This window comes from Marinobacterium marisflavi (assembly GCF_982447095.1).
Map to the genome: position 1 here is coordinate 2,981,999 of NZ_OZ457898.1, position 109,489 is coordinate 3,091,487.

General features: G+C 52.3%; 106 protein-coding genes (1 of these 106 only partly in view). 49 read left to right on the plus strand and 57 right to left on the minus strand.

Annotation, left to right across the window (positions count from 1 at the left end):
- The 5 genes in view from AC1WNR_RS14680 to pilM are tightly spaced (at most 19 nt apart) and all read right to left on the minus strand, a layout consistent with a single transcriptional unit that may run on beyond the window.
- Positions 1-456 carry the beginning of a type IV pilus secretin PilQ gene (locus tag AC1WNR_RS14680; RefSeq protein ID WP_481645237.1) on the minus strand. It extends 1,623 nt beyond the left edge of the window, so the window shows 456 of its 2,079 coding nt (coding positions 1-456); it begins with the start codon at positions 454-456; its stop codon lies beyond the left edge, outside the window.
- Positions 457-475: 19 nt separating this feature from the next.
- Complete coding sequence (locus tag AC1WNR_RS14685; protein ID WP_481645238.1) at positions 476-1,024, minus strand: pilus assembly protein PilP; 549 nt, start codon at positions 1,022-1,024, stop codon at positions 476-478.
- Complete coding sequence (locus tag AC1WNR_RS14690; protein WP_481645239.1) at positions 1,008-1,616, minus strand: type IV pilus inner membrane component PilO; 609 nt, start codon at positions 1,614-1,616, stop codon at positions 1,008-1,010. The genes AC1WNR_RS14685 and AC1WNR_RS14690 overlap by 17 nt, the downstream gene beginning before the upstream one ends.
- Positions 1,613-2,170 (minus strand): PilN domain-containing protein, encoded by a 558-nt coding sequence (locus tag AC1WNR_RS14695; RefSeq protein ID WP_481645240.1) that lies wholly within the window; start codon positions 2,168-2,170, stop codon positions 1,613-1,615. Before AC1WNR_RS14695 ends, AC1WNR_RS14690 begins: the two co-directional genes overlap by 4 nt.
- A complete protein-coding gene (gene pilM / locus AC1WNR_RS14700; RefSeq protein WP_481645241.1) occupies positions 2,167-3,228 on the minus strand; it encodes a type IV pilus assembly protein PilM in 1,062 nt (353 codons plus the stop codon). The genes AC1WNR_RS14695 and pilM overlap by 4 nt, the downstream gene beginning before the upstream one ends.
- Before the next feature lie 151 nt (positions 3,229-3,379).
- On the opposite strand from pilM, the gene AC1WNR_RS14705 reads away from it, so the two are divergent.
- A complete protein-coding gene (locus AC1WNR_RS14705) occupies positions 3,380-5,854 on the plus strand; it encodes a penicillin-binding protein 1A (protein ID WP_481645242.1) in 2,475 nt (824 codons plus the stop codon).
- A gap of 83 nt (positions 5,855-5,937) precedes the next feature.
- Here AC1WNR_RS14705 and AC1WNR_RS14710 read toward each other — a convergent pair whose 3' ends face one another.
- The 3 genes from AC1WNR_RS14710 to rpmE form a co-directional block, all read right to left on the minus strand.
- Positions 5,938-7,185 carry a malic enzyme-like NAD(P)-binding protein gene (locus AC1WNR_RS14710; protein ID WP_481645243.1) on the minus strand — a complete coding sequence of 416 codons (1,248 nt, stop codon included), beginning with the start codon at positions 7,183-7,185 and terminating at the stop codon, positions 5,938-5,940.
- 183 nt (positions 7,186-7,368) lie between these two features.
- Positions 7,369-8,157 (minus strand): thermonuclease family protein, encoded by a 789-nt coding sequence (locus AC1WNR_RS14715; RefSeq protein WP_481645244.1) that lies wholly within the window; start codon positions 8,155-8,157, stop codon positions 7,369-7,371.
- An 11-nt stretch (positions 8,158-8,168) separates the two neighbouring features.
- On the minus strand, positions 8,169-8,384 hold the full coding sequence (gene rpmE, locus AC1WNR_RS14720) for a 50S ribosomal protein L31 (RefSeq protein WP_481645245.1): 216 nt from the start codon (positions 8,382-8,384) through the stop codon (positions 8,169-8,171).
- Between the two features lie 238 nt (positions 8,385-8,622).
- Between rpmE and AC1WNR_RS14725 the strand changes: the two genes are divergently transcribed.
- The 8 genes from AC1WNR_RS14725 to AC1WNR_RS14760 all read left to right on the plus strand — a co-directional run bounded on the left by AC1WNR_RS14725 (position 8,623) and on the right by AC1WNR_RS14760 (position 17,132).
- Positions 8,623-10,806, plus strand: coding sequence for a primosomal protein N' (locus AC1WNR_RS14725; protein WP_481645246.1), 2,184 nt, complete (start codon positions 8,623-8,625; stop codon positions 10,804-10,806).
- Positions 10,807-10,921: 115 nt separating this feature from the next.
- Complete coding sequence (gene argS, locus AC1WNR_RS14730) at positions 10,922-12,679, plus strand: arginine--tRNA ligase (protein WP_481645247.1); 1,758 nt, start codon at positions 10,922-10,924, stop codon at positions 12,677-12,679.
- Between the two features lie 3 nt (positions 12,680-12,682).
- Positions 12,683-13,363, plus strand: a complete 681-nt coding sequence (locus AC1WNR_RS14735) for an SPOR domain-containing protein (protein ID WP_481645248.1) — start codon at positions 12,683-12,685, stop codon at positions 13,361-13,363.
- 63 nt (positions 13,364-13,426) lie between these two features.
- Positions 13,427-13,957 carry an ATP-dependent protease subunit HslV gene (gene hslV / locus AC1WNR_RS14740; protein ID WP_481645249.1) on the plus strand — a complete coding sequence of 177 codons (531 nt, stop codon included), beginning with the start codon at positions 13,427-13,429 and terminating at the stop codon, positions 13,955-13,957.
- 11 nt (positions 13,958-13,968) lie between these two features.
- A complete protein-coding gene (gene hslU, locus AC1WNR_RS14745; RefSeq protein WP_481645250.1) occupies positions 13,969-15,297 on the plus strand; it encodes an ATP-dependent protease ATPase subunit HslU in 1,329 nt (442 codons plus the stop codon).
- Between the two features lie 14 nt (positions 15,298-15,311).
- Positions 15,312-15,689, plus strand: coding sequence for a gamma-butyrobetaine hydroxylase family protein (locus AC1WNR_RS14750; protein ID WP_481645251.1), 378 nt, complete (start codon positions 15,312-15,314; stop codon positions 15,687-15,689).
- A 78-nt stretch (positions 15,690-15,767) separates the two neighbouring features.
- On the plus strand, positions 15,768-16,520 hold the full coding sequence (gene ubiE / locus AC1WNR_RS14755) for a bifunctional demethylmenaquinone methyltransferase/2-methoxy-6-polyprenyl-1,4-benzoquinol methylase UbiE (protein WP_481645252.1): 753 nt from the start codon (positions 15,768-15,770) through the stop codon (positions 16,518-16,520).
- A 3-nt stretch (positions 16,521-16,523) separates the two neighbouring features.
- Entirely contained in the window at positions 16,524-17,132 is a 609-nt protein-coding gene (locus AC1WNR_RS14760) for a ubiquinone biosynthesis accessory factor UbiJ (RefSeq protein ID WP_481645253.1), read from the plus strand.
- 44 nt (positions 17,133-17,176) lie between these two features.
- Here the strand turns inward: AC1WNR_RS14760 and AC1WNR_RS14765 are convergent, their stop codons facing one another.
- The 3 genes from AC1WNR_RS14765 to AC1WNR_RS14775 are packed head-to-tail and all read right to left on the minus strand — an operon-like array spanning position 17,177 to position 19,578.
- Complete coding sequence (locus tag AC1WNR_RS14765) at positions 17,177-17,590, minus strand: CopD family protein (protein WP_481645254.1); 414 nt, start codon at positions 17,588-17,590, stop codon at positions 17,177-17,179.
- Positions 17,591-17,637: 47 nt separating this feature from the next.
- On the minus strand, positions 17,638-18,339 hold the full coding sequence (locus AC1WNR_RS14770) for an SDR family NAD(P)-dependent oxidoreductase (RefSeq protein WP_481645255.1): 702 nt from the start codon (positions 18,337-18,339) through the stop codon (positions 17,638-17,640).
- A gap of 54 nt (positions 18,340-18,393) precedes the next feature.
- Complete coding sequence (locus tag AC1WNR_RS14775) at positions 18,394-19,578, minus strand: MFS transporter (protein ID WP_481645256.1); 1,185 nt, start codon at positions 19,576-19,578, stop codon at positions 18,394-18,396.
- A gap of 102 nt (positions 19,579-19,680) precedes the next feature.
- Between AC1WNR_RS14775 and ppnP the strand changes: the two genes are divergently transcribed.
- From ppnP to AC1WNR_RS14790, 3 genes are all read left to right on the plus strand, one after another.
- Positions 19,681-19,962, plus strand: a complete 282-nt coding sequence (ppnP, locus tag AC1WNR_RS14780) for a pyrimidine/purine nucleoside phosphorylase (RefSeq protein ID WP_481645257.1) — start codon at positions 19,681-19,683, stop codon at positions 19,960-19,962.
- 342 nt (positions 19,963-20,304) lie between these two features.
- Complete coding sequence (gene serA, locus AC1WNR_RS14785; RefSeq protein ID WP_481645258.1) at positions 20,305-21,537, plus strand: phosphoglycerate dehydrogenase; 1,233 nt, start codon at positions 20,305-20,307, stop codon at positions 21,535-21,537.
- Positions 21,538-21,910: 373 nt separating this feature from the next.
- Complete coding sequence (locus AC1WNR_RS14790) at positions 21,911-24,073, plus strand: malate synthase G (protein ID WP_481645259.1); 2,163 nt, start codon at positions 21,911-21,913, stop codon at positions 24,071-24,073.
- Between the two features lie 50 nt (positions 24,074-24,123).
- On the opposite strand, the gene AC1WNR_RS14795 is transcribed toward AC1WNR_RS14790, so the two are convergent.
- On the minus strand, positions 24,124-25,269 hold the full coding sequence (locus AC1WNR_RS14795; RefSeq protein WP_481645260.1) for a hypothetical protein: 1,146 nt from the start codon (positions 25,267-25,269) through the stop codon (positions 24,124-24,126).
- A 159-nt stretch (positions 25,270-25,428) separates the two neighbouring features.
- Positions 25,429-26,097, minus strand: coding sequence for a 2OG-Fe(II) oxygenase (locus tag AC1WNR_RS14800; RefSeq protein WP_481645261.1), 669 nt, complete (start codon positions 26,095-26,097; stop codon positions 25,429-25,431).
- A gap of 82 nt (positions 26,098-26,179) precedes the next feature.
- Between AC1WNR_RS14800 and AC1WNR_RS14805 the strand changes: the two genes are divergently transcribed.
- Both AC1WNR_RS14805 and dbpA read left to right on the plus strand, forming a co-directional pair.
- On the plus strand, positions 26,180-27,040 hold the full coding sequence (locus AC1WNR_RS14805) for an NAD-dependent protein deacetylase (RefSeq protein WP_481645262.1): 861 nt from the start codon (positions 26,180-26,182) through the stop codon (positions 27,038-27,040).
- A gap of 54 nt (positions 27,041-27,094) precedes the next feature.
- Entirely contained in the window at positions 27,095-28,474 is a 1,380-nt protein-coding gene (gene dbpA / locus AC1WNR_RS14810; RefSeq protein WP_481645263.1) for an ATP-dependent RNA helicase DbpA, read from the plus strand.
- Positions 28,475-28,583: 109 nt separating this feature from the next.
- Here dbpA and AC1WNR_RS14815 read toward each other — a convergent pair whose 3' ends face one another.
- From AC1WNR_RS14815 to tkt, 5 genes are all read right to left on the minus strand, one after another.
- On the minus strand, positions 28,584-29,567 hold the full coding sequence (locus AC1WNR_RS14815) for a serine/threonine protein kinase (RefSeq protein ID WP_481645264.1): 984 nt from the start codon (positions 29,565-29,567) through the stop codon (positions 28,584-28,586).
- Positions 29,568-29,943: 376 nt separating this feature from the next.
- A complete protein-coding gene (gene fba, locus AC1WNR_RS14820; RefSeq protein ID WP_481645265.1) occupies positions 29,944-31,008 on the minus strand; it encodes a class II fructose-bisphosphate aldolase in 1,065 nt (354 codons plus the stop codon).
- A 48-nt stretch (positions 31,009-31,056) separates the two neighbouring features.
- A complete protein-coding gene (locus tag AC1WNR_RS14825; RefSeq protein WP_481645266.1) occupies positions 31,057-32,223 on the minus strand; it encodes a phosphoglycerate kinase in 1,167 nt (388 codons plus the stop codon).
- A gap of 22 nt (positions 32,224-32,245) precedes the next feature.
- Complete coding sequence (locus AC1WNR_RS14830; RefSeq protein ID WP_481645267.1) at positions 32,246-33,274, minus strand: type I glyceraldehyde-3-phosphate dehydrogenase; 1,029 nt, start codon at positions 33,272-33,274, stop codon at positions 32,246-32,248.
- Positions 33,275-33,384: 110 nt separating this feature from the next.
- Positions 33,385-35,379, minus strand: coding sequence for a transketolase (gene tkt, locus AC1WNR_RS14835; RefSeq protein WP_481645268.1), 1,995 nt, complete (start codon positions 35,377-35,379; stop codon positions 33,385-33,387).
- A gap of 204 nt (positions 35,380-35,583) precedes the next feature.
- On the opposite strand from tkt, the gene metK reads away from it, so the two are divergent.
- The 9 genes from metK (at position 35,584) to AC1WNR_RS14880 (ending at position 43,578) form a co-directional block, all read left to right on the plus strand.
- On the plus strand, positions 35,584-36,774 hold the full coding sequence (gene metK, locus AC1WNR_RS14840) for a methionine adenosyltransferase (protein ID WP_481645269.1): 1,191 nt from the start codon (positions 35,584-35,586) through the stop codon (positions 36,772-36,774).
- Positions 36,775-37,017: 243 nt separating this feature from the next.
- The gene (locus AC1WNR_RS14845) at positions 37,018-37,749 is read left to right on the plus strand and encodes a 16S rRNA (uracil(1498)-N(3))-methyltransferase (protein WP_481645270.1); all 732 of its coding nucleotides are present in this window, start codon (positions 37,018-37,020) and stop codon (positions 37,747-37,749) included.
- A 24-nt stretch (positions 37,750-37,773) separates the two neighbouring features.
- Positions 37,774-38,724, plus strand: coding sequence for a glutathione synthase (gshB, locus tag AC1WNR_RS14850; RefSeq protein WP_481645271.1), 951 nt, complete (start codon positions 37,774-37,776; stop codon positions 38,722-38,724).
- Positions 38,721-39,683: an energy transducer TonB gene (locus tag AC1WNR_RS14855; RefSeq protein ID WP_481645272.1), complete on the plus strand. Its 963-nt coding sequence runs from the start codon at positions 38,721-38,723 to the stop codon at positions 39,681-39,683. The genes gshB and AC1WNR_RS14855 overlap by 4 nt, the downstream gene beginning before the upstream one ends.
- Positions 39,673-40,242 carry a YqgE/AlgH family protein gene (locus AC1WNR_RS14860; RefSeq protein ID WP_481645273.1) on the plus strand — a complete coding sequence of 190 codons (570 nt, stop codon included), beginning with the start codon at positions 39,673-39,675 and terminating at the stop codon, positions 40,240-40,242. Before AC1WNR_RS14855 ends, AC1WNR_RS14860 begins: the two co-directional genes overlap by 11 nt.
- Positions 40,243-40,254: 12 nt before the next feature.
- Positions 40,255-40,719, plus strand: a complete 465-nt coding sequence (gene ruvX, locus AC1WNR_RS14865) for a Holliday junction resolvase RuvX (protein ID WP_481645274.1) — start codon at positions 40,255-40,257, stop codon at positions 40,717-40,719.
- On the plus strand, positions 40,712-41,245 hold the full coding sequence (gene pyrR / locus AC1WNR_RS14870) for a bifunctional pyr operon transcriptional regulator/uracil phosphoribosyltransferase PyrR (protein WP_481645275.1): 534 nt from the start codon (positions 40,712-40,714) through the stop codon (positions 41,243-41,245). Before ruvX ends, pyrR begins: the two co-directional genes overlap by 8 nt.
- Positions 41,246-41,261: 16 nt before the next feature.
- Positions 41,262-42,314 (plus strand): aspartate carbamoyltransferase catalytic subunit, encoded by a 1,053-nt coding sequence (locus AC1WNR_RS14875; RefSeq protein WP_481645276.1) that lies wholly within the window; start codon positions 41,262-41,264, stop codon positions 42,312-42,314.
- Positions 42,304-43,578 (plus strand): dihydroorotase, encoded by a 1,275-nt coding sequence (locus tag AC1WNR_RS14880; protein WP_481645277.1) that lies wholly within the window; start codon positions 42,304-42,306, stop codon positions 43,576-43,578. The genes AC1WNR_RS14875 and AC1WNR_RS14880 overlap by 11 nt, the downstream gene beginning before the upstream one ends.
- A gap of 89 nt (positions 43,579-43,667) precedes the next feature.
- On the opposite strand, the gene AC1WNR_RS14885 is transcribed toward AC1WNR_RS14880, so the two are convergent.
- Both AC1WNR_RS14885 and AC1WNR_RS14890 read right to left on the minus strand, forming a co-directional pair.
- Positions 43,668-44,831: a PilT/PilU family type 4a pilus ATPase gene (locus tag AC1WNR_RS14885; protein WP_481645278.1), complete on the minus strand. Its 1,164-nt coding sequence runs from the start codon at positions 44,829-44,831 to the stop codon at positions 43,668-43,670.
- Between the two features lie 15 nt (positions 44,832-44,846).
- Positions 44,847-45,881, minus strand: a complete 1,035-nt coding sequence (locus tag AC1WNR_RS14890; RefSeq protein WP_481645279.1) for a type IV pilus twitching motility protein PilT — start codon at positions 45,879-45,881, stop codon at positions 44,847-44,849.
- A gap of 81 nt (positions 45,882-45,962) precedes the next feature.
- Between AC1WNR_RS14890 and AC1WNR_RS14895 the strand changes: the two genes are divergently transcribed.
- The 8 genes from AC1WNR_RS14895 (at position 45,963) to hemW (ending at position 52,212) form a co-directional block, all read left to right on the plus strand.
- Positions 45,963-46,679, plus strand: coding sequence for a YggS family pyridoxal phosphate-dependent enzyme (locus AC1WNR_RS14895; protein ID WP_481645280.1), 717 nt, complete (start codon positions 45,963-45,965; stop codon positions 46,677-46,679).
- 11 nt (positions 46,680-46,690) lie between these two features.
- The gene (gene proC, locus AC1WNR_RS14900) at positions 46,691-47,518 is read left to right on the plus strand and encodes a pyrroline-5-carboxylate reductase (RefSeq protein WP_481645281.1); all 828 of its coding nucleotides are present in this window, start codon (positions 46,691-46,693) and stop codon (positions 47,516-47,518) included.
- A gap of 89 nt (positions 47,519-47,607) precedes the next feature.
- Positions 47,608-48,153 (plus strand): YggT family protein, encoded by a 546-nt coding sequence (locus AC1WNR_RS14905; RefSeq protein ID WP_481645282.1) that lies wholly within the window; start codon positions 47,608-47,610, stop codon positions 48,151-48,153.
- Between the two features lie 98 nt (positions 48,154-48,251).
- The gene (gene metX, locus AC1WNR_RS14910; protein ID WP_481645283.1) at positions 48,252-49,412 is read left to right on the plus strand and encodes a homoserine O-succinyltransferase MetX; all 1,161 of its coding nucleotides are present in this window, start codon (positions 48,252-48,254) and stop codon (positions 49,410-49,412) included.
- On the plus strand, positions 49,402-49,992 hold the full coding sequence (metW, locus tag AC1WNR_RS14915; protein WP_481645284.1) for a methionine biosynthesis protein MetW: 591 nt from the start codon (positions 49,402-49,404) through the stop codon (positions 49,990-49,992). The genes metX and metW overlap by 11 nt, the downstream gene beginning before the upstream one ends.
- Positions 49,993-50,009: 17 nt before the next feature.
- On the plus strand, positions 50,010-50,450 hold the full coding sequence (locus AC1WNR_RS14920; protein WP_481645285.1) for a DUF4426 domain-containing protein: 441 nt from the start codon (positions 50,010-50,012) through the stop codon (positions 50,448-50,450).
- A 2-nt stretch (positions 50,451-50,452) separates the two neighbouring features.
- Complete coding sequence (rdgB, locus tag AC1WNR_RS14925; protein ID WP_481645286.1) at positions 50,453-51,055, plus strand: RdgB/HAM1 family non-canonical purine NTP pyrophosphatase; 603 nt, start codon at positions 50,453-50,455, stop codon at positions 51,053-51,055.
- Positions 51,056-51,066: 11 nt separating this feature from the next.
- Positions 51,067-52,212, plus strand: coding sequence for a radical SAM family heme chaperone HemW (gene hemW, locus AC1WNR_RS14930; protein WP_481645287.1), 1,146 nt, complete (start codon positions 51,067-51,069; stop codon positions 52,210-52,212).
- Here hemW and AC1WNR_RS14935 read toward each other — a convergent pair.
- The 6 genes from AC1WNR_RS14935 to lptM are packed head-to-tail and all read right to left on the minus strand — an operon-like array spanning position 52,204 to position 56,697.
- Positions 52,204-52,917, minus strand: a complete 714-nt coding sequence (locus tag AC1WNR_RS14935) for an HAD family hydrolase (RefSeq protein ID WP_481645288.1) — start codon at positions 52,915-52,917, stop codon at positions 52,204-52,206. The two genes, hemW and AC1WNR_RS14935, sit on opposite strands and share 9 nt — an antisense overlap.
- On the minus strand, positions 52,910-53,818 hold the full coding sequence (xerC, locus tag AC1WNR_RS14940) for a tyrosine recombinase XerC (protein ID WP_481645289.1): 909 nt from the start codon (positions 53,816-53,818) through the stop codon (positions 52,910-52,912). Before xerC ends, AC1WNR_RS14935 begins: the two co-directional genes overlap by 8 nt.
- A 3-nt stretch (positions 53,819-53,821) precedes the next feature.
- Positions 53,822-54,493: a DUF484 family protein gene (locus tag AC1WNR_RS14945; RefSeq protein ID WP_481645290.1), complete on the minus strand. Its 672-nt coding sequence runs from the start codon at positions 54,491-54,493 to the stop codon at positions 53,822-53,824.
- The gene (dapF, locus tag AC1WNR_RS14950; RefSeq protein ID WP_481645291.1) at positions 54,490-55,323 is read right to left on the minus strand and encodes a diaminopimelate epimerase; all 834 of its coding nucleotides are present in this window, start codon (positions 55,321-55,323) and stop codon (positions 54,490-54,492) included. Before dapF ends, AC1WNR_RS14945 begins: the two co-directional genes overlap by 4 nt.
- The gene (lysA, locus tag AC1WNR_RS14955; protein WP_481645292.1) at positions 55,323-56,579 is read right to left on the minus strand and encodes a diaminopimelate decarboxylase; all 1,257 of its coding nucleotides are present in this window, start codon (positions 56,577-56,579) and stop codon (positions 55,323-55,325) included. Before lysA ends, dapF begins: the two co-directional genes overlap by 1 nt.
- Positions 56,580-56,589: 10 nt before the next feature.
- A complete protein-coding gene (lptM, locus tag AC1WNR_RS14960; RefSeq protein ID WP_481645293.1) occupies positions 56,590-56,697 on the minus strand; it encodes an LPS translocon maturation chaperone LptM in 108 nt (35 codons plus the stop codon).
- A gap of 197 nt (positions 56,698-56,894) precedes the next feature.
- Here lptM and cyaY point away from each other — a divergent pair, with 197 nt between their 5' ends.
- A complete protein-coding gene (cyaY, locus tag AC1WNR_RS14965) occupies positions 56,895-57,221 on the plus strand; it encodes an iron donor protein CyaY (protein ID WP_481645294.1) in 327 nt (108 codons plus the stop codon).
- Between the two features lie 8 nt (positions 57,222-57,229).
- Positions 57,230-58,237, plus strand: coding sequence for an NAD-dependent epimerase (locus AC1WNR_RS14970; RefSeq protein WP_481645295.1), 1,008 nt, complete (start codon positions 57,230-57,232; stop codon positions 58,235-58,237).
- A 1-nt stretch (position 58,238) separates the two neighbouring features.
- Here the strand turns inward: AC1WNR_RS14970 and waaA are convergent, their stop codons facing one another.
- Together waaA and msbA are read right to left on the minus strand one after the other, a co-directional pair.
- Complete coding sequence (gene waaA, locus AC1WNR_RS14975; RefSeq protein WP_481645296.1) at positions 58,239-59,492, minus strand: lipid IV(A) 3-deoxy-D-manno-octulosonic acid transferase; 1,254 nt, start codon at positions 59,490-59,492, stop codon at positions 58,239-58,241.
- A 2-nt stretch (positions 59,493-59,494) separates the two neighbouring features.
- Positions 59,495-61,237, minus strand: a complete 1,743-nt coding sequence (gene msbA, locus AC1WNR_RS14980) for a lipid A export permease/ATP-binding protein MsbA (RefSeq protein WP_481645297.1) — start codon at positions 61,235-61,237, stop codon at positions 59,495-59,497.
- A 115-nt stretch (positions 61,238-61,352) separates the two neighbouring features.
- Here msbA and lpxL point away from each other — a divergent pair, with 115 nt between their 5' ends.
- The 6 genes from lpxL (at position 61,353) to AC1WNR_RS15010 (ending at position 67,381) form a co-directional block, all read left to right on the plus strand.
- Complete coding sequence (lpxL, locus tag AC1WNR_RS14985) at positions 61,353-62,273, plus strand: LpxL/LpxP family Kdo(2)-lipid IV(A) lauroyl/palmitoleoyl acyltransferase (RefSeq protein ID WP_481645298.1); 921 nt, start codon at positions 61,353-61,355, stop codon at positions 62,271-62,273.
- An 8-nt stretch (positions 62,274-62,281) separates the two neighbouring features.
- The gene (locus AC1WNR_RS14990) at positions 62,282-63,280 is read left to right on the plus strand and encodes a glycosyltransferase (protein ID WP_481645299.1); all 999 of its coding nucleotides are present in this window, start codon (positions 62,282-62,284) and stop codon (positions 63,278-63,280) included.
- Between the two features lie 2 nt (positions 63,281-63,282).
- A complete protein-coding gene (locus tag AC1WNR_RS14995) occupies positions 63,283-64,071 on the plus strand; it encodes a glycosyltransferase family 2 protein (RefSeq protein WP_481645300.1) in 789 nt (262 codons plus the stop codon).
- Positions 64,072-64,175: 104 nt separating this feature from the next.
- Positions 64,176-65,204 (plus strand): glycosyltransferase family 4 protein, encoded by a 1,029-nt coding sequence (locus AC1WNR_RS15000; RefSeq protein ID WP_481645301.1) that lies wholly within the window; start codon positions 64,176-64,178, stop codon positions 65,202-65,204.
- Between the two features lie 145 nt (positions 65,205-65,349).
- Complete coding sequence (locus AC1WNR_RS15005) at positions 65,350-66,144, plus strand: hypothetical protein (protein WP_481645302.1); 795 nt, start codon at positions 65,350-65,352, stop codon at positions 66,142-66,144.
- Positions 66,092-67,381 (plus strand): O-antigen ligase family protein, encoded by a 1,290-nt coding sequence (locus AC1WNR_RS15010; protein ID WP_481645303.1) that lies wholly within the window; start codon positions 66,092-66,094, stop codon positions 67,379-67,381. Before AC1WNR_RS15005 ends, AC1WNR_RS15010 begins: the two co-directional genes overlap by 53 nt.
- Here AC1WNR_RS15010 and AC1WNR_RS15015 read toward each other — a convergent pair.
- Both AC1WNR_RS15015 and AC1WNR_RS15020 read right to left on the minus strand, forming a co-directional pair.
- A complete protein-coding gene (locus AC1WNR_RS15015) occupies positions 67,358-68,461 on the minus strand; it encodes a glycosyltransferase family 4 protein (protein WP_481645304.1) in 1,104 nt (367 codons plus the stop codon). The two genes, AC1WNR_RS15010 and AC1WNR_RS15015, sit on opposite strands and share 24 nt — an antisense overlap.
- Positions 68,458-69,312: a mitochondrial fission ELM1 family protein gene (locus tag AC1WNR_RS15020; protein WP_481645305.1), complete on the minus strand. Its 855-nt coding sequence runs from the start codon at positions 69,310-69,312 to the stop codon at positions 68,458-68,460. Before AC1WNR_RS15020 ends, AC1WNR_RS15015 begins: the two co-directional genes overlap by 4 nt.
- 197 nt (positions 69,313-69,509) lie before the next feature.
- On the opposite strand from AC1WNR_RS15020, the gene AC1WNR_RS15025 reads away from it, so the two are divergent.
- Positions 69,510-70,505: a branched-chain amino acid aminotransferase gene (locus tag AC1WNR_RS15025; protein ID WP_481645306.1), complete on the plus strand. Its 996-nt coding sequence runs from the start codon at positions 69,510-69,512 to the stop codon at positions 70,503-70,505.
- Between the two features lie 265 nt (positions 70,506-70,770).
- Here AC1WNR_RS15025 and glnE read toward each other — a convergent pair whose 3' ends face one another.
- Positions 70,771-73,626, minus strand: a complete 2,856-nt coding sequence (gene glnE / locus AC1WNR_RS15030; RefSeq protein WP_481645307.1) for a bifunctional [glutamate--ammonia ligase]-adenylyl-L-tyrosine phosphorylase/[glutamate--ammonia-ligase] adenylyltransferase — start codon at positions 73,624-73,626, stop codon at positions 70,771-70,773.
- A gap of 363 nt (positions 73,627-73,989) precedes the next feature.
- Here glnE and AC1WNR_RS15035 point away from each other — a divergent pair, with 363 nt between their 5' ends.
- The 4 genes from AC1WNR_RS15035 (at position 73,990) to AC1WNR_RS15050 (ending at position 78,181) form a co-directional block, all read left to right on the plus strand.
- Positions 73,990-75,012 carry an amino acid ABC transporter substrate-binding protein gene (locus tag AC1WNR_RS15035; protein WP_481645308.1) on the plus strand — a complete coding sequence of 341 codons (1,023 nt, stop codon included), beginning with the start codon at positions 73,990-73,992 and terminating at the stop codon, positions 75,010-75,012.
- 73 nt (positions 75,013-75,085) lie between these two features.
- Positions 75,086-76,303 (plus strand): amino acid ABC transporter permease, encoded by a 1,218-nt coding sequence (locus AC1WNR_RS15040; protein ID WP_481645309.1) that lies wholly within the window; start codon positions 75,086-75,088, stop codon positions 76,301-76,303.
- A gap of 10 nt (positions 76,304-76,313) precedes the next feature.
- Positions 76,314-77,414, plus strand: coding sequence for an amino acid ABC transporter permease (locus AC1WNR_RS15045; RefSeq protein WP_481645310.1), 1,101 nt, complete (start codon positions 76,314-76,316; stop codon positions 77,412-77,414).
- Positions 77,415-77,416: 2 nt separating this feature from the next.
- Positions 77,417-78,181, plus strand: a complete 765-nt coding sequence (locus tag AC1WNR_RS15050) for an amino acid ABC transporter ATP-binding protein (RefSeq protein ID WP_481645311.1) — start codon at positions 77,417-77,419, stop codon at positions 78,179-78,181.
- A gap of 13 nt (positions 78,182-78,194) precedes the next feature.
- Here AC1WNR_RS15050 and AC1WNR_RS15055 read toward each other — a convergent pair whose 3' ends face one another.
- Positions 78,195-79,196: an asparaginase gene (locus AC1WNR_RS15055; RefSeq protein WP_481645312.1), complete on the minus strand. Its 1,002-nt coding sequence runs from the start codon at positions 79,194-79,196 to the stop codon at positions 78,195-78,197.
- The gene (locus AC1WNR_RS15060) at positions 79,193-79,792 is read right to left on the minus strand and encodes a CYTH domain-containing protein (protein WP_481645313.1); all 600 of its coding nucleotides are present in this window, start codon (positions 79,790-79,792) and stop codon (positions 79,193-79,195) included. Before AC1WNR_RS15060 ends, AC1WNR_RS15055 begins: the two co-directional genes overlap by 4 nt.
- Before the next feature lie 173 nt (positions 79,793-79,965).
- Here AC1WNR_RS15060 and argE point away from each other — a divergent pair, with 173 nt between their 5' ends.
- Positions 79,966-81,114 carry an acetylornithine deacetylase gene (gene argE, locus AC1WNR_RS15065; RefSeq protein ID WP_481645314.1) on the plus strand — a complete coding sequence of 383 codons (1,149 nt, stop codon included), beginning with the start codon at positions 79,966-79,968 and terminating at the stop codon, positions 81,112-81,114.
- 12 nt (positions 81,115-81,126) lie between these two features.
- Positions 81,127-82,461 carry an amino-acid N-acetyltransferase gene (gene argA / locus AC1WNR_RS15070; protein ID WP_481645315.1) on the plus strand — a complete coding sequence of 445 codons (1,335 nt, stop codon included), beginning with the start codon at positions 81,127-81,129 and terminating at the stop codon, positions 82,459-82,461.
- A gap of 11 nt (positions 82,462-82,472) precedes the next feature.
- On the opposite strand, the gene AC1WNR_RS15075 is transcribed toward argA, so the two are convergent.
- From AC1WNR_RS15075 to AC1WNR_RS15085, 3 genes are read right to left on the minus strand one after another with little or no spacing between them, the layout of a single operon-like run.
- Positions 82,473-83,858 carry an ATP-binding protein gene (locus AC1WNR_RS15075; RefSeq protein WP_481645316.1) on the minus strand — a complete coding sequence of 462 codons (1,386 nt, stop codon included), beginning with the start codon at positions 83,856-83,858 and terminating at the stop codon, positions 82,473-82,475.
- On the minus strand, positions 83,836-84,516 hold the full coding sequence (locus AC1WNR_RS15080; protein ID WP_481645317.1) for a response regulator transcription factor: 681 nt from the start codon (positions 84,514-84,516) through the stop codon (positions 83,836-83,838). The genes AC1WNR_RS15075 and AC1WNR_RS15080 overlap by 23 nt, the downstream gene beginning before the upstream one ends.
- A complete protein-coding gene (locus AC1WNR_RS15085; RefSeq protein WP_481645318.1) occupies positions 84,513-85,121 on the minus strand; it encodes a PepSY domain-containing protein in 609 nt (202 codons plus the stop codon). Before AC1WNR_RS15085 ends, AC1WNR_RS15080 begins: the two co-directional genes overlap by 4 nt.
- A gap of 205 nt (positions 85,122-85,326) precedes the next feature.
- On the opposite strand from AC1WNR_RS15085, the gene ilvD reads away from it, so the two are divergent.
- Positions 85,327-87,159, plus strand: a complete 1,833-nt coding sequence (gene ilvD / locus AC1WNR_RS15090; RefSeq protein ID WP_481645319.1) for a dihydroxy-acid dehydratase — start codon at positions 85,327-85,329, stop codon at positions 87,157-87,159.
- A gap of 247 nt (positions 87,160-87,406) precedes the next feature.
- Here ilvD and AC1WNR_RS15095 read toward each other — a convergent pair whose 3' ends face one another.
- The 21 genes from AC1WNR_RS15095 to AC1WNR_RS15195 form a co-directional block, all read right to left on the minus strand.
- A complete protein-coding gene (locus AC1WNR_RS15095; protein ID WP_481645320.1) occupies positions 87,407-88,171 on the minus strand; it encodes a sulfite exporter TauE/SafE family protein in 765 nt (254 codons plus the stop codon).
- Positions 88,172-89,413, minus strand: coding sequence for an EAL and HDOD domain-containing protein (locus AC1WNR_RS15100; RefSeq protein WP_481645321.1), 1,242 nt, complete (start codon positions 89,411-89,413; stop codon positions 88,172-88,174).
- A gap of 28 nt (positions 89,414-89,441) precedes the next feature.
- Positions 89,442-89,945 (minus strand): hypothetical protein, encoded by a 504-nt coding sequence (locus AC1WNR_RS15105; RefSeq protein WP_481645322.1) that lies wholly within the window; start codon positions 89,943-89,945, stop codon positions 89,442-89,444.
- A 165-nt stretch (positions 89,946-90,110) separates the two neighbouring features.
- On the minus strand, positions 90,111-90,536 hold the full coding sequence (locus AC1WNR_RS15110; RefSeq protein WP_481645323.1) for a F0F1 ATP synthase subunit epsilon: 426 nt from the start codon (positions 90,534-90,536) through the stop codon (positions 90,111-90,113).
- 34 nt (positions 90,537-90,570) lie between these two features.
- A complete protein-coding gene (gene atpD, locus AC1WNR_RS15115; protein WP_481645324.1) occupies positions 90,571-91,968 on the minus strand; it encodes a F0F1 ATP synthase subunit beta in 1,398 nt (465 codons plus the stop codon).
- Between the two features lie 37 nt (positions 91,969-92,005).
- Positions 92,006-92,869, minus strand: coding sequence for a F0F1 ATP synthase subunit gamma (gene atpG, locus AC1WNR_RS15120; protein WP_481645325.1), 864 nt, complete (start codon positions 92,867-92,869; stop codon positions 92,006-92,008).
- Positions 92,870-92,942: 73 nt separating this feature from the next.
- On the minus strand, positions 92,943-94,487 hold the full coding sequence (gene atpA, locus AC1WNR_RS15125; protein WP_481645326.1) for a F0F1 ATP synthase subunit alpha: 1,545 nt from the start codon (positions 94,485-94,487) through the stop codon (positions 92,943-92,945).
- Between the two features lie 15 nt (positions 94,488-94,502).
- On the minus strand, positions 94,503-95,039 hold the full coding sequence (locus tag AC1WNR_RS15130; RefSeq protein WP_481645327.1) for a F0F1 ATP synthase subunit delta: 537 nt from the start codon (positions 95,037-95,039) through the stop codon (positions 94,503-94,505).
- Positions 95,040-95,051: 12 nt separating this feature from the next.
- Positions 95,052-95,522, minus strand: a complete 471-nt coding sequence (locus AC1WNR_RS15135; protein WP_481645328.1) for a F0F1 ATP synthase subunit B — start codon at positions 95,520-95,522, stop codon at positions 95,052-95,054.
- Positions 95,523-95,593: 71 nt separating this feature from the next.
- A complete protein-coding gene (gene atpE / locus AC1WNR_RS15140; RefSeq protein WP_481645329.1) occupies positions 95,594-95,815 on the minus strand; it encodes a F0F1 ATP synthase subunit C in 222 nt (73 codons plus the stop codon).
- Between the two features lie 79 nt (positions 95,816-95,894).
- On the minus strand, positions 95,895-96,734 hold the full coding sequence (atpB, locus tag AC1WNR_RS15145; RefSeq protein WP_481645330.1) for a F0F1 ATP synthase subunit A: 840 nt from the start codon (positions 96,732-96,734) through the stop codon (positions 95,895-95,897).
- A gap of 27 nt (positions 96,735-96,761) precedes the next feature.
- A complete protein-coding gene (locus tag AC1WNR_RS15150) occupies positions 96,762-97,160 on the minus strand; it encodes an ATP synthase subunit I (protein ID WP_481645331.1) in 399 nt (132 codons plus the stop codon).
- A 177-nt stretch (positions 97,161-97,337) separates the two neighbouring features.
- On the minus strand, positions 97,338-98,216 hold the full coding sequence (locus AC1WNR_RS15155; protein ID WP_481645332.1) for a ParB/RepB/Spo0J family partition protein: 879 nt from the start codon (positions 98,214-98,216) through the stop codon (positions 97,338-97,340).
- The gene (locus tag AC1WNR_RS15160; protein ID WP_481645333.1) at positions 98,213-99,022 is read right to left on the minus strand and encodes a ParA family protein; all 810 of its coding nucleotides are present in this window, start codon (positions 99,020-99,022) and stop codon (positions 98,213-98,215) included. Before AC1WNR_RS15160 ends, AC1WNR_RS15155 begins: the two co-directional genes overlap by 4 nt.
- Before the next feature lie 2 nt (positions 99,023-99,024).
- The gene (gene rsmG, locus AC1WNR_RS15165; RefSeq protein ID WP_481645334.1) at positions 99,025-99,648 is read right to left on the minus strand and encodes a 16S rRNA (guanine(527)-N(7))-methyltransferase RsmG; all 624 of its coding nucleotides are present in this window, start codon (positions 99,646-99,648) and stop codon (positions 99,025-99,027) included.
- Positions 99,648-101,537, minus strand: a complete 1,890-nt coding sequence (gene mnmG / locus AC1WNR_RS15170) for a tRNA uridine-5-carboxymethylaminomethyl(34) synthesis enzyme MnmG (RefSeq protein ID WP_481645335.1) — start codon at positions 101,535-101,537, stop codon at positions 99,648-99,650. The genes rsmG and mnmG overlap by 1 nt, the downstream gene beginning before the upstream one ends.
- A gap of 584 nt (positions 101,538-102,121) precedes the next feature.
- Positions 102,122-103,489: a tRNA uridine-5-carboxymethylaminomethyl(34) synthesis GTPase MnmE gene (gene mnmE, locus AC1WNR_RS15175; protein WP_481645336.1), complete on the minus strand. Its 1,368-nt coding sequence runs from the start codon at positions 103,487-103,489 to the stop codon at positions 102,122-102,124.
- A gap of 76 nt (positions 103,490-103,565) precedes the next feature.
- Entirely contained in the window at positions 103,566-105,221 is a 1,656-nt protein-coding gene (gene yidC, locus AC1WNR_RS15180; protein WP_481645337.1) for a membrane protein insertase YidC, read from the minus strand.
- Between the two features lie 13 nt (positions 105,222-105,234).
- Positions 105,235-105,615, minus strand: coding sequence for a ribonuclease P protein component (rnpA, locus tag AC1WNR_RS15185; protein ID WP_481645338.1), 381 nt, complete (start codon positions 105,613-105,615; stop codon positions 105,235-105,237).
- 26 nt (positions 105,616-105,641) lie between these two features.
- Complete coding sequence (gene rpmH, locus AC1WNR_RS15190) at positions 105,642-105,776, minus strand: 50S ribosomal protein L34 (RefSeq protein ID WP_481645339.1); 135 nt, start codon at positions 105,774-105,776, stop codon at positions 105,642-105,644.
- A gap of 213 nt (positions 105,777-105,989) precedes the next feature.
- A complete protein-coding gene (locus AC1WNR_RS15195; RefSeq protein ID WP_481645340.1) occupies positions 105,990-107,066 on the minus strand; it encodes a TRAP transporter substrate-binding protein in 1,077 nt (358 codons plus the stop codon).
- Between the two features lie 258 nt (positions 107,067-107,324).
- Between AC1WNR_RS15195 and AC1WNR_RS15200 the strand changes: the two genes are divergently transcribed.
- Complete coding sequence (locus AC1WNR_RS15200; protein WP_481645341.1) at positions 107,325-107,894, plus strand: TRAP transporter small permease subunit; 570 nt, start codon at positions 107,325-107,327, stop codon at positions 107,892-107,894.
- Complete coding sequence (locus AC1WNR_RS15205; protein ID WP_481645342.1) at positions 107,895-109,370, plus strand: TRAP transporter large permease; 1,476 nt, start codon at positions 107,895-107,897, stop codon at positions 109,368-109,370.
- Positions 109,371-109,489 lie beyond the last annotated feature (119 nt).

Below are 109,489 nucleotides of genomic sequence, written 5' to 3' on the forward strand. Positions count from 1 at the left end.
AGCCGGTGCTGCCTGAGCAACAGAGCCCGTGCCCATGCGGGCGTCACCCAACTGAATGAAGAGATTGTTGCCTTCCGCCGAGGTCGTGTAGCTTGCCGCCTCAGTTAGGTTGGCAACCACTCGCAGTCGCCCCTGAGCCTCCGCGAAATTAAGCGTTGAAACCACACCCGACTCGACTGACAAGGAGCGCTGAGCCTGCTCATTCGAAACACCAAAGAAGTCCAGCACTAGACGCGGTGGCGACTCAATCATGTAGACCTTGGGCGCTGGAGGCGGCGCATCGAAGCTGAAGCGAATCTCGGTTTTCTGACCTGGCAGTGCTACAAAGCTAGTATCTTTGAGTACTGAATCCGCTGCCTGCGCACCCAGCGCCACACCTGCGGAAACTGCCAGAACCAACCAGCGGCCAAAGCGACCTAAGCGGCCACGCGCTGATTTCTGGTTTTGGGGGTTCATCTTGCTATGCATCCTTAAATCACTCCAATTCCGGCAGGGCCACTGTGCGAGGGCGCTTCATCCATCCACCACGCCCGTTGGAGACTATCTCCTCCAACTGCATTGATCTCTCGTCGATCGCCATAACTACACCATAGTCCAGCCCCATGTGGTTGCCTACTACCACCTGGTGGACTTCACCATTTGTATCTCTAATCAACGAGATCAATTCACCATCTTCCAGCGCGGTAATGGTGCCCACCATAACCAGCTGATCAACAGGAAACTCCTCGAGATACTCTTTAATGCGCCCATCGTCAGGCTGGAGTTCAGTCTGACCGTCTTGCGGGATAGTTTGTTCCTCGGTGAGCATTACCAGAGGCACAAACGGATCACGTAGACTCGAGCCTTCATACACGAAACTCTCGTAGGGTTTAAATTCTGGCAGAGGCTCTATCTTGCCACCAGGCTGGGCAGCCTTGTCGGCAACGAACTGTCTAAGGTCGGTGTTGTCCTCTACCCAGATACAGCCTTGCATCATCAGGGTCAAAGCCACCGCCACCGAAATCTTGCTATTCAGTATCGTCATAACGGTAAGTCTTCGCGCTGATATTCATTGAAAGCATGTTGCCGCCCGCCGGACGGATCGAGTAGTCATGCAGGGTAACGATACGCTTGATCGCCGCCACGCCACTGACAAACTCACCCATCTGGTGGTAGGTACCACGCACTTGGATATTAATTGGCAATTCAACATAGAACTGCGCCTTCTTCTCTGGCTGCAGCGCAATTGAATCGATATCTAAACCGGAGTTTTTACCAATAGCACTGATATCTTCTAGCAGCCCGGGAACCTCTTTATCGGTCGGCAACTGTCGCAGCAGTTCGGCGAAGCGCAACTCAACGTCAGCCATCTGTTTGCGTAGCGCATCCAGCGAAGCTACCTGAAAGGCTTTGGATTCATATTGCTGCTTGAGATCTGTCTCTTTGGCAATTTCGCGCTCAAGCAGCTTATGTTTGTCCATCACCATGTAATAGACACCACCACCAACAAGAATGCCAAACACCAGAATGTAACAGATCACTTTGACACCGACCGGCCAAGACCAGGCGGTATTGAAGTCAGCGTTATTGATATCGAAACCGCGGAAGGCGTTTTTAAAGCCTGTTATCATACTCATTGGTCCGCCTCCTCAGCTTTTGGCTTTGTAAGCGGCACACGCAGGTTAAAGCTGCGCTGCGTGTTTTGAGCGTTAACTCGCGACAGATTAGGCTCGCCAAACCAGATCGAAGAGTTGAGGTTACGCATCAACTCAGAGACGTCCTCGTTCACTGCAGCCAAGCCATCAACGTTGATCGCCTCTCCGGTACGCGTTAACGACGAGTAGTGAATGCCATCTGGCAAAACCCGCACCATCTCATCAAAGTTACGCACGATAATTGGGCGGTTACCCTGCAGCTCTTGGATCGCGTTCAGACGCTCTAGTAGACGTTCACGTTGGCGTTTAAGCTCGCGAATCTCCTCAAGCTTCTTGTCTAACTTGGCGATCTCTTGTGTCAGATAGTTATTGCGCGCACGCTGGCGATCAGTTTGAAAATCGTAGAAGTAGATAATGCCGTAGACCGTCAGTGCACCCAGCAAGGCGGCCATTACCAGATTGGTAACGAAGCTTTTCTGCAACCTAGCGTTGCGCTCCTCGCGCCAGGGGCGAAGGTTAATCTGTGTCACGCTCATCCCTGTTTCTCCAGACTACGTAGCGCCATACCCACCGCTTTAACCAGCGTTGGAGCGTCCACTTCCAATTTCACAGGATTGATCTTCGAGGCTACCTTCATACCGGCGCAGGGGTTAGCAATCAGTGTCTCCACACCAATCTCACCACCAACAATCGAATCGAGGTCCTCAATACCGGCAACCCCTCCGCAGAGGTATACCCGGTCTAACTGATTACGAGAGCCTGACGAGTAGTAGAACTGCAAAGCGCGAGAAACTTGCTGTGCAACAGCCGTGGCAAAAGGCTGCACCAGCATCTCTTCGATCTCATCCGAGATCTCACGCATGCGCAGCTGCTTCTCAACCTCTGCGACCTCGATACCGTATTGCTGCTGTATGGTATTGCTAAGCTCATTTCCACCGAAGGCCTGCTCACGGTTGTATATCACTTTGCCTTCACGCAGCACGTTGAGCGTCAACGTTGAGGCGCCAAGATCGACAACACCGACGGTACCCGGCTCAGCATCGCGATCTAGCCAAGGCAAGACCCGCTCCATCACGTAGGTATCAACGTCGACGACTTCACACTTGAGGCCGGCACTATCGAGCGCATCCTCGCGGTTAGCCACATCGTCTCGGCGACAAGCCACCAGCAGTATTTCATTCAGTGCGTTGTTGCCCTGCACTGGGCCAACAACCTGAAAATCGAGCGCAACTTCATCCAGTGCATAGGGGACGAATTGATCGGCCTCGACTCGAACCTGCTCCTCCAGCTCCATACCAATAAAGGCATCACTGATCTGCAGGTCTTTTGTAATTACGGCGGACGAAGGCACAGAGGTGATCGCTAATTTGGACTTAGCCCCACTGATCTTTAAGCCCCTCTCGATGGCTTCGGCAACCACATCCGGTTCCTGGACATTTCCGTCAACAACCGCAGTAGCGGGCAACGAAACGATAGCATAGGCGGTCAATTCGACCCCTTTACCAGCAGCGCTTACAGCGGCAAGCTTCACGGCTGATGACCCTATGTCTACACCAATCCAGCCAGCATTCTTAGTTCCAAACAGGCTGACCACAGAAGATTCCTTTTACTCAAACAGTTCTTTGTAGCGGCGACAAACCTCTTTTTACGGGAGGAATCGCATAAAACTCTGATTTGAGTGTAGACCCTTTTCGCATGGTCTATATAATTTGATGCAACAAAATTTCGATTAAGTGAAGGTTTCGATGGGTTTTCTGAGAAAACTAGTTAAGTGGCTGTTTGGGCTAGCACTGTTTGGTGTGGCCTGTGCAGCCATTGCAGCAGGTGGAATCTACTACTACTTCAGCCCCCAGTTACCCGATATTGAAACACTACGCGAAGTCCGTTTTCAGACACCTCTACGTGTCTACACTGCTGATGAGAAGCTGATTGCTGAATTTGGCGAGAAACGCCGTACACCGATCGATTTCGACGCCATTCCTCAACGTTTTGTTCAAGCGCTGCAAGCTGCAGAAGATGCTCGCTTTTTCGAACATCAAGGGATCGATATACGCGGCTTAGTACGTGCGGCCTACCAGCTCGGTACCAGCGGTCAGATACAGAGCGGTGGTTCGACAATCACCATGCAGGTAGCGAAAAACTTCTTCCTCACACGAGAGCGAACGTTCGAGCGTAAGTTCATCGAGATCTTACTGGCTCTACAGATCGAGAGAGAACTCACCAAAGAGGAGATCCTCGAGCTATACGTTAACAAGATCTACCTTGGCCACCGCTCATACGGCATCCAGGCAGCCGCTCGTGTTTACTACGGCACAAGTATTGATCAACTGTCGCTGGCACAGCTAGCGATGATCGCCGGTCTACCTAAAGCGCCCTCTGCATACAACCCGATAACCAATCCTACACGTGCTGTTGAGCGCCGCAACTGGATTGTGGGTCGCATGCTCAGCTTGGGCTACATCGATCAGATTGCTCATGATGAAGCTGTTGCTGAACCGGTGACCGCACGCTACTACGGTGCGGACATCGAAGTTGCAGCGCCGTACGTGGCTGAGATGGTTCGCAGCCAACTTTACGAAACCTATGGTGATGACCTCTACACCGAAGGACTGAGCGTCTACACAACCATCGATAGCACCTCACAGGAGAGTGCCGACGCAGCGCTGCGTTTTGGCTTACTCGCCTACACGGAGCGCCATGGTTACCGTGGCCCGGAGCAGCACTTCGACATTAACGCGCTAAGCGAAGAGACTTTGCAGAGTAAGCTTGAATCTATTCCTGCCTACGGGGGGCTCACCCCTGCTCTCGTCACCGCAGTAGGCGAACAGAGCGCGGAGATCCTACTGAAAGATGGCACCAGCCAAACTCTAAGCTGGGGCGGTATAAAGTGGGCGCGCGCATTCAAAACTGTCAACGCGATGGGCCCTGAACCAGAGCGCGCCAGCGATGTACTTGAAGCGGGCGACCTAATTCGCGTTCGCGACACTGACGATGGACTGCGACTGTCGCAAATTCCTGAAGTACAGGGCGCCTTCATTGCACTCAATCCAGAGAACGGCGCAATTCAGTCCCTCACAGGCGGCTTCAGCTTTTACATCAACAAATTTAACCGTGCGCTGCAGGCCTATCGCCAACCTGGCTCTAACATCAAACCCCTGCTTTACACCTACGCGCTGAGCCAGGGCTACACCCCAGCTAGCGTTATCAACGATGCGCCAGTGGTGATTAATGATGTCAGCCTCGAGGGTGACTGGCGTCCAGAAAATGACAATGGCCGCTTCGGCGGGCCCACGCGCTTACGTGAAGCGCTTTACCGTTCGCGCAACCTAATCTCTATCCGCCTGATGCGCGCACTCGGTATTGAGTCGATGCGGGAGTTTGTGCTGCAGTTTGGCTTTGAACCCGCCAAACTGCCTGCAAACTTATCGCTCTCACTCGGCAGTGCGGACGCCACCCCAATTCAGGTCGCGACTGCTTATGCGATTTTGGCAAATGGTGGTTTTCAGATCGAGCCCTTCTTTATCGACCGTATCGTCAATCCAGCCGGAGAAGAGCTCTTCAAGGCAAATCCAAAAATTGCTTGCGCCTACTGCCCTGAGCGCCAACAAGCTGACATGATCGCTGCTGAAGCCGCTGAGCTTGCCGCAGCCGCAGAGGCAGCAGGCACACCCACAGCAGAGGTCACTGCTGTAGAGAGCGAAACTGAGTTGCTGACAATGGACGGTCGCCCTCTAGCCAAACGTCTGTTGGACGAACGCACGGCTTACATCATTCACCATATGATGCGTGATGTGGTTAAAAAGGGTACGGGGCGTCGAGCATTGGTTCTTGAGCGCACAGACCTCGGCGGCAAAACCGGCACCACCAATGATCAAAAAGATGCCTGGTTCTCTGGCTTCAATACCGCACTCAGCGCAACCGCGTGGGTTGGCTTTGACCAACCGGAGACGCTGGGTCGTCGTGAATTCGGTAGCACCGCGGCTCTGCCAGTATGGATTGAATTTATGCGCGATGCTCTGAGAGACGTGCCGGAGTCACTTCCAATTGAACCCGCTGGAATTGCCACCGCACTGGTGGATCCGGAAACGGGCCTACTGGCCTACCCCGGGCAGGAGAATGCGATTCTGGAGGTCTTCAAAGAGGAAGATTTGCCAACAAAGAGCGCACCAATGCCGGGCCAGCAACAGAACACGCCAACAACCGAAGAGTTATTCCGTTAACTGCCAAGAGTTAAGAGCCCACTTCGTATTAGCAGACACAAAAAAACCGCGACAGAATCGCGGTTTTTTACTTTCTGAGTTGGTTAGCTCAGTGGGTAGTCAGCAGGCATCTCTTTGGCAGCAACACCTGAGTCGATTGCAGCTTTAGCCACCGCGTAAGAGATCGCGCCAAGCAGACGAGAGTCGGTCGCTTTTGGCAGGATGTAGTCTCGACCGAACTCCAGGCTATCCAGACCGTAAGCATCCAACACTTCCTGAGTCACTGGTTGTTTCGCAAGCTCTGCCAGAGCAAGTACCGCAGCAGCCTTCATCTCTTCGTTGATCGCAGTCGCACGTACATCGAGTGCACCACGGAAGATGAATGGGAAGCCCAGAACATTGTTAACCTGGTTAGGGTAGTCGGAACGGCCTGTCGCCATGATCACATCATCACGAGTTGCACGCGCCAGCTCAGGCTTGATCTCAGGATCTGGGTTAGCGCAAGCAAATACCACCGGGCTTGCAGCCATCTTCGCTAGGTTCTCCGCAGAGAGCAGATCTGGGCCAGACAGACCGAGGAATACGTCCGCACCGTCAATCGCGTCTTCAAGGGTGCGCTTGTCGGTCTCAGTTGCGAAGATCGCTTTCTCAGGAGTCAGATCATCACGACCTGAGTGGATCACACCCTTGCGGTCGAGCATGTAAATGTTCTCGTTACGAGCGCCCATGTTGATCAGCAGTTTCATACAAGCGCTTGCCGCCGCACCAGCACCCAGACACACGATGCTCGCATCTTCTAGCTTCTTACCAGCCAGTTCCAGCGCGTTGATCATGCCTGCAGCGGTTACGATCGCAGTACCGTGCTGGTCATCATGGAATACAGGGATGTTACAGCGCTCGATCAGAGTGCGTTCAATCTCAAAGCACTCAGGCGCCTTGATATCTTCAAGGTTGATACCCCCGAAGGTGTCCGCGATGCGTGCAACCGTATCGATGAATGCCTGTGGGCTCTCAGCGTTCACTTCGATATCGATAGAGTCGATATTTGCGAAACGTTTGAACAGCAGTGCTTTACCTTCCATAACAGGCTTAGAAGCCAGCGGACCGAGGTTACCAAGACCAAGGATTGCGGAGCCGTCTGAAATAACAGCGACAAGGTTGCCCTTTGAGGTGTAACGGTATGCATTTTCAGGATCTTTTGCGATCTCACGAACCGGTTCAGCAACGCCTGGAGAGTATGCCAAAGACAGATCACGTGAAGTTTGAGCAGAAGTAGATAGCTCTACGCTGATTTTACCTGGGCGCGGAAATTCATGGTAATCCAGCGCGGCCTGTTTCATATCCTGAGACATTTCTCGTTCCTAGAATTAGTGTGGTTATAGCGATTTAGGCCGCCAAACACGGCAAGGCTCTAAATCTAGTTATATCGGTCGTCCGCGAATGATATAGAAAAGCGCCTGCCGGAAAAACCCCGTTTCGACTAACGGATCGCATTTTCTCACAATGCGAAATGAGATCCCCGACAAAAATGACGGCTATTTATCTCGAGCCTCTATGAAACTCAAGTGCCACTGGGAGCCGAGAGGTAAAAGAAAACCTTTATATCTAGATCCCGCCTTGAGTTTGGCGCGCCGATCAATCACCCACCCGCGAGCTTCAACCTTACGGCCTAGCGCTTTGCCAAAGCTAACGATCTCTTTTGGACTGAAATGTTTTCGGGTCAGGCGAAGTGCCAGGTGATCATCAAGTTCGAGATAGATATATTTTTGCGTCGCATCAATTCGCGTCACCTCACCTTGTACAACCGCAAAACCACCACGATTGAGTTCGCCTGCAGGCCTAACGGGGTTTGCCCAAACACCGAGCTGCATTGCGCGCGCTCGGCTCTCTGCAGCCATGAGGCAGTCTGCCTGACTGGTATTGGGCTCGATGACGACAGCCCAGCCTAAACCACGTTCGAGTAGCGCTTGAGCTGCATTGCGACCATCTAGCACCAAGTGGGCAAGCAGTCTCTTATAGCGATCTTCGGCCTCAGTACCTAAAACGACTTTAGCCTCGGCACCTCGAGAAAGTGCCTGCAAAAGCTGCTGCGCCTCCTTTGCATAGGGTTCCGGGTTACCGGTGCGTGGGTTCAACTCCGGAGTGTTAATGCCTAACAGACGTACCGAACGACCATTAGAGAGACGGACCGTATCGCCGTCGACCACCTTACTGATCGCAACCTGCTCCAGACCACTATTGGGGACACAGGCAGCAAAAACCGAATTGGCTGAAACCCAGGCAACAAAAAAGGCACTCGAAAGTGCCTTTTTTAGTTTCAACATGAATGCAGCTCTTACTTCTTCAGGCTGCGAGCGCCAAAGCGCTTGTTGAAGCGGTCAACTCGACCACCAGTAGTCGCTTCTTTCTGCTTACCAGTGTAGAACGGGTGGCACTGGCTGCATACGTCGACCAGCATATCGTCCGCCATAGTTGAACGGTGAGCCATAACGTTGCCGCAAGAGCAGGTGATTTTTACTTCGTTGTACTGCGGGTGGATACCAGCTTTCATGGTGTAAACCTCTTTTTGTATGCACCGCCACCTGAGACCAACGGGTTCAGGCACCGTACATGGGCGTTAATTACGCCGTTAATGTCGAGGCGCGGATTATACGCATAGTGTTTTCAGACAACAATCCCTTTTTTGAGCGTTTTTTAACCACTCTCGCTGCCTACTTGCGCCGGCAAAAGAGCCTCCCTAGACTGGGCACTCGATCCTCTAATGCTTTTATAGCCTTATACACCCCAGTATGATCCTTCGCATCGCTTTGCCTGTTCCGCTCGATCGTCTTTTCGACTACCTACCTATCGACGATCAGGCCTGTGTCGGTGCACGCGTACAGGTGAAATTTGGCCAGCGCCAGCTGATTGGCTTGATTGCTGAGATCACCGAACAGAGTGACTATCCAACTGACAAGCTCAAGCCTATCGAGACCCTACTCGATCAACAGCCACTGGTTGACGAAGAGTTGATGCGACTCGGGGTCTGGGCCGCTAACTACTATCAGTACCCCGTCGGTGATGCACTACTCCATTTAGTGCCCAACTTGGCCCGGAAAGAGGAGCGCCCCGAACCAACGCCCACGCCACTTTATCGTTTGGCTGCAGGCGCAGATATAGAGACCATCTCGAAACGCGCGGTAAAACAGCGAGCCCTTTTCCACTACCTACAGAATGACAATTCAGGAGTAGACTCCAGCCAACTGCGAGAAGCTGGCTATGACAAGCGTATTCTGGACGCCTTGGTTGAGTTGCAGATCGTCGAGCGCTTTATTGCTGTGCCGGGAACAACAAACCCCGTTATTGCGCTCGCCCAGCCGCATCTTGAGCTAAACGATGAGCAGCAACTCGCTGTCGAACAGATTAACGCCACCCACAACTACCGCTGTTCACTGCTCGCGGGTGTGACCGGTTCTGGTAAAACCGAGGTCTACCTGCAGGCGATCGAGCCACACCTGCTGAAGGGCAAGCAGATTCTTATCCTAGTACCCGAAATTGGCCTGACGCCGCAGCTGGTAGCGCGCTTCAGCTCTAGATTTCGCGCACCGCTGGTAACGCTGCACTCCGGCATGAGTGATCGAGCGCGATATGAGGCCTGGGAACGAGCACGATCAGGCGAAGCGAAAATTATCATAGGCACGCGTTCATCGATCTTCGTACCACTGAAGAATCCCGGACTCATTCTGATCGATGAGGAGCATGACACCTCGCTCAAGCAGCAAGAGGGGTTTCGCTATCATGCTCGCGATCTGGCGCTAGTGCGCGCACAGAATCTGGACATTCCGGTTGTGCTGGGCAGCGCGACACCTGCACTCGAGAGCCTGTTGAACGCTCAACAGCAGCGCTACCAACTCTTGCGACTCACAAAACGGGCAGGCGAAGCGCGACCGCCAAGCTTCGAACTCATCGATACCAAAAACCAGACCGTAGAGGCAGGCCTGACGGATGAGGCCTTGCGCCAAATGCGTTCACATTTGAGTGCCGGCAATCAGGTTCTGGTGTTTATCAACCGCCGCGGTTTCTCCCCCAGCTTGGTTTGCCAAGGTTGCGGCGAGGCAGTGCACTGCACCCGTTGCGATGCACATATGACGCTGCACCGTCGTCCGCCACGACTGCACTGCCATCACTGCGACCGGCAAACACCGATACCGCGCCAGTGCAGTCAGTGTGACGGGACTGAGCTGCGCCCTAATGGTAGCGGTACCGAACGAATTGAGGAGCGACTGCAGCAACTCTTTGATCAGGTGCCGGTCAAACGTGTTGATCGCGATAGCACCCACTCGCGCCAAGCGTTCGACCAATTGATGTCCGAAGTCGGAACCGGTCAACCACAAATCCTTGTGGGCACGCAGATGCTAGCGAAAGGGCATCACTTTCCGGATGTCACGCTGGTGCTGATTCTCAATCTAGATGCGGGGCTTTTGAGCGCGGACTTCCGTGCAATGGAGCGCACATCCCAGTTGATGCTTCAGGTCGCAGGGCGCGCAGGGCGCGCCAGCAAACCGGGGACGGTTCTAATACAGACGCAACACCCACAGCATCCGGTTTTGGCAACACTGCTGGAGCAGGGTTACCTCGCCTATGCGCAACAGGAGTTGCGTAGTCGCGAATCATTAAGCCTTCCGCCCTATACCTATCAGGCCATCGTACGTGCTGAGGCACAGCGCCAGGGCTGGGCTGAAGCCTATCTGATGCGCCTGCGCCAATTGCTTGATCAGGCAGGTGCAGAAAAAGCGGGGTTGCTGCTTGCAGGCCCCTTCCCGGCCAATATGGAGAAACGCGCTGGGATGTTCCGCGCTTATCTTGTGATCACTGCCCAGCGTCGCTCTGCGCTGCAGCATCTGCTACGCCAGGCACGCCAATGGATAGAGCAAGACCCCGATGCACCACGTGTGCGTTTAAGCATTGATGTTGACCCTATTGATGCTCAGTAACGCATAGATCCGAGAGATGCAGCGCGAGGATTAGCTTTTGCCACCGGGGCTCCGATATAATGTGCGCAAATTTTGAGCCGCGGCCGCGGCAAGCAGACTTTCATAGAGTATTTTGATGAAACAACAGATCGCGCAGCTGCTCGAGAGCGCACTGCAGACCTTGAAAGCGCAGGACGTTATCCCTGCCGAGATTGCTCCCAATATTCAGGTAGAGAACACCCGCGACAAAGCGCACGGTGACTTTGCTACCAACCTTGCGATGATGCTGGCTAAACCGGCCAAATCCAATCCTCGCGCGCTGGCACAGCTTCTGTGTGATGCACTGCCAGAATCAAACGTCATCGATAAAACCGAGATTGCCGGTCCGGGTTTTATTAACTTCTTCGTCAACGATTCAGCGATCTACTCGGTAATTGGCGATGTGTTAGAAGCCGGTAGCGAATTTGGTCGCCAAAGCGTCGATACCGCCAACCGTGTACAAGTTGAGTTCGTTTCCGCTAACCCAACGGGGCCACTGCATGTTGGCCATGGCAGGGGTGCTGCCTATGGGGCCACCTTGGCCGACCTGTTGCAGGCAGCAGGTGTGAACGTTGAGCGTGAATATTACGTCAACGATGCTGGTCGCCAGATGAATATCCTCGCGGCAAGTGTTTGGTTGCGTTACCTCGAGAACCGAGGCGCGACTCTAGTCTTCCCAGCCAACGGCTATCAGGGCGAATACATTAAAGATATCGCCGCTGGCCTTGCAAGCCGCTGTGACGACAGCTTAGTGCGTACCATCGACGAAGTATTTGCCGATATCCCAGCCGATGAACCGGCTGGCGGTGACAAAGAGCTGCACATCGATGCATTGATTGAGCGTGCTCAGGCGCTACTGGGTGACGACTACATGCAGGTGTTCAATGCCGGTCTCGAGTCGATCCTTGCCGATATTCGCGAAGACCTCGGTGAGTTTGGCGTTGAGTACCAGTGCTGGTTTAGCGAGCGCTCACTCACTAGCAGTGGAGACGTCGATCAGGCGCTGGAGCGCCTGCAGCAGAGCGGTCATCTCTACGAAAAAGAGGGTAACCTCTGGTTCCGTTCGACCGATTACGGTGATGACAAAGACCGTGTGGTGAAACGTGCTAACGGCCAAACCACCTACTTTGCATCCGATATCGCTTACCACATGAACAAGTTCGAGCGCGGTTTCGACAAAGTGATCAACGTCTGGGGTGCCGATCACCACGGCTACATCACCCGTGTCAAAGCGGCGATCTCTGCTCTGGGTTACGATCCAGAGCGTTTGGTAGTTAAGCTGGTGCAGTTTGCCATCCTCTATCGCGGAGACGAGCGCGTGCAGATGTCGACTCGCTCAGGCTCGTTTGTCACTCTGCGCGAGCTGCGTGACGAGGTGGGCAACGACGCTTGTCGCTTCTTCTATGTGACCCGCAAAGCCGACCAGCATATGGACTTCGATCTAGACTTAGCGAAATCTGAGTCCAAAGATAACCCGGTCTACTACATCCAGTATGCGCATGCACGCGTCTGTTCGGTACTGCGCAAGCTCGAGTCTGAGGGTATGAGCTGGGATCAATCTGCCGGTTTGGCGGCACTTGAGCGTCTGGACACTGAGGCCGAGCGTGACTTGGTCACAGCGCTGGGCAAATACCCGGAGACGCTACAAAACTCGGCACACAATTTCGAACCGCACGTGTTGGCAAACTACCTGCGCGACCTAGCGTCGGACTTCCACACCTACTACAACGGTCACAAGATGCTGATCGATGATCAGCAGCTACGAAACGCGCGTATCACGCTCTCTGTGGCTGTACGTCAGGTGCTAGCTAATGGCCTGCAACTGCTGGGCGTCAGCGCACCGGAGCAGATGTAATCGATGGCACGTCGCGACTACGCGAGTAAGCCAAAACGCAGCGGCGGGGCTACCAATCCCACCGCAGCGCGCTCGGCCAAGAATAGCTCAGCACGAAAGTCGAGTGCTCAGGCCAAGCGCACACCCTTTGGGCTGATTATTGCTGCGCTATTCGCGACAGCCGCGCTGGGAGGCCTGGTCCTCTTTCTCAGTTCTGAAATGAAGCCGGGTGAAGCGCCGCTGGCTCAGCCAGAGCAATCCACACTTGAGACACCGTCGATTGAACAGACTGTACAACAGAAGATTGACGAACAGCCCGCCGTACGCGCCCCCGGGGAGAGCCTGCCGCTGGATGATGTCGCGCTAGAACAAGAGGCACAGCAGGATGAGCGCTTCGGATTCTACGACCTGCTGAAAGACACGGAAGTAGAGACACCCGAAGAGTCTGCATACAAATCCACGCCTAAAACTGCCGCGCTGGACACCCCCTACCTGCTGCAGACCGGCTCTTTCCGCCAGCAGTCTGATGCCGAGGCGATGCGCGCGCGTTTGACGTTAGCGGGCCTACCGAATGTGCGAGCTAATAAGTCGGGTGACTGGTACCGTGTGACCACCGGCCCTTTCAACACTTACAACGAGCTAAAGAGTGCCACCAACAAGCTCGAGAAGCTCAATATTCACCCCGTCAAACGCAAAGCGAACTAAACCTTGAATTTCGGGGGGGCTACCCCCACCTATCTGTTTAGAATCAAAAACACAGAGTTCAGCATGACTACGATAGTAAGTGTGCGTCGTGGCAACCAGGTGGTTGTTGGCGGCGATGGTCAGGTCTCCCTAGGTAATACCGTGATGAAGGGAACCGCCCGTAAAGTTAACCCAATTCCTAAGCATCAGGTGATCACCGGCTTTGCCGGCAGTACTGCTGATGCTATCACCCTGCGCGACCTCTTTGAGCAGCAGCTCGATAAACATCAAGGCAATATCGTAAACGCCGTGATCAATCTTGCGCGCGAGTGGCGCTCCGATAAGGTTTTGCGTCGCCTTGAAGCACTGATGCTAGTCGCGAACGCCGAAAAGACCTATCTCCTCTCCGGTAATGGTGATGTTATTGAACCTGAGGATGGCGTCGTTGCCATAGGCTCTGGCGGTAATTTCGCGCTTGCTTCAGCCCGTGCGCTGGTCAATAACACCGACCTCCCCGCACGTGAGATCGTAGAGAAGAGCCTGCACATTGCAGCCGGCATCTGCGTATTCACCAACAATAATCTGACTATCGAGCAGCTCGAATCGATCGCTTAAGGAGCCCCCTGATGTCTAATATGACCCCGCGTGAGATCGTGCACGAACTCGATCGCCATATCGTTGGCCAGGATGAGGCCAAGCGCTCAGTTGCTGTTGCTTTGCGTAACCGCTGGCGCCGTATGCAGCTCTCCAACGATCTGCGTCCCGAAGTAACGCCAAAAAACATTCTGATGATAGGCCCAACGGGTGTCGGTAAGACCGAGATCGCGCGCCGCCTAGCCAAGCTGGCGAACGCCCCTTTTATCAAAGTCGAGGCAACTAAGTTCACCGAGGTAGGCTATGTGGGCCGTGACGTCGAGACAATCGTTCGTGACCTGGTTGATCAAGCACTGAAGATGCAGCGCGAGCAGGCGATGCAGTCCAACAAGACCAAAGCCGAAGACGCGGCGGAAGAGCGTATTCTAGATGCTCTGCTACCAACAGCTCGCCCTATCGGCTCCGAAGAGCTAGCTAAATCTGACTCTGCCACGCGCCAGGTGTTCCGCAAGAAACTGCGTGAGGGTCAGCTGGACGATAAAGAGATCGATATAGAGGTGGCACAGCCTAAAATGGGCGTAGAGATCATGTCGCCTCCAGGTATGGAGGAGATGACCAGCCAGTTACAGAACCTCTTCTCCAACATGGGCCAGCAACCTAAGCAGAGCCGCCGTCTCAAGGTCGCCGAAGCATTCAAACTGCTGACCGAAGAGGAAGCCGCAAAGCTGGTCAAAGAGGAGGATATCAAGCAGAACGCGATTGATGCGGTTGAGCAGAACGGTATCGTCTTCCTCGATGAGATCGATAAAGTCTGTAAACGTGCCGATCACACCAGCGCTGATGTAAGCCGCGAGGGTGTACAGCGCGACCTTCTGCCGCTGATCGAAGGATGTACGGTATCGACCAAGTACGGCATGGTTAAGACCGACCATATCCTGTTTATCGCCTCCGGTGCCTTCCATCTGGCACGCCCGTCAGATCTCATTCCTGAACTTCAGGGCCGTCTGCCGATTCGCGTTGAACTTCAAGCACTCACACCTGAACACTTCCGCCGAATTCTGACCGAACCTAAAGCCTCTCTGACCGAACAGTACCGAGCGTTGATGGCGACAGAAGGTGTGGAACTGAGTTTTACCGATGAGGGTATAGCGCGCATTGCCGAGCTGGCGTTCCAGGTAAACGAATCAACCGAAAATATCGGTGCTCGCCGGCTGCATACGATGATGGAGCGTCTGCTTGAGGAGATCTCCTTCAACGCCTCAGATCGTAACGGACAGCAAGTAAGTGTTGATCGCGCCTTTGTCGACCAGTACCTTGGTGAACTCAGCGCCGATGAGGACCTGAGCCACTACATTCTCTAACGAGGCCGACCACTATGTCACAACGCCCAATGCCACAGAACGTCAATCTACATAAACGCTCAAAAACGCTTGAGCTGGTGTATGAAGATGGCACTTTTGAGCTGACCGCAGAGTATTTGCGGGTACATTCGCCCTCGGCTGAAGTGCGTGGGCACGGTATAGGGCAAGAAGTGCTGCAGACAGGGAAACGTCATGTGGGAATCAAAGGTCTGGAGATGAGTGGTAACTACGCTGTGAAGATCATCTTTGATGATGGCCATGACTCGGGCCTATATACCTGGACCTACCTCTGGGAATTGGCTCACCACCACTCAGAGTACTGGACTGACTACTTGGCGCGCCTCGAGCAAGAGGGAGGCAGCCGCGATAACGGTATGATCGCTATCGGCTGATATGCGATTTCGCTGGGGACATCAGGGCTAACTCTGGATAGAATAGGCGGTAATTTAAGACAAATCGGCAGGTTAACAATGTCAGACGACAACAAAACCACACATTTTGGTTACACCGAAGTTCCCGTTGAGGAGAAGGTGAAACGGGTCGCTGACGTATTCCACTCGGTCGCAGCTAAATATGATGTGATGAATGACCTAATGTCCGGTGGCGTTCATCGCCTGTGGAAGCGGATCACTATTGAGAGTAGTGGTGCTCGTGCCGGGCACACTATTCTTGATATTGCAGGTGGCACTGGCGACCTGACCAAGAAATTCTCTCGTATCGTCGGAGCGAGCGGCAAAGTTGTGCTGGCCGATATCAACGCCTCTATGCTCAACGTGGGTCGCGATAAGCTTATCAACTCAGGTGTCAGCGGCAACGTCGAGTACTGCCAGGCGAACGCCGAATGCCTACCATTTGCAGATAACACCTTCGATATCATCACGATCGCCTTCGGCCTACGCAACGTTACAGACAAGGATGCGGCTATCCGCTCAATGCTGCGTGTGCTGAAGCCCGGCGGTAAGCTGATGATTCTAGAGTTCTCCAAAACTGACAATCCGCTACTCACCAAGGCCTACGATTTCTATTCGTTCAACATCCTACCTAAGATGGGTCAGGTCATCGCCAACGATGCCGAGAGCTACCGCTACCTCGCCGAGTCCATCCGTATGCACCCTGACCAAGAGACACTCAAAGGGATGATGGATAATGCCGGATTCGTTAACACGCGTTACCGCAATATGACCGGTGGCGTCGTTGCCTTACACACAGGAATCAAGCCCTAGGCTATGGAGCTGATCAACGCAGCACTGATTGAGTCAGTTGAAGCGGCACTGAACCTGCTACTGCAGACTCGGCCCATGCTCCGCGAACGACTGCAGAGTCTCAGCGGAAAAACCCTCCGTTTGATCTTGCTGCCGCAACATTGGTCACTGCTAGTTCGCCTGCACTCGGAAGGTATTGAGCTCTCTCAAGATAAAGAATTTGAAGCAGACGTTAGTTTGAGAGGCGAGCTGGGTGTTCTGGTCAAACTCATTACCGAGCCTCGCTCGGTACTCTTCGGGCAGGGAGCTGAGATTGACGGCGATGCGGCGCTACTCCAGCGTATTCAAAAGGCTATGCGTGACCCCGGATTAGACTGGGAGCTCTGGCTATCTGAGCAGCTAGGCGACCTACCCACCTCTGCCCTGGCGCAGGCTTTCGCGCCGCTTTCAGGCGCAGTGCAAGAGGGTAGAAGCTCACTCCAGCGTAATTTGAAAAGCTACCTGCAAGAGGAGCTACAAACCTTGCCGCCACGGGCTGAGTATGAGCTCTGGGCCGATGGAGTCTCTAAAGCACGCACCCAGACTGAACAGCTAGAGCGCCGTATTGCTAAGCTGCTAGAAATGAAGCTGTAAGAACCCTAGCTGTAAGAACACAAGTTATTGGAACCTAATTTGCGTCAGAACGGTTTCAACACCACCAAAATCAGTATCGGCACAAAGATCAGCAACGGCAGTTCATTGAACAGTCGGAAGTAGGTACCGCTGCGCGTCAATTGGTTAACCTTCAAGCGTTGCAGGTAAGCTCGACACCAGAGGTGGAAACCGATCAACAGCAGTACAAACAACAGCTTGGCGTGTAACCAGCCACCGGTAAAGCCATAGCCCAGCCAGAGCCAGAGTCCCAACCCAAGCGTGAAGATCGCCATGATGGTCATGAAGCCATAGAGCTTGGATGCCATAATCGCCAGACGACGCACATCCTCTCCCGCCTCCTGCCCCTCAACGAAGTGCACGAAAATACGCGGCAGATAAAAAATACCGGCCATCCAACTAGTCATCGCGAGGATATGAAAGGTTTTAACCCAAAGCATTCAGCAAGCTCCTGTGCTTAGTACAGCTGTATTACCAGGAGCAAAGTCTACCAAGAAATAGTCTGACCATCCCAGGCCAGGAATTGACCCGATCCGCCCCCCTCGGCCTGCTGCATTACACCAAGAAGCGAGGTTGCAGCAAACTCTGGAGTAAAGAGTTTATCCGCTGGAACACGCGCCTGAAAGGGTTTAGACAGCGCTGTATCGGTAGTGCCTGGATGCAGGGATAGAATTTGAACACCTTTGTGCGTGCGCGCCAACTCAATCGACAGAGTCTTTAGGTACATATTTAACGCGGCTTTTGATGCACGATAACCGTACCAGCCCCCTAAACGATTATCACTAATACTGCCCACGCGCGCCGACAGTACGCTGATCTGTACCTTAGCTTTGCGCTCAAGCAGACCGACCAGCTTGCCCAACAGATAGATTGGACCGATAGCATTTGCCTGCATCACCTGAGACAGCCAGCCTGCATCCAGATCGCGGTAGCTCTTCTCAGGTCCCATAGCATCTTGATGTAACAGCCCCGTCGCAATAATGATCTGGTCGGGCGCGAACTCCAGTACACTAAGCTGCTTTGTAAAGGCGTCTATGCTGGCGGGGTCTGAAAGGTCGAGCGCAAGCAGGCTATCGCTGCCTTGACGAGAAGTTCCGAGCACCCGCGCATCAGGATTTCGCTCTCTTAGCTGATTAAAGAACGCGGCACCAATACCACCCGATGCCCCCACGACCAATTTGTCCGCCATACAACCCCCTTTAATTCGTCGGAAGTTCTTACGTCGATACGACAGGAGCAGACCCTAGGCGGGGGCAAGGAATCTCTTGTGCAGACGAATTGTCAGGAGGAGCGTAAAACTGAGCACCAGCAGTGAGCCGGCAATAACCCCGGGCCAGCGCCACTCTGACCAAAACGGCTGAAGATAGAAGCCTCCAGTGCTCGCACCAACATAGTAGAAGACCAGATACAGAGAGGACGCACTCGCTTTGGCATGAGTTGCATTACGACTCACCCAACTGCTCGCCGTCGAGTGGCAGAAAAAGAAGCCAAAGGAGTTCATAAAGAAGCCCAGTACGATCAGCCAGATCGACTCACTCAAAGTGACCAACGAACCCAGCATCAGGATCAGAATCCCCATGGACATCGCACGCGTCTGCGGCAAGTAATCCGCCACTTTACCGGAGATAGCCGAGCCGAAAGTCCCCGTCAGATAGGTCAAAAAAAGCATACCCAGCAGACTGGCGGGCAGATTGTAAGGCTCGTCGGCCAATACAAATGTGATGTAGGAGTACTGGTTGATAAAGATAAAAAAGTTTTGGCCACCGATCAGATAAGCGATCAGCAGACGCGGATTTTTGAGGTGATAACCGATCGCTCTTGCCATTGAACCGGGACGCAGAGGACGTGGTTCGAAATGCTGCGATTTGGGTAGAAGTAAAACGAAAGTGATCAGGCAGAGCGTGCTGACAGCCGCCATCGCAATAAAGGCACTGTGCCAACCCAGCCAGTCACCTACAAATCCACCAATTAGCCGGCCACCGATACCACCCAGTGTATTGCCACCGATATACAGCCCGACTGCGAGGGCTAACGCTCGCGGCGCGTACTCATCATTCACATAAGCGATTGCGATCGCCGGCAGCCCCCCGAGCATCAAACCCTGAAGTGCTCGCAATACCAGAAGGCCGTAGTAGTCCTGCACCATGCTCAGGCCGATACCACAAACGACAACCCCGGTTAGTGTCAGAATCATAATGCCACGCCGACCGAGTGCGTCAGAGAGCGCACCATAGAGGATCAGTGAGAGACCGAGCGTCAACGTCGTAACGGTGAACGTCCAGCTCGACTCCAGAGCTGTAACACCAAACTCCTGTGCCAGCGTGGGAAGCAACGGCTGTGTCACGTACACATTGGCGAAGATCATGAACGATCCAATACATAACGCCAAAGTCGCGCGCCAGTAGGCTGGGCTGTTTGCTTCGATCAAAGTTAGAGCTTCCTTCCAGAGAGTGGGCGCATATTAACGATCTGTGCTGTAAAAGTGAAAGCAGTTCGCATATGATCACGCCACAAAATTTAGGAGTAATTTATGCTAAACGTAAATGAATACTTTGACGGCAAAGTTAAATCCATCGCACTGGAATCTGCTAACGGGCCTGTAACTTCAGGTGTTATGGCAGTGGGCGAATACACCTTCGGCACTAGCCAAAACGAAGTGATGAAAGTGACCCACGGCGAACTCGTAGTGAAACTGCCAGGTGCCGATGAGTTTCAGGCCTACCCAGCAGGTACACAGTTCAGCGTACCTGCGAACGCGTCGTTCGACGTGAAGGTTGCCGTTGAAACAGCGTACCTCTGCTACTATTCATAAAGGCAGCTCAAGGCTGTTCATAAGAGCCACTGTGGGCTGCTCTATATAAAAGCGGCTGAAGGCTCTTTTAAAGAGCAGCTGAAGGCTTTTTAGAAGAACAGCTGAAGGCTCTCGATCAAATAGCTGAAAGTTCTCTATGGGCTTGAGGGGCTGAGGTAGTCGGAGACTACCTCAGCCCTCAGATTTTCACTCCTTACGAAACTGCTCGATTAAATTTATCTCAAGAACCGCTGAAAATAATTCGCCCTTGGGCATTGTTTAAAATCCGCTCAATACGCCTTTTATGCTATACTCCGCGCCTTATTTTTTGGGCAACCCCACAGAAGCGGACGATTTTCAGACATGAGCAAACAAACTTCCCTCGATAAAGGCAAGATCAAAATCCTGTTGTTGGAAGGCGTACACCAATCAGCCGTGGATACTTTCCACGCTCAGGGCTACACCAATATCGAGTTCCATACTGGCTCGCTGCCAGAAGAGGAGCTACTGGAACGCATCGCTGATGCTCACTTCCTCGGTATCCGCTCACGCACCCAGCTCACTGAAAAGGTATTTGCTGCAGCTGAAAAGCTCGTGGCTGTCGGCTGTTTCTGTATCGGCACTAACCAGGTTGATCTGGCTGCTGCCACGCAAGCAGGTGTTGCGGTATTTAACGCTCCTTACTCGAATACTCGTTCAGTCGCTGAATTGGTCATCGGTGAAGCGATCATGTTGTTGCGTGGCGTTCCAGAGAAGAGCGCTGTTGCACACCGCGGAGGCTGGCTGAAGTCAGCGAAGAACTCTTATGAGATTCGAGGCAAGAAGCTAGGCATCATCGGTTACGGTAGCATCGGCTCGCAGTTGAGTGTCTTGGCAGAAGGCTTGGGCATGGAAGTTCAGTTTTTCGATGTGGTTACCAAGCTTCCACTGGGGAACGCTAAACAGGTTGGCACCATTGCAGAACTGCTGGCGACTTCCGACATCATCACACTGCATGTACCCGAGATCCCATCGACAAAGAACATGATGGGCCAGGCGCAATTCGAACTGATGAAGCAGGGCTCGGTATTCATCAACGCAGCGCGCGGCACGGTAGTAGATATTGACGCACTGTGCGACGCACTGCGTAGCGGTAAAGTACTGGGCGCTGCAGTAGACGTTTTCCCCGTTGAACCTCGTAGCAATGATGATGAGTTCATCAGCCCACTGCGCGAGTTCGACAACGTAATTCTGACACCGCACGTTGGTGGCTCGACCATGGAAGCGCAGATGAACATCGGCTATGAAGTGGCAGAGAAGCTAGTTAAGTACAGCGACAACGGCTCTTCAATCACTTCGGTTAACTTCCCTGAAGTTGCTCTACCAGAGCACGCCAACGCACACCGCCTGCTGCACGTACACCGCAACGTCCCAGGCATCCTGTCACAGATCAACAACGTCTTCTCTGACAACCAGATCAACATTGCGGGTCAGTACCTACAGACCAACGAAAAAGTTGGCTACGTCGTAATCGATTGTGACGCAGACTACTCAGAAGTAGCGCTAGAGAAACTAGGCACCATCGACGGCACAATCCGCTGCCGCCGCCTATTCTAAAACGTCTATTTCACAATATGAAAACGGCACTTCAAGTGCCGTTTTTTTTGCCCACAGGCAAAGGTTCCGGGTTACCTATTTCAGACCTTGTTTGCCAAGGAAGGCAAACACGGAGCGCCCCATGGAAGGGTTCAAAGCGTTCTGAAATAGGTAACCCGGGCTCTTACCCACGATGAACAAACAGCCAAAGCATCTTGGAAACCACAAATCTTTCATATCGTGAAAAAGAACTTTCCACATCTTAACCATATGTCTACTTATACTTCACTGAACCTGCGATAAGGTAGAGCCATATCTGAGTGAACCAGTTGAGGTGCCGAGGAGTACCTGAGCTGGCATCTTAAACTGAGAATTTTTACGGGAGTACAAACGAATGCAACGCACTGAAGTGAACGGCTTACAAGTCGCCAGCGAACTCTACAACTTTGTGAACGAAGAAGTTCTGCCGGGTGCGGGCGTCGAAAGCGGCGCATTCTGGGCGTCATTCGCTGACATTATTCATGACCTCGCTCCACGCAACCGCGAGCTGCTGGCCAAACGTGACCAGATTCAGGAACAGATGGATGAGTGGTACCGCGCACATCAGAGCGGTTACGACTTCGCAGAATACAAAGCGTTCCTCAAAGAGATCGGCTACCTCGTTGAAGAGGGTCCAGACTTCCAGATCACGACTTCAAATGTTGACCCTGAGATGGCAACCATGGCTGGACCCCAGCTGGTTGTACCTGTATCCAATGCTCGTTTCGCATTGAACGCAGCAAATGCTCGCTGGGGCAGCCTCTATGATGCGCTTTACGGTACGGATGCAATCTCCGACGAAGGCGGCGCAGCAGCAACTAAAGAGTACAATCCAGTTCGCGGTGCCAAAGTTATCGCATTCGGTCGTAACTTCCTCGACGAATCCGCGCCGCTCGCTAGCGGCTCACATGCGGATGCCACCAACTACGCCGTTGCTGATGGCGAGCTGAGCGTAACCGTAAACGGCAGCACAACAGGTCTGAAAGATGCGGCTCAGTTCTGCGGCTACCGCGGTGATGCAGCAGCCCCTTCAGCTGTTCTGCTGGCAAACAACGGCCTGCATTTTGAAATTCAGATCGACGCAGACAGCCAGATCGGTTCAGAAGATAAGGCCGGCGTAAAAGATATCGTCATGGAAGCAGCGCTCACCACCATCATGGACTGTGAAGACTCAGTTGCAGCCGTTGACGCTGAGGACAAAACCCACGTCTACCGCAACTGGTTGGGCCTGGTTAAAGGCGACCTGAGCGAAGAGATCAGCAAGGGTGGCAAAACATTCAAGCGTACCGTGAATGGCGATCGTGAATACACGGGCAAAGATGGCCAGCCAATGGCCCTTAAAGGCCGCTCACTGATGTTTGTGCGTAACGTTGGCCACCTGATGACCAACAACGCCATCATCGACAAAGATGGCAACGAAGTACCTGAGGGCATCATGGATGGCATGATCACCTCGACTATCTCGATTCACGACGTGAAGCACAACGGCAAGTTCAACAACACGGTTACTGGCTCAATCTACATCGTGAAACCGAAGATGCATGGGCCAGAAGAGGTAGCCTTCACCAATGAACTTATGGGCCGCGTAGAGCAGGCTCTGGGCTTGGCTGAGAACACCATCAAAGTCGGCATCATGGACGAAGAGCGTCGCACCACGATCAACCTCAAAGAGTGTATCCGTGCGGCAAGCTCACGCGTCGTGTTCATCAATACCGGCTTCCTCGACCGTACCGGTGACGAGATCCACACCTCAATGGAAGCGGGCCCAATGATTCGCAAAGGCGACATGAAAGCCGCTAAGTGGATTGCAGCCTACGAGAACTGGAACGTGGATACAGGTCTCGCTTGTGGCCTAAGCGGTCGCGCCCAGATCGGTAAGGGTATGTGGGCGATGCCTGATCAGATGGCCAACATGCTGGTACAGAAGATCGGTCACCCGAAATCGGGTGCCAACACTGCTTGGGTTCCATCACCGACTGGTGCCGTACTGCACGCGTTGCACTACCATCAGGTGGATGTATTTGCCCTTCAGAAAGAGCTGGCGAAACGCGAGCGTGCTTCACTGGATGATATCCTGACAATTCCAGTTGAGCGCAACCCACAGTGGAGCGCTGAAGAGATTCAGGCAGAGCTCGATAACAACGCTCAGGGTATTCTGGGTTACGTTGTGCGGTGGGTCGACTCGGGTATCGGCTGTTCCAAAGTGCCAGACATCAATGACGTCGGCCTGATGGAAGACCGCGCAACTCTGCGTATCTCCAGCCAGCACATCGCTAACTGGATCCGTCACGGCATCTGTTCAGAAGAGCAGGTGATGGAGACCCTGAAGCGCATGGCTGAAGTCGTTGACCGTCAGAACGCCAACGACCCAACCTACACGCCAATGGCGGGCAACTTCGACAACAGCATCGCCTTCAAAGCGGCTTGTGATCTGGTTATTGATGGCTGCAAGCAGCCAAACGGCTACACCGAGCCAGCGCTACATGCTCGCCGTCTGGAGCTTAAAGCGGCTCAGTAATAGTGCAGAGTCTAAAAAGCCGGGCGAAGCCCGGCTTTTTTATGTTCAACTCAAAATCTCATCGTCACCTTTGCGCCTATTGCACTGACATCGTTACCTTCGAGTCGGTTAGTACCAACGCCACTAGCATAGGTTATGTCACCCAGCTTAGTAATATTGTAGCCTAGAGAGAACTCAACATTCTCTACCGCGTAGCGAGCACCCAAAGTAATACCTTTGTAACCGTTGTTCACGGTAAAAAGACTATCGGTCGTACCACCACTCGAATTTTCCCAGTTGTAGCTCGCTGAGATAGCAAGGTTGTTGTTTATCCGTCGGGCTATGCCCAACGAGTATTCAGTCGAGTCTTTAAAAGCTGAAGTAGGTCCAGCAAGTGAATCGACTTCGTTATCCGCGACGCTTAACTGTGACTTGCTCCATTTACCCCGGTGAATTGACCCGAGCAATAATGTGTCCTGCATGATGCCAGTCTGAAAATTGAGCGTCATGTACTCTGGGCTTCCACCAGTAGTCTGGTCGGTGACACAACTTGATAGACCACACGTGGATTGAAGCGAAACTGATGTTTTAGCTTGATAAAGAAATTCCACCCTCGCTGCTATCTTTGGTAATTCGTAGCTCACCGCTAGGAAGGGAGACGCGTCACTACCAGAATCAACTATCGGTGCAGTTCGGGAAGCAGCCGCAGTCTCCGCGGTTGCCGTATTGCCAGTTGCTATGAGCGTACCAACATAGATCGGGACGCCAAAAATATCTGCATCTTGGACAGCAAATTTTTCGTTTTTTACGCCAGCCAATACGGATGCATTTTCATTAAACGAGTAGCGAACAATAAGAGCTATCATATCTGCAGTTACATTCACTGTCGGCCCAAAGCTAGGAACCAATCCGGTTCCGCCTTTGCCAGGATAGTTCACGTGAATTGCACCAGAGTCATACGAAGTCAGACCAAAAGACAACTGATCATTGACCTCATAACGCGCAGACAAATTCGACGCATTGCGATCACCGATCAGTGAACCTGTGGTACCAAAGCTACTACCATTAACCGTGAAATCTTTACGCACTGAGCCAAAAGACACGAGGTTCCCTTCATCGTACATGAAGGAGGTGTCCAGTCGTGCGTTCTCGAAGCCACCCGCCTGAACCTGTGCAGTGGCGAGCGCGACGCTAGCCACGAGGAGTTTAATTTTCATTGAACCGACCATTTTTTATCGTTGTGTGTGTTTATGACGACGGAATTCTACATATGTTGCAGAGTTCAGACGATGGGAAGTTTACGATCTGAAATTGAAAACGGCTCATACTTCTCTTCGGCCAGCGCACCTGAGCAGTAAGGCGATCACGACGACTGGCTAGAGCGGTGGATCAACCCTGTCGGGTGTCGAGCCATTAACGCGATACCAACCCGCAATTGAGTAACGATCCCGTTTGGCTGGTAACACTTCGTGAGGAAACTCTTCGCTAAGAAAAAGCACGACGGTACCCATCAGTGGAGTGACCTTTATCCCCTCCTGATCACTATTATCTCTATAGAGTACCAACTCCCCACCATCGTCCGGTCCCCAGCTCTGATTCAGATAAACCACCATTGATAGCACTCGGCTGCGTTGGTCTTGAAACGCGTCATAATGGCGTTTATAAAAGTCGCCGTTGCCGTAGTGTGCGAGGTGACTCTCAAAGGAGAAGAGCCCCATGAAGAGGCGACGATTGAGGTAGGTCTGCAATCTGTCGGCCCAGTCCAACCACCTACGACCGGTTGCCGTTTCCCCGGTAAACCAGCAAATCCGGTCAGTCCGAACAAATTCGTTCTTCATATGTTTATTTTGACGACCGATACCGGCACTGCTGAACTCGTCCTGGTCTAAACCATACAGCTGCTCACAGATCTCTTGTATAAGGACCGGTGGAAGTGCTCCCGGACAGATCGAGTAGCCGTCGGCTTGTAAGTCGAGCGCAAAACGCTCGAATAGACGCTCTTCATCTGTAAAACAGTTAAGATCGATAACCTCGGCGCCTGACATAAGGGGCACTCCTGTGTGAACTAGAAATGCTTTGTATTCCTATAAGCCTGCGTTAGCAATCATTTTTAATTCAGTGGAAGCGATGCTCTCTTATACCGAACAGCAACAGACCTTGGGTGAACAGCTTGCGGCATTTATTCAGCAGCACCCGCGGCTATTTATTTTGACCGGAGCCGGCATCAGCACTGACTCTGGTATCCCATCATATCGTGACTCAACCGGCGCTTGGCGCTCGCCTCCCCCCGTGTTACATCAGGAGTACATGAAGCAGTTGGCTGTGCGCCAGCGCTACTGGGGAAGAAGCTTAGCGGGCTGGCATACCATGCGCGACGCGCAACCGAATACCGGTCATCGAATTCTGGCTGCTATGGAGAGCGCGGGGCTTGTCGAACTACTGGTTACCCAGAACGTCGACCGCCTGCATCAAAAAGCGGGTAGCGAGCGCGTTATCGATCTGCATGGACGCGCGGACATTGTCGCCTGCATGGATTGTAACTTTGAGGTTGATCGCGATCAGATGCACCACTGGTGTCGTGAGCTCAACCCTGACTTCAGTACACCACGCTTCACGGTAGCGACCCGTCCAGACGGCGACAGCGATTTTGAGACAGATTTCAGTACGTTCAATGTCCCGACCTGCCCGCACTGTGAGGGCATTATGAAAGCACGTGTCGTCTACTACGGCGATAATGTCCCTAAAGAGACCGTCTATGAGGCAATTGATGCGCTTGAACGTAGCCGGGCAATGCTCTCGGTTGGCAGCTCACTACAGGTGTTCTCAGGCTTTCGCTTCAATAGACATGCAGCGAGCAAAAATATCCCCCAGGTTGCTTTGACTGAGGGTATAACGCGAGCCGATGAGCTATTGCAGCTCAAACTAGACGGCCCGATCGCCCCGGTGCTGAAGGTATGCGCGGATCGGTTGGGAATCGATTGGAACTAACTGGTTTAGCCTTCTGATATACTGCGCGCAATCTAATCTTGCTCTCGGTTACCCATGTCTATTCCATTCTCTAGCCTTAACCTGCCCGCTGCACAACTCGAAAACATCTCTGAATTGGGTCTCAAAACCATGACAGAGATACAAGCTCAGAGTCTGCCATTGTCATTAGCCGGCAAAGATCTATTGGCTCAGGCACCGACCGGATCAGGCAAAACAGTGGCCTTCTCTCTGCCGTTGTTGGGCAACCTCAAACCGCGCAACTTTGCAGTGCAGGCGCTCGTGCTCTGTCCAACCCGAGAGCTGGCAGGCCAGGTTGCAACCGAAATCCGACGACTGGCGCGCTACCCCGGTAACATTAAGGTTCTAACGCTTTGCGGGGGGCAACCAATCGGTCCTCAGATTGGCTCGCTGGAGCACGGTGCACATGTGATTGTCGGAACACCGGGTCGCGTATCAGACCATATCCGCAAGGGCACCTTGGACCTTCGACAGGTACGGACACTCGTGCTCGATGAAGCCGATCGTATGCTGGATATGGGTTTTCAGGATGAGATTCTGCAGATCGTCAGCTATACACCGGCAGACCGTCAATCGATGCTGTTCTCTGCTACCTTTCCGGACAACATCTCGCAGATTGGGCGTGATGTACTGACTAATCCGGAGCGGGTTCAGGTTGAAGCGATTGCCGAGCAGCAGCCCGATATCGAACAGCGTATCTACCTGACCGATCCAGAGTCGCAGACCGAGGCACTTTTGGCTGTGCTCACCGAGGCGAAACCCGAGGCCGGTGTTGTATTCTGTAACACGCGTGAGCAGTGTAATGATCTAGGCAATGAGCTGCGTCAGTACGGCGTCTCCAGCGGCATACTCCACGGTGACCTGGACCAACGTCAACGCGACCAAATGCTGGTGCGCTTCACCAACGGTTCACTGCGCCTACTGATCGCCACTGACGTAGCAGCGCGCGGCTTAGACATCGATACGGTCGACCTCGTAGTGAACCTTAACCTCCCTCGAGAACGCGCTGTATTCACTCACCGCTGCGGACGCACCGGTCGTGCCGGCCGACAGGGTCTGGCAATCTCGCTGATCTTCGAAAAAGAGCAGTACAAACTGGGTCTTATTGCAGAAGAGATCGGGATGGAACTGAAACCAGAGCAGCCACCGCGTCTAAACGAGAGCAAACTCAGTGTTCTTTCTGCAGAGATGCGCACACTAGAGCTCAGCGCAGGGCGAAAAAACAAGATCCGCCCAGGCGATATCGTTGGTGCGCTAACCGCCACCAAAGAGATCGATGGTAAGCAGATCGGCAATATCAGTGTACAGGACTTCCAGTCCTTCGTAGCCCTCCCGAAAGCGCTGGCTGACCGCGGTCTCGAGATACTGCGAAACCGCTCGCTCAAAGGTAAGAACGTTCGCGTAAGAAAAATCTAGCGGGTAGTGACTTAAGAGGGGGTATGCAGACTCGCTCGAGTCATCCCTGATCGCTCCGTGGCGGTTCCCTACCGCCAAGGGTCTGCATACCCCCTCTCAAGCCACTTAACTACAATATTCTGAGCACTGGTTCATCTAGTTGAGCGAACTGCTCTTTAAGGTCGAGCAGATGCTCGCCCCAATAACGCTCAGTATTAAACCATGGGAAGGCTTTGACAAAGGCGGGATCTTCATGGCGTTTTGCCAACCAACCTGCGTAGTTGATCATACGCAGCGCACGCAGCGGCTCCACCAAGTGCAGCTCGCGTGGATCAAATTCATAGAACTCCTCGTAGCCCGCTAATACCTCAGCAAGCTGCAACTCGCGTTGCCCTCGGTCGCCTGTCAACAACATCCAGATATCCTGAATCGCAGGAGCTGTACGCGCATCGTCAAAGTCGACAAAGTGCGGAAGATCATCGCGCCAGAGGATATTGCCCACATGGCAGTCACCGTGGACACGAATCTGCCGTAGATCTGAATACTCGGCAAAACGCTGCTCTACCCGTCGCAACAGGTCCTCAGAGATCCGCTCATAGGCCTCACGCAGCGAGGTCGGTAAAAAGTTCTGCAGCAAAAACTCGCGGTTCTCCCAGCCAAAGCTCTGCACATTCAGCGCCGGACGCGCGACAAAATCCCGACTGGCTCCCACCGCATGCATACGCCCAAGCGTCTGACCCAAAGTGAAAAGATGATCCATGTCGCCGAGCTCTGGCGCTCGACCGCCCCGACGCGGATAGAGGGCAAAACGGTAATCTCCATGCACAAAAAGGCTGCGCCCTTCGTCATCTTTGAGCGGCGCCACTACAGATAGATCCTGTTCAACTAATTCAAAACAGAGATCATGCTCCTCCTGAATCTGGGCATCACTCCAACGATTCGGGCGGTAGAACTTAGCGATAACCGGCTGCTCAGCCTCAATTCCCACCTGATAAACACGATTCTCATAGCTGTTTAGCTCTAGGATCCGGTAATCGCTTAACCAGCCCTGAGACTCGACGGCGTCAATTACGACGTCAGGCGTCATCTGGTAGAAGGGTTGGCTGTCGCTCATGATGAACTCCGTAATGCTTGATCCGAGGATTATCCTTGTCTCTAGTGCGTATTCATAGGACTTTCCGAGGTGGAATGTCTGTTCACCAAAATTGTGGGCAGAGCCTGTCCCGCTGGTTATTACCCTTTGCGAACGTTCGCAGCCGCGTATTTGCTTGAACCGAAAGGGTACCGGAGTGGGGGAGGCCTTCCCGGACTCTTGGCGGCAGGGACGCCGCCACGAAGCCTACAGGGACGTATTCACGGCGTGTCTGGGAAGGCCTCCGCCACTCCGGTGCGACCATCCGCAAACAAAAAAACCACGATACCAAGAGTACAGTGGTTTTTTGGGTCGCCTCCTGCCTTTTAGGCAGAAGCCTCCTAGAGTGAGGGTGCGATTAGTTTACTTTGGCGTCGAGCTCACCTGAATCGTATAGGGTGGTCATCGCTTCCAGCGAGATCGGCGTGATCTTCGCAGCATTACCCGCTGTACCGAAGGCTTCGTAACGCGCGAAGGCGATATCAGACATCGCCTTAATGGTCTTCGCCAGGTACTTACGCGGGTCAAACTCAGCTGGGTTCTGAGCCATAAACTGACGAATCGTACCAGTCGAGGCCAGCCGCAGGTCAGTGTCGATATTGACCTTACGCACGCCGTGCTTAATGCCTTCCACAATCTGCTCAACAGGGACACCGTAAGTTTCCGGAATCGCGCCGCCAAACTCGTTGATCACCTTGAGCCACTCCTGCGGCACAGAGGATGAGCCGTGCATAACCAAATGAGTTCCCGGGATACGCTCGTGAATAGCGCGGATGCGATCTACCGCCAGAATGTCACCGGTAGGTGGACGCGTAAACTTGTAGGCACCGTGAGAAGTACCCACAGCAATGGCCAGAGCGTCAACCTGAGTCGCCTTAACGAACTGAGCCGCCTCTTCTGGGTCAGTCAGCATCTGGTTATGGGTCAGCTTACCCTCAGCGCCGATGCCATCCTCTTCGCCAGCTTCACCCGTCTCAAGTGAGCCTAGGCAGCCAAGCTCACCCTCAACTGAGACACCACAAGCGTGTGCCATCTCAACAGTGCGGCGCGTTACATCCACGTTGTAGTCGTAGCTGGTTGGCGTTTTGCCATCTTCACCGAGCGAGCCATCCATCATGACTGATGAGAAACCGAGCTGGATGGAACGCTGGCAGACCGCTGGGCTAGTACCGTGGTCTTGGTGCATGCAAACAGGTATATGTGGGAACTCCTCAATTGCAGCCAGAATCATATGGCGCAAGAAGTTCGAACCTGCATATTTACGTGCACCTGCAGAGGCTTGAACAATGACGGGCGCATCGGCACGGTTAGCCGCTTCCATGATGGCACGCATCTGCTCGAGGTTATTGACGTTAAATGCTGGGATGCCGTAGCCATGCTCTGCGGCGTGGTCTAACAGCTGACGCATTGAAATTAGGGCCATGAAGTCTCCTAATTGGCTGAGCAGATGGTCGCTACTCAGCTCTTCTGATTAGTTATCGAACCGAGAACGCAGCATCGCTACTGCGGGCAGCTCTTTACCCTCAACAAACTCGAGGAAAGCACCACCACCGGTCGAGATGTATGATACATCATCTGCAATAGAATACTTGTCTACTGCTGCCAAAGTATCACCGCCACCGGCAATAGAGAATGCACTCGACTGAGCAATTGCCATCGACAGTGTCTTCGTCCCTTCGCCAAACTGATCAAATTCGAATACACCTACAGGGCCGTTCCAGATGATCGTGCCTGCACTCTGCAAGATAGTTGCCAACTTCGCGGCGGATTCAGGACCAATATCCAGAATCATCTCATCCTCGGTCACATCGTCAGCAGACTTAACCACCGCTTCGGCATCCTCAGCAAAGGCCGTGGCCACAACTACATCCGTTGGAATTGGGATTTCACACTTGGCCATCAGCGCTTTGGCGGTATCGACAAGGTCCGCCTCGTAAAGCGACTTACCCACCGGTTTACCGGCAGCAGCTAGGAAGGTATTGGCGATACCGCCACCGACAATCAGCTGATCACACTTATCTGAGAGCGAGTTCAGCACTTCAAGCTTGGTGGAGACTTTTGAGCCACCGACTATCGCTGCCAGTGGTCGGGCTGGCTTATCCAGCGCTTTACCCAGGGCTTCCAGTTCGTTCGCCAATAGAGGACCCGCGCATGCAATCGGTGCAAAGCGGGCGACACCGTGCGTTGATGCTTGAGCGCGGTGCGCTGTGCCGAACGCATCCATGACGTAGACGTCGCAGAGTGCCGCCATTTTGCGAGACAGTTCTTCGTTATCCTTCTTCTCACCAGTATTGAAGCGCACGTTCTCCAGCAGCATGACTTCGCCAGCAGCCACTTCAAAGCCACCATCGACCCAATCTTTGATCAGCTGGACTTCAGCACCCAACAACCTACTCAGGTGCGCAGCAACTGGAGCCAGTGAATACTGCTCTTCGTATTCACCTTCAGTTGGACGCCCGAGGTGAGACATGAGCATGACTGCAGCGCCCCTCTCGAGCGCCAGCTTGATAGTTGGCAGTGAAGCCTGGATGCGAGCATCGGAGGTCACTTTGCCATCTTTAACGGGCACGTTAAGATCTTCACGGATCAGTACACGTTTAGCGCTCAGATCCTGATCTTTCATCAGACGTACGTTCATTATTTCTCCAAATTAAGAGTTGTTATTTCGAATTAGGTTGGAGCTCAAGCCAGCGTTCTGCGACATCGAGCATGCGATTAGCAAACCCCCACTCGTTGTCGAACCAGCAGATCACTTTGAGCAACTTGCCGCCAGAAACACGAGTCTGCGTAGCGTCAATGACCGAGGAGTGACGGTCGCGGTTAAAATCGACAGAGGCGTGAGGCTCCTCGGTGTAGCCAAGATAACCTTTGAGAGCACCTTGAGAAGCCTGTTGCAAAAGTTCATTAACCTCGGCTTCGGTCGTTTCGCGGCTAAGCGTGATCGACATATCCATAAGCGATACATTGATGGTTGGTACGCGCAGGTGCAGACACTTGAAACGCCCGGAGAGCTCTGGAAGCAGCCGATCGATACCTTTATCAAGGCTGGTATCCACTGGAATTATTGACTGCAGCGCACTCCGAGTCAGGCGCAAATCGGTGTGATGGTATGCATCGATAACCGGCTGATCATTCATCGCCGAATGTACAGTCGTGGTTAGTCCCTGCTCAATACCGAAGGCCTCGTGCAGAAGCGATAGAACCGGGATAATCGCATTGGTGGTGCACGAAGCTGCAGAGACGATCTTATGCTCGGCCATCAATTCGGTCTGATTGAGGCCGGCAATAATCGTTGCATCTACATCCGAGCGGGCAGGCTGGGAGAATAGCAGACGTTTGGCCCCCGAACTCAAGTGCCGTTCTGCGGTCTCACGATCGCTAAAAGAGCCGGAACACTCAAACAGAAGGTCCACATTCAGCTCGCTCCAAGGCAGCGAATCTACCTGCTCTTCTCGCAAAACCCGGATAGGCTGTTCATCTACAATAAGGTTGGGCTTTTCAACGCGAACAGACCGTGGAAACCGACCGTGGGTGGTATCGTAACGGGTCAGGTAGGAGACGGTATCGATATCGGAGAGCTCATTGATCGCAACCGGTACCAGCTGGTGCTCAAGACCTCGCTCGTAGATAGCTCGTAACACCGCCTGACCAATACGTCCGTATCCGTTAATCGCGACTCTGTAACTCATCCCTAACCCTAATGTTTGCCAAACGTAATCGAGGCCCTGTGCTAAAACGAAAATGCCCCGACTGATATCGGGGCACCTTTTGTAGCAGGAACGCTAGTGTTAAACCAGCTTTAAACCAGTGCTAAGGCCTGAGCTTTGACATTATCTACGGTAAAGCCAAAGTGCTCAAACAGTGCGCCAGCAGGTGCAGACTCACCAAAGCTAGTCATACCGACAATAGCACCATTAAGACCGACATACTTGTACCAGAAGTCGGCCTGGCCGGCTTCAATGGCCACACGCGCTGTTACAGCTGCTGGCAGTACTGTCTCTTTGTACTCAGCAGACTGTGCATCAAAACGCTCAGTCGAAGGCATAGAGACAACGCGTACCGCTTTGCCTTCGGCTTCCAGTGCTGCAGCAGACTGCATCGCCAGATCCACTTCAGAACCGGTCGCAATCAGGATCAGATCAGGTGTGCCTGTGCTGTCTTTAAGTACGTAGCCACCTTTGGCGATCGCAGCAATCTGCGCTTTATCGCGGCCCTGGTGCGCAAGGTTCTGACGCGAGAATATCAGTGCACTTGGGCCATCAGTACGCTCTACTGCCTGACGCCAAGCAACTGCAGACTCAACCGCATCACAAGGGCGCCAAGTCTCCATGTTTGGCGTGTAGCGCAAGCTCGCCATCTGCTCAACAGGCTGGTGGGTAGGTCCATCTTCACCGAGGCCGATAGAGTCGTGAGTGTAGACGTAGATCGCGCGCTGCTTCATCAGGGCAGCCATACGAACGGCGTTGCGCGCATACTCCATAAAGATCAGGAAGGTACCGCCGTACGGGATAAAGCCGCCATGCAGCGCAATACCGTTCATGATTGCGTGCATCGCAAACTCACGCACACCGTAGTTAACGTAGTTACCGCCCGCGTTGTTCGCACGAATTGGGTCAGAACCTTTCCACATTGTAAGGTTAGAGCCTGCCAAATCAGCCGAGCCACCAAGTAGTTCAGGAAGAATTGGGCCCAGCGAGTTGATGGCGTTCTGTGAAGCTTTACGTGACGCGATTGTGTCACCCGCCGCCGCAACTTCAGCAATCCACTTATCAGCCTTTTCAGCGAAGTCAGTAGGAAGGTCTCCGGCCAGACGGCGCAAGAGTTCTGCGGCCAGCTCTGGGTAGGCCTCAGTGTAAACTGCGAGCTCCTCGTTCCACTCGTTCTCAGCCTGGCTGCCTTTAGTACGTGCATCCCAACCCTCCGCGATCTCAGCTGGGATCTCAAATGGAGCGTGCGGCCAATCAAGTTCTTTGCGTACCAGAGCGATCTCATCGTCACCGAGTGGTGCACCGTGACAATCTTCTTTGCCCTGCTTGTTAGGTGAGCCAAAACCGATAATTGTTTTACAGCAGATCAGTGTCGGCTGATCTTCGTTTGAGCGTGCCGCTTCGATGGCATCGCGGATCTGATCGGGGTTGTGGCCATCAACACCACGGATCACCTGCCAACCGTATGCTTCAAAGCGCGCTGGAGTATCGTCGCTGAACCAACCTTCAACTTCACCGTCGATAGAGATGCCGTTGTCATCCCAGAAGGCGATCAGTTTACCCAGGCCCAGTGTACCTGCCAGTGAGCAAGCCTCGTGAGAGATACCTTCCATCAAACAGCCATCGCCCATGAACGCATAGGTGTAGTGATCGATGATCTCGTGGCCTTCGCGGTTAAACTGACCCGCCAGAGTCTTCTCAGCCAGAGCGAAACCCACAGCATTGGTGATACCCTGACCCAGCGGTCCGGTGGTTGTCTCAACGCCTGGGCAGTAACCGTACTCAGGGTGGCCTGCAGTCTTGGAGTGCAGTTGACGGAAGTTCGACAGATCTTCAGCGCTAACGTCATAACCACTCAGGTGCAACAATGAGTAGATCAGCATAGAGCCGTGACCGTTGGACAGCACGAAGCGGTCGCGATCAAACCAGTGCGGATTGCTCGGGTTGTGCTTGAGGAAGTCGTTCCACAGAACTTCGGCAATGTCTGCCATACCCATAGGCGCACCTGGGTGACCCGATTTAGCCTTCTGAACTGCGTCCATGCTGAGGGCACGAATTGCGTTTGCGAGCTCACGACGTGAGGACATCTGACTTACTCCTGTCGACGTACAATTTTAAGGCGCTAATTTTCCCTTAGTTGACGCAAAGGTTCAAACAAAGATGCCCGAAAATTAGCGCTTTTCATGTGAAGGTCTAATATTTTTCAGCACATTTACGACTTTCTGCCTAGCCTCTGCTGACGGGCTGCGTACAATAGCGCCTAGCAAATATTCTTAAGGACGAAACCAGCCATGAGCGAATACAGCATTTTCACCTCTGAATCAGTTTCTGAAGGCCACCCAGACAAGATCGCCGACCAGATCTCTGACGCGGTTCTTGACGCGATTATCGCTGAGGACAAATACGCACGTGTCGCTTGTGAAACCATGGTTAAAACCGGTGTTGCTATTGTCTCTGGCGAGATCACTACTAGCTCGTGGATCGACCTAGAAGACCTGGTACGTGGCGTTATCAACGATATCGGTTACACCTCGTCTGATGTTGGCTACGACGGCGATACCTGTGGTGTGATCAACATCATCGGGAAGCAGTCTGTCGATATTGCGCAGGGCGTTGATCGCTCTAAACCTGAAGATCAGGGCGCAGGTGACCAGGGCCTGATGTTCGGTTACGCCTCTAACGAGACTGAAGTACTGATGCCAGCGCCGATCACCTACGCACACCGTCTGGTAGAGCGTCAGGCTGAAGCACGTAAATCAGGTCTACTGCCATGGCTGCGTCCAGATGCAAAATCTCAGGTAACCTGCCGTTACGAGAACGGTAAGCCTGTCGCAATCGATGCAGTCGTGCTTTCGACCCAGCACAACCCAGAAGTATCGCAAGAAGACCTGCGTCATGCTGTTGAAGATCTGATTATCAAAAAAGTGTTGCCGCCTGAACTGCTGCACGCCGGCACCAAATACCACATCAACCCTACTGGCAAGTTCGTGATCGGTGGACCTGTTGGTGACTGTGGTCTTACAGGCCGTAAAATCATCGTCGATACCTACGGCGGTATGGCACGTCATGGTGGTGGTGCGTTCTCCGGTAAAGATCCTTCGAAAGTTGACCGCTCAGCAGCTTACGCGGGCCGTTATGTAGCGAAGAACATCGTTGCCGCCGGCTTGGCTGACCGCGTTGAGATTCAAGTCTCTTACGCAATTGGTGTCGCTGAGCCAACCTCAGTCTCTATCAACACCTTCGGTACGGGCAAAGTATCCGATGAGAAGATCATTGAATTAGTGCGTGAGCACTTCGATCTGCGCCCATACGCGATCACCAATATGCTCGACCTGCTGCACCCAATGTACCGTCAGACCGCAGCCTACGGACACTTCGGGCGTAACCCCTTCGAGATGACTGTGGGTAATGACACCTTCACCGCTTTTCCATGGGAGAAGACTGACAAGGCTGATGCGCTTAAATCAGCCGCTGGTCTTTGATACGCAGTTTGAACTAGCGCTACCGCCGGTTACTTTCTCAGGGACGCCGTAAATCCGTCCATGGAGGCTTCGTGGCAGCATCCTTGCTGCCAAGACCCTTAGAAAGCAACCGACGGCATCGCCTCCAAAATTTCATCGCTTCCCTCCCAACCCCTCCAACTCTCATCCTTGAGGTCCGCAAAGAGATTCGTTCCGGCCCAAGGCTATGTCATACTTACACCGTTAATTCTGAACGGGAAAATCATGCGGATTCCTCGCGCTTACATTGATGCTGAACTTGCGGTCGGAGCTGAGCTTGCGCTGTCTGACGAGGTGCATAACCACCTGGTTAAGGTACTGCGCATGCGGGTTGAACAGCAGTTAGTGCTGTTCAATGGCGATGGCAGCGACTACCTGGCGAAGCTGACTGAGGTAGAGAAGCGTCGTTCGTCAGTGGTAATCGAATCTGCTGAGACGCGCACGAACGAGTCACCTCTGCGTATTCACATCGGACAGGGGCTGTCACGTGGGGAGCGGATGGATTTTGCTATTCAGAAGGCGACCGAACTGGGTGTGTGTGAGATCACACCGCTCTTTACAGAGCGCTCTGAGGTTCGTTTGAATGCAGAACGTCAAGCTAAGCGCACAAAGCATTGGCAGCAGGTTGCGATCAGTGCCTGTGAGCAGAGTTATCGCGCAGTGCTACCCAATATTACTGAACCTGAGTCGCTGAATGACTGGCTGCAGCGGTGTGAAGCCGAGCTGAAACTGGTTCTTAGTCCCCACACCGAACCGCTTGTATTGGGTGAGTTGGACCGGCCGAGCTCAGTTGCGCTGCTGATCGGTCCTGAGGGTGGTCTAGAGGATAGTGAGGTGGAGCACGCAATTGCAGCAGGCTTTCACCCTTGGCTACTCGGTCCGCGTGTGCTGCGCACAGAAACAGCACCGGTAGCCGCTGCAGCGGTATTACATTATCTTTGGGGTGACTTCAGTTAGTCGCCCTCACTACAAGGATCTGAAATGAGCATCAAACTCGGCATATTGATGGACCCAATCGACACCATCAACTTCAAAAAAGATAGCTCGCTTGCGATGCTTTGGGCTGCTCAGCGCAAAGGTTGGGAGCTGTTCTATTTTGAGCAGAGCGATCTCTACAGCCGTGATGGTGTTGTCTCGGCACGTATGGCTCCAATCACAGTGGCGATGGATCCACAACGCTGGTTCGAGCGCGGGGACTACTCTGACAGGCCACTGACCGATCTTGATGTGGTTCTAATGCGCAAGGATCCGCCGTTTGATAACGAGTTCCTGTATACAACACAGCTCCTCGCCATTGCTGAAGCAGCAGGCACGCTGATCGTTAACCGAACTCAGGGACTGCGTGACTACAACGAAAAGCTCTTCGCGACCCACTACCCCCAGTGCTGCCCTCCCGTGCTGGTCAGCCGTTCAATGGAGCGCCTTCGTGCGTTCCACGCCGAACACAAAGATGTGATCTTCAAACCGCTCGATGGCATGGGTGGTAGTTCTATCTACCGTGTCGATCAAGCAGGCTTGAACCTGGGCGTTATCTTGGAAACGCTGACGCGGTTCGGGCAGCAGACCATTATGGCGCAGCGTTACATCCCCGAAATTGTTGACGGTGACAAGCGAATCCTAATGATTGACGGCGAGCCTGTACCTTACGCTTTGGCCCGCATCCCAAGCCAGGGCGAGACCCGCGGAAACCTCGCGGCCGGTGGCCGAGGTGAGGGACGTCCGTTGACCGAGCGTGATCGTTGGATAGCAGCGCAGGTTGGCCCTAAACTGAAAGAGCAGGGACTACTGTTTGTTGGGTTGGATGTGATCGGTGACTACCTTACCGAGATTAATGTAACTAGCCCAACCTGTATCCGCGAACTCGATAACCAGTTCGGGCTGGATATCAGCATGCAATTGATGGATGTAATTGAGGCGAAACTTACGGCGTGATTGCTCAGGCAGAGACAGAATTCAACCAGACTTGGTATCTGGAGAGCAGCGAGCGTTTCAGATTTATGCTGATCCTCGCACTGGTTCTGCACGCTCTGCTGATTCTTGCCCTCAATTTCGGTCTGCCCGACCCCACTAAGCCCGCTCAAACTCTTGAAGTTACCCTCGCGCGCTTTGATGACAAAAACGCGCCTGAGAATGCCGACTACCTAGCGCAAACGAATCAGCAAGGCTCAGGGGAGTCGGTGGAGAAGCATCAGCCCTCCACCCAAGAACGCGCGATTTTTGACAGCGAACAGGCTCAACTCCAATCCGCAATGGCGGCCCAAGTGATTAGTACACCTGCGGAGTTTCAACCGATTGAGAGCAATAGCCAACAACTGGCAGAGGATGTACTGAACGAAACCGACCAGCCACTCGGCTTGCGTGATCTACTGACCACTCTTAATGATTCGAGACGCAAAGCGACCTCCGAAGAGCTGCGCGAGGCGAAAAGCGCTCCCCCGCCATTGGCCGGCACCTCAACCTCTGTAATTGCGCGCAGTATGGAGATTGCTAACCTGCAGGCAAAACTGATGCTAGAGCAGGAGAAGATGGCGAAGCGGCCTAAAGTCACTCGCGTTACCTCCGCTTCAACCTTAGCGCATGAAGATGCCGACTATCTTGATACCTGGCGCCAACGTATCGAGACGCTGGGCAACCTCAACTACCCTGAAGAGGCGCGCGCAAACTCAATTCATGGTAGCCTACGGATGCTCGTTAGCATTCGCCCTGACGGCAGCGTGCAGGAGGTCGATATTCTGAAAAACTCCGGCCACCCAACACTCGACGATGCCGCCATTCGAATCGTGCAGCTAGCGGCCCCGTTTCAGCCCTTCCCGTTAGAGATGCGCGAGCGGATGGACCTACTCGAGATCATCCGAACCTGGAAGTTCGAGAAGGGAACCCATGTCTACTGATCTGAGCAGCCAACTGAAGCACCAGTTCATCTTTTCAATGCCACAACTGGATAGCGACTTTTTCAGCAGCAGCCTGATCTACCTCTGCGAGCACTCAGACGCAGGCGCGATGGGCTTGGTGATTAACAAGCCCTCCGAGATGGATCTAGCTGAAGTCTTTGATCAACTCGAATTAAGCACCCGGCCTGAACTTGAAGAGATACCCGTTTATACCGGTGGTCCGGTCAGCGGCGATCGTGGTTTTTTGCTGCACAGTAAAAGCCAACACCGCTGGAAATCGATGCTGGATCTGAGCGAAGGCCTGCAGCTAACAACCTCTCTGGATGTGCTTGAAGCTATCGCCAATGGCGGTGGTCCAACGGACTACTTGATGGTTCTAGGTTACGCAGGATGGGACGCAGGCCAGCTTGAGGATGAGTTCAGTCGCAACCTTTGGTTAAGCTGTCCGTCAAATTTCGATATACTCTTTCGAACAGCCCCCGAGGGGCGGCTCACTGCAGCCGCTGCCCAACTAGGGATCGATATCAACCTCCTGTCCGACCAAGCCGGACACGCATAGACAAGGCGATCGATGTCAGAGCAATTTGCTAGCGCACTGGGATTCGATTTTGGCTTGCGCCGCATCGGCCTAGCCTATGGCCAAACTGTTACTGCAACCGCCCAACCACTGCAACCTATTGCAGCCCGAGATGGGGTGCCGGACTGGTCACTTATCGATAAAACACTGGCCGAGTGGCAGCCTCAAGCGATCGTCGTCGGCCTGCCGCTGAATATGGATGGCACTGTCAGTGAGATGGCCCGTCGCGCGCGTAAATTCGCCAACCGAATCCACGAGCGCGCTAAGATTCCATGTTTTCTCTACGATGAGCGACTCACCTCATTCGAAGCTAAAGAGATACACGTCGCACGTGGTGGCGGCCGCGATTTTGGGGCAGAGTCTGTCGATGGGCTAGCTGCACAATTAATGCTTGAGGCCTGGTTCGCCCAGGACAACCTAATTCCAAGTCACACCCGACTCGAGGATATCTATGACTAACGGGACGCAGAATACCGAACTCAGCGCCGAACTTAATGCAGAGAGGCTACTAGAAAAACTCTGTCGCGATACACAGGCCCTGATCAGCGAGCGTAAGATTGAGGCGCCCTACCTAATCGGTATTCGCTCCGGTGGAGTCTGGCTGGCCGAGCGCCTGGCTAAATTCCTCGGCTCGAACGAGCCGGTTGGTGTATTGGATATCTCCTTTTACCGCGATGACTTTACCCGATTGGGCCTCAACCCGAAGGTCGGTGCGTCTATGCTGCCCCAGCCCACGGAAGATCGAGACATTCTGCTCGTGGACGATGTCCTGATGACGGGCCGCACCATTCGAGCAGCCATGAACGAGCTGTTCGATTTTGGACGCCCCAACTCGGTCAGCCTGATCACACTGCTAGACGTGAATGGCCGGGAGTTACCGATCCAAGCAGACGTAACCGGCGGTGAACTTAACTTAGCCCCGGGCGAACAGGTAAAACTGAACGGCCCAGAACCCCTAAGCCTGACTCTCGGTCAGCGCGGATAATTGTTGAGGCTTAACGATGTTCGAGACTAAACACCCCTACCGAGTACAGCTCACCGAGTCTGGGCAGCTAAAACACTTTATTACGACTGAGGGCCTGCCTCGGGAGCTGTTGACCGAGATTCTCGATACGGCTGACTCATTCGTCGACATGGGCGCGCAACAGGTCAAAAAGGTGCCGCTACTACGCGGACGTACCGTTGCCAACCTCTTCTTCGAGAACAGCACACGTACCCTGTCAACTTTCGAACTGGCTGCCAAGCGCCTCTCTGCCGACGTGCTCAATCTGAACATCGCCACCTCATCAACGAAAAAGGGTGAGACCCTCAAAGATACCTTGATGACACTCGCGGCGATGCAGTCCGATATGTTTGTTGTGCGCCACTCCGATAGTGGTGCGGCGCACTTCATTGCCAGCGAAGTAACGCCAGGAGTTGCAATTATCAACGCCGGTGATGGACGCCATGCGCACCCGACCCAGGCGATGCTAGATATGCTGACAATTCGTCGTCACAAAGGCGACTTCACTCAACTGCGAATTGCGGTGGTTGGTGATGTGCTGCACTCGCGTGTCGCCCGCTCACAACTGCATGCGCTGCGCACCCTGGGAGTTGCTGAGGTGCGTGTGATAGCACCACGCACTCTCCTGCCGAGAGATGTCGAAAACTTCGGTGTAAAGGTCTATCAGGATCTGACCGAGGGGCTGCGCGACGTCGACGTGGTGATGACGCTTCGCCTACAACGCGAGCGCATGACCTCAGCGCTACTACCGAGCGAGTCTGAGTACTTCAAACTCTATGGCATTACCGATGATCGCCTCGCTTATGCACACCCCGAAGCGATTGTGATGCACCCGGGTCCGATCAACCGCGGTGTCGAGATCTCATCCGCCGTTGCCGATGGTAAACGCTCGGTGATTCTTGATCAGGTGACCAACGGAATCGCAGTGCGTATGGCGGTGATGTCGATGGCGATGAGCGGACAACAGGCCGAGCGTCAGGCACGCGCAGACGCCGAAGCAGCAGCCGCAGCAGAACAAGGAGCAGAACAAGGAGCAGCAAATGAAGCTTAAGATTGCGGGCGGGCGTGTAATCGATCCGGCACAGAATCTGGATCAGGTTACTGATATCTATATCGATGCTGGCGCTATCCTTGCTCTTGGAGACGAGCCCGAGGGCTTCGTTGCAGAGGAGGTTATCGATGCCAGTGGGCAGATTGTTGCGCCCGGTTTTATTGATCTCTGTGCACAACTCGGTGAACCTGGACAGACTCAGCGCGGTACTATCGCTAGTGAGACGGCCGCTGCAGCAGCCGGGGGTATAACAACACTCGTTACGCCACCTACGACCATTCCGGTGGTCGATACCACAGCAGTCGCAGAGCTGATACAGGACCGCGCTCAGGATTCAGGCTTTGCTCGCGTACTGCCGCTCGGTGCGCTAACAAAAGGCCTTGAGGGTCAACAACTAGCACCTATGCACGCGCTGGCTACCTCAGGCTGTATAGGATTTAGTAACGCGCGCCAGCCCATTACGAGCTCTATGGTGCTGATGCGCGCGTTAGAGTACGCCGCTACTCACGATCTGCTGGTGGTTTTCCAGGCCGAAGATCGATCGCTGGTCGGAAGCGGCTGTATGCACGACGGTTCAACCGCGACTCGACTCGGCTTAATTGGTATCCCAGCGGCTGCCGAAACGATTGAAGTTTCACGCTGTCTGCTATTGGTCGAAGAGACCGGTGTAAGGGCTCACTTCGGTCAGCTATCTTGTGCTGGCTCAGTTAAACTAATTGAAGAGGCACGCCTCCAAGGCCTGCCAGTCACAGCCGATGTGTCGGCACATCAGCTTCTACTGACCGACGAGCAGGTCGACGGTTTCGACTCGATGTTCCACGTTAATCCACCATTCCGCTCGGTTGCCGATCGCGATGCCCTGCGTAATGGACTAGTTACCGGCACTATCACAGCGATCTGCTCTGACCACCAGCCGCAGGATGAGATCGCCAAAGAGGCACCTTTCGCTGCAACGGAGATCGGCATCTCAAGCCTCGAGACGCTTCTACCCCTATCTCTGCTAATGGTGGAAGAGGGTTGGCTGGAGCTCCCTCAACTGATTGAAAGGCTCTCCAAGAATCCAGCACAGATCCTCGGTATCGAGGCGGGCACCCTCGAAGTTGGAAGCGCTGCGGATATCGCAATTTTTGACCCTGAACTTCGCTGGTCGCCAACTGCTGATCAGCTTCGCTCCAAGGGCAAGAACACGCCATTCAAAGCGCTTGAACTGAAAGGGCGGGTTACGCTGACACTTCTGGGCGGCACGCCAGTTTTCCGTCTCTAGTCTACGAACAAAGAGCCCGGCTCGAGAGCCGGGCTACTCGAGGACCTCGGGTAGGTAGGCTCTAAAGCCGACGCCCAGGATACTGAGGACTACATCCCCTTAACGTCGATATTTCCCTTCATATTCATGTTGTCATCCTCCTCTTGAAGCGTAAAGGATGGAACATCATCAGAATCAAGCTGCTCGTTGGTATCGGCATTGAGCTTGATCATCAGACGCAGGTCGTTGGCCGAGTCGGCATGCGCTAGTGCGCTCTCGTAGGTGATGATGCCATCGCGGTACAGCGTAAATAGCGCTTGGTCGAAGGTCTGCATACCCAGGTTGGTCGACTTCTTAATGATGTCCTTGATTTCGTGCACCGCACCTTTGCGAATCAGATCCTGGATCAATGGGGTATTAATCAGAACTTCAATTGCCGCCCTACGTCCTTTGCCATCAACTGTCGGCAGCAACTGCTGCGCGATGATCGCTTTAAGGTTGAGTGACAGATCCATCCAAACCTGATCATGGTTCTCCGCAGGGAAGAAGGAGATGATGCGATCTAGGGCCTGGTTAGCGTTGTTAGCGTGCAGGGTTGCCAAACAAAGGTGACCGGTCTCAGCAAATGCTAGGCCATATTTCATCGTCTCAGCAGAGCGAATCTCGCCCATCAGAATAACGTCTGGTGCCTGACGCAGTGTGTTCTTCAGTGCAACGTCAAAGGACTCCGTATCCAAGCCCACCTCACGTTGCATGATGATGCTCTTCTTGTGATCGTGGATATATTCAATCGGATCCTCAATCGTAATGATATGACCAGCATGGTTCTCGTTGCGGTAGTCGATCATCGACGCGAGTGAGGTCGACTTACCGGTTGATGTACCACCAACAAATAGAATCAGACCGCGTTTGGTCATGGAGAGATCACGCAAGACGGGCGGCAGTTTTAGCTCATCCATGGATGGGATATGGCTGGCGATCGAACGCAGTACCATACCTGGCGAGTTACGCTGCACAAAGGCGCTGACACGGAAACGACCAATGCCCGGTGCGCTCAGCGCAAAGTTACACTCGTTGGTGCCCTCGAACTCCGCCAACTGCTTATCGTTCATCGTGCTATAAACCAGCGCTCGGGTTTGTGCCGGATTAAGCTTCTCACGCGTCAGCGGCTTTATCGTACCGTCTACTTTAATTGATGGCGCGGCACCGGCGGTAACAAACAGATCCGAACCGCCACGCTCGGACATCACTTTTAACAGTTGCGTAAAATCCATGCTGGATCTCCCTGCTTAGAAAATTGAAGGGTCTTTTGCGATAACACGAGCGGTGTCACGCGAAATGTTGCCCTTCTTCACTAGATCCAGCAGTGACTGATCTAGTGTTTTCATGCCGTAAGAGGCACCCGTTTGAATTGCGGAGTACATCTGCGCCACCTTATCTTCACGGATAAGGTTTCGGATCGCCGGTGTACCAATCATAATCTCATGCGCCGCAACACGACCACCGGACGACTTCTTCAGCAGCGTCTGCGAGATAACTCCCTGTAGCGATTCTGAAAGCATCGAGCGCACCATCCCTTTCTCTGCAGCAGGGAAGACGTCGATGATACGGTCGATCGTCTTAGCCGCAGAAGTGGTGTGCAGTGTACCGAACACCAAGTGGCCCGTTTCTGCTGCCGTCAAAGCGAGACGAATGGTCTCGAGATCTCGCATCTCACCCACGAGGATGACATCCGGGTCTTCACGCAGCGCCGAGCGCAATGCTGCAGCAAAACTGTGTGTGTCACGATGCACTTCACGCTGGTTGATCAGACACTTCTTACTCTCGTGAACAAACTCGATCGGGTCTTCAATCGTCAGAATATGGTCGGACTTAAGATCGTTGATGTAATCAATCATTGCGGCCAGAGTGGTCGACTTACCGGAACCTGTTGGCCCAGTTACCAAGACCAGACCACGAGGCTGCTCAGAGAGATCGCGAAACACCTGCCCCATCCCGAGGTCATCAAGCGTCAAAACTTTACTCGGTACGGTACGGAAAACAGCACCGGCACCGCGGTGCTGGTTAAAGGCGTTGACACGGAAACGCGAGAGCTTGGGTACCTCGAAAGAGAAGTCGACTTCTAGATTCTCCTCGTACTCTTTACGCTGCTTGTCGTTCATGATGTCGTACACCAGCGTGTGAACCTGTTTGTGATCCATCGCGGGGAGTTTGATACGGCGAACATCACCGTCGACTCGAATCAAAGCGGGCATGCCGGCAGTAAGATGCAGGTCCGATGCGCCCTGCTGTACAGCGAAGGACAAAAGTTCTGTAATATCCATTTAGCTACTACCCGTGAATAGTTGTGACGCGCCAGACACCATCCGTCGACGCGTAACATAGATAAGGTTTCCAAATACTCAATGAAAAGCTTAGCAGAGAGTTTTGAAATTGTTCGACAACAGATTGCAGATGATTGCGCCAAGGCCGGACGTACTACCGAATCAGTCGAGCTTTTAGCCGTCAGCAAGACGCGCAGCGCAGATGAAGTAAGGGCTGCAGCGGCAACGGGCCAAAGAGCATTTGGGGAAAACTATCTCCAAGAGGCGGTGGAAAAAATAGAGGCGCTGAGCGAATTAGATCTGGAATGGCACTTTATCGGGCCTATACAGTCCAACAAAACCCGTCCGATTGCGGAAAATTTTGCCTGGGTTCACAGTGTCGATCGCCTAAAAATCGCCCAACGTCTCTCTTCACAGCGACCCCACTACGCAAAAGATCTGAATATCTGTTTGCAGGTCAATATTAGTGCGGAGGAGCAGAAAGCAGGATGTAGCGTAGCTGAGCTACCACAGCTTGCACGTGCGGTCGCAGCCCTGCCAAAAATTTGCCTGCGCGGACTGATGGTCATCCCAGAAGCAACGGATGATATTCAACTGCTGCGCACCCGCTTCCGCGAGACTGCTGAGCTACTTGCAGAGCTTAAACCAGAGATACCAACCCTCGACACGCTCTCAATGGGAATGTCTGGCGACTTAGATGCAGCTATCGCTGAAGGTGCCACCATTGTACGCGTAGGCACTGCGCTATTCGGCCCCCGTAACTATCCTAATTCGCATAGCTCCTCTAATTCACTCTAAGGTAACCAATTGTGACGAAACCAACGATCGCTTTTATCGGCACGGGTAACATGGCTCGTGCCATCCTTGAAGGTCTTCTCAGTGATGGTTACCCCGCAGGTTCTATCTGGGCAACGCGTCGCCAGGCTAATCTGCTGGCTGATTTAGCGGACCAAGGGGTAAACACAACCTCGGACAATGCCGCGGCAGTCGCGGCAGCAGATATTGTAATGATCTCCGTAAAACCACAGATGATGCGCGAAACCCTCGAAGCACTCGCGCCAGCCATTCAAGCGCGCAAGCCTCTGCTCGTCTCAGTGGCTGCCGGCATCGATGCGGATGCACTCGAGCGCTGGGCCGGAGGAGATCTGGCGGTCATCCGCTCAATGCCAAATACTCCATCACTACTGAAGCGTGGAGCCTGCGGTCTCTTTGCCAACGCCCGTGTTTCGGCCGAGCAACGACAAAGCGCCAATACCATTATGGGTGCCGTTGGTATCACTATCTGGTGTGATAGCGAGGCCGGTATCGATCAGATCATTGCAGTTTCTGGCTCCGGCCCTGCCTATTTCTTCCTCATGATGGAGAAGATGATTGAAGCGGGTATCTCTCTTGGAATGGATGCAGATGCTGCTCGTGAACTTACGCTGCAAACCGCACTCGGTGCTGCAGAAATGGCCAAGCAGACTGGCGTTGAGCCTGCTGAACTACGTCGCCGAGTTACCTCTCCTGGGGGCACCACCGAACAGGCAATTTTAAGTTTCGAGCGCGATAATCTCGGTGAGACGGTAGAGAGAGCAATGACCGCGTGTCGCGATCGCGCCGTTGAGATGACTGATATGCTCTGTAAAGAGCAGTAGATGCCTTCGGATCTAGCAAGCTAAGCGGGTTTCGGACCGCGCCGAACTTACTTTATACTGACGTAAATTTTTGATTTATAGGACCGAACATGACCGGCGATCCGATTAGTTTGATCATTCGAACCCTAGGTGAAGTATTTGCCTTTATATTTATCCTGCGCTTTATTTTGCAGGCCTCGGGCGCGGACTACTACAACCCGATTTCGCAGGCGATCGTGCGCTTCACCTCGGTGCCACTCGCGCCACTGAAGAAGCTTATCCCCAGCTACAAACGCTTCGACGCCGGCCCATTGGTTCTTGCTCTACTGATAAAATTAGCGACCGTAATCCTTCTTGTGCTTATTACTCAGGGTGGCTTGCCAAGTATCACTGCGGCACTACTGTTCTCAGTGTTTAGCCTGCTCGATAGCATCCTGACCATCTACTTCTGGGCGGTTATCGGCGCGGTAATTCTCTCATGGGTTGCACCCAACTCCTACCACCCGGGTCCACAGCTAATTCTGCAGATCACGGAGCCACTATTCGCAACGGCCCGTCGAGTGATTCCGCCGCTGGGTGGATTGGATCTGTCGCCAATTCTGATCTTTATCGTGATTCAGATTCTCCAGTCGCAAATAGCTAGGCTTGTTATGTAAAGAGCGTTCTAACCGCTCTGTACCTACCCCACTAGCCTGTTAGAATGGCAGGCAAATGGGGCAAATAGTCCCACATCAGTTTTTGGAGAACTTGGCATATGCCCGAGAGCCTGCCAGCCAATTCCGTTGGCATTGTAGCGCCCCAGTCGATCGCCTTTGAGCAGCCTCTAGAGCTCTGCTCGGGTCGCACACTGCCGCGCTATGACCTAACCATCGAAACCTATGGCGAACTGAACAGTACCAAGAGTAACGCTGTATTGATCTGCCACGCGCTGTCTGGCCACCATCATGCTGCGGGTTATCACTCAATGGATGAGAAGAAGCCTGGCTGGTGGGATGTGCATATCGGACCGGGCAAACCGATCGATACCAACAAGTTCTTTGTGATCTGTCTGAACAACCTGGGCGGGTGCCACGGGTCTACCGGACCAACAAGCACCAATCCTGAAACGGGTGAACTCTACGGCCCGGACTTCCCCATCGTCACTGTGCGTGACTGGGTGAACTCGCAGGCACGCCTCGCCGACCACTTCGGCATTGAGTGCTGGGCAGCCGTAGTCGGTGGTTCGCTGGGCGGCATGCAGGCGATGCAGTGGGCGATCGACTATCCCGATCGATTGAAACATGCGCTGGTTATCGCCTCCAGTCCACGCTTAACGGCTCAGAATATCGCGTTCAATGAAGTTGCACGTCAGGCGATCAGTAAAGACCCTGAGTTCAATAACGGACGATACTTCGACAACGATGCTATTCCGAAAACCGGATTATCGCTGGCCCGCATGATTGGTCATATAACCTATCTCTCTGATGACGGTATGGGTAGCAAGTTCGGGCGTGAAATGCGTCAGGAGAAGCTCAGCTTCGACTATGACACTCAGTTCGAAGTAGAGAGCTACCTACGCTACCAAGGCGAGCGTTTCTCAACCGCGTTCGACGCCAACACTTACCTTTTGATGACCAAGGCACTCGACTACTTTGATCCCGCATCAGAGTATGAGGATGATTTGGCAAAAGCGCTTGGACAAGCGAAGTGTGGGTTCCTTGTTGCGTCGTTCACCACCGACTGGCGCTTCTCTCCGGAGCGCTCTCGTGATATTACCGATGCACTGGTCGAGGCCGGCAAAGACGTCTGTTACGCCGAGATCGAATCGAACTACGGTCATGACGCCTTCCTAATCTCAAGCCCACGCTACGACGCTGTTTTTGCCGCTTACATGCAGAGGGTTGAGCGTGATATGGAGGTGTCTCATGCGAGCTGATCTCGAGATTATCAAGCCCTGGTTTACACCCGGCTCACGTGTCCTCGATCTGGGCTGCGGTGATGGCGAGTTGTTGCATGATCTGCAACAAAGCTTGGGCATTAATGGACTCGGATTGGAGATCGACCCCGACAATATCACCGCCTGTATCGCGCGCGGCGTCAACGTAATCGAAAAGAACATTGACGAGGGGCTGGCCTCAATCAAAGACAACACGTTCGACACCGTTGTTATGACGCAAGCCTTGCAGGTGATGCACCGCCCGGATAAGACAGTCGAAGAGATGTTGCGTATCGGCAAAGAGGGGATCGTCACCTTCCCTAACTTTGCCCACTGGCGTGCCCGTTTTTATCTCGCGCTGCGCGGGAAGATGCCGGTGTCGAAATTCCTCTCTTATGAGTGGTACGACACGCCCAATATTCACTTCTTCACCTTCAAGGACTTTGAGCGCCTCTGCATCGATCGCAACATCCGAATCATCGAGCGAACCGTAGTGGATCATGCGCACCGTGAACGCTGGAGCAACACACTCTGGCCGAACATGCTCGGTGAAATCGCGATCTACCGCATCACTCGTTAAGTTATCTGGAGGCTGATATGCAGAAATTTTTTACCGCACTGCTCTTCTCTTTTACCCTTGTAAACAGTGTACAGGCAGAGCAGAGCCTGACGCAGAACGGTTACGAAGTTCACTACAACGCCTTTAACTCGGGTTTTCTGACACCCGAAGTGGCTCAGGCCAACGGGCTGACTCGCTCCAAGGTGATGGCGTTGCTTAACGTCTCGGTTCTAAAGATTGCGGACGACGGCACTAAACGTCCAGTCAACGCGCTAGTCTCAGGCGAAGCAAAGAATCTGATCGGCCAGATAAAAACGATTAGCTTCAAAAAAATTGATGAGGGTGATGCGATCTACTACCTCGGTAGCTTCAGATTTAGCGACGAAGAGATGCTGAACTTTGACCTGGACGTACAACCCGACCCTAATCAGAGTCCCATTAGTGTGCGTTTCAGCCAGACCTTTTACGAGGATCGATAAGCATGACCCGCAAAGTGGTGCTCGCATCGGGTAACAAAGGCAAGCTCAAAGAGTTCGGCGAGATCCTCCAGCCTATGGGTATGGAAATTGTTGCTCAGGGAACCCTTGGAGTGACAGACGCTGATGAGACCGGACTCACGTTTGTTGAGAACGCGATCCTAAAAGCGCGTAACGCCTGCGAACATACGGGTTTTGCTGCTATCTCTGATGATTCAGGCCTCGAAGTGGACTACTTGCAGGGCGCGCCTGGCATCTTCTCTTCACGCTATGCAGGCGCAGGAGCTACCGACGCGACTAACATTGAGAAACTTTTGCAGGCGCTCAAAGGCGTGCCGGCCCAGCAGCGTACAGCTCGTTTTCGCTGCGTACTAGTCTGCATGCGTCACCAACTCGATCCTACGCCCCTCATCTGCATGGGTAGCTGGGAGGGCTTAATTCTGGATGCACCACGCGGAGAACACGGCTTCGGCTATGACCCGATATTCTGGAGCCCCGAGTTTGAGAAGGCCTCTGCAGAGCTGACTCCGACAGAGAAGAAATCTGTGAGCCATCGAGGGAAGGCCGTTGCGATTCTCACTGAGCAGATCGCTGAGTTCCTGAAGTAGCGATCGATCCGGTGTCCAAATCTAGCATTCCACTCTCTCTCTACGTGCATGTGCCTTGGTGCGTGCGCAAATGCCCCTACTGCGATTTCAATTCGCACCAGGTGCGCAACGAGATTCCACAGCAGCGCTACGTTGATACGCTTATTGAAGACTTAAGATCTGAAGCCATGCTGGCAGACGATCGGCCCATTCACTCGATATTTATTGGGGGCGGCACCCCGAGTCTATTTACGCCAGAAGCCTATCAACAAATCCTGGGGGCCGTACGAGATCAGTTTGAGCTCGCTCCGAGCGCTGAGGTTACCCTTGAAGCCAATCCCGGAACTTTCGAGCGTGAGCGCTTCCAAGGGTACCGAGAAGCCGGTATTAATCGTGTTTCTATCGGTGTACAGAGTTTCAACAACGACAGTCTAGACGCTCTTGGACGCATCCATAATGGTGATGAAGCGATCGCAGCGGCTGAGGCGGCTAGTACAATCTTCGATCGATTTAATCTCGATCTGATGCATGGTTTACCGCAGCAGACACCTGAATTAGCACTGGCAGACCTGCGCCAAGCACTGGCACTTAACCCCAATCAGATCTCTTGGTACCAGCTCACACTAGAGCCCAATACCGAATTCGCTGCTCGTCCGCCGCGCCTACCCGTGGAAGAGGAGCTTTGGCAGATTCAAGAGGCTGGGCAGAGCCTGCTTGAGAGTTCTGGATATCGCCAGTATGAGATCTCAGCCTTTGCGCGATCAGGGGGCGAGAGCGCCCACAATATTAACTACTGGCGCTTTGGCGATTACATTGGCATCGGTGCAGGGGCGCATGGCAAGTTCTCTAACTGGAACGGCGAATCAATCGAGATTCGGCGCCGCCACAAACAGCGTCAGCCCAAGGGCTACATGAACCCTGAAAGCCGTATTGCCGGGGATGAATTGATCGCTGCAGATGATCGCGCCTTTGAATTTATGCTTAACGCACTGCGCCTCACCGACGGCTTTGAACTCAAACTATTTGCCGAGCGAACTGGGCTAGCCGTGACGCTAATCGAAGCCAAGCTTGATGTCGCCCAGCGTAAGGGCCTGCTTAAGATCGAGAAAGGATTTGCTAAGCCGACAAATGAGGGCAGGCTGTTTCTAAATGATCTACTCGAGCTATTCTTAGACTGACGCGAGCCCAGCAATAGCAGCAGGAAGGTCAGCCAGCTCTTCCACAATCAGGTCAGCCTCAATCTCATGTGGATAATCGAGATTCTCGGGGTTCACCCAGATCGTTTTGAACCCCATCTCTTTAGCCGCTTTTACATCATTGATCGGATGATCGCCGATATGTACGGCTTCAGCCGGAGTTACACCCGCATGCTCGAGTGCCTTCTCAAACATCAGTGGGTGAGGTTTAGCGGTGCCAACATTATCAGCGTTGTACTGAAAATCGAACCACTCTGCCAAAGGCGTACGACCGATCTCCGCGTTGCCATTACTCAAGGCACCAACCATGTAGCCCGCATTTTTGAGGGCCGCCAGCATATCTCGAACCGCTTCATAAGGTTGAACATCGTGGCGGTGTTGATGGAAAAATTCGAATGCCCGATTCGCCCAGTGCTGCGACTCCTCAACTGAGTAGCCGACCTGTTGGTAGCCGTACTCCAACGTGCGCACGCGAATAAGTGTCATGGAGTGGTTGATCTCGGGATAACGTTCGAGCATCTGACGGCGCAGCTCTGAGCCCTCAAACAGATCCTCCATCGAGTAGCGCTCAGTAAACGCCGGCGTATGCTCTTGCATCCACTGCCAAGAGAGCTGATTTGCCCGAATAACCACCGGACTCACTGCCCAGAGGGTATCGTCCAGGTCGAAGGTTACCAGTTTAATCATTATCGCCCTCTTTAGATCGCGCTCGTGGGTGTGCTGAACGGTAGATCTGTTGTAGTTGATTAAAATCTAAATGAGTATAGATCTGAGTGGTGCTAATGTCGGCATGCCCCAGAAGTTCTTGGACTGCCCGTAGGTCACCGGAGTGGGCCAGCATCTCGGTCGCAAAAGAGTGCCGCAGTTTATGGGGGTGCAGACTCCCACTGACTCCTGCTAATTCGCCCCAACGTTTCATCCGTTGTTCGACAGTACGGGCGCTCAGTCGCTTACCTAGCTTACCGACAAAAAGGCCCATCTCTAAGGGAGATGCCAGAGTGGCACGAACTCCAAGCCAACGTTGCAACGCTTCTCTCGCCTTCTGACCGATCGGTACTTGCCGCTCTTTGCGGCCTTTACCCAGCACGCGGATCTGCGCATCCCGCAAATCCAGATCTGGCAGATCTATACCAACCAACTCCGATACGCGCAGACCGCTGGAGTAGAGCAGCTCCATCATCGCCAGATCACGAATTTCAAGCGGTTCATCGGTCTGTATATCCAGCAGGTCATCAAGCGAGTCAGCACTGAGCGTTTTAGGTAGGCGGCGAGGGACTTTAGGCGCTGTGATATCGAGTGCAGGGTTGGCAGACGCCAGTCCTTCTCGGTTTAGATATTTGTAAAAGCTGCGCAGGGCCGACAGCATGCGCTGCAGGCTTCGTCCCGAAAGGCCGTCAGCGTGCAGTTCAGCGATTGCGCGCCGCAGGGGTTTGTCGCTGAGATTGAGCCAGCTTTGGCTCTCAAGCCGATTAAGCTCTTTGCGAACGGTGCTAAGGTCACGGCCATAGTTTTTCAGTGTTTCAGCAGAGAGCTGACGCTCGACTCGCAGATGCTCGAGAAAGCGTTGTTCGAGCTCGGCGTCAGTCATCACTTATCCGCGGATTTGCATCAACCGCGCAAGGATTCGGCTGAGCACTTCGCCAATGTAGCTGAGGAAGACCGTACCTTGACTCGACTGGAAGTAGAGCGGGTCGTACGAGCCGATCGCCAATAGCCCAAGCGTCTCACCTTTCACGAGCGGTACAGCGGCACAGGAGCGTACCGGTTCTTGAGGATTACGGAACAGAAAACGAGTCATCGCATCGCTGAATTGGCCGCAGCTCGGCAGCGTGGTGTCGACCAGCGGCTGCACCATTGAGGTTTGGGACCGTGGCAGTACACGCAGGTCATTCACCTCAAGCGCTGTATCGCTGAACAGGATCAACTCTACCTCATCACCGCTAAAGTCGCCGCAGAGGCTCTCTTCAAGCGCGATACTAACCTCGTCAAAGTTATCTGCTTCCAACAGCGACAGCACCATGCGTTTGGTCTTCTCAAACTGCCCATCATTGTGGCGTGCAGCATCGATCATATCGGAGAGGTGAGTCTGCAAAGTTTGCGCTTTGGCACGTAAAACACTGGTCTGACGCTCTACCAGCGATACCGCGCCGCCCGCCTGATGTGGCACCGTCAGTTTCTCCAGCAGCCACGACTGCTGCGAGAAGAAATCGGGATTAGCTGCCAGGAAATCGGCAACCTGCTGCTCAGTTACACCCTGACTCATAGGAAAATCTGTCCTTCATATACACTGGCTACTGGCCCTGTCATCATGACCGGAGAACCCTCACCCTGCCAACTGATCTGCAGCTCGCCGCCCGGCAGGCGCACTTTTACGTCGCTATCGAGTAGACCGCGCAGCACGCCGGAAACAACCGCTGCACAAGCACCAGTACCACAGGCCTGAGTCTCGCCAGCGCCTCGTTCATAGACACGCAGACGAATTTCATTGCGGCTAACAATCTGCATAAAGCCAATATTGGCTCTGTTCGGGAAGCGCGGATGTGACTCCAAAATAGGCCCCAAGGCTTCAACGGGAGCGGTATCAACTGAGTCGACAAGCACTACGCCATGAGGGTTACCCATAGACACTGCGCCAAGTTCAATCTCACCTTCGCCCTCAATCTCGAGTCGGTAGACCGTGGACTGCTCGTCCGCCTGAAGCGGGATTAGCGCCGGCTCTAGTTCAGGCTCACCCATGTCGACCTCTACAAGATCTCGACCGGTAATATTTAATACAGCCTGACCGCGAGCAGTTTTCACGTTAATACGGTCACGCAGCACCAAGCCTTTATCACGCACGAACTGCGCAAAGCAGCGCGCACCGTTACCGCAGTGCTCCACTTCCGAACCATCGGCGTTATAGATACGGTAGTCGAAATCCATATCAGGCTCAGAAGGTGGCTCGACCAGTAAAAGCTGATCAAACCCGACGCCACGGTTGCGATCGGCGAGCTGACGCACAAGATCTGCGTTCAAACGGACTTTCTGTGAGATCGCATCGATCACCATAAAGTCGTTGCCCAGACCGTGCATTTTAGTGAACCGCAGTTGCATCAGTTAGCCTCGGTCATTAGGTGCTCACCGCGCACCAGATCTTCAAAGGTTTCGCGCTCACGCACCACCTGAAAACGATCGTCATCCACCATCACTTCTGCCACACGTGGGCGAGTGTTGTAGTTGGATGCCATGACAAAGCCGTAAGCACCAGCCGAACAGACGGCTAGGCGATCGCCTGCGCTCAGCGCAAGCTGTCTGTCCTTACCGAGGAAATCACCGGTTTCACAGATCGGGCCAACAAGATCCCAGGTTTTGACCTCAGCCGCTGATTGCTCAAACAACGGAATGATCTCTTGGTAAGCGCTGTACAGAGATGGGCGAATCAGGTCATTCATCGCCGCATCTACGATGGCGAAGTTTTTATCGCCGTTCTCTTTAAGAAACTCGACCTGTGTCAGCAGCACACCCGAATTGGCCGCGATGGAGCGACCCGGTTCAAATACCAGCTTCACGTCGCGATAGCCCAGACGATCCGTCAGCGCATCGATGTAGGTTGCTGGCGTCGGGGGCGTCTCATCGGTGTAACAAACGCCGAGACCACCACCAAGATCGAGATGGCGAATTGTAATGCCCTGCTCGGCAAGCAGATCAATCAGCGCTAGTAGGCGATCCAACGCATCAAGGAAGGGACTCACCTCAGTCAGTTGGCTACCAATGTGGCAATCCACGCCGATCACTTCAACGCCCTTCAGTGCTGCAGCCTTCGCGTAAACCTCAGGCGCGCTCTCGATCGCGATACCAAACTTATTCTCTTTCAAGCCTGTTGAGATATAGGGGTGCGTACCTGCATCAACATCGGGATTCACGCGGAATGAGACACGCGCAACCTGACCTCGTGATTCGGCCACCTCATTCACACGATAGAGCTCGGCTTCTGACTCGATATTGAAGCAGTGAATGCCAACTTCTAGCGCACGAGCGATCTCATGCGCCTGCTTGCCAACACCCGAGAAAACGATCTTGTTCGGTTCTGCACCGGCCAACAAGGCACGCTCAAGCTCGCCACCCGACACGATATCGAAACCCGCGCCCAGCTTTGCCAACACATTGAGCACAGCAAGATTCGAGTTCGCTTTTACCGCAAAACATATCAGTGCATCGCGCCCCTCAAGGGCCTCAGCGTAACCTAGATAGGCTCTCTCTAGCGCTTCACGCGAGTAGACATAAGCAGGCGTTCCAACCTGCTCTGCGATCTGGTTGAGCGACACCTCTTCGCAATGAAGGTCTCCATTGCGGTATTCAAAACTATCCATTCTCAATCTCTTAACCGTTGGTCTGTTCAGTTGCGGCTTCACCCGGCATCGCTAAGGGTCCTTTCTGACCACAACCCACCAATACCAGGCTGACAAGAATCGCTGCCACTAGTCGCATCTGCGCATCTCCAACTCATAATCGTTTGCAGAGCATCTGTTGCATAAAAGCTCTGTCTGTTTAACCGCCGATTATAGCGCGATGAGGCCGCTATTAGCGACACCGTGGGTGATCGAAACAGGCGCGAAAGCGCTAAAAACCTATGCGGGCTGCTGATATACTCGCTACCTATCAAACCTATGTGCAAGGAACAGAAAATGAGTGATGCCCTCTACCTGAGCCGTGTTGAAGAGACTCTCAATCAGATTGAAGAGCTGCTTGATGATGCCGAGTCTGATCTGGACTACGACAATAACGGTGCAATGATGGTTATCAAGTGTCCCGATAGAAGCCAAATCATCCTGACCCGCCAGCCTCCTGTAAGTCAGCTCTGGCTGGCGACTCGTACTCAGGGTCTTCACTTCGATTACGATGAGGCCTCCGAACAGTGGGTTTTAGATAGTGATGGCTCTCCTCTGCGCGACCACCTAAGCGCCGCCTTTGCGGATCAGACCGACGAGCAGCTCGACCTCAGCGAGATCTGAAAGCAAGTATGAAGATTCTAGTTACCGGCGCGGCCGGCTTCATTGGTTTCCATGTCAGCCAAGTGCTTTGTGGTCGTGGCGATGAGGTGGTCGGTATCGATAACCTCAACGACTACTACGCCGTCTCACTGAAAGAGGCACGCCTAGCGCAACTGGAACCGCTCGAAAATTTCCGCTTCATCAAACTCGACCTTGCCGATCGCTCGGGTATGGAGCGGCTGTTTGCTGAGGAGAAATTCGATCGTGTGGTGCACTTGGGTGCTCAAGCCGGCGTACGTTACTCGATTGAGAACCCGCACGCCTACGCTGACTCAAACCTGATTGGTTTCCTCAATATTTTGGAGGGATGCCGCCATCACAACGTAGAGCACCTAGTCTACGCCTCATCTAGCTCGGTTTATGGTGCTAACGAGACCATCCCGTTCAGTGAAGAGGATAACGTCGATCATCCCGTCTCTCTCTATGCAGCCACCAAGAAGGCAAATGAGGCGATGGCGCATAGTTACTCCCAGCTCTATAGCCTGCCTACAACAGGCTTGCGCTTCTTCACGGTCTACGGCCCCTGGGGCCGCCCGGATATGTCGCCGATACTCTTTGCCGATGCGATCAATCAGGGTAAACCACTTAAGGTGTTCAACTACGGTAAGCACCGTAGGGACTTTACCTATATCGATGACATCGTAGAGGGCGTAGTACGGACGCTAGACCGTATAGCCCTGCCTGATCCTGTCTGGTCAGGCCTCAAACCGAACCCCTCCAGCTCCAAAGCGCCATGGCGCGTCTACAATATTGGCAACAGCCAACCGGTTGAGCTGCTCTACTACATTGAGTGTTTGGAGCAGGCGTTCGGAAAAACCACTGAGAAGACTTTGCTACCACTGCAGCCTGGCGATGTGGAGCATACCTATGCTGATGTAAGCGCGCTGATGCGAGATACGGGATACGAACCCAACACGCCGATTGAAGAGGGTGTTGCGAAGTTTGCCGAGTGGTATCGCGGTTACTACAAAGTCTGAGTTACAGCAGGTGTCGCTCGACTCGCTTGTAGAGACGTTCGAGGGCACCGCGATTTCGCTGGACAACCCGTAGTCCGGCCTCCCCAGCTCCCTTTGAGTCGTTGATTAGTTCACCCGTCACGGTCGCCAAATGCGCCGAATCCTCGACAGCAAAAAGTGCGCCTTCATTTTCCAACTCATTAGAGATGCTCTGAAAATTGTATCGGCTTGGGCCCATCAGGATAGGCAGACCAAGCGCGGCGGGCTCCAGGGGGTTGTGACCACCCGTTCCTGAGAAGCTACCGCCCACAAAGGCGATATCCGCTGCCGCGAAATAGGCCAGCATCTCACCGAGGCTATCACCGATCCAGATCTCTGTTTGTCGAGTGGGTGGGTGGTTAGAAGAGCGCCGCTCACAGGCATTTGAGTAACTTTGCGCCAACTGCGCAACGCTATCGAACCGCTCTGGATGGCGAGGAACCAGAATCAAAGCGACAGTTGGGTCGGCTTGTTTGAGGTTTTGCCAGGCTTTCAGCGCTATCTCATCTTCGCCCTTATGCGTGCTGGCGGCGATCAGCACCGGTCTATCCGGTCCCAATGCTTTACGCCAACTATGGCCCAGTTCAATCATCTCATCAGGAATTGAAAGATCGAACTTGATACTGCCATCGATGCTGATTTTATCGCTTGGCAAGCCAAGCTCGATAAATCGTTCAGCGTCAGCCTGGTGCTGAGCGCAGATGTGAGTCAGTGCGCCCAGCGCAATTTCAGTTAAGGAAGAGAAGCGCTGATATCCTCGCAGAGACTTGGCAGAGAGTCGTGCATTCGCCAGCAGCAGCGGAACTTCGCGCTTTCGAGCGGTATTTAAAAGATTCGGCCAGAGCTCCGTCTCAACGATCAATCCCGCTCGCGGTTTGTGCCGATTAAGAAAGCGCCTAACAGCTCCGGGAGTGTCCCAAGGAACGTAGCGATGACTAACTCCACCGCCGAAGCGTTGCTGAACCTGTGCGGCGCCGGTAGGCGTCATCGTCGTAATCAGAATCGGAATATCTGGTTTAGACGTCAGGAGTTTCTCTACTAACGGGCTAATCGCTATTACTTCGCCGACAGAAACTGCATGGATCCAGAGGGGGTTGCCAGAGACTGGTTTAGAGTAACCAAGTCTCTCAGCCATACGCTGGCGATATGCGGGTGCGCGGCGACTGCGAATCAGTAGCCGTAGAGCAAAGAGAGGTAGGAGTAGCCTAAAGAGCGTGGAGTAGAGCGCCAGCGCCAAAATCAGACCTCATCGCGGAACTGCATGCGGTGCAACTGGGCATAGGCCCCATCCTGTTCAAGCAGCGTCTGATGGGTTCCCGTCTCCACAATCTGACCATGCTCCATAACCACAATCATGTCTGCCTTTTCGATAGTCGATAGACGATGCGCAATGATCAACGTTGTTCGGCCTTTGACGACCTCATCAAGCGCAGCCTGAATGTGTCGCTCGGACTCAGTATCGAGTGCCGATGTCGCCTCATCCAAAATTAAGATCGGCGCGTTTTTAAGAATCGCGCGAGCGATGGCAATACGTTGACGCTGACCGCCAGAAAGCAGTACACCACCCTCACCAATCTCGGTATCCAAGCCATTGGGAAGACGGTCCAAAAACTCAGTGACATGCGCCGCTTCAGCTGCGGCCAAAATATCCTCGCGCGATGCATCTGACATAGCACCGTACGCAATATTGTCGGCGATTGTGCCGTTAAAAAGCACGACTTGCTGGTTAACGAGCGCGATCTGCGCACGGAGGCTCTGTAGTGTCACCTCTTCAATTGGGACACCGTCCAGCGTCAACTTACCCTCCCAGCCATCGTTGAAGCGGGGGAGAAGACTAACCAAAGTGGATTTACCTGAACCCGAGCGGCCCACCAAAGCGACCGTGGTATTTGCAGGAATACAGAAGTTGAGATTGTTCAGAGCGGCAGGCAGATCTGGGGCATATTTGAAGCTCAGATTTTCAAGACAAATCTGACCTTGGACACCCTTGATGCGGCGCGTTCCGTTATCAATTTCATCCGGCGCATCCAATATTTCAAAGACGGACTCCGAGGCTGCGATCCCTTTCTGAATCTTGGAGTTCACATCAGTCAGTAGTCTTAGCGGTTTGGTAATGAGACCCGCAGCGGTGAGGAAAGCAACAAAACCGCCGGTACTCATACCGGCCATCACTTCAGGGTGCATCGCAATAAACATCAACGCAGCCAGCGCCAAAGCAACCAGCATCTGAATCATCGGCGTGTTAATCGCCTGTGTCACCGTCATCTTCATAAATTGGCGGCGATTACGATCACTCGCCTCGTGGAAGCGGCGCTTCTCAAAGTTCGCACCGCCAAAAATACGCACAATCTGGTGCCCTTTAATCGCCTCAGAGGCGGAGTCAGTGATATCACCGACACTCTCCTGAATCTTGCGGCTCTGACGACGTAATCTCTTAGAGGCGATCATGACAACAATGCCCATGAATGGAGCCGCAGCAACGAAAACCAGCGTCAGCTTCCAGTTGATATAAAGCATGTAGCCAAACAGGCCGATAACGGTCAGGCCTTCTCGAAGAGCCACTTTTACTGCTTCTGTCACCGCTTCAGTCACCTGTTCGACGTTGTAGGTGAGTTTAGCGAGCATCTGCCCAGATTTACCCTGGGCGAAATAGGAGACTGGCAGGGTTTGTAGCTTGTTAAATAGATCAACGCGCAGACCATGAATCGCTTGGCGAGCAATATAGGCAAGAGAGTAAGTGCCGATGAAGGTACCTGCCCCGCGCATGAAGAAAATCACGACGATCATCACCGCAAGCAGCGCGCGCTGCTCGAACTCGCCATCCTCAACCGCGTTGACGACCATCTCAAGCCATTTGGCAGAGGCTGCTTGTGATGCACCGTATCCTGCATAAGCAATAAAGCTGAGCACAAAGCCGAACCAGTATGGACCGACGTAACTCAATAGACGTTTGTATAGCTGAAAGCCTGTCTGCGGCTGCACTTTTATACTTATTCCTTTTCGAAATTAGCGCCCAGTATACACGACAGATCTCGCTTGTGGTTGCTCAATAAGTCTCAGGCTCTTAAACTTCAATTTTCACGCAAATTGACCGCAGATGAAATCGCAGCTTACTCAGTTTCTAGCCCCGACATACTGGCCGACCTGGATCGGATTAGGTTTTCTGCGTCTGGTAAATCTGCTGCCGTTCAACGCCCAACTAAAGGTTGGAGCGCTACTCGGTAGAGTCATCTATCACATTGCGAAATCTCGTCGCCATGTGGCAGAGGTGAACATCAAACTCTGCTTTCCAGAACTGAACGAAAAAGAGCAGGCAAGGCTGGTTAAAGATGTCTTCATCAACAATGGTATCGGCATTATCGAGACCGCCATGGCATGGTGGTCTGATCGCAACGCGTTCACACAGAAAGTAACGCTAGAAGGGCGTGAGCACCTCGATGAGGCTCTTGAGCAAGGCAGAGGCGTCATCCTATTGGGCGCGCACTTCTCTACCCTCGACCTCGGCGGACTGCTCTTCTCGCTCTATTACCCGCTGAATACTATGTACCGCCCACACAATAACCCTTTGATGGAGCACTTTATCCAGCAGGGTCGGCTGCGGTCTATCAACAAACTTATTGACCGCTCAGACTTTCGCACACTTATACGGGCCCTCAAGGCCAATGAGATTGTGTGGTATGCACCCGATCAGGACTTCGGGCCTACACACTCCGTCTACGCGCCATTTTTTGGGGTTGAAGCCGCTACGGTTACTGCAACAAGTCGAATTGCCAAAATGAACGGTTCACCGATACTAATGCTGTCCCATCATCGTCAACCGGATGGTACATACAAACTGATTCTTCATCCGTGCTTGGATAATTTTCCCAGCGAGTCGGATAGATTAGATGCGGCTCGTGTAAACGAAGAACTAGAATGCGGAATCAGAATCGCACCGGATCAGTATATGTGGGTTCACCGGCGTTTTAAGACGCACCCACGCGGAAAAAACCACCTTTACACGAGTCAATCAAAATGAGTCGCATAATGTTACTGGCGCTATCAGATTATGCGGGCGGTATGGAGAAACATGTCGTTGAGCTGTGCGAGCAACTTTGCACCCGGGGACACAGCATCAGTTTAATATGCGGTGACGGGTACCCTAATCTCAAAATATCAAATCTTCGCAGAACGATAGTCTCTACAACGTTATCTCGATACAACCCAAAGCTGTACTTCAGAATCGCCCAAGAAATTCTAAAATTCTCACCCGATATAATACATTGCCATGGAAACAAAGCCGTATTTGTGCTCGGGCTAATACCAAGAATCAGCGGAGCAAGGAGGATTGCTACTGTTCATGGCCTGAAGAAAATCAACTGGGCTTACCGAAAACTAGATCATTGTATTGGTGTCAGCCAAAAAATTACTGATCAACTTCTAGAAAAAAATATAAGGGCAACCCGAGTTTACAATGGTACAGACTTCTCTCCTGAACTAACCCCAACTAGGCTGGATTTGGCGAATTCCCATAACAAACCTTTTAGATGGGCCCTGGTAGGGAGACTAGTTGAAGTGAAGGGCTTTGAACTTGGACTAAACGCTATCTCTCGATTAGAGAAACATGAAGCAGTAATAATCGGAGATGGACCCGAGCGAGAGTCTTTGGAAGCCTTAGCGGCAAGTTTAGGCATTGAAGAGCGCACACATTTTCTTGGGTTTAGAAAGGACGTTTTGGCACAACTCTCAATGGTTGACGGGACACTCATTACCTCATTTAAAGAGGGTTTTTCATATGTCTTTCTTGAGTCAATGCTATGTGGCACACCCGTGGTTTCAACCGACGTACCAGTCGCAAACGAAATACTTCCCAATGAATACATCTGTAAAGACCGAGATCCGTCAGCGCTGGCCCAGATTATGGAAGCAGTCAGGTTGAAGCGAGATTCCGGGCCCATTCAATTAGATCAAGTTGAAAGATGTAGATCAGAGCTAACACTTCAAGCGATGGTTGAACAAATTGAAACTCTATACGAAGACAGCTAGTCATGAACAAACTCCCAATTTCGGTTACGATCATAACCTTCAACGAAGAAGAAAGGCTACCACTGGTGCTGGACCCTTTGGTCAACCTGGTAGACGAGATTATCGTAGTCGATAGTGGTAGTTCGGACGACACACTGCAAATTGCTGAAAAGTCGGGCTGCCTAGTATTCCATCGCGACTGGACTGGGTTTGGCGATCAAAAAGTTTTCGCGGAGAAAAAATGCAGAAACAATTGGGTTCTCAATCTAGACGCTGATGAAATACTTTTGCCTTCAATTATCAGATCCCTGAAAACGTTGTTTCGAGATCATACTAATTTAAAACCGGCTGTTTATAAGTTAGCGATACGCCACGTTAGTCACCTCTCGAACTCCCGCCACCCTTTACCGTTTGCACCGACAAACTGGACTCCCCGCCTCTACCATAGAGAAGTCGCTGGCTTCAGCAACAGCACAGTACACGACAAAGTAATACCGAAATCTACGATAACACCGACCAAGTTGAAGGGCGACGTCGCACACATCTCACTTAAATCGTTCAGTCATATGTGGGAGAAAATCGCTACATACAGCGCCCTCCAAGCTGAAGTTCGAGTTGAAAAAGGTCGTTCAAACTCCTTTGCTCTTCTCTTTTTAGATCCTCCCTTTTTCTTCTTAAAGAACTATTTTTTTAGACGCCTATGTTTTGTGGGGTTAGAGGGGTTGGTGATGTCATTTGCGTTAAGTGCTGGCCGAGCTCTGCGAATTGGAATGGCAAGAGAGATAGCAGCTAAGCGATTACCGTATGACTAACTTACTAACGATATCACGACTGCACAGATATTGTTGAAGCTTAGCGAAAAAGTTATTGCAAGAGCTTAGCAAAATATCAGTAGCATTATTTGTTAGGATGAAATATGACTAGAATCGCAGTATCATTATATTCGAAATATGATGGCGGCTTGGAAGAATCTTTTGTCTTCTATTGTAATTTACTTGACGAATTAGGCTACGAAATTACTGCTTTTTTTCCAAAAAGCGCTCCCTACCAGTGGAGATTAAGTAAGAAAATAGAAACTATATTTATCGAACCGAGTGGCTATCTTGATATATACAGCATGGTCAAATTGATTTTGATTAACACATCAAAAAAATACGATGTATTTATGTCGTTTAATTCGCGTGCCGGACATTACTCTACTATTATATCAAAACTTACTAAGAGTAGGTCAATTGCCTACACAGCGAGTTATAAAGTCCGCAGGTTGAAAGGAGCAGATGCGATTATTTGCGTAACGGATATAATGCGAAAAAATTTAGAAGAGAAAGGTTTTAATAAGGATATTTTGTATACTCTACCCCCCGTTTCAATCGAGTTATCAAATAAAAAATTTTCTATCCGACGCACTCATAATATATATACCAATATTGGATACCTAGGCAGAATGACGCAGGAAAAAGGCTTTAAAAATTTTTGTAACGCCATAACAGAATTTAACTCAAAATCGAAATTAAATGTTCATATAGCGGGCGACGGCCCTGAGAAAGAACAGGGCATTGTGAAATTAAAAAAATACAACGTTAGTATGAACGACTATGGATGGATTGAGGATAAAGACTACTTCTTTAGCAAAATCGACATTCTTGTTGTCCCCTCGACCTCTGAAACTTTTGGCATCGTAATATTAGAAGCTATACAAAGAGGAGTTCTAGTTGTTTCGACACCTACGGACGGTGCGTTCACCATATTGAGCCACAATAAGGATGGTTGGATCTCAGACTCTTTCAGTCCCAGCTCCATCGCGCAAGCCCTAGGAACAGCTTTGGCAAACCGCAAAAAATGGGATGAAATTCGTCAAAATGCACTCCACAAACTCGAATTATTTGGAATCGAAGCCACTAAAGAGAAAATGAACACTATACTCGAGAGAGTTTTATTAAGGTAAGAGAGAATGCGATCTCTCCTTTTTTAGGCAAAATAAAATACAATGAGCCGAATGTTTACCTTAAAAACATGATAATCGCATCCAATATTATTGGATAAAGTCATCGACCTATAGCTTACAACTAACCAATCTTAGAGAGAAGCCAATGCTAATCGTATCTTTGACAACTATTCCTCCTAGAGTTAAAGACTTGGGTTTTGTTATTGAAAGTATCGCTTCACAATCAGTTTCTGTGGATAAAATAGAGCTAAATATTCCCATAAAATACGACCGAAACGATTTGGGATCAATTGATGAGGCAAAACTTCCGAAAAACTGCGATATTTATTGGGTTGATCGGGATTACGGACCCGCCACCAAAATTTTACCAACTGTTGCAAGATATTGGGGTCAAGACGTTGACATCATCTTTTGTGACGACGATCGGTTGTACGACAAAGACTGGGTTAAAAGACTAACGGAAACAGCCGCTGCAAACCCTTATTGCTGCATCGCGGAAGAGGCAATGAATGCAAATCGGCGACTAGAATCAATAAAATGGAGAAAGCGACCGTTTTTATATAGATTGCTACGAGTGCTTTCTCTTTTAAGATTTAAACCGACGAAGTGTTTACCAGATGAGTTACCGAACATAGCTGAGGGCTATGGTGGCTGCCTGGTTAAACCTAACTTTTTTTGCGATAAAGTTTTCGATATACCTCTCGGACAAAGACTAGTCGATGATATTTGGCTCTCAGGTAATCTAGCGCTCAATAACATCGTTATCAAAAAGACACTCCGTTCTGCAGAAGAATGCTCCAGACCTGTTGAGCGCTTCTTTGACGTAATCACAGAGGACTATGCATTAAAAAATCAAACTCAAGACGGATATCGACGCTTGGATCTAGATGAATCCGCAATTAAGTGGTTTCAAAAACAGCACAAAATTTGGAATGATTAGATTGTCTAACAAGATTGCTCGTGCTCTCAGTACAAATCGAACTTATGGCTTTTTTTACATCGCTAACACTCTTGGTATCGTGGGTACGATTGCCACCTTAGTGATGTTGAAGACGGCAATTTTTAGTAGCCTACTGCTCCTTACGTCACTGCTCGCTTTAATTTTGTTCTTATTTTCTGAGCCTTCGTCTCGTTGTCATGTCTCAGTCCGTAAAAAATTCTGGATCGTGGCTCTTGCGATGTATGTTGGTGCGTGGATTTTTTCCTTATGGCAGTCAGGAGAAGCAATAGGACCCGGTATTGAACGTCCGCTCAAGCTGCTTGCTAGCGGCCTTATTTTTGTTAATCTGCTTGTATATGGCTTCCATCGTTTAGCTCTTCTAGTAGGAGCAATAATCTCGACGTCGCTCGTATTTTTTGAACTTTTCTTTATGGCGGACGGTTCTTTACAAAACAGAACTGGGCTTGGGCTTAATCCTAATGCGTTCGGCTATGTAATGGCCGGAATATCCCTCACTTTGTGTTCCTACAGCTTTGTCAGTAGCCTACGTACTTTGCAGCTAGTCACCCTTTTTTCTGCAATGCTTGGAATAACCGCCAGTCTTGCATCTGGTTCTAGGAGCCTGATAGTTGTCTACATCCTGTATTTCTTAGGAGTAATTTACCTCAAACGCAAGAGCCTTAGACTAAAGCATTTAGCCATTGGAGTTTTATTAGCCTCAAGCCTTGTCAGCATTCTGCAGTTTAGCGGCACAAAAATCGCATCGTTCGATCGAGCTACAGAATTCGATTCTACTCTGTTGGCATATCTGCGCGGTGAGACCGACGATCTCTCAAGTGGCCAGGATTCAGTCAGAGCATCTATGTACATAATAGCCACTGCTACATATTTAGATAACTTAATCATCGGCGCAGGCAACAACGTCAAAAGTATCGTATCCGAATACCAAAAGGCCCACCCCGAAGAGAAATTAAATTGGAGTGCCGTTGCAGCGCACTCGTCATTCCACAACTTATACCTTGATACAGCATCAAGAATGGGCTCTATAGGGCTTGTCAGTCTTCTATTATTCTTTGCCATGTGTCTTGTTGCCACAAAGAATAAGATTATGATGCTTGGGCCTTTAAGTGTTGCGGCCGGAGGAGGTATGTTTGATTCGCCGTTTGCCGGTGGTCAGTTTCTAATATTTTTCGCAATTAGTGTCGCCGCTATCCTAGCAAGCAGCCTTACCGAATGAGTGATACAACTCAAGGGTTTTTTTCTTCATTTTGGCTAAAGTAAACTTGTTTTCGGGAATTTCTGGTCTTTGGTCTAATGTTGAAGCTGTCTTAGCAGTAATTTCTCGAAGGTTACCAACATCGACTAAAAGCTCAGGCAAGAGTTCACTCATGGTTTCCTCCACTGCTCCGTGAGCATAGGCCACAACAGGAGTGCCGATAGCAATACTCTCAACCACCGCCCGTCCGAATGATTCAGCGGTAGTAGAAGTCAGCGACAAAGTGACATTTGAAACAGCATAAATCTCCCTCATATCCGACCTAGTGCCGAGGAAAATGAAGAAATGTCCCAGATTGTACTCATCGATTTCATGTTGTAGTTCGCTCAGAAAATTACCTCTTCCTGCGCTACCCACCACTAAAACAACGAAGTCATCTCGAATGAGAGAGAGTAAATGGACTACTTTGACAAGCTCTAAATGCCCTTTCCATCGAGTTATTCGCCCAGGGAAACAGATCAGTTTTTTATCGAGGCACTCAGGGTAATCCGAGTAAAACTGTTTTTTCCAATCATCAGAGGGCTGGAAACCTCTAACGAAATACTCCTCATCAATCCCTCGGTGAATCACGGTCACTTTGGTTGGATCGTCCACTTTATAGTTATCGAAGAGATACCTCTTACAGGTCTCAGACACACAGATTACACGCTCCCCTTTGGACATAATTGCGCTGTACCAGTTTACGGAGTGCATACCGTGTAAGGTCGTGATAAACCGGGGACGATCGTTTTCTGGCATTCCCTTCCAAGCTAACCAAATTACCCAAGCCGGCATTCGAGAACGCACGTGAACGATGTCGGGTTTCTCGTCGCGTAGCCATTCACGCACCGCCCAAAGCTTTAAGAAAGTTAGGAGAGATTTTTTGCCTAAGTCCCACGCTACGTGCCGAGAGCCCTCATGTTCGAGCTGCTTTACTAGGCGCCCACCAGCTGAGATGACAACGGATTCATGGCCCTCATCGACTAGCGCTTTGGCGATGTCTAATGTGCCTCGCTCGACCCCCCCCAATTCTAGTGCTGGGAGGACTTGGACCACTTTCATATAAATCGTTTTTCCAAAATAATCTGCGCACAGCGCGTTGCCTCAGCGAGGCGTTTTCCGCTGCGCGTTGACTCAAAATCTGTTCTGCAATCGACCAAATCGGCGTCTAGCAACATCTGCATTCCACGTTGAGTGCGTGAGTTAGTCACCGATTCTAAACCTATCAAGGAGACAGCGCACCCTGCCGTGAGTGCCTCGTAAACCATTGATACACTATCAGAAGTGACCCAAACGCGCTCGGTCTCGGCGAGCGTACTGGGAAGCCAATCACCACCGACAGATTCTGGCTGGACGATTTCTGTGCTTGGGAGCCCTTTGAGGAGCTCCAGAAATTCATTTGGAGTGCGCCGAGAGGTAGCTACTCGCAGACCAAACTCTGGGTTGGCAGACCGAATCTGTTGCAGTTGGTTGATAACTTCTTGATCCTTCCACCGCACGTGCTTGCTCGGTCCACCCACCAAAACTAGAGCGGACTCGGCAAGCTTATCACCCGGCACCATGCGATTCAGCGCACCACGGGTCGTCTGAAGCCTGTCTGATCCACACTTCATCTGATCATGCTCTGGAACCAGCACCAGATCAAAACAGGCAAGAGGTAAGCTCGGCCGCATCATAACCACGTTTTTAGCTTTGAAACGCAGTTTACACAGCCAACTCCACCAATGGGTTCGTCGGCCAGCAGATAAAATTAGCTTTGGCGAGGTGTCAGTCTTTAGGAGTGAGATTCCATCATTGATTGAGCGCACATCGAACTTCAACTCAGGGCGCAGACGCACCAAAGCTTCAGCAAGTCCGAGCGACTGATTGAGGTGGCCTGGTTTGCCATCGCTGATGATCCAAATGTCTGCCAAAAGTGGTCCTGCTTAGCCCCGTTTCACACAAGCCACAGAATAAAGAAAATTCGCTTCTGAATCAGCTAAAACCGGGTATTTGGTGAAATTTCGATTCCATTTTTCTACCAGTTGCATACAATTTGGCGATTAACTTTTAAGCAGCTCGCCCTATTGCGGCATGAGCTGTTCATAAAATCACTCAGAGTGAGTTTTAAATGGCGGCTTTTGGTTCCCTTTTCATGCCGGAGATGACCATCTCCTATTCCGACGGTCAGAGCTGGAGTGCAACAGAGATTGTACCCAGCGATAAACTGACACTGCATCCTGGTGCGCACGTGCTGCACTACTCAAGCACCTGTTTCGAGGGGCTAAAGGCGTTTCGCCACGCCGATGGTTCGGTGAAAATTTTCCGCATGGATAAGAATATCGATCGTTTTGCACAGAGCAGCCTCCTGCTCGGTTTACCAGAGATCGACAAGGCTCAGACTCAAGAGATGATCGAGACCATCGTGCGTCGCTTCATCTCTGACGTACCTGAGCCACCGGGTTCGATGTACATCCGCCCGACTCACATCGGTACTGAGCCAGCAATCGGTAAGGCGGCAGTGCCATCAATCACTTCGTGCCAGTACATCCTGCTGTCACCCGTTGGCGATTACTTTGCTGGCGGCGACAAAGCGCTGCGTCTGTTGGTTGATGACCATGCCATGCGCTGCCCACCACACATGGGCATGATTAAATCTGGCGGTAACTACGCGGCAGCAATGGGACCGATTCTCAAAGCCAAAGCCGAAGTGCAAGCCGATCAGGTCCTCTTCTGCCCAGGTGGTGACGTGCAGGAGACCGGCGCCGCCAACTTCCTGCTGATCGATGGAAACACCATCGTTACCAAAGCACTGGATGAGAGCTTCCTGCACGGCGTGACGCGCGACTCCATCTTAACCATTGCTCGCGATATGGGCATGGATGTTCAAGAGCGGGATTTGAGTGATGAAGAGCTGCTTGAACGCGCCGCTAAACCGGGTTGTGAAGCTGCCCTATCGGGTACTGCAGCAGTTCTGGCTCCAGTCGGTACACTGATCTACAACGGTAAAGAGTTCAACGTCGGCAATGGGGGTATCGGTGAAACCACCCTCAAACTGCGCCGCGCACTGAACGACATTCAGTGGGGCAAGGCCGAAGATCCACACGGCTGGCTAACCCACATGTAAGCGAGCCGACCTATCTAAAAAGCACCTTCGGGTGCTTTTTTTGTCCCTGAAGAACGTTGTCGATATCTCCTTCTGGGTATGCTGGCGCGCTGGGGGTGTAACCTCCAGACCCTTATTTCACATGGATGTGAAATACGGAGCGCCACACGGATATGTCCATGGATGGACGGTATGCCGCGCAACGCAGGAGCAAGCGCGCGGCAGTGCTCGAGCGAGTCTGGAGGTTATGCCGCCAGTGCGCGCGTCGAACTAAAGATCTGACCGATTACGCAGAGAAAATCTCCCCCCAAATTCCAGAAACTGTAGCTCGCATCTCCGCAATCTCAGCTTCTGAAACCAACCCTTTGCGCTCTTCCAAACTCTGCCGATGCCCAATCGAGCGATAGGTCTTATAACACTCACGCAAAGCCTCAGCCGACTGCTGACACAGATAACCACTAGACTCCAACGCATCCAATATCCGAATGTTATCGGTGTACTCAAACAGCCCAGAGGCCTGAGCAGCATGGCGGAGCACTAAGTACTGCACGCTGAACTCTATATCAACGATACCACCGGCATCCTGCTTCAGATCCACGCCCTCTGTACTCTCGCTCGACCCCAGATGTTTGCGCATCTTCTCACGCATATCGATCACCTCCTGGCGCAACACCGCAGGATCTCGACGCTGACTCAAGATCTCGCCACGCACCGCCGTAAAGGCCTCAGCCAAGCGCGCACTGCCGGCAACAGGGCGAGCACGCACCAACGCCTGGTGCTCCCAAGTCCAAGCCTCTTTTAGCTGATACTGCTTAAACGCTTGTAGCGACGTCACCAGCAGGCCTGAGTTGCCTGATGGTCTCAGACGCATATCGACCTCATAAAGCTGCCCCGAGGGCGTGAAGGTGTTCAATATATGAATGATGCGCTGGCCTAAGCGGGTGAAAAACACAGTATTGGCAATCTCGCGCGGCCCGCCCGTGGTGAACAGATCTCCCGGCAGGTCATGTAAGAAGACCAAGTCCAGATCCGATCCGTAAGAGAGCTCAATGCCACCGAGCTTGCCGTAGCCGACCACGACAAAATCCATCTCGGCCAACTCGCCCTCAGCACGTTGTGGCGTGCCATATTTCGCCAGCATCTCACGCCAAGCGATCTCTAGCACTGCTTGCAGAATCGCTTCAGCAAGCCAGGTTAAGTAATCACTCACTTTCATTAGCGGTAGCGCGCCTGTTATGTCGGCTGCCGCGACGCGCAAAATATGCGCGTTACGGAAGTAACGCAGCGCCTCCATCAGCTGCTCGATATCATCCTCTGGGATACGCAAAAGGTGCTGGCGTAATTCGATACCCAGCTCTTCTGCTGCCGGCGGGTTAAACAGTGTTTGTGAGTCGATCAGCTCATCAAGCAGCACGGGCTGATTCGCCAGCTTTTCAGCAAACCAGGGGCTAGCGCTGCACAGACGTACCAGCTGCTTTAAAGCACCGGGATTTTCGCTAAGCAACACCAGATAGGCCGAGCGACGCAGTACCGCCTGAATCAGCTGTAACACACGCTCCAGTGTCTGCTCCGGTTGCGGACAATTGATCAGCTCATTGAGTAACCGAGGAAGCAGAGCCAGCAAACGCTCCTGCCCAATACTCTGTAGTACCTGCGCCGTGCGTAGATTGCGGAACTCGATTAGCGTTTTGCCCGCCCGCTCAACATCGACAAAGCCCAAATTGCCCAAGTGTGACTGCAGAGCTTCAGCATCTTCGAAGCCTTGCTCCCAAAGCTGAGCCAACTCCCGATCAGTTTCAGTCGCTTCTTCTGCACTGGACCCCTCAACTGGGGAGATGACATCAGCGAAATGTTTACTCACATTCTCGCGCGCCGCGTTTAACTGATGCTCAAGCTGACTCCAGCTCAGATCACCTAAGTTCCAAGCAATACGCTCAAGCGATAGCTCATCTGCGGGCAACTCCTGTGTCTGCTTATCCGCTAGCGCCTGAATTGAGTGTTCAACATTGCGCAGCAGCAGATAGGCCTCTCGCAGTTCATCGACAAGAACTTGAGGCACACCAACCGCATCAGGCAAAAGGGGCAGTATATTCAGCAACTCGCGCTGCTGTAGTTGTTTATCACGCCCGCCCCGTATCAACTGGAAAGCCTGAGCAATGAACTCAACCTCGCGGATACCACCCGAGCCCAGCTTAATATTGTTATGCCGGCCTTTGATGCGATTCTCACGGCTAATCATCTGTTTCATATCGCGCAGCGATTCAAATGCGCTGTAGTCGATATAGCGTCGGTAGATAAACGGGTTCAAGCTCCTCAACAACTCATTACCAGCCGTTACATCCCCAGCAACAATTCGAGCCTTAATCAACGCATATCGCTCCCAGTCCCGCCCCTGCGTCTGGTAGTAGTGCTCCATCGCACCAAAACTGGCCACCAAGGGACCTGAGGCGCCGAAGGGGCGAAGGCGCATATCAACGCGGAACACAAACCCATCTGCCGTCTGCGTATCCAGCACTTTGATCAGGCGCTTGCCTAAACGATTGAAGAATTCAGCATTCTCAAGTGAACGGCGCCCACCCTCAGTCTCGCCATGTTCGGGAAAGGAGAAGATCAGATCGATATCGGAGGAGAGGTTGAGCTCTTGCGCGCCGTGCTTACCCATGCCGATAACGACTAACCGCTGCTCAACCCCCTGCTCATCTACAGGGCTACCAAAATCTCGTTTCAAATCCTCATGCAGCCAGTCAAGCGCTTGAGCACAGCAGGCGTCGGCCAGGTCTGAGAGCGCCAGCGTTGTCTCATGGAGATCAGCGAGGCGATTGAGGTCGCGCCAAATAATACGCACCATCTGGCGCTGGCGTAGATGACGCAGCGCCCGCATCAGCGACTCCTCAGACTCGACCCCATCGAGTGCCGACAGCACTCGCTCAACCATCTGACCGGACCGATAAGGTTCAGTAGCCGTCGAGACGGTTTCAGCCAATAACTCTGGGCACCGTGCAAATTGATCGCGCGCATAGTCAGAGCCGATCAAGACACGATGCAGTTGTTCACGTTGGTCATCCCGCAGTTCTAGCCCATCAAGACCAGCAGCGACACGTTCCAACTGCTGTTTTAATAGCTCTGAGAGTCCTTGCTGCATTGCACCTCCAAAATTTGGTCTATGCTGTTTGGTACGCATAGATTTTCTGATCTATCCGTTTGGTCTGACCATGACTCTGCTTAATGTTTTAGCACATCCGTAGCGCAACCGGTTTCAAAATGCATCAATTCAGTGCAGATGTATATTGACCTTGGAATAAGATTAGAACAATCTACGCCTACTAGTCCTTGCGCTGACGCAACAAATTCGCGCGTGCGATTGATCGAAAAGCCAGAGCTGGCGTATAGCCTCAGCAGTACAGCAGCTTGAAAAACGATCAATTTATCGCTCATTTTTCAGCCTTGGCACACTAGTTGCTGACTTACTAAAACAAGAAACAACTCAATCCAGAGGAAATGATAAATGGCTAAGAAAGCACTTTTCGCCGCAACAACCCTCGCTACTGCCCTGGTAGCTTCTGCAACAACCGTTCAGGCGGCAACTCTCGACGATGTAAAAGCACGTGGCACACTGACCTGTGGTGTATCGACTGGTCTGGCTGGCTTCTCAGAGAAAGACGCTAACGGCAACTGGAGCGGTCTAGACGTTGACGTGTGTCGCGCGGTAGCTGCTGCGGTACTCGGTGGCGCTGACAAAGTTCAGTACAAACCACTGACTGCAAAAGAGCGTTTCACTGCACTGGCTTCAGGTGAGATCGACATGCTCTCGCGTAACACCACCTGGACGCACACTCGTGATACCTCACTGGGTATCAACTTTGCGGGTACTAACTACTACGACGGTGCGTCTTTCATGGTCATGAAGGACCTTGGCGTATCTTCAGCGACTGAACTGGACGGTGCGAACGCATGTATCCAAGCTGGTACTTCAACTGAGCTTGCAATCGCTGACTACTTCCGCGAAAACGGCATGTCATACAAAGCGGTTACTTTCGACACCTCTGACCAGACTCGTCAGGGCTTCGAATCAGGCCGTTGTGACTTCCTGACTTCAGACGGCTCACAGCTGGCTGCACTGCGTATTGGTCTGGCAAACCCAGGCAACGCAATCATCCTGCCAGAAGTTATCTCAAAAGAGCCACTGGGCCCAGTTGTTCGTCAGGGTGACGATCAGTGGTTCAACATCGTTAAGTGGTCTCTGAACGCGATGATCGAAGCTGAAGAGCAGGGCGTTACCTCTATGAACGCTGGCGAAAAGATGAAAGATGGTAACCCAGCTAACAAGCGTCTTCTGGGCGCTGAAGGTGAACTGGGTGCTAACCTGGGTCTGGACGCAGAGTGGGCTTACCGCATCGTAACTCAGGTAGGCAACTACGCTGAGTCGTTCGAGCGTAACGTAGGTATGGGCTCTCCGCTGAAGCTGGAGCGTGGTCTAAACGCTTCTTGGCGTGACGGCGGTATCCTGTACGCACCAGCAATGCGCTAATTCAGCCTTGCTATCGGGAGGGGCGCAAGCCCCTCTTTTGTACCTGTTTTCTACGATTTTTCAGGTCATGTGAATGTTCAAACAGAAAACCCTTGAAGAGGTCAAAGCGTCCGCTAGACGCTCGAGTGGAAACTCGTCGGCTGCCTTCTACAACAATCCCAACGTCCGAGCGATTTTCTACCAGATCCTGCTGGTATTCGGATTAGGCTACTTTTTCTACTCCATCATCAGTAACGTTCTAGCGAACATGGAAGCGACCGGTATCAAGACCGGTTTTAGTTTTTTAGGCGCGTCCGCTGGTTATGACGTACTAATGACGTTGATTTCCTTCGAATCAACCGATACCTACGGCAAGATCTTCATCGTTGGCTTCCTCAATACCTTGCTGGTATCGGCCATCGGTATCTTCTTCGCTACTATTCTCGGTTTTATCTTCGGTGTAGCAGCTTTCTCGCACAACCTGTTGATCCGAAAGGCGGCGCTGATTTACGTAGAGATCTTCCGTAACATCCCGCTGTTACTGCAGGTCTTCTTCTGGTACTTCGCTGTGCTATCCGCACTGCCTGGTGCCCGCCAGAGTCTTAGCCTTGGCGAAGCGATCTTTCTGAACGTGCGTGGTCTTTACCTGCCAAAAATGGTCGGTGGTGACCTATTCTGGCTAGCTGAAGCAGCACTTGGCGTTGCGATCGTCGGTATCTTCGTGCTACGTCGCTGGGCGAAAAAGCGTCAGGATGAGACAGGCCAGCAATTTCCGGTACTGAACGCCTCAATTGCGATGGTGATCGGCCTACCGTTACTTGCGCTGATTGTTACCGGCTTCCCGTTTGAGATGGAGTATCCTGCACTCAAGGGCTTCAACTACTTCGGCGGTATCACGGTTATTCCTGAGCTTATGGCTCTCGCAATTGCACTGTCGGTCTACACCGGTGCATTTATCGCTGAAGCGGTACGTGCAGGCGTGCAGGCGATCCCTCATGGTCAGACAGAAGCCGCTCGCAGTATCGGCCTCAAAGAGAAGAAGATCATGCAACTAATCATCGTACCTCAGGCGATGCGCGTGATCGTGCCACTGCTCAACTCTGAGTATCAGTCACTGGTTAAGAACTCGACGCTGGCTGCGGCAATCGGCTACCCCGATCTGTTCAACGTCTTTGTCGGAACCGCACTGAATCAGACGGGCCAAGCAATTGAGACCATCTTTATGACGATCATTGTCTACTTCGTGGTGAACATGGTGATCTCGTTCCTAATGAACCGTTTCAACAACGCCGTCGCGTTGGTATCTCGCTAAGGAGGCTGTGATGAAAGACTTTCAACCCATTGCAGATCGTCCAGCTCCGGTACAGACGGTCGGCCCTGTTGCCTGGATTCGTGAGAATCTCTTCTCATCAATCGGCAACAGTATCGTCACCCTGGGAATCATCGCATTCCTGGTCTACTACATCCCACCCATCCTAGACTGGGCCTTCTTCTCCGCTAACTGGAGCGGAACTACAGAGGACGCCTGTGTTAAAGATGGAGCCTGCTGGGTGTTTATTAACGCCTGGTCTTATCAGTTTTTCTACGGCACCTACCCGTTAGAAGAGGTGTGGCGTATCAACTTGATGATCGTGCTCCTGCTGATCGTCATTGCGATGTCATTCACGCTACCTAAGCACTACCGTATGAAGGCCTCTATCGCTGCTTGGCTGGCACTGCCGCTCATCGGGATGGCCGTGCTGTACGGTGGCTGGGGTGGCCTTGAGGTTGTGAGCACTGACCTCTGGGGTGGCTTTACCCTGAACGTCTTTATGGCGGCTGCGAGTATCATAGTTGCCTTCCCATTCAGCTTCCTCTGGGCGCTGGGCCGACGCTCGCAGATGCCATTCATTCGTTCGGTATCGGTGATCTTTATCGAGTTCTTCCGCGGCGTGCCCGTGCTGTCGCTCTTCTTTATGGGCTCGGTGATGCTGCCACTCTTCTTCGCTGAAGGGACAAACGTCGATAAGCTCATTCGTGTCTGGTTGGTACTGATCTTCTTCATGTCTGGTTACATGGCAGAAGTATTCCGTGGCGGCTTTGCTGCGGTGCCGAGCGGACAGTATGAGGCGGCCGACTCGGTGGGCCTCAGCTACTGGCAGAAGATCCTACTGATTATCCTGCCGCAGGTGATCAAGATCTCAATGCCAAATATTCTGGCGACTTTCGTCATGCTGTTTAAAAACACCACCTTCCTGTTGATCATCGGTATCCCAGAGGTGGTGCAGACGCTACAGACAGCACTGTCTAACTCATACTGGCTGGGTGGCCACGCGCTTGAAGGCTACCTGTTCGTATTCCTCGTGTTCTGGGCGAGCTGTTTTGGTATGTCCGTCCTGTCGCGCCGAATCGAACGCACAATGAATACAGATAAGAGAGATTAACTATGACTGCAGTTAAATCTTCCGCAGAAGCTCAAGACATCATCGTTATTGAGAACCTGAACAAATGGTACGGTAACTTCCACGTACTCAAAGATATCAACCTGCGGGTGAAAAAGGGTGAGCGTATTGTTATCTGTGGTCCATCGGGCTCAGGTAAGTCGACCACCATCCGCTGTATCAACCGACTAGAGGAGTTCCAAGAGGGCTCTCTGCGCGTTGATGGCGTCGAAATGATTGATGATGTGAAGAACATCGAGACCATCCGCAAAGACGTGGGTATGGTGTTCCAGCACTTCAACCTCTTCCCGCATCTGACCATCCTTGAGAACCTGACACTGGGCCCAATATGGGTACAGAAAAAGCCTAAGGCAGAAGCTGAAGAGATAGCGATGAAGTACCTGGAGCGCGTTAAGATCCCAGATCAGGCACTCAAGTACCCCGGCCAGCTATCAGGTGGTCAACAGCAGCGTGTGGCGATCGCCCGTTCGCTCTGTATGAACCCCAATATCATGCTGTTCGATGAGCCAACCTCTGCACTCGACCCTGAGATGATCAAAGAGGTACTCGACGTAATGGTTGAGTTGGCAGAAGAGGGTATGACGATGCTCTGTGTAACCCACGAGATGGGCTTTGCGAAGAAAGTCGCTGACCGCGTTATCTTTATGGATGGCGGCCAGATCGTGGAGGAGAACAACCCTGAAGAGTTCTTCAATAACCCGCAGAACGAGCGTACTCAGCTGTTCCTTAGCCAGATCCTGGGCCACTAAGCCTGAGTATCAACTAACGAACAGTAAACTCTCCACAGAGCGGTTGTGGCCAAGCGGCTGCAACCGCTTTTTTGTTTTCACAGGTCGCCAGCAGATAGTGCATCCGGGCAAATGCGGCTTCCGGCGTTAGATCATAGCCATCCAGCGCGCCCAGGCGTTGCAATTCAGAGCCCGCCTCATAGACGCCCTGTTCCACGTACCCCGTCGCACACTGGGTAAGGTTAACCAACAGTATTCCAGCCTCAACCGCTCGCTGCAGCGCGGCCATCAAAGCTTCATCATCGCTAGGCAAGTTCCCACTCCCATAACTGAGCAGGATCACGGCTTCGCACCCACTCTGGCTCAACGCCTCAATCAGTGTCGATGGCATCCCCGGGTAGATCAATAGAGTCGCCACGGCCTGGTTATTGAACTGAAGCGCTCCCTTATACCTTCCACCGACGAAGGGCACTGCTGCGTCAGCCATGAATAGAGAGGGTTCAGACAACCCCAGTCGCGCCGCGTTCGGCGAGTCAAACCCCTGATACGATTGGACCGATATTTTACGAACACGGTTACCCTGCAGCACATAGCCACCAAAACAGACGTAGACACCGGCAGAGGGCGCACTCTCGATCAGCGCAAAGCTAGCGCTGATATTGGCATGAGCATCGCTGTCAGTTCGCTCTAAAGGCTTCTGAGATCCGGTTACGACGATGGGTAGGCCGAGCCCCCCACAGGTGAAGCTGAGCGCGCTGGCACTGTATGCCAGCGTATCCGTGCCGTGGATAACGATAACGCCAGCATAATTTTGGCCGTGGTGCGAAACCGCTTCGGTGATTCTTTGCCAGTGGCTCGGCAACAGGTTTGAGCTATCGATCAGCGGCTCTAGTTCGATCAGATCGAAACGGCCCACCAGCTCAGGAAGTTGCTGTTCAATCCTCGCATTTAGACCAGGTGCCGGTGCAAGCCCAATTGGGCCCTCTACCATGCCAAAAGTGCCACCAGTATTGATAACAAGGGTTTTGCCGCTCATACGCTTCCCTCTAACAGTCGTTGTGCACGTCCCGCCTTAGAGACGGTTGATACCTTCAGATCGATCTCACTTTTGAGAAGTTTTGCCAGCGCTAACAGGCCGCTTGTATCGCCGGATTTAAGCTCCAATTCGACTTCAGAGATCGGCACGCGCTTAGGCGCCGCAAAAATCTCGCCTTGATCCAGCGCGACCTCTATCAATGCCCCCTGATAGTCTATAAGCCAAGCTGTGCGCTTAAAGTCTGTTGTAAACAGCGGCTTGAGTTCAGCGGGGTCAATCTGAGCTGGAAGCTGTTCCCGCGCTAACTCCGGATTAACTTCGCTACTCGGCAGTTCCCACTCCCACTCACCGCGAGTACTAATTCCATTGGCATCCACCTGCCCTGCTGTTTTCAATGTTTGAACCCACTGATTGCCGATCCGGCGAACACGCAGTGCAATACGAGCCTGCTTAAGAGCTTGTTGGGGCGTATCGTAGTAGCAATTAGCCAACATCAGAGAACTGTTTGGCTCCCAGCCCTTTGCAGACATCAATTTTATAAAGTCGGAGCTTGCCTGCGGCGCAATCTCCATTTTTAACTCTAGCTCGGCAGCCATTCCCATTCCCAATAAAGGCGGTAATCAACAACCGCACTGAAAAACAACAGCCAAAGCATATCACCAAGCGGCACCGCATTGCTCAACCAACAAGCTGCGCCGCTCAGAAGGGGCCATGTAGCAACTCTGCGACCCTTTTGGCATTATGCGGTTATCTACAGTTGGATTCTCCTATGGCACAGCTACCTAACACGATCGATAAAATCAGCGCTTTGATCGGCTCGCCCTCGATTAGTTCGACCTCCCCCCAGTGGGACAGCTCGAACCTTGGCGTGATCGAGACGCTTCATACCTGGCTTGAAGAGCTTGGATTCAGCTGTGAAGTGATGCCTGTACCAGGTGAACCCACCAAGGCAAACTTGATTGCGACCCTCGGGTCCGGTCCGGGTGGTTTAGTGCTCTCTGGGCACACAGATACCGTGCCTTGTGATCCCGAGTTGTGGAAGTCGGACCCGTTTAAACTGAACGAGCGCGACAACAAACTCTACGGCCTGGGCAGTTGCGATATGAAGGGTTTTATCGCGCTGGCCATCGAAGCCGCGAGTCTCTTCAAAAATGCCGATCTCAAGGCGCCATTGATCATTCTTGCTACCGCAGATGAGGAGTCATCAATGTCCGGTGCTCGGGCACTGGTCGATGCTGGAAAACCTAAAGCGCGGGCAGCTGTGATCGGTGAGCCAACAGGTCTCAAGCCCATCCGCATGCATAAAGGCATGATGATGGAAGCAATTCGTATCGAGGGCCAAGCCGGCCACTCATCCGATCCGTCACTCGGCGCCAATGCGCTGGAAGCGATGCACGGGGTAATGACCGAACTGCTGAGCATCCGTGCCGAGTTACAAAGCAACTATCAGAACGCTGGCTTCAAGGTGAACGTACCGACAATGAACTTTGGCTGCATCCACGGTGGCGATAATCCCAATCGGATCTGCGGCCGTTGTGAGATGGAGTTTGACCTTCGCCCGCTACCCGGCATGTCGATGGATAACCTGCGTAACATGATTAGTGAGCGCTTACATCCAATTGAGGCCAAGCATAACGTCCAGCTAACAACTCGGTCGCTATTTCCTGGTATTCCGCCCTATGAGCAGACCGAGCAGTCTGAGCTGATTCGTCAGGTCGAGAAGCTGACCGGCCACAGCGCAGACTCAGTCGCCTTTGGTACCGAAGCCCCTTTCCTGCAGTCGCTTGGTATGGAGACGGTCGTGCTAGGGCCTGGATCGATCGACCAAGCGCATCAGCCGGATGAGTTCTTGGCGTTAGATCAGATCAAGCCAACCCTTGAGCTGCTACAGAATTTGATTAAACATTACTGCCTCTGAGGAGAGCGCTACATGAGTGACCAATACAGCTTTATCGACTGGTTCCGCCACTCCTCTCCCTATATCCATGCACACCGGGGAAAGACCTTTGTGCTGATGTTGGGGGGCGAGGCGATAGAGCATGCCAATTTCCGCAATATCATCCATGACATTGCGCTGCTCAACAGCTTGGATATTCGACTAGTGCTGGTTCACGGCGCGCGCAGTCAAATAGACGCGCGCCTTGCCCAAGCAGGTATCGACGTGCATCTGCACCACGACCAGCGTGTTACCGATAGCGCCAGCCTAAACTGTGTCGTGGAGGCGGTAGGCAGTGTGCGCACTTTCATTGAAGCACAGCTCTCGATGGGCCTCGCAAACACACCCATGCATGGTGCTGGCATCCGTGTTGCCAGTGGTAACCACATTATCGCTAAGCCAGTCGGTGTGCTGGACGGGGTTGATATGGGACACACGGGTGAGCTGCGCCGGGTCGATGCCGATGCGATCGAACGCCAACTGCAACAAGACAACGTGGTGCTGATCTCTAACCTCGGCTACTCGCCGACCGGTGAGATCTTCAACCTCCCATCTGAAGAGGTCGCTGTAGGTGTTGCCAACGCGCTCAATGCAGACAAGCTTATTCTCTTCGGGGCCCAGGAGGGCATCACTGATAGTCATGGCGAGCTGAGAACAGAACTGCTCGCGGCAACAGCTAAGCGGTTAGTAAGTCATTACTTTGCACGTCACGAGGACCCATCACAACCCTATACTGAGACAGCTTGTCTGCTGGCTGCGGCGGCCGATGCCTGTGATTTAGGCATTCCACGGTGTCATCTGGTCAGCTACAAAGAGGACGGTGCGCTACTCACCGAACTCTTTACCCGTGACGGCACCGGCACGATGATCAGCAAAGAGTCCTACGAGCAGGTGAGACCGGCAACAATCGAAGATGTCGGTGGCATCATCGAGGTGATTGCACCGCTAGAGGAGCGTGGTGTGCTAGTGCGCCGCTCGCGCGAGCTGCTGGAGGCCGAAATCGAACAGTTCTCGGTGGTTGAGCGCGACTCCGTCATCATCGGTTGTGCTGCGCTCTACCCTTTCGCGGAGGAAGCTGTTGGTGAGCTTGCCTGTGTTGCGATCGATGATGATTATCGCGGTGGAAACCGTGGGGAACTACTGCTGGAGCATGTTGAAGAGCGGGCCAAAGAGCAAGGGCTTAAACAGCTGTTTGTGCTGACAACACGAACGGCTCACTGGTTTCAGGAGCGGGGCTTTGCGGAGCAGCCACTCGAATCGCTACCGGGCCAGCGAAAGGCGCTCTATAACTTCCAGCGCAACTCGAAGGTGTTCTTTAAGACGCTCTGATCAGTGGGTATTTAAGGCAGGAGCACGCGGAACTCAGCGCCACCGAGCGTTGAGCTCCCGACTTCGAGTGCACCGTTATAACTACTCAAGATATCGGCACAAACGGCCAGCCCTATCCCCTGCCCCGGAGTCGATGTATCTAGGCGGGCACCTCGCTCGAGAATCGTAAGCCGCTCAGCGCTCCCTACTCCCGGACCATCATCGCCAATCAGGAGCAGCAGACCATTCGCATCCTCATACGCCGCGACTGAAACGCGTGACTTTCCGTATTTGAATGCATTCTCTAGCAGGTTACCCAATAGCTCCATTAAATCGCGCTCGTCACCGGGGAAGCTCTTCTCGGTCAGGCCCTCAATCTCTACCTCTATCCCTTTCGATGCATACACCTTGGACAATGCACCGCAGATGCGCTCAACAGCTGCAGCGATCGGTACGGTGTTAGCCAGGCGGCTATCTTTGCTCTTCACCGCTCGGCTGAGCTGATACTGCACAATCTGAGACATGCGATCCGCCTGCTCATCGATAAGACGCTCATAGGTCTCCAGGGTGTGCTGCTCACCGGCCGCTCCTTTAATCACGGCAATCGGCGTTTTTAGACTGTGTGCCAGATCGGCTAGCGTGTTGCGATAGCGCTCACGCTGCAAACGCTCAGTATCAATGAGTCGATTTAGGTTGCGCGTAACCGGCTCAACCTCTTTCGGGTAACTGCCTTTTAGCGCCTCTGCATCACCCTTCTCAATGCCAGAGATCTCATCCGCCAACCCTTTCAGAGGTTTGAGGCCCCAGCGCAGAATCAGGTACTGCAACAGCAGCGCCAGCAGATAGACAGCAAACAGCCAGCCCCAGAGCTGCGTCTGGAAGGTGATCAGCTCCTCCATTGCCCTGCTATCACTGTTAAGAACTGCGATCAGATATTTATATTCTGAACCATCAATATCCCATATTAAAGGGTAGACATAGAGAAAGGTGTTTTCATCTTTACGATGCGAGAAGCGGCTGGTCCCCGGTTCGGGCTGAATCTCTGAGATCTGACTGATCAGTTCATCTTCGATTAGTGTGCTCGATTCAGAGCGCCACTTCAGCTCGCCCTCGGCATCGAAAACCAGCGCTGACAACCCAGATTGGACTTGAGAAAAACGAGGCTCTTGGAGCGTACGCGGCAGTACCAACTCACTCTCAATGAATTCCGCCGATCCCAGCAGCGCATAGGTATGCAGGCGTGCCTGCGACTCTTCAGAGGTTAACAGCGTTGTTTCAAAAGCGCGCTGCAGCGCTGCACCCGCGAAGATGGTCAAAATAGGGAGCAGTACCATAGAGGCCCAGAGCAGACGCGCTCTAAGCGATCCAGGCACCGGCAGCAGCGAAACCAGTCGCTTAGTGAGTTGCTTCCAGTGCAAAGCGGTATCCCAGGCCTCGGACCGTCAATATGGGGTTCAGTGTCTGATCCGGATCCAGCTTCTGACGCAGTCGGCGAATGAACACCTCCAATACGTTAGAGTCACGGTCGTAATCCTGATGATAGAGGTGCTCGGTCAGTTCCGATTTGGAGATAGTCTGGCCTGCATGCAGCATCAGATACTCGAGCGTGCGGTACTCATAGCTCGTCAGCTTGATCTCCACCTCATTCACAGAGACAGAGCGCGCTGTCGTGTCGAGCGTAATCGGGCCAAAGCTCATCTGTGGTTTAGCGTGACCCGCTGCACGACGCAGCAGCGCATTCACGCGCGCAGTGAGTTCTTCTATGTGGAAAGGTTTAACCAGATAATCGTCCGCGCCGGCCTCAAGCCCCTCAACCTTATCCTGCCAATCGCCGCGGGCAGTCAGTATCAAAACCGGCAGGTCGCGCTGAGCGCTGCGCCAGGCCCGAATTACCTCTAAGCCTGAACGACCTGGCAAACCAATATCCACGATTGCCAGGTCGAACTCATACTCAGTACCGAGATAGACCGCCTCATCGCCGTCGCCACACTCCTCAACGGTGTAGCTACGGCTATGCAGATTAGAGACCAGTTGACGGCGCAGATCAGGATCGTCTTCAACGATTAGAATTTTCACTCCACCGCCTCCTTTGCTGCTTCTTGCTTGGCAGGCGAGACAGGCGCATCTGCTAGGGGTTCAGATTCTGGTGCTGTAACAGTTTCAGCCGGTCCAGTCACTGCATCCACGCCAGCAGCATCGGCGGCGCTGTCATCTGCACTGTCATCAGCATTGGTCACAGCGGCTGTCTCGATAGGTTTGATGATCTCGCCGTTCGCAGCATCAATTACCACATCTCGCACACGGCCATCATTCACCACGCGGATATGGAAGTGGATACCCATCTCATCCTCAACCTGTTCCGCTTTCAGCACTTCGCCCCCAAAGGCAGCTACCGCAATATCAGCCGCAGCTTTAATATCGAATGGCAATTGGGTAGCAGCGGGCACCGCCTCCTCAGAGACAACCGACGCATCAACACCCTCGGCAGCCTCCTCAAGAGGGACCTCAGGCTGGCCGGCCTCGCTCTGCTTAGGTTGCCTATCCTGCGAACTGTTCTGGGATACCGGTTCAACGGCCGCACTCTCTTGTACCGTCGCCTCTTCTGCGTCGGCAGCAAAACTAACAGGTACGAGTGCCAGAGTAAGAAGCGCAATTAGGGCTGCGCGTAGGGAATTAATCAACCCGTCCTCCGGACATAAAACGACTTATCTGGCACAAGATTAAACTAACGCAAATGAATTGGAAATTAACCACCCCGCAAAATGAAATAGCTGCCACCGTTCCAGGTCGCGCACGCTCCCTTCGAGTCGAACTCTTCTGATATACTCTCGCGACTGAAGTTTGCATTGATGCTCGAGAACGAGCGAACAATTAGAGAGAAACGACATGCCACAATATCGCTCAAAGACCTCAACAGCGGGTCGTAATATGGCTGGTGCACGCGCCCTATGGCGTGCAACGGGCATGAAAGATGATGACTTCCATAAGCCCATTATTGCTGTAGCTAACTCCTTTACGCAGTTCGTACCGGGCCACGTCCACCTGAAAGACATGGGGCAATTAGTTGCTCGTGAAATCGAACGCGCCGGTGGTGTGGCGAAAGAGTTCAACACCATCGCGGTGGACGACGGTATCGCAATGGGCCATGACGGCATGCTTTACTCTCTGCCAAGTCGCGACATCATCGCGGACTCTGTTGAGTACATGGTTAACGCACACTGTGCCGACGCTATCGTCTGTATCTCTAACTGTGACAAGATCACCCCTGGAATGCTGATGGCCTCTATGCGCCTCAACATACCCGTTATCTTCGTAACCGGCGGCCCAATGGAAGCGGGTAAGACCAAACTGGCTGAGCACAAGCTCGACCTGGTTGACGCAATGGTAATGGCTGCAGACCCGAACGCATCAGACGAGCAGGTCGATGCTGTAGAGCGTTCAGCTTGTCCGACCTGTGGTTCATGTTCAGGCATGTTCACGGCGAACTCGATGAACTGTCTGGCGGAAGCGCTCGGTCTTGCACTGCCGGGTAACGGTACAGTCGTAGCAACTCACGCTGACCGTGAAGGTCTGTTCCTCGAAGCCGGTCGCCGCATCGTTGAGATGGCGAAAGACTACTACGAGAACGACAACGAGATGATCCTGCCACGCAGCGTCGGCTTCAAAGCGTTCGAGAACGCTATCACCCTCGACATCGCTATGGGCGGTTCTACTAACACCATCCTGCACCTGCTGGCGATCGCTCAGGAAGCTGAGATCGACTTCACTCTGGCCGACATCGACCGTATGTCACGCACGGTGCCACAGCTATGTAAAGTGGCGCCAAACACGCAGAAGTACCATATCGAAGATGTACACCGTGCCGGTGGGATCATGGCGATCCTCGGTGAGCTGGATCGCGCCGGTAAACTGCACACAGACGTACCGTCGGTGGCTGGTGCAAACATGGGCGAAGTACTCGATAAGTGGGACATCATGCGCAACCCCACACCTGAAGTCGTGGAGTTCTACAAAGCGGGTCCTGCGGGTATCCCGACCCAGGTCGCATTCAGTCAGTCAACTCGCTGGCCATCCCTCGATGGTGACCGCGAGAACGGCTGTATCCGCTCGATAGAGAACGCGTTTTCACTCGAAGGCGGTCTAGCCGTCCTGTTCGGTAACCTCGCTGAAGACGGCTGTGTCGTTAAAACAGCTGGCGTTGACGAATCTATCCTCGTCTTCGAAGGCCCAGCACACGTGACCGAATCACAGGACGAGGCGGTTGACCACATCCTCAACGACCAAGTGAAAGCCGGCGACGTTGTGATCGTACGCTACGAAGGCCCCAAAGGCGGCCCGGGTATGCAGGAGATGCTTTACCCAACGTCGTACATCAAGTCTAAAGGCCTGGGGAAATCCTGTGCGCTGCTGACTGACGGACGCTTCTCTGGCGGTACCTCTGGCCTCTCTATCGGCCACGCCTCTCCTGAAGCGGCGGGTGGTGGTAACATCGGCCTGGTGCGCGACGGTGATATGATTCGTATCGATATCCCTGCACGCAAGATCGACGTCCTGCTGTCAGACGAAGAGCTGGCTGCTCGCCGTGCAGAGCAAGACAAGATAGGCTGGAAGCCTGCTAAAGATCGTCCACGTAAGGTCTCTGCCGCTCTCAAAGCCTACGCGAAGCTGGCAACCGCTGCTGACAAAGGCGCAGTGCGCGACCTGTCACAGCTCGACTAACCCAATACGAGGCATCTACGCGAAGCGTATGTCGCAGACCTACTCTAAAAAGCCCTGCCACCGTGCAGGGCTTTTTGTTATCGCTGTGTGCGGGGCCTCGGTAGAGATAGTTGAGACACGCTGCTAGCCGTCCATGGGCGCTCGGTGATTTACATCCATGTAAATCAACGGTCTCAACTACCTCTACCGAGACCCAAGCAGTGGTGAAAACTTAAGTGACTTTTACTCTCGCGACCAGTGGGCGTCGCTAAAAGATCTCTAGGACAGCCTGATAAACGAGCCTCAGTGCAAGCAGAGTGATTACCGCTCGAAACAGCTTATTGAACAGGTCAGAGGCGACCTTTTTGAGGAAGTGCAGGCCTATATATGTGCCAATGGCACCGGATGCAATCATCGCTAGGATGAACGGTAGCCACTCAAGAAAAGAGAAGCCCACAAACGCAAATACAAATCCTTTGAGCGCATGTTGAACACTCAGCGCTGCGCCCATGGTGGCCACTTTAGTCATCTTATCGCCATCTCTGCGGTGAATAAGACCGCCGACTAGCGGACCTGTAGCACCGACAAACATTGAAATAAGAGTTGTGACGACTCCAGAGAACACCGTACGGCGGGCGCTCATTTGGCCCGCTTTGGGTTTCGGCCCCCAGATCATCCAAAGAATAAAGAGGCCAACACCCACCTGAATCAACACCAGCGGAAGTTGGACGACAATAAATGACGCGAGAATCGCGCCTGCGATGGCTCCTAGGGCGAAGCGGCTAACCCAGACGCGATCAATGTGCTGGCGGGTCATGAAAGCACGGTTAAAATTTGAGCCGAACTGCACTAACCCATGAACCGGGATCAGCGCAGCGACTGGCACAAGCTGTGCCATTGCGGCAATGAGCAGCGCTCCTCCGCCAATGCCCAGCGTTGCAGTGATCAATGAGGTAAACCCGGACAGGAGTATTAAAAAAAGCGCGGTATAACCGCCAATGTCAGCTGGCAGCCAGGCCGATAGCAGGTCCATTTACTGCTCTTCAACCATCTGCGTCAGCACCTGAAGGGCCCAGCTAATGCTATGGCGATACGCTACCTCAAGGTAAGGCTTCTCTAGGGGCAGACGTAGATGAGCAAAGTCACCCCGCTCATAGAACTCAACATTCTGGAGTATCTCTCCCTCGGAATCGGCGTACTTCAAGATAGCGGCTTTGAGGCGCTGGTCCAGCGGTACTTGGGCCATCAGCTCATCCATCGGAATCTCCATTAGGGCGTCAAGCTGCGATAGCAAGCCAACAAAGAAGTGATTCATTGGGTTTGCTCGCTCCAGCATCTCTGCCGTCACTTCGCACATACGACCTCGTTGCAGCATGGCTCGAGTCATCTCCTGCGGTTGTCCCTCCTCCGCGACTGACAAAAACAACATCACCCATCGACGTATCTGATCTAGCCCCAACAGAGATATAGCATGAGCCAGGCTGGTCACTTCACGTCGTAAACTAAATGCTGCAGAGTTAATGACACGCAGGATCTTGTAGACCAGTTCGGGATCCCGCAGCGCCAGCGCCTCTATCGACTCGGAGGTTGCATTGGGGTTGTTCAGCTCGGTCAGGATCTGCAACAGCACCAGCTTATTGCCCTGCACACGCCGACCACGCACTAGCTGCGGCTTGCTGAGGAAGTACCCCATAAAGAGGTCAAACCCCATACGCTGGCACGCTTGGAACTCATCAACCGTCTCAACCTTATCTGCTAGCAGCTCCATCCCTTTGCGGCGCAGTTGACGCACAACGTTAGGCAGCTCATCAAGTTGGAATTTGCGCAGGTCAATTTTTACGATATGCACCAAATTGAGCAATGCATTGAAGCGAGGGTCCGTTGGGTCATAGTCGGCCAATGCAACTTTAAAGCCCTCTTTGACCAAAAAGTCGATCCTCTCAACCAGCTTTGGAGTGATCGCGGTGCTGCCAATCACCTCCAATACAAAGCTCTCGCGAGGAATTTCAGGAATGTCATGTTCCAGTAGAAAGGTATCGTTGACCTTGAGGAAGAGCGGTGCCTGACGCACTGAGCTTTTATCTGGTACGCTCGAATAGGTATTCAATAGAACGTTGAGGGTCGCCTCATCATCTTTGAGGCCCTTAACAAACTGGCCTGACTCGTCACGAAACAACAACTCAAACGCCACCACCTCTTTGGTCTTGGTGTAAATCGGCTGACGCGCCATCAGCACTTGTAATTGCTGTTCGTCGACGGTTGAGATCGAGTTCATGGACGTCCTTCGTTCGTTTGAGCTGCTATCAGTGTAGCTGGGAATCTTTAGTCTCGGCTGTTTGCGATAGTGGCGCAAGCCAATCAGGCCAGTTTTCGCAGCTCCATTCCGCCCTGCGGTAGAGGTCACGCAGAATACTGAGCCATTGACGCAGCGCAGTGCGTGGCATCTCTAAACGAGCAGTCTCGCTCTGATTGTCGCCAAAGACAAGGGTGACCGCCTTAGGGCGTGAAGTCATGTCAACGCGTCTAACGAGCCAAGCACTCTCGGCAGCCGGAATAGGCGCCTCTTGCTCAATATCTCGCTGGGCTCGCTGTTGCGTAAAGGCTTGTAGATCGCTCGCCTGAGGCTTTCCGCTGGTCTCCTCCTCCAGCACCTTAACCAACGCAGGTACTACACGGTTGAGGAGCCGCTGGGTTAGCCACAGCGTAGTACGTTGTTGCTGAGGATCCTCAAGATTGAGACGTATACGATCCTCTTCCTGCACATACTCAGTGGTCAGGCGTTCAATCTTAAATTCTCGATCAGTCATCAAATAAATGGAACAAATGGGACGCAGCCGGCCAGAGCCAGAACCATCACTGCAGTTACCGATAGTTTAATCTTCATAGTTTAGACCCTATAAATTTGTCGCTTATCCGCGTCCATGTAAATAAAAAAGGCAGCCGAAGCTGCCCTTTTTGGTTTTGCACTTAGCTCACTTGCCAAGTTTGCGGCGAATCTGCTCTATCGCACGCAGCTGTGCGGTTGCTTCTGCAAGCTGGGCTGCAGCAGTTGAGTATTCGAACTCACCCTGCTTATCAGCCATCGCCTGCTCGGCAGCCTTCTGCGCTTCAAGAGCTGTCGCTTCGTCAAGATCGTGCGCACGAGACGCAGTGTCAGCCAGGATAGTCACCTTGGTTGGCTGGACCTCTAAGAAACCACCGGACACGTAGATCACGTCCTCTTCACCGCCCTGCTTGCGAAGCTCGACAGGGCCTGGTTTGATTTCCGACAACAGCGGAGTGTGACCTGGGTGAACACCCAGCTCACCCAGGCTACCCCTCACTGAGATGAACTCGACAAGGCCAGAGAAGATCTCTTCTTCAGCACTCACGATGTCACAATGAACAGTCATAGCCATTTCCTTTACCTCTTCAGGTTCCGCTCAAAGGCGATTACATTTTGTTGGCTTTTTCGACAGCTTCTTCGATGCCGCCAACCATGTAGAACGCCTGCTCTGGCAAGTTGTCGTACTCACCGTTCAGGATACCCTGGAAGCCACGGATAGTGTCTTTCAGTGCAACGTACTTACCTGGAGAACCTGTGAAGACCTCTGCCACGAAGAATGGCTGAGACAGGAAGCGCTGGATCTTACGAGCGCGCGCTACGGTCTGCTTATCTTCTTCAGACAGTTCGTCCATACCCAGGATCGCGATGATGTCCTTCAGCTCTTTGTAGCGCTGCAGAACGTTCTGTACGTTACGAGCAACTTCATAGTGCTCAGTGCCGATTACCAGTGGATCCAGCTGACGTGAAGTAGAGTCCAGTGGGTCAACCGCAGGGTAGATACCCAGCTCGGCGATCTGACGAGACAGTACGACTGTCGCATCAAGGTGCGAGAAGGTTGTCGCTGGAGATGGGTCAGTCAAGTCATCCGCTGGTACGTATACCGCCTGGATAGACGTGATAGAACCGGTCTTAGTCGAGGTGATACGCTCCTGCAGAACGCCCATCTCTTCCGCCAGTGTTGGCTGGTAACCTACCGCTGAAGGCATACGACCCAGCAGTGCTGATACTTCAGTACCCGCCAGTGTGTAACGGTAGATGTTGTCTACGAACAGAAGTACGTCACGACCTTCGTCACGGAACTTCTCAGCCATAGTCAGACCAGTCAGTGCTACACGCAGACGGTTGCCTGGTGGCTCGTTCATCTGGCCGTAAACCATCGCTACTTTCGACTTGTCGAACTGCTCAACGTTTACAACGCCCGCTTCCTGCATCTCGTGGTAGAAGTCGTTACCCTCACGAGTACGCTCACCTACACCTGCGAATACAGACAGACCTGAGTGCTGAGTCGCGATGTTGTTGATCAGTTCCATCATGTTTACGGTTTTACCTACACCGGCACCACCGAACAGACCGATCTTACCGCCCTTCGCAAACGGACATACCAGGTCGATTACCTTGATGCCTGTTTCCAGCAGCTCGTTAGTAGCTGCCTGGTCAGCGTAAGTTGGCGCTTTACGGTGAATAGGGTAACGCTCCTCTTCACCAATTGGGCCACACTCATCGATTGGGTTACCCAGTACGTCCACGATACGACCGAGAGTCGCAGTACCTACAGGTACAGAAACTGGAGCACCAGTGTTTTCAACGTCCAGACCACGGCTTACACCTTCAGTCTGACCCATTGCAATTGTACGTACGACACCGTCGCCCAGCTGCTGCTGAACTTCCAGTGTCAGGTTGGTTTTAGTGACGTTCAGTGCGTCATAAACCTTCGGCACGTCTTCACGTGGGAATTCCACGTCAACTACCGCACCGATAATCTGAACAATACGTCCGCTACTCATGTTCGGATCCTCTTAACTTATTGACCTGTTCACTGCTTTAAACAGCTGCAGCACCACCCACGATCTCAGAAATCTCCTGAGTGATCGCGGCCTGACGAGCCTTGTTGTAAACCAACTGAAGCTCATCGATGAGGTTTCCAGCGTTGTCTGTCGCGTTTTTCATCGCCAACATACGCGCTGCCTGCTCACAGGCGTTGTTCTCAACCACAGCCTGGTACACACACGATTCAATGTAACGCGTCAGAAGTCCTTCAAGGAGCTCTTTCGCCTCTGGCTCGTAGATGTAATCCCAGTGATGGTTCAGACCTTCATCGTCTTCCTCAGCTCGCAGTGGTAGCAGCTGGTCTACTGTTGGCTTCTGAGTCATGGTATTCACGAACTCGTTTGATACGACATAGAGTCGATCAAGTTTGCCTTCAGAGTATGCGTCCAGCATTACTTTCACTGCACCAACCAACTGTTCCGCTTCCGGTGCATCGCCCAGGCCGCTTTTAGCTGCCACAACGTTACCACCGTAGTTACGGAAGAAGCTGATCGCTTTAGAGCCCAACGCACAGATGTCCATTTCGACATTCTGGTCGTGGAACTCTTTCATCTTGCTCACGGTCGCCTTGAACAGGTTAATGTTCAGACCACCACAGAGTCCGCGGTCAGAGGCAACGATAATGAAGCCAACACGCTTCACTTCGCCGCTCTGCATGTACAGGTGCGTGTATTCAGGGTTAGCTTTCGCCAGGTGCTGAATCACACCGCGGATGCTGCGAGCATAAGGTCGGGAAGACTGCATACGATCTTGAGCACGACGCATCTTAGATGCAGCAACCATTTCCATAGCGCTGGTAATCTTTCGAGTGCTCGTGATACTCGCGATCTGTGTCTTAATCTCTTTTCCGACTGCCATAGTTCCGCCTCTATCTCTGACTTAGTTTCGGCTGAGCAGCTTGCTCAGCCGCCATGCCCTTTATAGTGAGCAATTACCAAGTCTGGGTAGATTTGAACTTCTCGATGCCGGCTTTGAACTGAGCTGCGATTTCATCGTTGTAATCACCCTTCTCGTTCACCTGGCCCATCAGATCAGCGTGCTCGCTATTGAAGTAAGCGATCAATGCTGATTCGAAATCACCGATTTTGTTCAGATCTACGTCTGCAAGGAAGCCTTCGTTCGCAGCGTACAGGCTCAGACCCATCTCAGAAACTGACATAGGAGAGTACTGCTTCTGCTTCATCAGCTCAGTTACGCGCTGACCGTGCTCAAGCTGAGCGCGAGTCGCGTCGTCGAGGTCTGAAGCGAACTGCGAGAACGCTGCCAGCTCACGGTACTGTGCAAGAGCCAGACGTACACCACCACCAAGCTTCTTGATGATCTTAGTCTGAGCCGCACCACCTACACGTGATACCGACAGACCTGCGTTGATTGCAGGACGGACACCCGAGTTGAACAGGCTAGTCTCAAGGAAGATCTGACCGTCTGTGATCGAGATAACGTTGGTTGGTACGAACGCCGAAACGTCACCACCCTGAGTCTCGATTACAGGCAGAGCTGTCAGAGAACCTGTTTGACCTTTAACTTCACCGTTAGTGAACGCTTCTACGTAGTCAGCGTTTACGCGAGCAGCACGCTCGAGCAGACGTGAGTGGAGGTAGAATACGTCACCTGGGTAAGCTTCACGACCTGGTGGACGACGCAGAAGCAGAGAAATCTGACGGTATGCCCAAGCCTGCTTGGTCAAGTCATCATAGATGATCAGTGCATCTTCGCCGCGGTCGCGGAAGTATTCACCCATTGCACAGCCAGCGTATGGTGCCAGGAACTGCATCGCTGCAGGATCGGCTGCACCAGCCGCAACTACGATGGTGTGATCCATCGCGCCGTGCTCTTCAAGCTTACGTACTACGTTAGCGATAGTAGACTGTTTCTGGCCCACTGCTACGTAGATACATTTGATACCCGTACCTTTCTGGTTGATGATCGCGTCGATCGCAATTGCCGACTTACCGATCTGACGGTCACCGATGATCAGCTCACGCTGGCCACGGCCGATTGGTACCATCGCATCGATCGCTTTCAGACCAGTCTGTACTGGCTGATCAACCGACTGACGAGCGATAACGCCTGGCGCTACCTTCTCTACTGCGTCGGTGATTTTTGCGTCGATAGCACCTTTACCGTCGATTGGGTTACCCAGTGCGTCTACAACGCGGCCGAGTAGCTCAGGACCTACAGGTACTTCAAGGATACGACCAGTACATTTAGCGGTCATACCTTCTTTCAAGTTCTGGTAATCACCCAGTACTACGGCACCGACAGAGTCACGCTCAAGGTTAAGCGCCATACCGTAGACGCCACCAGGGAACTCGATCATTTCGCCGTACATTACGTCAGCGAGACCGTGGATCAGGATGATACCATCGGATACGCTAACGATTGTGCCCTCGTTACGGGCTTCAGAAGACACATCAAGAGATTCGATGCGCTTCTTGAGAATCTCGCTGATCTCAGATGGATTCAGTTGCTGCATTTTTATTCCTCACACTCAGGAATTCATCGCTTCGGCCAGTTTCGCCAGTCGTGCACGAACGGAACCGTCGATCACAAGGTCATCAGTACGAACAACCACACCACCCAGGATAGATCTGTCTACCTGTGTAGTGACCTGTACGTCACGACCCAACTTAGTACTTAGCGCCTTGGCCAGTTTCTGCTGCTGTTCATCAGCCATCTCGAAGGCAGTTGTCAGATCCACTTCAATCGAAGCTTCCTGTGCTGCTTTCAGCTTTTTGAACTGAGTAGCGATCTCTGGCAGTAGAGCTAGGCGACCGTTCTCGGCCAGCAGGGCAATAAAGTTTTTGCCTGACTGGTCCAGTTCGTCACCAAGAACCTCAACAAGAGTTGAGCCTTTTTGCTCTGACGTAAGTGCGGCACTTGATAGTACCTGGGCTACTGTCGCATCAGCTACAACGGTAGCTGAAACGGAAAGCATATTTGCCCATTGATCGAGGCTGCCCGCCGCTACCGCGTATTCAAACGCAGCTTTGGTGTAGGGCCGAGCGACTGTATTGAGTTCAGCCATCGTAAACCTCGCTTACAGCTCAGCTGCTAGTTTATCAACCAGCTGCGCGTGCGCTTTCTCGTCAACAGAGGCTTCCAGAATTTTCTCAGCGCCAGCAATTGCTAGTGCTGCAACCTGTACACGAAGGGCTTCCTTCGCTTGGTTGACTTGCTGTTCGACTTCAGCTTCTGCAGCAGCTTTAACGCGATTTGCTTCCTCGCGTGCCTGCTCTTTAGCTTCTTCGACAATCTGGTTAGCCCGCTTGTTGGCCTGTTCAATGATGGCGGCTGCTTCTTCTTTAGAAGCACGCATGTCATCTGCGGCTTTCTCCTGCGCAAGACGTAGATCACGTTCTGCACGTTCTGCCGCATCAAGACCGTCTGCGATCTTCTTCTTACGCTCGTCCAGCGCTGCTGTCAGCGGTGGCCAAACGTACTTCATGCAGAAAAGCACGAAGAAGAAAAACGCAATGGCCTGACCAATGATGGTGAGATTGATATTCACGCCATTACCCTCGCGGTTGTTTGATTAAAAGTTTGTTTGTCCAAAGTGGACGTGCTTTTAGTCAAAGTATCTTAAAGGGCGAACAGTACGTACATGCCCAGACCAACACCGATCATTGGGATCGCGTCAACCAGACCCATTACGATGAAGAACTGAGTACGCAGCAGTGGCACGAGTTCAGGCTGACGAGCAGCACCTTCGAGGAACTTGCCACCGAGGATACCGATACCGATTGCAGCACCGATAGCACCCAGACCAAGCATCAAAGCAGCAGCTAGCAGGTAGTATTCCATGATTTTCTCCAGTTACGTTTCAATGTTATTGAGTTGTTACAGTTTCTTACAAAAAAGCTTTGTAATTCGTTTTATCTCATCAGTGATCTTCGTGGGCCATCGCCAGGTAGACAACTGTCAGTACCATGAAGATGAACGCCTGAAGCGTAATGACGAGGATGTGGAAAATTGCCCAAGGAACAGACAACAGCCACTGAGCCCAGAACGGTAGAATTGCAATCAGGATGAAGATCATTTCACCTGCGTACATGTTACCGAAAAGTCGAAGCGCCAGAGATACAGGCTTAGCCAACAGACCAACGATCTCTAGGAAAAGGTTGAACGGCGCGAATACTTTTGGCAGCGGCTGGAACGACAGTTCAGCCAGGAAGCCACCTACGCCCTTCATCTTAATGCTGTAGTAAATGATCAGACCAAATACACTGAATGCCAGACCGCCCGTAGCGTTCACGTCAGTGGTTGGAACTATCTTCATGTAATGAACGCCGAGTTCATTAAAGATGAATGGAATCCAGTCGATTGGCACAAGGTCCATCAAGTTCATCAAGAAGATCCAGACGAAGATTGTCAATGCCAGAGGTGCGATTACCGGGTTCTTGTGATGAAAGACGCTCTTAACGTTCTCATCAACAAACTCGATGATCACTTCGATGAAACCTTGTAGACGGCCTGGTACATCAGAAGTTGCTGAAGCTGCCACCTTACGGAACAGCCAGATAAAAAACAGACCCAGACCAACTGACCATAGCATGGTATCAACGTTGATCGCCCAAAAGCCCATCTCTTTCGTCATCTGCGCGGTATCCGCTGCAGTCTCGCCGTGAGAGAAGGTCCAGCCCTCCTCTGGGTGATTACCGAAAGTGAGATTGGTAAGGTGGTGCTTAATATATTCTTGAGAAGTATATTCGCCGCTCGCCATTCCTAGTTCTCTCTATAAGTTCAAAGTTCACGAATTTCTCGCCCCACCCACTTGCATCACCAGGTTCATCACCTGCATCAGCAGCAGTGCGGCAAATAAGGAAAATCCACTTAGGGGCTCTATCAGCACAAAACTCAGTGCGAAGAGCATGGCCATCAGTGCCATTTTCCATATTTGCCCAGCGTACAACTCAGCCAAGGCGCGATTTGCCGTCTCAGGTGCGCGGTTTTTGAAGTGTCTCCATGCATGCCAGAGTTGCGGCAGCAAGTAGATCAATCCACCGAGCAGTGCTGAGTAAGCGACAACGAAATCAAAGGAAACCAGTAGAAGTGTGACTAGAGCTAAGATAGCGCTTTGATATTTCAGAGTTGTGAAATACCGCTGTCGCGCTCGATCGCCCCGTTTTACCCACATCCCGGCCTGCATTGATCACCCTCAGGCTTGTCTTCGGGAGGCTATTAGTTGGCTCTTATGACCAGCCTCTCCGGTTTACACAGACAAAAGTCGGCTGGGATTATAAGGAGAAGCAGTCCGGGCATCAACTTAAACCTGAAACCATTGCACTAAGGTCGTGCAATGCACAACACAAAATGCAATCAGTGCTCAGTTTTGGAGCTTAAATAAGATCCCTTCAAGCTCATCTGAGTCCTTGAAATTGATCGTGATTTTGCCACGACCCTTCGCATTACCCGACAGCGTCACCTTAGCGGCAAAGTGTTCAGATAACTGCTGAGCTATTTGGGAAAGGTGCTCATTGGCTGCTTCAGCTTGCTTCTGCTCGGATGTCGGTTGCTGTAGTCGACGCGCTAAGGCTTCGGCATCACGCACAGATAGGCCTTTGGCAACGACCTCACGAGCAGCTTGAAGCTGAAGTTCGGCACTCAGTGGCAATAAGGCGCGCGCATGACCCATCTCAATGTCGCCTCGCTCGAGAAAAGTCTTTACCTCATCACTAAGGTTAAGCAGACGTAATAGATTTGCGACAGCAGAGCGCGACTTACCAACAGCCTCGGCGACTTCCTGCTGCGAAAGTTCGAACTCCTGCTGCAGACGCTGCAGGGCGATCGCCTCTTCGACCGGGTTGAGGTTTTCACGTTGAATATTCTCGATCAACGCCATCGCAATGGCAGCTTCATCTGGAACATCGCGTATCACCGCTGGGATCGCATTCAAACCCGCCATCTGCGCTGCGCGCCAGCGGCGTTCACCCGCAATAATTTCGTAACCCGTTTCCACTGGACGGATAACAATCGGCTGCATCACACCCTGAGCACGTATAGAGTTGGCTAACTCTTCCAAGGTTTCGTTATCCATCTCACGGCGGGGCTGGTAGCGTCCGCGGCAGATCTGGTCAACCGGGATCTCGTTAAGGCCGGTACTGGCCGTTTCAGCCATACCCGCGTTAACATCATTGAAAGCTGCGGTATCGACACCCGAAAGGAGGGCGTCCAGCCCACGTTTTAGCCCACGTTTCTTGCTCATACTTCGCTCTCTTTCGCTTCCTTAGCTGAGGATGTCGTGCTCTGATCATTGCGGCGAATTAGCTCACCCGCCAAAGCTAGATACGCCAAGGCTCCACGGGAGTGTTTGTCGTACTGAAGGGCTGCCAAACCATGACTCGGTGCTTCAGCCAGACGAACATTGCGCGGAATCACCGTGCGGTAAACCCGTTCACCGAAGTACTCAACAAGATGTTCAGAGACATCTTTGGTCAGACTCATACGTGGATCGAACATGGTGCGCAGAATACCCTCTATTTTCAGTTTCGGGTTCAAGCGCTTCTGAATGCGATCAATGGTACCCACCAACGCACTTATACCCTCAAGTGCGTAGTATTCGCACTGCATTGGAATAATTACACCGTCGGAACAGGCGAGGGCGTTCACCGTTAACAAGTTGAGGCTTGGGGGGTTATCTATCAGGATGTAATCGTACTTGTCCGCGATCGGCATGAGGGCCATTTTTAGGCGAAATTCTCGGCGCGGTAACTCCAGAAGTTCTACCTCTGCAGCGGTCAAATCGCCATTGGCACCGAGCAGATCAAAGCCCGCCTCCAAATCGCCAATAATCGCATCCTTGGTCTCAGCTTGATCGGTAAGCACTTCGTAAATTGAGAGAGTGAGCTCCTGCTTTTCAACACCGCTCCCCATGGTCGCATTGCCCTGAGGATCTAGGTCGATTAGCAGCACCCGCTTATTCATCGCCGCAAGTGACGCTGCTAGGTTCACACTGGTCGTGGTTTTACCTACACCGCCCTTTTGGTTGGTAACGGTCAGAATTTTAGCCAAGCTTAGGCTCTCCCTAAAACCAGCAGATGCCGCTCCTCATCCAGACCGGGTACATGGAGTTCATAGCTCTGCTGCAAAACATATTGGGGCGGTAACTCCGCCAGATCCGCATCAGGATACCGACCTTTCATCGCAAGAAAAACACCTTTCTCGGCCAGAAGTGCATGACTTAAATTGATCATATCGACGATAGAGGCGAAAGCTCGAGATATTACCTGGCCAAACTGACGATCTTGGACAGCCTCAACTCGACCATGAATGACCTCGAGGTTATTAAGACCTAACTCAATGCGCACCTGATTTTGGAATCGGGTCTTTTTCGAGTTGCTGTCCAGAGTAGTTATCGACTGTTCAGGGAAAAGTATCGCTAAAGGGATGCCGGGGAGGCCGCCGCCACTGCCTACATCAATCAGTTCATCCGAGTTAATGTGAGGGACCACTGCAAGGCTATCTAGCAAATGGCGAACCAACATCTGCTGCGGGTCGCGAATCGCAGTAAGGTTGTAGGCTTTGTTCCACTTCTGCATTAAACCCAAATAAGCCAGGAGCTGTTCTTGCTGTTCTGCGGTCGCATCAACACCTAGCTGAGTCAGTCCGCTACTGAGTAGTTTTGCTGATTCAGCCATTAACTAACCGCCTTGGCTTGTAACTGGCGCTTTTTCAGATGAATTAGCAGCAGAGAGATCGCAGCCGGTGTCATACCTTGGATACGGTTCGCATGAGCGATGCTGACCGGGCGTACAGCCTCGAGTTTGAACTTGAGCTCGTTCGAAAGTCCACCCACTTGAGAGTAATCAAAATCTTCAGGCAGAGCGGTGTTCTCATGCTTGCGCAGTTGCTCAATCTCATCGCGTTGACGGTCGATGTAACCAGCATACTTGATATGTATCTCAACCTGCTCCGCCACATCGGCAGCTACATCGGTCTCAGCGGGTTTAACTTCAGCCAGATCGGTGTACGTCATCTCTGGACGTTTCACCAAATCAGCTAAATTGTATTCACGTGTTAGTGGCGTAGTCAGTTTGGGCGCCAGCGCCTCTGCCTCAACAGAATTGGGCTGTACCCAGGTGGATTTCATCCGCGCCATCTCCAAATCGATGGCTTCGCGCTTGGCACTGAATGCAGCCCAGCGATCATCACCGACCACGCCGAGCCTGCGACCCGCCTCTGTGAGGCGCAGATCAGCATTATCTTCTCGCAGAATCAGTCGATACTCAGCGCGGCTAGTGAACATTCGATAAGGCTCAGAGGTACCGTGGGTAATCAGATCATCAACCAACACCCCGATATATGCTTCATCACGACGTGGGTACCACTGCTCCTGATCAAGCGCTCGTGCTGCAGCGTTCATTCCCGCCAATAGACCCTGAGCTGCCGCCTCTTCGTAACCGGTTGTACCGTTTATCTGTCCGGCAAAGTAAAGGCCATCAATCACACGCGTCTCGAGCGTATGCTTTAGGTCTTGCGGATTGAAGAAATCATACTCTATTGCATAGCCGGGGCGAGTAATATGCGCCTGCTCCATCCCCTTCATCGAGCGGACAATTTGCAACTGCACATCAAAGGGTAGACTGGTCGATATGCCGTTTGGATAGAGTTCATGTGTTGTCAGGCCTTCAGGTTCAATAAAAACCTGATGCTGGTCTTTGTCAGCAAATCGGTGGATCTTATCCTCGATTGATGGGCAGTAACGTGGACCAATTCCTTCGATAACACCCGAGTACATCGGAGAACGATCGAGATTAGCCCGAATTAAGTCATGTGTCTGGGTGTTTGTGTGCGTGATGTAGCAGCTAATCTGCTGTGGATGCTCACTTAAACTGCCCATAAACGACATCACTGGGGTTGGCGTATCACCCGGCTGCTCTTGCATCTTACTGAAATCGACACTTCGCGCATCAATACGTGGCGGAGTACCTGTTTTTAAGCGCTCAACTCGCAGCGGCATCTCGCGTAGGCGCTCAGCCAGGCGCATCGCTGGAGGGTCACCGGCACGACCGCCTGCATAGTTCTGCATACCGATATGAATCAATCCACCGAGGAATGTACCCGCAGTCAGTACAACCGATTGTCCACGAAAACGTATACCCGACTGTGTAACAACGCCCTTTACGGTTTCACCCTCAATGATTAGATCATCAACAGCCTGTTGGAAGATATCGAGATTCTCTTGGTTCTCAAGGATTTCGCGAACTGCCGCTTTGTAGAGCACACGATCGGCCTGAGCACGTGTTGCTCGAACGGCAGGGCCTTTACGTGCATTGAGGATTCGGAACTGAATACCGCCGCGGTCAGTTGCTCGAGCCATAGCACCATCCAGCGCGTCGATCTCCTTCACGAGATGGCTCTTACCTATCCCACCGATAGCAGGGTTGCAGGACATCTGACCGAGCGTTTCGATGTTATGAGTCAGTAGTAGAGTTTTAGCGCCCTTACGCGCTGAAGCTAAAGCAGCCTCTGTACCCGCATGGCCACCGCCTATTACTAACACATCATATTGATCAGGATATTCCACACAAACCTCATTCGGATCGACTGCTTAGATCCGCTAACTCAACTAGGGCTGAAAAGAGGGGCGATTATACCTAGAGTCTCAGACAGAGTGAATGGTTAAAAATTGATCAACTTGTTCAGTTTCGTCCTCGGTGGTCTTTGAATCTCCCCTTTGAGTATGAAAAGAAATATATAAAGAAGAAGAGATATATAGAGTGTTTTTTATTTTTTCTTTTATATAGCGAAGCTATTTCTGTGTATAACGCTTTTTTATTGAATAAAAACAATATTTTATTCGAATGATAAAGTCTGTGTTAGCCGTGGGTAGCCTCTGAAAGAGCTGTTGAACAGTTGTTGATAACCTAACTACTTACCCACAGGCGAAGTTATCCTCAAATTTTCCCTCAGGTTAATCTCAAGGAGTTATACACGTTTTCCACAATAGGATGTGAATAAGTATAGCGTTTTGGGTATTTTGTAGAGATCCTGTGTGTAAAAACATCTTACTTACCCACAGGTCACTGAATTTCCTGGTTTTCACCTGTGGAAAACTTTAATCTTAAGTAGTTGTGGGTAAGTTTTTAGCGGTAAACAGTCATTTTCCCGTTATTTGCCAATACAGAACGAACCGAAGATCTTACCTAGTAGATCGTCTGCGCTGATCTGGCCGGTAATTTCACCGAGAAGTTGCTGAGCTAGCCGTAGGTCCTCTGCGAGCAGTTCTCCTGCGCCATTCGATTCGAGCTGCCAGAGGCCGGTATTAAGCACCTCTGTGGCCTGCTCTATAGCATCGAGGTGGCGACGACGGGCCATAAACGCTCCCTCACTGCTCCCTTGATAACCCATCACAGCTTTTAGGTGCTGCTGTAATAGTTCAACACCGATATTCTCCCGCGCGCTGAGACGGATCTGTGTCAGCCCATCAATTTCTTCTAAGCTTGCTGCCTCGTTAACCAGATCAATCTTGTTACGAATCAGCGTAATGTGACGAAAATCATCGAGGTGTTGACTGAGTTCTGGAATCAACTCGTGTGGGTCGGTTGATTCAGAAGTTCTAGCGTCGACCATTACCAATATTCGGTCGGCCTTGCGAATCTCCTCCCAAGCTCGGTTGATCCCGATCTGCTCGACCTGGTCGGGTGCGTCTCGCAGACCCGCGGTGTCGATAATATGCAGCGGCATCCCATCGATATCGATCTGCTCTCGCAGAAGGTCGCGGGTGGTGCCTTCTATATCGGTAACGATTGCCGTCTCTCGGCCAGCTAGTGCGTTCAGAAGACTGGATTTACCAGCATTAGGACGCCCAGCGATCACTACAGTCATCCCTTCGCGTAAGAGGCTTCCCTGATGCGCTCGGCTCTGTACCTCAGCGACTTGCGCAATAATAGCCTTGAGGTCATTCAGCACTTTGCCATCACTGAGAAAATCGATCTCCTCATCGGGAAAGTCTATTGCTGCTTCGACATAGATCCGTAGGTTAGTGAGTAGCTCAACAAGCTGATTGATTTCGCTTGAAAATGCACCTTGGAGCGAGCGCAGTGCACAGCGAGCGGCCTGTTCGGATGAGCTCTCAATAAGATCAGCTATCGCCTCGGCTTGAGTTAGATCCATCTTATCGTTGAGGAAGGCGCGCTCTGAGAACTCTCCCGGTCGAGCCAGTCGCGCTCCGTGCGAAACCGCCTCTTTTATCAGCAGGTCTATAACGATCGGACCGCCGTGGCACTGGAGTTCAAATATATCTTCGCCAGTGAAGGAGTTGGGACCTGGAAAATAGAGTGCGATACCTTCGTCGATCTGCTCACCCTGTTGATTTAAAAAGGGTGTGTAGTGTGCATGTCGCGCTTTAGGTTCGAAGCCGATAAAGGCCTTTGCAAGATCCAGACTTTTAGGGCCTGAGAGGCGCACAATACCGACACCGCCGCGCCCACTGGCGGTTGCTTGTGCCACGATCGTGTCTCGTTTTGCGTCTAGCATCTCTGCTCCTTTTAGCTCTGAGACTAATACGAAAAAGGCCCCCTATGGGAGCCTTTTATTCTAAAACGACACACCTCTATTTGGAGTCGCCCGCTTCAATCTGTTTGTTGATGATGTACTGCTGTGCAATCGACAGTACATTGTTCACCACCCAGTACAGTACCAGACCCGCTGGGAACCAGAGGAAGAAGAAGGTGAAGATGATTGGAAGCATCTTCATGATCTTCGCCTGCATCGGATCTGGCGGTGTTGGGTTAAGCAGTTGCTGCACAAACATTGACGCACCCATCAGCAACGGCAGGATGAAGTAAGGGTCCATCTGTGAGAGGTCATGGATGTAGCCGTAGAAAGGCGCGTGGCGCAGCTCCACAGACTCTAGCAGTACCCAGTATAGAGAGATGAATATAGGCATCTGCGCAACAATCGGCAGACAGCCACCAAGCGGGTTGATCTTCTCTTTAGAGTAGAGCTTCATCATCTCTTGTGACATCTTCTGACGGTCATCGCCATAGAGCTCTTTCAGGCGTGCCATCTCTGGGCCGAACTTACGCATCTTCGCCATCGATTTGAACGCTTTGGCATTCAGATGGAAGAGCGCGAGTTTCACCAGCAGTGTTACGCCAATAATCGACAGACCCCAGTTACCTACAACGCTGTGGATCCACTTCAGCAGCATGTAAATTGGAGAGGCGATAAACCAAAGGATGCCATAGTCGATCGTCAGATCTAGATCGGTGGCAACCTGCTCCAGCTGGTCAGTGTCTTTAGGGCCCGCATATAGGGTAGCTGACAAAGTTGCCTGCTGGCCCGGTGCTACATTGACAGCCGGTGCAAGGTAACCAGCGATGTAAAGGCCGTTGAGTACACGTGTCTGATAGGTATAGGTCTGGCCTGGCTCTGGTACCCAAGCTGACAAGAAATAGTGCTGTGACATGGCAACCCAGCCGTCGGCGCTAGTGGCGCTGAAGCGTTTGTCATCCATATCATCGAAATCAACTTTCTGATAGCTGTTCTCAGTTGTTGAGAAGACAGCACCAAGGTAGGACTGCATACCCATGTCAGTCTGCTGTGATGGGTCTGCACTGCGGTCACGTTTAAGCTGACCGAAGAGCACAGTCTCAAAGCTCTCAGCGCTCTGGTTGTTTATCAGGTACTCAACCTTGATTGCATTGCTGCCACGTGTGAAGGTAAATCGCTTAGTGATTGCGACGCCATTCTGGTTCAGATTGAGGTCAACACTGAGTTGATCGGCATCACCCAATTCAAAGCTGCGTACGTCAGCGTTGTAGAGCGGGCGACCATCAGGATTGGCATCTGGACCGTTCTTGCCAACCAAACCGCTTTGAGCCACATAAGTGCGGGTAGCGTTCTGCTCTAGTAGTGTTAGTGGTTCGCTTTCACTCAACACAGCGAGGTGCTGTGGCAGTTTAGCTTCAATCACATCACCGCCACGTGGATCGATCAGCAGCTCCAGCGTGTCAGTTTTGACTGAGATCAGGCTTGAATCGATCGCTTCAGCCACTGGCGCAGCGCTGGCTGTTGCCGGTACATCAGCGGACGCATTTGAGGTTGCTGTTGGCAGATCACCTGCAGCAGGCTCGTAGGCTGATACGCTAGAGGTAGCCACAGTTGGCTCGGCGACAGGTGTGTTGTAATCCTGGTTCCACTGCAGCATCAGCATATAAGACATCAATGCTAGTGCGGCAATAAGTATGACTCGCTGTATATCCATGGCGTTCGGGTCGTTACTCTTTTGCAGTTGGTTTGGCTTTGTCAGCTTTTTTACTCAGCCTGTTCCACGACTTTGATATAAGACGATGAATCGCCTCATTATCGAGCTGATCCACCCCTTTGCGTGCCAAAATAACTAGGTCGCAAGCGGGAAGTTTCTGTCGGTTCAGTCTGAAAGACTCGCGAATGATACGCCTAACACGGTTTCGATTCACCGCTAGTCGCACATTTTTTTTTGAAATGACAAAGCCAATCCGGGGGTGGCTGGTCTCGCTGGGGCGGGCAAGTATCAGTAGATGTTGATCACTGACCTTGTAAGTAGCTTTGTCGAATACCCTTTTGAAGTCAGCTCCAGTTAAGAGACGTAGTTCGCGAGGGTATTCAAACTCAGCCATGAGGCATTCGTGTTGTCCGCTATGACTTATGCAGACAGACGAGCGCGGCCACGTGCACGACGACGGTTCAAGACCTGACGACCGTTCTTAGTAGCCATACGAGCACGGAAGCCGTGAGTACGTTTGCGCTTCAGTACGCTTGGTTGGAATGTTCTTTTCATTACCTTGTCCTGCTTTACTTCAGGTTAACTGGTTGGAACCGGCCGCTCGGCCAGTGCCCAAAATTCGAGACGCGACATTCTAGGGAAAAGGCTCGGTGGTTGCAAACCCTTTAACTGATAATTCAGTGAAAAAGCTGAAAAAAGCTGGATGTTGAGAATCACAGCAACAAAAAAGCCAGCCCAGAGGCTGGCCTTTGATCTCAGTAGAGAGGATTAGCGTGCTTTACGCTGCATGTAAGAGTCTAGAGGACCCTCAGACACACTCATCCACTGGTTCTGGTCTTTCTGGAACGCAACCATGCTGTCGTAGATGCGTTTGAAGTCAGCGTTTTCAGCTGAAAGCTCCTGGTAAGTCTGCTGTGCAGCGTCCCAAGCAGCGTCCATCACGTCTTTCGGGAAGATCTTCATCTTCGTGCCGCCAGCTAGGATAGTTTTCAGCGCTTCTGGGTTCTTCGCGTCGTAGAACGCAGTTGTCTTCACGTTTGCACGTTCAGCTGCTGCTTCAACGATGTTCTGGTACTCAACTGGCAGAGAGTCAAACTTCTCTTTGTTGATGTAAACAGAGAGGTTTGGAGCCGCTTCCCACCAACCTGGTGTGTAGTAGTACTCAGCAACCTTGTTGAAGCCCATCTTCATGTCATCGAATGGACCAACCCACTCAGCCGCGTCGATGGTGCCTTTCTCCAGAGATGGGAAGATATCGCCACCTGGGATTGACTGAGGCACAACACCGAGTTTCTCGATGATCTTACCGCCCATACCACCGATACGCATTTTCAGGCCATCGAGGTCCGCCAGAGATTTGATCTCTTTGTTGTACCAACCACCCATCTGTACACCAGTGTTACCCGCTGGGAACGGCACGATGTTAGAGCCAGCAAAGAGCTCTTTGATCATCTCACCGCCGCCACCGAAGTTGTACCATGCCTGGAACTGACGGTAGTTAAGACCGAATGGGATTGTAGTATCGAGAGCGAATGCTGGGTTCTTACCGTAGTAGTAGTAAGACGCTGTGTGACCTGCTTCGATCGTGCCGTCAGATACTGCGTCAAAGATCTGCATAGTGCCAACGATCTCACCCGCTGGGAACACGCGAATTTTGAACTTACCGTTGGTCATCTTCTCAACTTCTTCAGCGAAGAACACACCGCCCATGTAGAAGCCGATGCCTGGTGGTACAGCTGACTGTAGACGCCAGTTCAGTTCTGGGAGTTCAGCAGCAGATGCTGCAGTTGCTGTTGATATGGCTGCTGCGAGCAGGGCGCCTTTAAACAGATCTCTACGTTTCATGAGGAATCCTTTATCGTTATTGGTCTTTTATTGAACCGAGGGGAATCGCGACTCACGATGACCCTTGAACCACAATTTAACTTCATCAGTTATAAATACCACAGCAGGAGCTCATACTTTAGTTTAATGACTCTTGAAATACTGGTCCGACCAGTAGACAGCCGAGTTGTCTCGTTTTGCTAAAGTCGGCACACTGCAGTCAGTCCGAATTTGGCAATTCAAGATCGGTAGCATAATAAGCTTCATGGAATTTGATAAATGAACGCTCTCTTAAGATTCTCGGCAACCGTAGATGCTATTAATGGCTTCGTCGGGCGCAACGTAAAGTGGCTGATCCTAGCCGCTGTTCTGGTCAGTGCGGGTAATGCAACGACGCGTTATCTTTTTAACGTGGCATCAAACGCGATGTTGGAGCTGCAGTGGTACTTCTATGCGGCAGTGTTCACACTAGCGGCAGGCTATGTACTCAAAGTGAATGAGCACGTGCGCATCGATGTGATGAGTCAGCGTATGACCCCCCGGACTCGTAACTGGGTGGATTTTTGGGGCTTCCTGCTATTTGTACTCCCAGTGACCCTCTACATCACCCTGCAGTCGATCCCGAACTTGATCGAGACCTACCAGAACCAAGAGGTGAGTCAGAACGCCGGTGGCCTTATTCGTTGGCCGGTACGTCTTATGATTCCGGTGGGTTTTGGTCTGCTCTTTATTCAGGCCTGTTCTGAGTTAATTAAGCGCTGGGCGTTTCTGAAGGGCTTAATCGAAGATCCGCTCGCCAAAGGTGGCCATGCAACGGTTGATATGGATGATGCTAAGGAGAGCGTATAAATGGAGTTTCTGACAGATAACATCGCGCCGATCATGTTCGGCTCGTTGATCTTTTTCTTGCTCTCAGGCTTCCCTGTAGCATTTAGCCTTGCAGCCAACGGTATTCTGTTCGCGCTGATCGGTCATGAGCTGGGTCTCTTGGACTGGGTGCTGCTGCAGGCAATCCCCGAACGTATCTACGGCATTATGCAGAACGATACGCTGTTAGCGATCCCGTTTTTCACTTTCATGGGAATCATCCTGCAACGTTCAGGCATGGCGGAAGATCTTTTGGAGAGTGCAGGGCAGTTGTTCGGTCGTGTCCCAGGTGGTCTTGGCTACGCGGTAATTCTGGTTGGCGCACTGCTGGCTGCGACAACGGGTGTCGTTGCGGCATCAGTCATCTCTATGGGCTTGATCTCACTGCCTGTTATGATGCGTTACCGCTATCACTACCCCACAGCAGCAGGTCTGTTGACCGGGGCAGGCTCACTAGCGCAGATCATCCCGCCATCACTGGTACTTATTGTACTGGCTGATGTCCTGTCAGTTTCTGTGAAAGATGCTTATACCGGTGCACTCTTTCCCGCGCTAATGGTTGTAGGCTTCTTGCTTCTGTATATGTTTGTTCTATCCATCGTTAAGCCCGATATGGTGCCACCACTGCCGGAGGAGGCGCGTACGATGAAGGGCTCCGAGCTTTATATTTCTGTAGCGACTGCGATGTTGCCACCAATCGTGCTGATCTTCCTGGTACTTGGTACCATCTTTATCGGCTGGGCTACTCCAACCGAGGGCGGAGCGATGGGTGCCGTAGGTGCACTGCTGCTGGCGATTGCTCGTCGCCGTTTGACATTAGAAGTCGTGAAGGGTGCGTTGGATTCAACGACTAAACTCTCGACCTTCGTCATGTTCATTCTGGTGGGCTCGTCAATTTTTGCTCTCTCGTTCCGTGCAGTGAATGGTGATATCTGGATAGAACACCTGTTTAGTTTCATTCCTGGTGGTGAGCTTGGTTTCGTACTTTTTGTCAGCTTGCTGGTGTTTGTACTGGGGTTCTTCATCGACTTCTTCGAGATTGCCTTTATCCTAATGCCGTTGATCGGCCCTGTGGCTGTCAGCATGGATATCAATATGATCTGGTTCCTGGTGTTGGTCGGCTTGAACATGTCCATGTCGTTCCTGACGCCTCCTTTCGGCTTCGCACTCTTCTACCTGCGAAGTGTCGCGCCGAAGGAGGATTATAAGGATGAGATTACCGGTGGTTTGGTGAAGGGCATGCGCACTCAAGAGATCTACAAAGGCGCTATCCCATTCATTTTGATTATGCTGCTGTCGTTATCACTAGTAATCATCTTCCCAGAGATCGTGACTTACAACCTGGATGCGCCGTTGGATGTTGATCTAAACACGATCGATATTCAGCTCGACACGGGCGGTGACATGGGTAGCGACGACCCCTGGGGTAGTGAAGCAAACGACCCTTGGGCTAACTGATACCTAGCCCTGTGTATAAAAAGGCCGCGCAAGCGGCTTTTTTTGTGGATAACTCTGGGGTTAAATTGTTAGTAAATTATGCGTAACTCCAATTTAACCTATAATACATAGGCTTATAA

Excerpts from the sequence above, each read along its gene's own strand:
- AC1WNR_RS14685 (WP_481645238.1), bottom strand. The coding sequence starts at position 1,024 with ATGACGATACTGAATAGCAAGATTTCGGTGGCGGTGGCTTTGACCCTG.
- AC1WNR_RS14690 (WP_481645239.1), bottom strand. The coding sequence starts at position 1,616 with ATGAGTATGATAACAGGCTTTAAAAACGCCTTCCGCGGTTTCGATATC.
- AC1WNR_RS14695 (WP_481645240.1), bottom strand. The coding sequence starts at position 2,170 with ATGAGCGTGACACAGATTAACCTTCGCCCCTGGCGCGAGGAGCGCAAC.
- AC1WNR_RS14705 (WP_481645242.1), top strand. The coding sequence starts at position 3,380 with ATGGGTTTTCTGAGAAAACTAGTTAAGTGGCTGTTTGGGCTAGCACTG.
- AC1WNR_RS14710 (WP_481645243.1), bottom strand. The coding sequence starts at position 7,185 with ATGTCTCAGGATATGAAACAGGCCGCGCTGGATTACCATGAATTTCCG.
- AC1WNR_RS14715 (WP_481645244.1), bottom strand. The coding sequence starts at position 8,157 with ATGTTGAAACTAAAAAAGGCACTTTCGAGTGCCTTTTTTGTTGCCTGG.
- rpmE (WP_481645245.1), bottom strand. The coding sequence starts at position 8,384 with ATGAAAGCTGGTATCCACCCGCAGTACAACGAAGTAAAAATCACCTGC.
- AC1WNR_RS14725 (WP_481645246.1), top strand. The coding sequence starts at position 8,623 with ATGATCCTTCGCATCGCTTTGCCTGTTCCGCTCGATCGTCTTTTCGAC.
- argS (WP_481645247.1), top strand. The coding sequence starts at position 10,922 with ATGAAACAACAGATCGCGCAGCTGCTCGAGAGCGCACTGCAGACCTTG.
- AC1WNR_RS14735 (WP_481645248.1), top strand. The coding sequence starts at position 12,683 with ATGGCACGTCGCGACTACGCGAGTAAGCCAAAACGCAGCGGCGGGGCT.
- hslV (WP_481645249.1), top strand. The coding sequence starts at position 13,427 with ATGACTACGATAGTAAGTGTGCGTCGTGGCAACCAGGTGGTTGTTGGC.
- hslU (WP_481645250.1), top strand. The coding sequence starts at position 13,969 with ATGTCTAATATGACCCCGCGTGAGATCGTGCACGAACTCGATCGCCAT.
- AC1WNR_RS14750 (WP_481645251.1), top strand. The coding sequence starts at position 15,312 with ATGTCACAACGCCCAATGCCACAGAACGTCAATCTACATAAACGCTCA.
- ubiE (WP_481645252.1), top strand. The coding sequence starts at position 15,768 with ATGTCAGACGACAACAAAACCACACATTTTGGTTACACCGAAGTTCCC.
- AC1WNR_RS14760 (WP_481645253.1), top strand. The coding sequence starts at position 16,524 with ATGGAGCTGATCAACGCAGCACTGATTGAGTCAGTTGAAGCGGCACTG.
- AC1WNR_RS14765 (WP_481645254.1), bottom strand. The coding sequence starts at position 17,590 with ATGCTTTGGGTTAAAACCTTTCATATCCTCGCGATGACTAGTTGGATG.
- AC1WNR_RS14770 (WP_481645255.1), bottom strand. The coding sequence starts at position 18,339 with ATGGCGGACAAATTGGTCGTGGGGGCATCGGGTGGTATTGGTGCCGCG.
- ppnP (WP_481645257.1), top strand. The coding sequence starts at position 19,681 with ATGCTAAACGTAAATGAATACTTTGACGGCAAAGTTAAATCCATCGCA.
- serA (WP_481645258.1), top strand. The coding sequence starts at position 20,305 with ATGAGCAAACAAACTTCCCTCGATAAAGGCAAGATCAAAATCCTGTTG.
- AC1WNR_RS14790 (WP_481645259.1), top strand. The coding sequence starts at position 21,911 with ATGCAACGCACTGAAGTGAACGGCTTACAAGTCGCCAGCGAACTCTAC.
- AC1WNR_RS14795 (WP_481645260.1), bottom strand. The coding sequence starts at position 25,269 with ATGAAAATTAAACTCCTCGTGGCTAGCGTCGCGCTCGCCACTGCACAG.
- AC1WNR_RS14800 (WP_481645261.1), bottom strand. The coding sequence starts at position 26,097 with ATGTCAGGCGCCGAGGTTATCGATCTTAACTGTTTTACAGATGAAGAG.
- AC1WNR_RS14805 (WP_481645262.1), top strand. The coding sequence starts at position 26,180 with ATGCTCTCTTATACCGAACAGCAACAGACCTTGGGTGAACAGCTTGCG.
- dbpA (WP_481645263.1), top strand. The coding sequence starts at position 27,095 with ATGTCTATTCCATTCTCTAGCCTTAACCTGCCCGCTGCACAACTCGAA.
- AC1WNR_RS14815 (WP_481645264.1), bottom strand. The coding sequence starts at position 29,567 with ATGAGCGACAGCCAACCCTTCTACCAGATGACGCCTGACGTCGTAATT.
- fba (WP_481645265.1), bottom strand. The coding sequence starts at position 31,008 with ATGGCCCTAATTTCAATGCGTCAGCTGTTAGACCACGCCGCAGAGCAT.
- AC1WNR_RS14825 (WP_481645266.1), bottom strand. The coding sequence starts at position 32,223 with ATGAACGTACGTCTGATGAAAGATCAGGATCTGAGCGCTAAACGTGTA.
- AC1WNR_RS14830 (WP_481645267.1), bottom strand. The coding sequence starts at position 33,274 with ATGAGTTACAGAGTCGCGATTAACGGATACGGACGTATTGGTCAGGCG.
- tkt (WP_481645268.1), bottom strand. The coding sequence starts at position 35,379 with ATGTCCTCACGTCGTGAGCTCGCAAACGCAATTCGTGCCCTCAGCATG.
- metK (WP_481645269.1), top strand. The coding sequence starts at position 35,584 with ATGAGCGAATACAGCATTTTCACCTCTGAATCAGTTTCTGAAGGCCAC.
- AC1WNR_RS14845 (WP_481645270.1), top strand. The coding sequence starts at position 37,018 with ATGCGGATTCCTCGCGCTTACATTGATGCTGAACTTGCGGTCGGAGCT.
- gshB (WP_481645271.1), top strand. The coding sequence starts at position 37,774 with ATGAGCATCAAACTCGGCATATTGATGGACCCAATCGACACCATCAAC.
- AC1WNR_RS14860 (WP_481645273.1), top strand. The coding sequence starts at position 39,673 with ATGTCTACTGATCTGAGCAGCCAACTGAAGCACCAGTTCATCTTTTCA.
- ruvX (WP_481645274.1), top strand. The coding sequence starts at position 40,255 with ATGTCAGAGCAATTTGCTAGCGCACTGGGATTCGATTTTGGCTTGCGC.
- pyrR (WP_481645275.1), top strand. The coding sequence starts at position 40,712 with ATGACTAACGGGACGCAGAATACCGAACTCAGCGCCGAACTTAATGCA.
- AC1WNR_RS14875 (WP_481645276.1), top strand. The coding sequence starts at position 41,262 with ATGTTCGAGACTAAACACCCCTACCGAGTACAGCTCACCGAGTCTGGG.
- AC1WNR_RS14880 (WP_481645277.1), top strand. The coding sequence starts at position 42,304 with ATGAAGCTTAAGATTGCGGGCGGGCGTGTAATCGATCCGGCACAGAAT.
- AC1WNR_RS14885 (WP_481645278.1), bottom strand. The coding sequence starts at position 44,831 with ATGGATTTTACGCAACTGTTAAAAGTGATGTCCGAGCGTGGCGGTTCG.
- AC1WNR_RS14890 (WP_481645279.1), bottom strand. The coding sequence starts at position 45,881 with ATGGATATTACAGAACTTTTGTCCTTCGCTGTACAGCAGGGCGCATCG.
- AC1WNR_RS14895 (WP_481645280.1), top strand. The coding sequence starts at position 45,963 with ATGAAAAGCTTAGCAGAGAGTTTTGAAATTGTTCGACAACAGATTGCA.
- AC1WNR_RS14905 (WP_481645282.1), top strand. The coding sequence starts at position 47,608 with ATGACCGGCGATCCGATTAGTTTGATCATTCGAACCCTAGGTGAAGTA.
- metX (WP_481645283.1), top strand. The coding sequence starts at position 48,252 with ATGCCCGAGAGCCTGCCAGCCAATTCCGTTGGCATTGTAGCGCCCCAG.
- metW (WP_481645284.1), top strand. The coding sequence starts at position 49,402 with ATGCGAGCTGATCTCGAGATTATCAAGCCCTGGTTTACACCCGGCTCA.
- AC1WNR_RS14920 (WP_481645285.1), top strand. The coding sequence starts at position 50,010 with ATGCAGAAATTTTTTACCGCACTGCTCTTCTCTTTTACCCTTGTAAAC.
- rdgB (WP_481645286.1), top strand. The coding sequence starts at position 50,453 with ATGACCCGCAAAGTGGTGCTCGCATCGGGTAACAAAGGCAAGCTCAAA.
- AC1WNR_RS14935 (WP_481645288.1), bottom strand. The coding sequence starts at position 52,917 with ATGATTAAACTGGTAACCTTCGACCTGGACGATACCCTCTGGGCAGTG.
- xerC (WP_481645289.1), bottom strand. The coding sequence starts at position 53,818 with ATGACTGACGCCGAGCTCGAACAACGCTTTCTCGAGCATCTGCGAGTC.
- AC1WNR_RS14945 (WP_481645290.1), bottom strand. The coding sequence starts at position 54,493 with ATGAGTCAGGGTGTAACTGAGCAGCAGGTTGCCGATTTCCTGGCAGCT.
- dapF (WP_481645291.1), bottom strand. The coding sequence starts at position 55,323 with ATGCAACTGCGGTTCACTAAAATGCACGGTCTGGGCAACGACTTTATG.
- lysA (WP_481645292.1), bottom strand. The coding sequence starts at position 56,579 with ATGGATAGTTTTGAATACCGCAATGGAGACCTTCATTGCGAAGAGGTG.
- lptM (WP_481645293.1), bottom strand. The coding sequence starts at position 56,697 with ATGCGACTAGTGGCAGCGATTCTTGTCAGCCTGGTATTGGTGGGTTGT.
- cyaY (WP_481645294.1), top strand. The coding sequence starts at position 56,895 with ATGAGTGATGCCCTCTACCTGAGCCGTGTTGAAGAGACTCTCAATCAG.
- AC1WNR_RS14970 (WP_481645295.1), top strand. The coding sequence starts at position 57,230 with ATGAAGATTCTAGTTACCGGCGCGGCCGGCTTCATTGGTTTCCATGTC.
- lpxL (WP_481645298.1), top strand. The coding sequence starts at position 61,353 with ATGAAATCGCAGCTTACTCAGTTTCTAGCCCCGACATACTGGCCGACC.
- AC1WNR_RS14990 (WP_481645299.1), top strand. The coding sequence starts at position 62,282 with ATGTTACTGGCGCTATCAGATTATGCGGGCGGTATGGAGAAACATGTC.
- AC1WNR_RS14995 (WP_481645300.1), top strand. The coding sequence starts at position 63,283 with ATGAACAAACTCCCAATTTCGGTTACGATCATAACCTTCAACGAAGAA.
- AC1WNR_RS15000 (WP_481645301.1), top strand. The coding sequence starts at position 64,176 with ATGACTAGAATCGCAGTATCATTATATTCGAAATATGATGGCGGCTTG.
- AC1WNR_RS15005 (WP_481645302.1), top strand. The coding sequence starts at position 65,350 with ATGCTAATCGTATCTTTGACAACTATTCCTCCTAGAGTTAAAGACTTG.
- AC1WNR_RS15010 (WP_481645303.1), top strand. The coding sequence starts at position 66,092 with ATGAATCCGCAATTAAGTGGTTTCAAAAACAGCACAAAATTTGGAATG.
- AC1WNR_RS15015 (WP_481645304.1), bottom strand. The coding sequence starts at position 68,461 with ATGAAAGTGGTCCAAGTCCTCCCAGCACTAGAATTGGGGGGGGTCGAG.
- AC1WNR_RS15025 (WP_481645306.1), top strand. The coding sequence starts at position 69,510 with ATGGCGGCTTTTGGTTCCCTTTTCATGCCGGAGATGACCATCTCCTAT.
- glnE (WP_481645307.1), bottom strand. The coding sequence starts at position 73,626 with ATGCAGCAAGGACTCTCAGAGCTATTAAAACAGCAGTTGGAACGTGTC.
- AC1WNR_RS15035 (WP_481645308.1), top strand. The coding sequence starts at position 73,990 with ATGGCTAAGAAAGCACTTTTCGCCGCAACAACCCTCGCTACTGCCCTG.
- AC1WNR_RS15040 (WP_481645309.1), top strand. The coding sequence starts at position 75,086 with ATGTTCAAACAGAAAACCCTTGAAGAGGTCAAAGCGTCCGCTAGACGC.
- AC1WNR_RS15045 (WP_481645310.1), top strand. The coding sequence starts at position 76,314 with ATGAAAGACTTTCAACCCATTGCAGATCGTCCAGCTCCGGTACAGACG.
- AC1WNR_RS15050 (WP_481645311.1), top strand. The coding sequence starts at position 77,417 with ATGACTGCAGTTAAATCTTCCGCAGAAGCTCAAGACATCATCGTTATT.
- AC1WNR_RS15055 (WP_481645312.1), bottom strand. The coding sequence starts at position 79,196 with ATGAGCGGCAAAACCCTTGTTATCAATACTGGTGGCACTTTTGGCATG.
- AC1WNR_RS15060 (WP_481645313.1), bottom strand. The coding sequence starts at position 79,792 with ATGGCTGCCGAGCTAGAGTTAAAAATGGAGATTGCGCCGCAGGCAAGC.
- argE (WP_481645314.1), top strand. The coding sequence starts at position 79,966 with ATGGCACAGCTACCTAACACGATCGATAAAATCAGCGCTTTGATCGGC.
- argA (WP_481645315.1), top strand. The coding sequence starts at position 81,127 with ATGAGTGACCAATACAGCTTTATCGACTGGTTCCGCCACTCCTCTCCC.
- ilvD (WP_481645319.1), top strand. The coding sequence starts at position 85,327 with ATGCCACAATATCGCTCAAAGACCTCAACAGCGGGTCGTAATATGGCT.
- AC1WNR_RS15095 (WP_481645320.1), bottom strand. The coding sequence starts at position 88,171 with ATGGACCTGCTATCGGCCTGGCTGCCAGCTGACATTGGCGGTTATACC.
- AC1WNR_RS15100 (WP_481645321.1), bottom strand. The coding sequence starts at position 89,413 with ATGAACTCGATCTCAACCGTCGACGAACAGCAATTACAAGTGCTGATG.
- AC1WNR_RS15105 (WP_481645322.1), bottom strand. The coding sequence starts at position 89,945 with ATGACTGATCGAGAATTTAAGATTGAACGCCTGACCACTGAGTATGTG.
- AC1WNR_RS15110 (WP_481645323.1), bottom strand. The coding sequence starts at position 90,536 with ATGGCTATGACTGTTCATTGTGACATCGTGAGTGCTGAAGAAGAGATC.
- atpD (WP_481645324.1), bottom strand. The coding sequence starts at position 91,968 with ATGAGTAGCGGACGTATTGTTCAGATTATCGGTGCGGTAGTTGACGTG.
- atpG (WP_481645325.1), bottom strand. The coding sequence starts at position 92,869 with ATGGCAGTCGGAAAAGAGATTAAGACACAGATCGCGAGTATCACGAGC.
- atpA (WP_481645326.1), bottom strand. The coding sequence starts at position 94,487 with ATGCAGCAACTGAATCCATCTGAGATCAGCGAGATTCTCAAGAAGCGC.
- AC1WNR_RS15130 (WP_481645327.1), bottom strand. The coding sequence starts at position 95,039 with ATGGCTGAACTCAATACAGTCGCTCGGCCCTACACCAAAGCTGCGTTT.
- atpE (WP_481645329.1), bottom strand. The coding sequence starts at position 95,815 with ATGGAATACTACCTGCTAGCTGCTGCTTTGATGCTTGGTCTGGGTGCT.
- atpB (WP_481645330.1), bottom strand. The coding sequence starts at position 96,734 with ATGGCGAGCGGCGAATATACTTCTCAAGAATATATTAAGCACCACCTT.
- AC1WNR_RS15150 (WP_481645331.1), bottom strand. The coding sequence starts at position 97,160 with ATGCAGGCCGGGATGTGGGTAAAACGGGGCGATCGAGCGCGACAGCGG.
- AC1WNR_RS15155 (WP_481645332.1), bottom strand. The coding sequence starts at position 98,216 with ATGAGCAAGAAACGTGGGCTAAAACGTGGGCTGGACGCCCTCCTTTCG.
- rsmG (WP_481645334.1), bottom strand. The coding sequence starts at position 99,648 with ATGGCTGAATCAGCAAAACTACTCAGTAGCGGACTGACTCAGCTAGGT.
- mnmE (WP_481645336.1), bottom strand. The coding sequence starts at position 103,489 with ATGCTAGACGCAAAACGAGACACGATCGTGGCACAAGCAACCGCCAGT.
- yidC (WP_481645337.1), bottom strand. The coding sequence starts at position 105,221 with ATGGATATACAGCGAGTCATACTTATTGCCGCACTAGCATTGATGTCT.
- rnpA (WP_481645338.1), bottom strand. The coding sequence starts at position 105,615 with ATGGCTGAGTTTGAATACCCTCGCGAACTACGTCTCTTAACTGGAGCT.
- rpmH (WP_481645339.1), bottom strand. The coding sequence starts at position 105,776 with ATGAAAAGAACATTCCAACCAAGCGTACTGAAGCGCAAACGTACTCAC.
- AC1WNR_RS15195 (WP_481645340.1), bottom strand. The coding sequence starts at position 107,066 with ATGAAACGTAGAGATCTGTTTAAAGGCGCCCTGCTCGCAGCAGCCATA.
- AC1WNR_RS15200 (WP_481645341.1), top strand. The coding sequence starts at position 107,325 with ATGAACGCTCTCTTAAGATTCTCGGCAACCGTAGATGCTATTAATGGC.
- AC1WNR_RS15205 (WP_481645342.1), top strand. The coding sequence starts at position 107,895 with ATGGAGTTTCTGACAGATAACATCGCGCCGATCATGTTCGGCTCGTTG.